Below are 115,343 nucleotides of genomic sequence, written 5' to 3' on the forward strand. Positions count from 1 at the left end.
ATGGTCGCACTTTCATCGATCTCAGTCGGGATACCCTTCACGAAGCCGTGGTAGATGAATACCGCCAGCGGTGCGCCGAAGCCCCAGTATAAGAGGCCCAGTCCCCAGGTGCTCTCGGACAAATGCAGGTTCTTGGCCGTCTGCAGCACAGTCAGCATGATCGACTGGAACGGGATCAGCATCGGCATAATGCACAGGAAGTAGATCACACCGCTCCATCTGGTTTTGGTCCGTGCCAGCTTATAGGCGGCGATGGAGGAGATGAAGACGATGCCGAGCAGGCCGACGCCGGTAATCACGAAGTTGTTCAGGAACAGCCGCGGATAGTTGATGAATTTCCAGACATAGGAATAGTTGCTGAAGGTCAGGTGTTTCGGCAGCGCAATAACGTCGGTCATGACCTCGCTGAAGCTTTTCAAAGAGTTAATAATCGTCAGGAACAGCGGATACAGGAACAGCAGAGACAATATGACCAAAACAACTTCCAGTATGATCTTGCCGGCCTTGTTGTTGTTTGTTTTCATTATGCCTCAACCTCTCTCCGTTTGAAGACTGTCAGCTGGATGATCGTCACGACAAGTACTGCCAGGAACAGGATAAGAGCTTTCGCCGTACCGTAGCCGTACAGATTGTTCTGGAACGTATCCCGGTAAATATCATAAGCGATGCTGTAGGTGGTTCCGCCAGGACCGCCGCCGGTCAGCGACAGAATGACGTCGAATACCTTGATCGAGTTGGTCAGCGCCATGAAGACGGATATCGTAATCGATGGGGCAAGCAGCGGCAGCGTAATGCTGAAGAATCTTCTCATCGGACCTGCGCCGTCTACGGTAGCAGCCTCCTTAAGATCCTCCGGCACAGACTGCAGACCGGCGATGTAGATGACCAGATAGAAACCGATCGACTGCCAGATGGACACGCCTAAGATGGAGATGAACGCCAGTCCCGGTGTCCCGAGCCAGCTTAAGTCGAAGATGGCCCAGCCGGTGCTCTCACCGAGTGAGTTGAAGCCCTGCATGAAGATGAACTTCCAGATGAAGCCGACAATCACAAGACTGAGGATATAAGGGATAAAGAATGCCGCTCTCAGCCAGGAGGTGCTCTTCAGCTTCATGTCCAGCAGCACGGCCAGCAGAATCGCCAGCACGTTGACGATCACAATGTAAAGGATTGCATATTTAATCGTGAACCAGGCCGCATCGGAGAAGTTCGTATCCCCCGAGAAGATCTGTTTGAAGTTGTCCAGTCCGACGAATTTGGGATGCTTGGAAATCCCGTTCCACTTCGTCATCGAATAACGGATGGTCATGGCAAAGGGAATGTAGAATGCAACTGCGATACAGATCAGAACCGGGAGTGTGAAGATTCCGAATTCGAATTTCTCGCGCCATCTTTTGCCGAGTGTTTTTAACATGGATGCACCTCTTCTTGAGTTATAGGGTGGGAGTATTGTGCCTGGCTTGCCACACATAACCATTCCGGTTAGTCTATATTGTGTATTATAGATCAGACCCCTATACTCAAAAATGGATTTAAGAGTACAGTTAGGGGTAAAAAGGTGAACTGAGTCCGGATGACCAAAATGAGTCTGGGACTGAGGCCTGATACACCAGCGGGGAGACGGAGAACATGATTAAACGAACGCTGTACAAGCTGTTTGAGCCTTTACTGGAGCGCATTTCCCGCAGGCTGGCCAACAAACTGATTCTTTTGTTCACTATAATCATCATTCTGGTGGTAAGCTCATTGACGTACATTTCCTATGGAATGCTGCGCAAGGAATCGGTGAACAACAGCATTGCGAGCACGAGCAACAATCTGCTGCTGGTCGGACGCAATCTGGAGAGTTACCTGAGCGGAATTGAACAATTGTCCCTGCCGCAGATCTCATATGATGAGTTTGCCTATGCCATCCTGCATGAATCAGAGGACTATGGCTCCAAGATGTATGTGGAGGATTATCTGAAGAATCTGTATTTCTCCCGCAATGACCTGGAGGCGGTATACCTGTACGTGATCAAGGAGCACAAGTATTATTATGTCACCAAGGAGAACTATAATATTACCGTCCGGGTGACCGAACATCCGCCGATCGACAATCTGTCCTGGTATAAGCGGGCACTGGCGAGTCCGTTCAACCGCTCCTATCAGTCTTTTGTGGAAGAAGCCCCGGCTGCGGAGAGCAGTGTGGATTATCCCGTTAACAAGGACAAGGTCTTCATGGGCTATCATCGGCTGCTGCGTTCCATTGTGTCTAGGGAGCCGCAGGCCGTACTGTCCCTATACCTTAACTCGTCGGTGACCGATGAGATTATGAAAGATATTCCGTTCAGCACCGGAGAGCATCTGATGTATATCAGCCCGGATAATGAGCCTTTTACAGTGGACGATAAGGAATTCTATCAAGGGAGCAGAGAGGCGGGGCTGCTGGACCAATTGACACCGGAAAAGAACGGGCGTGTGACGTGGTCGGATGAAGAACAGAAGTACCTGGTGATCTACGACATCAGTCAAAAAGAAGGCTGGAAGCTCGTCAAGCCGATTCCGTATACAGAAATCTATGCCGCGGCGACAACGACCCGTAAGCTGAATGTATTCATCGGCCTGCTGTTCCTGGTATTGTCCGTGGTGCTGGTCAGCGTCACTTCGAATAGAATTACGCACCCGCTGAAGAATCTGTCGCTGCAGATGAAGCGCTTCAGTACGGGGAGCTTCGATGCCGAGGCAACGGTGGAGGGCAAGGATGAGATCGCCTATCTGTCACGCCACTTCAATAAGATGGTCGAGAAGACCAATGAACTGATTAATGAACGCTATAAAATGAAAATCGTGGAAAAAAACGCGGTCCTCAAAGCGCTGGAGGCCGAGATTAATCCCCATTTCCTGTACAATGCGCTGCAGGCCATCTCTACCAAGGCGCTCAAGAACAACAATGATGATATCGTCGAGATGGTCGACAATCTGGCCATGACGCTGAGATACTGCATCAGCGGGCGGGATGTTGTGCAGGCCCGGGAAGAGCTGCGGCATATTGAGCGTTATCTGGCGCTGCAGAAAGCGCGGTTCGGCAGCCGGATGCAGGTCGTGTACGACTGGGATGAAAGCCTGATGGAGCTGAGGATTCCCAAGCTGTCGATTCAGACGCTGGTGGAGAACTGCATCAAGCATGCGCTGGAAAAGGTATCCACTACGGTTACCATCCGTATTGAGGCGCATGTTACCGCTACCCACAGCGTAATTTCTGTACGGGATGACGGGCCGGGAATCAATGAGGAGCGGCTGGAGCAAGTAATGAGCTCTCTGCAGATCCAGTGGGAGGACCGCGATTCGGATGCGGAGGAAGAGGATGGCAACGAGAGCATTGGGCTTAAGAACCTTAACACCCGGCTCAAGCTCTTATATGGAGAAGACGCGGGATTGGCCATTCACAGCAGTGAACACGGGACACAAATGGATATGCGGCTGCCGCGGGGAGGAGTAGGACAACATGTATAAAGTGCTGATTATAGACGATGAGGAGCCTTTGCGCGAAGCGATCAATATTCTGGGGGACTGGAAGGGGCTGGGTGTCGGACAGGTACTGGAGGCGACCAATGGCCAGGCGGGGCTGGAGATGCTGCGCCGGGAGAAATTCGATCTGGTGCTGGTGGATATGAAAATGCCGGAGCTGAGCGGTGCCCAGCTGCTGCAGATCGCCGAGGAGGAGTTCCCGGATCTGCTGCTGATTGTGATCAGCGGCTACAATGATTTTGAATATACGCGCCAGGCGATCCGCTCCAAGGTGGTGGATTATCTTTTGAAGCCGGTCAACCGTACCGATCTTAACCATGCACTGCGCAAGGCGGTGGATATACTCGAAGCGAAGCGGAAGCGGGAGAGCGAGTTCATCAACCGCAATATTACACTCAATATGTCTCTGCCGAAGCTGAAGGAGAAGATGTATTTGTCCATTATAGACCGCAGCTTCAAAACCCAGTCCAATGAAGCCTTCCTGCCGCTGATCGGTGCGGACGGGGCGGCCAGCCATTTCGCTGTAGGTATTCTGCGGATGCTTAATCTGGAGCAGGTGCGTAAAGAAAGATTCCATGAGGACCGGGATTTGCTGCATTTTGCCGTAACTAATGTAATGAATGAGAACAGTGACGGACAGTTTGAGTCGTTCAGCTTTGCCAGTCCCAAGGGGGAGCGGGAGTTTATCGCTATCTTTACGATGAAAGGCGGATATGGGGCGGACGCTGCTTTTCTGTCTCTGCATCATATGAAGAAGGCCGCATCTACGCTGAAGGAGCTGTTCGGCATCGTCTGTGCCGGTGGAATAGGTGATCCCTACAGCGATCTCCTGAGTATTGCCGGTTCTTATGAGCAGGCCAAAGAGGCATTGGACCGGATTGACCTGCTGAGCATGAAGGAAAGCATGATCCTGCAGAGCGGCGGCAGCATGATGGAGAAGCCGGCGTCCAGGGACAATCCCTCAATGACCGGGCGGATGCCGCAGATCCGCAGCAGCCTGGAGAGCGGGAACGTGAACCATGCGCGAAACATTTTCAGCGAGTTTGTCTCCAAGTGGAAGAGTGCGGAGCATTTCACACTTGGTGAAGCGGACAGAACACTGCAGGAATTCATTATTCTCCTCAATGAGATTGCTGCACAGCTGGATGCAGTGCCGCCGCAGATCCGCAGCAGCAAGGATAAGGGGCTGAATGCCCTGGGCATCCGCAGCGATTTTGCCTCCTTTGAACAGTTCGAGCGTGTACTTAACCAGATATTCGACGTTTATGCCGGAGAGATCAGCCGGACATTATCCGGAGACCGCAGCAGCGTGCTGGAAAATATTAAAGCATACATTGATAACCATTATTTTGAGGATATTAAGATATCGATGTTCACGGATAAATATTTCCTGAGCAGAGAATACTTGATGAAGCTGTTCAAGGGGCAGTACGGATACGGCATTCATGAGTATGTGCAAAAGGTGAGAATGGACAAAGCCAAAGCACTGCTGTCCGATCCCGGCCTCAAAATTCAGGATATTTCCGAAATGCTGGGGTACAAGGATAAGAACTATTTCAGCAAGGCGTTCCGCAATTACTATGATTGTTCACCTTCTGAATTCCGGCTGCAGCTGCCTGGGGTAGAAAAGTGAAACGGTTACATGAACACACTTTTTTACCCTCATAAGTTCACTTATGTACATTCTTATCCTTTTTCTTTTTATTTAGAATGATGAGCAAGACCACAAGATGCATAAGGAAAAGGGGGCAACATCATGTTAAAACGATTTATGGCACTATCTGCGAGTCTGCTGCTCGTCGGCGGACTGCTGGCCGGTTGCGGCGGGAACAACACTAATAATGCCGCTAACAACACAGCTGGAACAAATGGAGCAGAGAATACAGCTACAGATTCTTCCAAGCCCGTCACGATTAATATGTTTACCGCATCTCCCGAGTATACAGACGCTTTCAACGCCTACATCGCTGAATACAAGAAGGTTAAGCCAAATGTAACGATCAATCTGGAAATTATGCAGGCTGACTACAATACGGTGTTAAAATCCAAAATTGCCGCAGGCAGCACGCCTGACGTGTTCCAGACTACCGCTGGCGGCGATATCGATACTTTCGCTGAATACAGTGCCGACCTCACCAATGAACCGCTGGCAGCAGCGATGACAGATGCTGTCCGCTCCAACATGAGCTCCACAGACGGCAAAGTACTGGGACTTCCGGTCAAAGGCAACCTGTTCGTTCTGATGTACAACAAGAAGCTGCTGGCAGATGCCGGCATCACTGAAGTTCCCAAGACTACCGCTGAAATGGATGACGCCATCACCAAGCTCGAAGCTAAGGGCATCACGCCATTTGCCAACGCCTACAAAGAGTGGTGGGTATGGAAGCATATCTTCCAACACTTCGTTGACGCTGCAGCAACTGATGCAGGTACTGACGCTAAGACACTCGTAGCTGATTTCATCGCCGGCAAAACGACCTTCGCAGATCATCCGGTGTTGAAGGACAACTTCTTCACTTTCATTGATACAACAGTAAAACACGGAACGGACAAGCCGCTGGAACGCGACAGCAATGCTGAAGTCAGTGACTTTGCCCTAGGCAAAACAGCATTCATGACAGGTAAAGGCGCATGGGATGAAGAAGCGATCAAGAAAATCACCCCTGACTTTGATCTTGGCATCGCCGGCTACCCTGTCAGCGACAAAGCTGAGCAGTCCCAGATCATCACCGGTGCCGACCAGGCGCTGCGCATCAACAAGGATTCTGCTGTAGCTGCTGAAACGATTGAATTCTTCAACTGGCTGTACACTTCCGAATACGGTAAGAGCTGGTTCTCCACAGTAGCTAAGGTTATTCCTCCAATCAAGGATGCACCGATGCCTGACCTGCAAATGCCTAAGGAAATGGAAGAAATCCTCAAAACCGAGAAATCCGGCGACCTGTCGGTGAACTACTCGCTGGATACGTTCCACCAGAAATTCGGTGAATTGATGCAGGCTTATATCGGCGGCAGCAAGACTAAGGATCAAGCGATTGATGAAATTCAAAAGGCCTGGATTCAATTCGGGTCCGCTCAATAAAAGCTTTAGTACCGGGAGGGCCTCCGAAGTAGAATTATTACTGAGGGGGCCTTCTTTATATGTAACGCGGAATCGGGCAGAAGTGGCTATATGTAACTGCGGGATGTTTGGATTTCCGGCCGCTGTTAGGTTTGGATTTCCCGATTTAAACTGCTGGCCGCAGTAGAAATCCAAACCTAAAGGCGGACGCTGCCGCTCCTCCAATTCCAAACCTCCCTCCGTTACTTCGCCACTTATGCAGCAGCGCAAGAAATCAGGAGTTACGAATATAAGAGAAGGCCTCATAATCAAGGGAGGCAGAGAAACCAAAGAAACCAAAGAAACCAAAGAGACTAAAGAGACTAAAGAGACAAAAGAGATCAAAGACAACAACATTTGTCAGGAGGCCAAATTACACATGAGCAGCAAGCTGATCGATATTGCCGAGAACGGACTTTATCTTACAATTGAAATAACGGAAGAGCAGGATGTACGGCTGCTGCATTTCGGGGCGGCGCCGCTTGAAGCGGGAAGGATTGAAGAGAAGAGCAAGGTGGGCTTCCGGCTGCTGGAGCTGCAGCTATCAGGGGAAGACCGGGCGGAGTATCACGGGCGGACGCACCGCGCGTCGTATCCGGGGCTGCGTATGGTGTATGGCGGGCACAGCGATACGATGAATCCTCTGGGACGCAAGCTGGAGATTACACTCGTTGATCCGCTGACAGGAGTGAAGGCGGTACAGCATTATCAGTTCTATACAGGCGTGCAGATTGTGCGCTCCTGGACAGTACTGCGCAATGAAGGGGACGGGGATGCTGCGGTAGAATACATTTCTTCGTTTGCGCTTACGGGTGTGGATAAAGAGGGCAGCGGAGACCGGGGGGATAAAATCGAAGTAAGCCTTGCTCACAGCGGCTGGCAGAGTGAGCTGCAGTGGAAGAGCTACAGCCTGCCGGAGCTGGGCATGTCCCATCTGGCCGACCGCGGCTCGAAGCGGATTGCCGCCAGCAATACCGGCTCCTGGTCGGCGGCTGAGCTGCTGCCGATGGCGGTACTGCAGAACAAGGAGAGCGGGACAAGCCTGTTCTGGCAGATAGAGCACAACGGCTCCTGGCACTGGGAGCTGACGGATCAGTACGACCAGCTCACGCTGCTGGTCAGCGGGCCTACGGAGCATGACAACCACTGGTGGCTGAAGCTGGCCCCGGGTGAAGAGTTCACCTCTGTGCCGGTGGCCGCAGGCGCTGTGCAGGGCGGCTTCCAGGGCGCGGCAGAGCAGCTGACCGCATACCGGCGGATCATCCGCAGACCGAATGAGGACAATGAGCTGCTGCGGATTATTTTTAATGACTATATGAACTGCCTGTGGGGAAGCCCGACGACGGAGAAGCTGCTGCCGCTGATTGATGCCGCCGCCGATGTCGGCTGTGAATACTTCTGTATTGATGCGGGCTGGTATGCCCCAGGCGAGTGGTGGGACGGCGTCGGCCAGTGGGATCCGTCAATCGAGCGTTTCCCGGAAGGCATCAAATATGTGCTGGACTATATCCGCAGCAAAGGAATGATTCCCGGACTCTGGCTGGAGCTGGAGGTTATGGGGGTCAACAGTCCGAAGCTGGCTGAGACCGACGACAGCTGGTTTTTCATGCGTCACGGCAAACGGGTGAAGGACCGCAGCCGGTATCAGCTGGATTACCGCAGCCCGAAGGTCATAGAGCATGCCAATGGCGTCATTGCCCGGCTGGTGGAAGAATACGGTGTCGGATATATTAAGATGGACTACAACATCAACGCAGGGATCGGCACAGAGACAGATGCCGACAGCTTCGGGGACGGCCTCTTGCAGCATAACCGGGCCTATCTGGCCTGGCTGGACAGTATCTTCGTCCGTTACCCGCAGCTGGTGATCGAGAACTGCTCCAGCGGCGGTATGCGGATGGACTATGCCATGCTCAGCCGCCACAGCATCCAGTCGACCAGCGACCAGGAGGATTATGTGCAGTACGCGGCCATTGCCGCAGGCTCCCCGGCGGCGCTGACGCCGGAGCAATCGGCCGTGTGGTCGTATCCGCTGCGCGAAGGCGATGATGAAGAGGTCATCTTCAACATGGTTAATGCGCTGCTGCTCCGCGTCCACCAGAGCGGCCATCTGGCCGAGCTTGCGCCGCAGCGCAGAGCCCTGGTGAAGGAGGCGCTGGATTATTACAAATCCATCCGTGCCCATATTCCGCAGGCGTTCGCCTTCTGGCCGCTCGGTCTGCCGGACAGCCGCGGGGAATGGGTCAGCTTCGGCCTGCGCCATGGCGACATCCGTTATATTGCCGTATGGCGGATTGCCGGAGATGCAGCGGGAATTACGCTGCCCGTCCCTGAGCTGAAGGGACAGGCCGCAGAGGCCCGCTGCGCCTATCCGCAGGCGCATCGCTCCGAATGGAGCTGGAACCCGGCGGAAGGCAGCCTGAGCGTCTCGCTGCCGCCGGGCAAGACCGCGAGGCTCTTCGAGCTTCGGTCTTTGGTTTAACCCGTAATAAGAAACGCCCCCTCAAGGGCTGGAGGATAGTACTCCAGCTATATGAGGGGGTATTTTTATTGATAGGGAAATCAACCGTCTGATTCCGCCGAACCCGTTGTTCGATTCAATTCCCGCGATTTTGTGTATAGACGAAGCAGACGTTGTAACGGTCCGGTAAATATAGGAAGCGGAAAAAGGTATCTTATTTTGCCCGGCATGATTTAAGTGTCATTTTTCCAACTCTTGTTCCGGCAGAGGGACTTGAGCCAGTATTAAGTGCCTTTTATCCAACTGTTCTCGGAGCAGAATATGGACAACAGTAAAAGTTGAGAGCAGAAGAACAGAAGAGTAGAAAGGCAGAAGGGCAGAAGAGCAGAAGAGCAGAAGAGTAGAAGAGTAGAAGAGTAGAAAGGCAGAAGGGCAGAAGGCAGATGGGAAACGGGAGCGGGAACAAGTATGAACATGTTCATGAACATGAACAGACATAGGAACGGAGTCGCAGCGGGTAGGCTAACCGGAAGCTTAAAAACGCTGAAATCAAGGTTTTTTCTAAAATTTAAATAAAAAACTGTCAATCCGAGAGGAAATTGGATAAAATATGATTCAGGCTATTATTTTGTCGAATATACTCTAAACTTTGTCGAATAATTTGTCGATATATATCAAAAGATGTAGAAATAAAATTGACAGGAAAGAAATAGCACTTTACAATGCAGATATAGCATAATCATTTCTACTATTTAGAAGCTTTGATAGCTTTTAACACTGAATGATGAATCAAGCGTTATTTCAAGGGAGGATGCATAATGATGAAAGCAACAGGTATTGTAAGAAAAGTAGATGAACTGGGACGTATCGTGATTCCGATTGAACTACGCAGAACGATGGGAATTGACATAAAAGACCCGCTCGAAATTTTTGTGGACGGCGAAAAGATCATTCTCAGAAAATATGAACCTACTTGTATCTTCTCCGGAAGTGCCGAGAACCTGATCAACTTCAAAGGCAAAATGGTCAGCAAAGATGTTCTTGACGAACTGATTGCAAGCTTCGACCACGTATAAGTTTTGTTCTGAACCGCACCATAAATAATGACAGCAGGGACCGCAGCGCAGGCACTTTAACAGTGTTTGCACTCCGGTCCCTTTTAAATAGCATGAACAAAGACGGCAGTTCCCGGGCTTAGGCTTAGGGAGGACTGCCGTCTTGTGTTGTTTGCGGGTCTATGCGCGGCTATGCTGATAGTTCAGCTCTCCAGCGCACTCTGCACTCTTCGGATAAAAGCATCGTATTGCACCAGCCCCAGCTCAATACAGAGCTTCTGGGAGGGCGTCAGCTTGCCGATCTTGTCCAGCTCCTGCAGCTTATGCTCCAGATCCTCGTACATCTCCTGTTTGGCCCGGAGGGCTTCGCGGAGCAGGGTGTGCATCGTCTCTTCATCTGCCATGTCCCCGAAATACAGATGCATCAGGAAGTCGGAACGGAGCACATCCTTCTCCGCAGGCTGACGCAAATACTTCTGGAAGTGCAGTTCACCGTCAGGTGTAATTGTAAACAAGTTCTTATCCGGTTTGCCCTCCTGGCGTACCGCTTCCCTGGAGATCAGACCCAGCTTCTCCATCTTGCTTAAGGTGGGGTAGATCGTGCCGAAGCTGGCATCGAAGAAGAAGGAGAAATACTCCTCGAAATGCCGCTTGATATCATAACCGGAATGGGGCTTCTCACTTAGAATCCCGAGTATTACATCTTGAATGTTCATTAACGTCTGCCGCTCCTCTCTCTCCTTCCTACCATATCACATCTGTCCTGCCGGACTCAATTTGAACTGGCGAAGGTGTCAGGGCCAGAGAAGCTTCACAGGTACTCAGGCATTGGCTGCCGCTCCGGTCCGGACTGCGCGTTTCTCCCGGCGGAGCAGGGTAAGCAGCACACTGGCAGCGGTAGCAACAGCAGCGATATAGAGCAGCGCCGTCACGTCGTGCAGAATGCCCTCACCGCCTATGACGAGATCCAGCATGCCGTCCACAGCATAGTAAGCAGGGAAGAATTGACCGGCCGACTGGTAAAAGGGGGACAGTACGTCCCGGGGAATCGTAGCCCCGGAGCTCAGCATCTGTATGGACAGCAGCGCAATGTTCAGCCATGCTCCGGCATCGCCGAACAGCACAAGACTGAGATTGGCGACCGTCATGCAGGAGAGGATGACGACTAATTCGAACATCCACAGGCTGAGGAAGCCTTGCGAAGAGTGGATGCCGAGAACATGCAGCAGTGAAGCGCTGATGAGTGAGCCGGCAAGTGCAGTACCAGCCATCAGCACATACCGGGCGCTAAGCCTCTGCCATTTGCTGGCAGCAGCGGCCAGACTGGCAGAGACTTTGCTCAGGTTCATGGCCAGCAGCATGGCGCCGGTGAAGGAAGCCGTAACGACCATTAGCGGAACCATGGTTTCAGCGAAGTTGGTAGCCGGATTCACAATCTGGATATCGGAGCTGATCCGGCTTGCTGCGCTGCTTCGAATCATTGCGGCTTCTGCCTCCGGCAGCTTCATGGCAGTGAGCACGCCTCCAAGTCCCGCAGCACTGCTCTTTGCATCCATGGCAGCAGTGACTTTGGCCGCTACGCCCTGCATGACATTAGAGACCATCTGCGGATTGGATTCGTTCAGATAATAGCGGATCTTGGCCCCGGACGAAGGCTCGCTTAGTGAAGCGGTGAAGCCTTGGGGAAGCTCAATAATCATTCGGAGGGAACGATGCCCGAGCCGGTCCTGCGCCTCTGCCAGAGAGAGGCCCTCCACCTGTTCGAAGTTAAGGGACGTGGATATATTGTCAGCGATGGACTGGGCTGCACTGCCGTCTCCGTTAACAATGGCGATCGGCAGCTGATCTACCCGGTCAGTGACATGATCGTAGCCGGTGATCCAGATGAGGCTGAAAAAGACTTGGAACAGCAGCGCAGTAATAATCCCGACGATGGTTACGGGTTGTTTGAGAAACTGAATGATTAATTTCATTGTGTAAACACTCCTTATACCAATGTGTTATATGGCAATATGTAATATATCATTATGAAATAATAAAATCAATGCATATTCTTGGGTTCGTAGACAATACGTGCTGCTTTCCTATATCATTAAAGCGTGTTATGGAAGCTCCAGATGAACTAGAGAGTCAGAGGCAGAACAATTTGGAAGGGATGGGTCACCTTATGAGTTATGAAGAAAAGACACAGGCAGAGCACGGGCAGCTGCCGAAATTGAACAAACCGGAAGCTATCGTATTCGATATGGATGGTACGCTGTTCCAGACGGAGAGCCTGCTATTGCCGGCCTATCATAAAATGTTTGATATCCTGCGCGAGGAAGGGCTGTATTCCGGGCCTACTCCGCCGGAGGAGCGCATTCTGGGCAGCCTTGGCATGCTGCTGGCGCAAATCTGGAAGAATGTAATGCCGGAAGCGGACGCGGCGGTGCACCGCCGGGCGGATGAGCTGCTGCTGCAGCTGGAAATTGAAGGACTGGAAGCCGGAGGGACCCTTCTGTATCCTAAGGTAGTGGAAACGCTGCGTGCGCTTCATGCGCGCGGAGTGAAATTGTTCGTCGCCAGCAACGGGCTGGAGGATTATATTCACAGCATCGTAGTGGTGCATGAGCTGAAGGAGCTGTTCGAGGGCTTATACAGTGCAGGCGGACAAGGAACGGCAACCAAGACTGAGCTGCTTGGACTCCTGCTGGACAACCACAATATCAGCAGTGCCTGGATGGTGGGCGACCGTTCCTCTGACGTGGAAGCGGGCAAGGGCAACGGGCAGACGGTAATTGGCTGCGGCTACGCCGGATTCGGACGGCAGGATGAGCTGAAGGGCTCCGACGTTATTATTTCTTCCTTCGATGAATTAATCGGGCTGTACGACAACAGCACAGCGCAAGACCTGTAAGGAAGCAGATCCCGGAATAGTTTGTACAAAAGCAAGTACACACGGATGTCTTTACTGCCGGATCACCGGCGTTAAGGACATCCGTTTTGGCATCAGCGGGGACGGGTACGGATAAATCTCGAAATTTCATACCTTTTCTCGAATGTGGACCGTTTCTTTGGAGGTATGCAAAATTTATACTGATAGTGTAAGCGTTTCACCAGAAGTGAACCTCAGGAGCCCGGCGAAGGCGGGCGCAGAGGCCCGGACAATGTGGATGAGGAGGGATAGGCTTGCACAAGCTGTTTCTGGTTGAAGACGAAGCTCTGATCCGTTCGGGCCTCAAACATTTGATTGAGGAGGTTATCGGCGGCTTTCAGGTGGTGGGTGAAGCAGAGAACGGAAGACTTGCGCTGGAGGCGCTCAAGAGTGTGAAGCCCGATGTTCTGATTACGGATATACGGATGAATGAAATGAACGGTCTGGAGATGATCCGGCGGGTCCGTGACCAGTACCCTGACCTGTACATTCTAATTCTAAGCGGGTATGCCGACTTTGAATATGCGAAGCAGGCGATCAAATACGGCATCAGCGATTATCTGCTGAAGCCGGTTGACCGCACGGAGCTGGCCCAGGCACTGGGGGATTTCAGGCGCAAGCACGGAACCCGGAGCGGCCTTGCGGACCTGCCGGAAGAGGGCGGAGCAGACCTGAAGGGCAGGCAATTGATCCGTAAAGTGAAAGAGTTGGTTGCGCAGCGGCTGGATCAGGAAATTTCACTGCAATATATGGCGGAGCAGGTGCATCTGAATCACCAGTACCTGTCGGTACTGTTCAAATCAGAAACGGGGCAGAACTTTACGGATTATGTCTCGCAGTGCCGGATGAACCGGGCCAAGCAGCTGCTGAAGGAAACGAATCTCAAAATCTATGAGGTAGCCAAATTATCAGGCTATCTAAGCTCCAAGCATTTCATGGCGGTATTCAAGGACTATACCGGCAGCACTCCCACGCAGTACAGGGAACAGCTGTAATGTAACCGTTAACTTAAAAGGGGAAAAGGAGGAGCAATGATGCGGAAATATGAAGTTGTTGTAGCAGGCGGCGGGGTTTCAGGCTCGATCGCGGCCATCGCGGCAGCAAGAGCAGGCGCCGTAACACTGATCATAGAGGCAGGAGGTTTCCTCGGCGGAACTCTAACCGCTGCGGGTGTCGGGCCGATGATGACTTTTCATGCCGGGCATAAGCAGGCCATCCAGGGGATCACTGATGAGCTGATTCAGCGGCTTCAGGCGCTCGGCAAATCACCGGGACATATCCCGGATGCGACTAACTACACTTATTCGGTGACACCATTCGATGCCGAAGCGATGAAATACGAGCTGGATCTGATGCTGCAGGAGAGCGGAGGCGAGGTGCTGTATCATACGATGCTGGCCGGGGCCGAAGTATCGGGCAGACGCATTGAGTCGCTTACCCTGTGCAACAAGGCGGGGCTCAGCCGCATTACAGCGGATGTGTTCATTGATGCTACCGGAGACGGGGACTTGGCTGCCTGGTCCGGAGTGCCGTTCACCAAAGGCCGTGAATCCGATGAGCAGTCACAGCCGATGACCCTGAAGATGAAGATGAGGGGGGTGGACACGGAGAAGATCAAGGCGTACATCCGCGAGCACCGCGAGGACTTCCCGCGCATGAACCTTGATATCACCGTGATGGACTCGGCGGCCAGATTATCTGTCGCCGGCTTCGACAAGCAGTTCCGGGAAGCCAAATCGCGCGGCGAGATCAGTATTCCGAGAGAAGATGTGCTGTTCTTCGAGACGAGCAATCCCGGCGAGATTATTATGAACACGACACGCATTCTAGGCAAGGACAGCACAGATCCGTGGAGCCTCAGCGAGGCGGAGATTGAAGGGCGCAGGCAGTGTAGGGAGCTGGAGCTCTTTTTGAAAAAGTATATTCCCGGCTTTGAAGAGTCCGTGGTAGTCTCCACAGGTCCGTCCATCGGTGTCCGCGGCTCCCGCCAGATCAAGGGTGTGTACACGCTGACCGCGCAGGATATTCTGTCGGTGAAGCCCTTTGCGGATGTGATCGCCCACTCCGGCTATCCGATTGATATTCACAGCCCGGACGGCGAGGGAACCGCAACGGATCATCTGGAATGGGGGGCGATGTACGGCATCCCTTACCGCTGCCTGATCACGAACGAAATCGACAACCTGATTGTGGTCGGCAGATGTCTCTCAGCTACTTTTGAAGCCCAGGCGGCTGTACGAACTACACCTACGGTGGGGGCAATTGGTCAGGCGGGCGGTACTGCGGCGGCATTGGCCGTGAAAGAAGGAGTCCCCGTGCAGCAGGTGGACTATAAGGAACTGCAGCAGACACTCGTGGCGCATGGCGCTTATCTGGAGGTGTAACGGGCGGAGCATGGTGCGCAAAAATAATGTAATGTACAGCTTGAACTGTTAATCTTTCGGATTAGCACGCCGTGCTCTCTGCTAGAGCCGCAGGCTGGTGGCTGTGACGGGACCGCGCCTAAGCTCTAACTGTATTTTGTGCAACTAAAGTGAGCGTTTATGGCGCTACGAAGGTTTTAATTGCATTTGATACAGTTATAATCCCCATATTCCTCAAAAGGGGACTTATCGTTATTTTTAGTTGTACAGAATACAATTATTCCGGTAAAACCGGCTTTTCGCCAGATTTTAGTTGTATGAAATACAATTAAATGCTGTTGCTGCAGTTGCTATTGCTATTGCTAATGCTATTGCTAATGCTGTTGCTGCTGTTGCTGTTGCTGCTGTTGCTGCTGTTGTTGCTGTTGTTGCTGTTGCTATTTCTGTTTCTGTTGCTGCTGCTGCTATAGCTATAGCTCTGTTACTAGCTTCTTACACCCCACGCTGGTTGCTCTCAAAGACTGGGAAGCGCGGACGTGATACGGAAGGTTGTCATTTTCAAGATTAATCTATACCGTTCATTTGATTCCAAGCTTGCTTGGTTTCCGATGGTAATTAAGCACAATAATTCTTATAACAACGTATATTTCACAAAAATTTAGGAGGAATTGGTTTGGAAACTGTGCAGATTATCGGCATTTTACTTGTATTCATTGTGTTTGTGGGCCTGATGATGACCCGCAAGCTGACCACGCTGCTCGCCCTGCCGATGATGGCGATTCTGCTGGCGGCGATCGCGGGTATCCCGCTCCTGTCCGATAACCCGGATACCTTCACCATCACCAAGGGTGTGCTCGCAGGCGGGGCCATGAAGCTGTCTACCGCCATCGCCGGACTGATCTTCGGTGCCTGGTTCGGCCAGATTCTCAGCAAGGTCGGCATCACGAAGACCATTATCCGCAAGGCTGCGGAGCTGGCCGGTGACAAGCCGCTGGCGATTGCCCTTATCTTTTTCCTCGCCGCGTCTGTAATCTTCTCGGCTGCCAACGGGCTGGGCATGGTCATTCTCGTCGGAACGATCGCTATTCCCATTATGCTCACCGCCGGTCTGAAGCCGTTCGTCAGCGGCCTTGTTGTCCTGTTGGCCAATGCGGTCGGCGTGGTCTTCAACGTCTCCACCTGGGCGATTTATACCGATGTGCTTAAGGTGCCCACGAACACGATTGCTTCGTATTCACTGATCTGCGCTATTCCGCTGATTGTCATTGCCTTGATAATGATCGTCTACTATACCCGCAAAGACGGCAAGGTCCGCCGTGCCTGGGCCATGCCGCTCAAGCCGGAATTCCAGGCTCAGGATACCAAGAACGTAAGAGCCATCGCGCTCATCAGTCCGCTTGTTCCGGTGCTGCTGGTATTTTTCCTGAAGGTTGATATTGTCTCTGCAGTCTTCATGGGGGCGATTGTCACATTGCTGCTCGCCACACCGAAGCGTCCGATCCATGTGCTGTCGAGTGCGCTGGTGGAAGGGATTCAGGATGTGGCCGGTGCGCTCGGGCTGATGATCGGGATCGGGATGCTGCTCAGCGCGGTAACTGCACCTCCGGTGGCGTTGCTGATTCAGCCGCTGATCGAAGGCATTATTCCAACCAGCCCGCTGATGTATATTCTTGTCTTCACCCTGCTGTCCCCGCTTGCCATTTACCGTGGACCGCTTAACGTATGGGGGCTCGGCAGCGGAATCGCGGCACTGATTGTTGCCGGAGGCATGGCACCAGTTGCAGCGATGCTGGCTCTGCGTATCGTGAGCAATCTGCAGGCTGTCAGCGATCCGACCAACTCGCACAATGTCTGGATCGCCGACTACACCAAGACGGATATTATTGAAACGCTGCGCAAGACACTGCCATGGATGTTCGCGGCTGTGATGATCTCGATGATTATCGCGGGTCTGACCGTTTTCTAGATTAAGCTCTGGTTAGGCGAATACGGATTGCAGATAAGAGACATAAGCTTCATGGAGAGGAGAACCTGCTATGAACAATAAACAAATCAGGATCGGCATCGATGTCGGAGGAACCTTCACGGATGCCGTTGCGATAGACAATGAGACCTTTGAGGTGCTGTCCAAGGTCAAAATGCCCACAACGCATCACGATGAACGCGGAGTCGCCAGTGGGATTGTCCAGATCATTCAGCGGATTATGAGCGAGAACGGCATTCTTCCCGGTGACATCAAGTTCATCGCCCACGGGACGACTCAGGCCACCAATGCTCTGCTCGAAGGAGATGTTGCCCGTGTCGGCATCGTGGGGATGGGCACGGGCCTCGATGCCCGCAGTGCCCGCTCCGAGACCAATGTGGCCAATATTGAGCTGGCTGCGGGCAAATATCTTACCACGTATCACAAGTTCATTGATTCGAAGGAACTGACGCCGGAAACCATCGATGCGGCGATTGATCAGCTGCTCGCCCAGGGTGCAGAGGTTATTGTGGCCTCGGAAGCCTACAGTGTCGATGATCCGGCCAACGAGCTGAGAGTGATGGAAGCGGCGCGCAGCCGGGGAGTGTACGCCACCGGCGGACATGAAATCTCCCAGCTCTATGGGCTGAAGACGCGGACCCGTACAGCGGTCGTCAATGCGAGCCTGATTCCGAAGATGATGGAGACCGCCAACATGACTGAGCAGGCCGTCAAAGAAGCGGGGATTACCTCCCAGTTGATGATCATGCGCTGCGATGGCGGTGTCATGAGCATCGACGAGGTGCGCAAGCGTCCGATCCTGACCATGCTGTCAGGGCTGGCGGCCGGTGTCGCCGGCGCCCTGATGTATGAGAAGATATCGGACGGTATTTTCTTCGAAGTCGGCGGAACCAGTGTAGATATCTCCGTGATCAAGAACGGCAAGGTGATGATTGAGAATGCCCAGGTAGGCGGACATAAGACTTATCTGCGTTCGCTGGATGTACGGACGCTCGCCGTTGCCGGGGGCAGCATGATCCAGATCGGCGGAGGCAAGATCACGGATGTCGGCCCGCGCAGTGCGCATATCGCCGGTCTGGAGTACGAATGCTTCACCGGTAAGGAGAATCTGGAGCAGCCTGTCATCGGTCTCGTCAGTCCGCGCCCGGGAGATCCGGATTACGTCACCGTCCGGGGTGCGGGAGGACATGAATATGCGCTGACCCTGGCAGGTGCGGCGAATCTGCTGAATCATGTGCCGGAGACGGACTATGCCCGCGGGAATATGGAGAGCACAAGAATAGCCTGGCAGGCGCTGGGTTCCCGGCTCGGTATGTCTGCGGAAGACGCAGCAAGGGCGGCAATGGATATTGCCATCCGCAAGGTGATGGCGGTTGTGAACCAGATGATCAGCGATTATGAGCTCGACACCGGGTTTGTTACGCTGGTGGGCGGCGGCGGAAGCGGAGCTGTGCTCGTTCCGGCGATGGCGGCGAGCGAAGGCTTCAAGCACCAGATCGCCAATAATGCGCCGTATATCTCCACGATCGGCGTTGGGATGGCAATGGTCCGCGAGCAGATCGAGAAGACTGTGGTCGGTGCGACAGAGCGGGATATCAAGCTGATCCGGGCGGAGATTATGGAGAAAATCGTCCAGTCCGGAGCGAATGAAGCCACGGTTGACGTGACGATCGAGATCGATTCGCAGCGCAATATTCTGCGGGCCATCGCCACCGGCTCGACCGAGCTGCGCTCGAAGGATCTGGCCAGCCGCGAGGTGCCCGTGAACGAGCTGCTGCTGACGGCGGCGGAAGCACTGGGCCAGCCGGCCGGCCAGACGGAGCTGAAGGCGGCCTCCGGCAGATGGTTCCTGTTCGAGTCCAGCGAAATCAAGAAGTCCATGTTTGGGCTGGTGAAGAAGAAGCTCAGCCATGTCGGCGTGCTGGACCGCGAGGGCGTGGTGCGATTTAAGAAGACGAATGCGTATCATCTGGCTTTTTTGAAGAAGAATATGGCCGACCGGTTTGCCTCGTTCCTGGAGGAGAATACAATCTATTCGGACGCTAATGCGACGATCCCGAAGACCTTTGTCTTCTATAAGGAAAAAATGCTCGATCTGACCGGGATGCAGACCAAGGAGCAGCTGTTCTCCATTCTCGAAGTGGAAACCCAGCTGCTCGAGGACAACAGCGAAATACTCGCTGTCGTCTATCAGTAGGAGGTGCACAGGATGATGAAGACAGCTGAACGGACGCTACCAAGCGATAGTGTGCTGGGATATGCCGAACTCACAAATGATCTGCTGTTTCACAGAATACCGCACAGCAAACGGCGTTATTATGTAGAGCGCCCGCTGGCGATCGGCAGGGAGCAGGCTACTTCATTCAAAGCCCGTTACGGCACGGATGTCGGGGCCATCTGCCGGGACCGCGGAATCAGTGTCAATCTCAATGAACGGCAGGGCACCATCGGGCAGATCCGCTTCCGCGCCCAGATTGAGCTGTCGGCCAAGGAGCGCGCCATTACGCTGTATAAATCGTCCATGGAAGAACTGCGGCAGTGTGCCGGTGTGCTGCTTCCCGGCCGTTCCTTCACGCTGAAGGAAATCACAGACATCCATCTCGCGCATGAGCTGTTCCACGATCTGGAGTTCACGGAGCTGGGATACACCAACAAGCGGCTTGACGACATCAGCAGCCTCTCCCTGGGTCCGCTGCGCATCCGGGCCAGCGTGACCAAGGCCTCGGAGATCGCCGCGCATGCGTTCAGCCGTTATCTTCTGGATCTGCCCTGCCTGCCGAATCTGCTGGATTACGCTTATATGATTCACAGCGGTACGCTGACTGCTGCTGAATTCTGGAGGCAGACGGAGGTTTGGTCCGGAGAGCTTGAGAATAGCTGAGCGGACTTCTTCAGACAGCAGCCTTGTGCACGTAAGCAGACAGCAACCTTAAGAGGTGTGCTGTCTGCTGTATTTTTGTAGAGAAAGCTATTGCGCCAGCCAGGGAGAACGTCTCTGACTTCGGACTCGAATTATGCTATGTTGGAGTGGGTAACCAGAGTTTGGGGAGGCTGTCCGCGTGCCATTCAGAAAAGGGTCAAACAAATCAATATACGTGCCGCTGCGCACCAAGTTTATCGTATTGTTCTGCCTGCTGATTACGATTCCGTTTCTCGTGATCGGCACCATCAGCTATAAGAAATATACTGCCGGTGTGGAGCGCAGCACTGTGGAGCTCTCCAATCAGGTTGTGAGCCAGATTAATATCAACCTGGAGCATTACATTAAGGAACTGGACCGGCTTACACTTACGCCGCTGTACGATGAGGATATGATGCAGATTCTCCGCAAGCACAGCGGCAGCGGCTCGGCGAACACTTATTTAACTACGGATGAGACGCTGAAGATGAATCTGTTTATTTCTTCGCTGGCTTTTGACCGGGGTGAGATTGAGAGCATTCTGGTGTTCACCAATGACGGAGGAATCTTCAGTAATCTGGACCAGAGCGTCAGGAAGCGGTGGGACCGCAGCATGGCAGACTGGATGGAGGCGGTTGAGCAGGAAGACGGTGGTCTTGCCATCCTGCCGCCGCATGCTGCGGCCTACTATACAGAGGCGAAGCAGGGGATTATCTCGGTGGCCCGGGTTATCCGTGAGCCCTATACGAATGACATGCTGGGGATCGTCAAGGTGGATCTGACGGCACGGGGGTTCGGTTCGATTGTATCTACGGTGCGTTCGAGCGGGAGCGGTCTGCTGCAGATTACCGGCAAGGATCAGGTTATGCTGTACTCAGGGCCAGACGGGCTTCCCGATTCAAGTGAATCCTATATTACAGCCTCTGCCCACTCTTCATATACGGGACTTAAGGTGACCTCACTGATTCCGCGGACGCAGCTCCGGGAAGACGCACGTGAGCTAACGAATTCTACATTGATTGTCTCAATCGTAGCCCTGATGGCTGCTTATGCGGCGGCGATTCTGCTGTCGAACCGCCTGATTAAGCCGATTGCCCATCTGCAGTCGAAGATGAGGCAGGTGAAGCGGGGGCTGTTCCTGGAGCGGGCGACGGTCACTACGAGCGATGAAATCGGGCAGCTGACCGAAGGCTTCAATACGATGATCGGCGAGATCGACCGTCTGGTCAAAGAGGTCTATGAGACCCGGCTGAAGGAGCGGGAAGCCGAGCTGCTTGCGCTGCAGAGCCAGATTCATCCGCATTTTCTGTACAATACCCTGGAAATGGTGAACATGCTGGCCCTTCAGGGCAATACCCGGGAACTCTCGGGTGTGGTGACCAGTCTCGGGAAGCTGCTGCGCTACACGGTCGGCCATCAGGAGCAGATGGTGTACGTTCTGGATGAGGTAAGATTCGTAGAAGCGTATCTTCGAATCCAGGGTATGCGTCTTGGAGACAAGCTGCAGGCTGTAATCCATATTGACTCTTCCTTCGATTACTGCGTGGTGCCGAAGCTGATTCTGCAGCCGCTGATTGAGAATGTTATTGAGCATGCCATGGGCCAGGACACGCTGCAGCTTGCCCTGACGGCTTCGGTAGAAGAGGAAGACTTGGTGCTGTCCGTCAAGGATGATGGTCTTGGCATAACCGGTGAACGGATGCAGGAGCTTGAAGAACAGCTGTATCAGAATAAATCCCGGCCCGGTACAGAGACGGAGCAGGGCGGCTTCGGCCGGATTCAAAAGGGATTTGCGTTGCGCAATGTCCATCAGCGGCTCCGGCTGCTCTATGGAGAGCCTTACGGATTAACTCTTGATCATACGGCAGAGCGCGGGGTAACGGTCTCACTGCGGCTGCCGATGAACTGGGAAGCCATGAACAATGCCGGTCCCGCCGGGGACAGGCAGGAGGAGGATTAATGATGCGGACAAGGCTGCTAAGCCTTATGATAGCGGTATTAATGGCTGCGGGCTGCTCTTCAGGGGCAGGAAGCGGGGCGTCTGTCGGGAAAGTGGAAGGTGAAGAAGCAGGAGGAAGTGAGGCGGCTGCTGTGCAGGAGCCTGTGAAGCTGAAGTTCAGCATTTGGGGCAACGATGCGCAGAAGGCAATGGTTGAGGGCCTGGTGGATGAATATGAACAGCTCCATCCCGGGATGGAGGTAGAGATCATGACGATTCCGTTTGCCGATTATCAGCAAAAGCTGTCGATCATGCTGGCCTCCCGTACCGCGCCTGATGCCGGCTGGCTGGCGGAGCGGATGATTCCCCAGCTGCTGGAATCCGGCCAGCTGGTGGACATTGCAGCAGAGGTCAAAGAAGATCCCGGATATAACTACGCGGATATTTATCCGTCTACACTTGACATCTTCAAGCGGGAGGATCGGCTGTACGGAATCCCATTCTCTACGCCTCCGGTGCTGATCTACTACAATAAGGACCTGTTTCTTGAGAAGGGTCTGAAGACGCCAACGGAGCTGTATAAGGAAGGGAACTGGAACTACGAGGAATTTCTCAAGGCAGCGCGCAGCCTCACTGATTCACAGCAAGGCATTTACGGCGTGAAGCTGGTCCGCGACTGGAACAACTGGTCGGATGCGCTGCTGCCGCTGTTCTGGTCGCATGGCGCCGAGCTGTTTGACAGCAGTGCAACGGCTTTTGCGCTGAATTCTCCGGCAGGGAGAGAGGCGCTGCAGCTCTACAGTGATATGATGTTCAAGGACAAGGTGCATCCGCTTCCGGGCGATGAGCTAACCTTCGACAGCGGCCGGATCGGTATGTATACGGACCGTTACAGCTATACCTCGAAGGCCCGTGCGGTTACTGATTTTGATTGGGATATCGTTCCAATGCCGGCAGGTGTGAAGGGTACAGGAACTTCACTCGGCTATGCGGGAGTCTCTGTATTCGAGACCAGGCATCCGGCGGAAGCCGCGGAATTCCTGAAGTTCATCACCAGCGCAGAAGCCATGAGCGTTACCGCGCAATACTTCGTCCCGTCCCGGAAATCCGTGCTTGAATCGGATGTCTTCCTGAGAGCGGCTTCCAAACCTTCGCCGGAGAGCATCCAGCTGGCCGTGCTCGACCAGATCGCGGATGCCCGGATCGCGCCGGGCCATAAGAACTGGCAGCAGATTGATACGAAGATCCAGAGGCTGCTGGACGGGCTCTACACGCAAAGCTCTACCGTGGACGGACTGCTCGGACAAATGGAGGTTGAGGTGGGCCCGCTTATGAAATAAGAGGGGACTTTGTACACGTTAAAGACCGCCTTCGGCCCCCCAAAGTGCCTGAGTAATCATCGAAGCCACAGCCCCACTTTGTGGGGTTATTTTGCATACGTGGATAGAGACTGGTTTGAGCAACGCGACTGCTGCAGGAAACGGAATGAATGCGAATTTGCTTAGACTTGATGCAAAATCCTGCACGAAATGCAACAATTATCCCGTTAAATCGGCTATTATCCAAAATTATTGTATAAAAAGCAGGATTTCCTCCTCCACCAAGCCGATATAAGAAATAATCCTGTATTTCATACAACAATCCTTCCGGGCACCCGGTTTATTCAGGAGCAAAGCTGTATTACATACAACAATTTGTAGCTGTCCGCACACTGTGAGCTGAGCTTTTGGCAGCCCGCTTTACTGCCGGAGGGACTGCTGAGGAACAGCGTACGTAATGCGTAATCACAACCCCAGACCGCCAAATTTACAACAATCCGGCTTGTGAACTGAGCTGCCTGACTTGCATGCCCGGATAGTGCAGGGGCGGATATTTGCCTAAAGATCGTTTATACTGAGTTTACATACAAATTTTATTTTAATAGCAGCGCTAGTGAGTGCAGACTTGGAGGTTTGATCGCTTGGAATTATTTGAATATATTTTGCTGATGCTGGCAGCGGTCTCGTTGTCCAATCTGGTGAACCGGTTTATCCCCTCGGTTTCCGTGCCCATCATTCAAATTGTGCTGGGGATGGCTTTGACCTGGCTGCCTTTGCATTTTGAACTGACGTTGAATCCGGAGCTGTTTCTGCTGCTCTTCATTGCCCCCTTATTGTTTAATGACGGCAGGCTTGCGGATAAAGTGGCGTTATGGAAGCTGAAGAAGCCCATATTGCTGCTCGCGCTGGGACTGGTCTTCCTGACGGTAGGTGTCCTGGGTTACTTCCTGCATTGGCTGCTGCCTATTCTACCGTTAGCTGCGGCGTTTGCTCTGGCGGCGGCACTTGCCCCTACGGATGCCATCGCTGTAGGCGCGTTGGAGCAGAAGGTCAAAATCCCGCATCAGACGATGCAGATTCTCGAAGGGGAATCTTTGATCAACGACGCTTCAGGTCTGGTCTCGTTTCAGTTTGCCGTGGCCGCCATGGTTACCGGGGCATTCTCCCTCAGAACAGCCAGCCTGAGCTTCATTACCATTTCAATCGGCGGTGTCGTGCTGGGGCTGCTGCTCACGCTGATTAAATACGGGATGGTCAGATGGCTGCGCAGACTCGGGATGGAGAACGTTACGTTACATATGCTGATTGAGATTCTGACTCCATTTGCAATTTTTATGGCGGCAGAGGAGCTGGGGGTTAATGGAATCCTGGCCGTTGTCAGCGCAGGTATTGCCCATTCCTTCGGATATAAGCAGATGAATCCCGAGGTGGCTAAGCTGAGCATCGTGTCCAAAAGCACCTGGTCCGTCATTATTTTTGTCTTGAACGGCCTGGTCTTCCTGCTGCTGGGTACACAGCTGCCGGAGATCATACAGACTGTCTGGAACAATCCGGATATCGGGAATTTCCAGGTAATCCTGTACACGTTATTATTAACAGCGGCCGTTCTTGGCCTGCGTCTGATCTGGATGCTGATCATGGATATTCCCGAAGGGGAGGAGCCGCGGGGACACTGGAAGCTGGAGTTCAAGAAAGCCCTCATTCTCACGCTGTCAGGAGTCCGGGGAACAATCACACTCGCGAGTACGATGTCACTGCCGTTTTTCCTGGATGACGGTACCCGGTTTCCGGCCAGGGATCTGATTATTTTCCTTGCGGCGGGTGTGATTCTCTGGACCCTGCTGGCCTCCAACTATCTGCTGCCGCTGTTGCTCGGCAAAGAAAATGAAGCAGAGCATAATGCCGAAGAGGTTGAGGCCAAAATCGAAATTCTGCGCAACGTAGTTTCCGGTCTAAACGATCAGGCTACGGATCATTCGAGAATGGCCCTGAGCCACTTGATCAGCACCTACACCTCAAGAATCCGCATGCTGAAGAAAAATGAAGCTGCAGAGGAAATGGAGCGGATGCTGGGTGTTACTTCGCTCAAGTGGCAAAGAGAGTACACCCTGACTGCGATGAAGCAGCGGGAGGTGAATCCGTACACGGCCTACCGTTATCTGAACCGGCTGAACAAGCAGCTATTCATGCACACCCGTGATCCGGAGTACAGGAATGACCTGGTTCCAATCAAAAGCTGGGAAGAGATTGTAGGAGTGATCCAGCAGGTGCGTCTGAGCGGCCAGGAACGGCGTGAGGAGTGGAACCGGCTGCAGTCTGCCAATTTTGCCTACGTCTTGAAGAAGCTGAGAGCGCTGCAAAGTAAAGGGGAGACCGAACCCGAAGCGGTCAGCGCCCTGATCATGCGCTATGAACGGGGGCAGATGAGATTGACCCGTACGGAGTCACTTTCCTCCACCAAACGGGAGTTTGAAGAGGCGCTGCAGGAGCTGTCCAGAGCAGGGATTCAGCTGGAGCGTGACAACATTCAGCTGATGTTCGAGACCGGACGGATTTCCAGAGCTAGCATGAAGGAAATGAAACGTGATATCCTGTTTATGGAACATGAATTGAGGGAAGAAATGGGCTAAGGAGTCCTCTTCTGTATTAAGACTGAAATTCCACAAGGAGATGAACATATAGAGGATGCGAAAACAAATCGTGGCGGGTACATGTGCAGTTGTTGCGGCAATCGGAATCTTTATTTATGCCGGAAGCGGGGAACGAAACACGGCTGACGTCGAAGAGGCGCAGGCACAGGGCAGCAGCCAGCCGGTTAGTCAGGCGGCCGCTCAGGACATTAAGCAGATGGTGTCTGATTACAGCTCGCGCGCGCTGACGTCCCAATCTGCCTCCATCACCTCCACCCAGCTCATCGTGGACAGCGGCGGGCCAAACGAAGTCACCTATGCTTTGCCGGAGAACGAATTCTTCCTGTCCGTTGCCCCTTATGTGCAGAAGACGCATCCATGTGCTACACACAGCCTGACCGGTTGCCAGGGGGAAATGGCAGGCCAGGACTTCGACGTATACATTGAAGATGCCGAAGGCAAAGAAGTGATGAAGCAGACAGTGAAATCCCAGCCTAACGGTTTCATCGACCTTTGGCTCCCGCGTGACCAGAAGCTTCAGATCACCGTCACGCATGACGGGAAACAAGCCAAGACCGAAGTATCCACCTTCAAGAGCGATGACACCTGTCTTACCACTATGCAGTTAAGTTAATCTATTTCTATTAGGGTTAAGTTCTAAGCCGTCTTCCGGTACCGCTATTCAGCGGCAGGGAGGCGGCTGTTTGCTGTGATCATTTACTTTTCTGACCATGCGAATCAATGGCCTCCGGCTTAGTAACACAACGCAGGAATCCTCCGCTTTGATCCAGAGGCACCTTTATGAAATCCTGCACAAAATACAACATTTTCCTCGTGAGATCGATCGAAATCGAAAATTGTTGTACTTTTTGCAGCATTTCCACGTCTTCCAGCCAATCAAAGAGACTATTCTTGTATTTCGTACAACAATTCGCCCAAACACAGGGGTAACTGGCGACCAGAGTTGTACTCCGTACAACAATTATGCCTAATCAGTCCGGCGGGCTTAAGAAACCGGCTTCGCTGCGGCTACAACTCCCGGGGGGAGTAACGAATAATCAGCTAAAGCTTATCCATACGTCTATCTTTCCCTCTCAATCCATCCATCGCTCTATCTAACCCTCTATCTAACCCTCTATCTAACCCTCTATCTATCTATCCATCCATCCCTCTATCTACCCACATATCCCCCCTACCTCTGCTCACGCCTCCCCCGCCCAGTCAACCGCCTAAGGTCTTCTCCGCTCTTGATTATAAAACCTAATTTACTATTCCAGAACCCGGTGTTACGATGGGGTGGAGTTGAGGCAAATAGGGGGCTAACAGGTTTCATGAAGCGGATCACCCGGGTTTTTCACAATTGGAGTGTGACCTCAAAGTTTGTTGGGGTCTTTGTTCTGATTCTAACGGTCTCGTCCATCATCACAGGGGTCATCATTTATGTGCAGGCGTACAATTCAGCCATCTCCCAGGCGCGGAGCGTGATGGAACAGAATCTGCTGCAGACCAAAACCACGATCGATGAAAAGGTGGACATGATCGAGAACATTTCGGAGATCATCGCCTTTGATTCCAGGATTCAGACGCTGCTGGACAGCGCTTTTATTAATGAGAGCTTTCAGCTTCAGGACTACCGATACAACGTTGCCCCGATTGTAGACAACATTATGCGGCAGAATACGTACATCCACTCGATACATGTCTATATGAACAATCCGACGATCCCTGAGATCTTCGAGCTTTACGACGGCTTCTATAGTATGGACCGGATTCGCGGGGACGGGGAGTATGTACGGTTTATGAAGGATGTCCAGAACTCCACGGACTGGCGGGGACTGCATCTGGAGAATCTGCTGACAACGAGGCCTGATGTGAAGGCCAAAGCGGATGTCTTTTCGTATAACCGGAAGATTCTCTCCGGACGCAATAACGAGGTGAACGGTCTGGTCGAAATTGAGGTGACACAAAGCGTGCTGTTCCAGCCGCTGGAGGATGCCAACACGGAGGTTGGAAGCGTTCTCGTCCTCGACAATAATCACAAGGTTGCCTCCAATAACAACACTCCGCTGTCCGATGCGATGATCAAAGAGCTCACCGGGGGGATGCCCGGGGATAACATGAGGCTGAATATGCTGGCAACGGTAGGCGGGGTCAGGTCCATAGTGATCTCGGTCCCGCTTACAGGCCCGGATCTTCGCCTTGTGGGTGTTTTTCCAGTCAGCAACTTCGTGGATAAAGTGAACCAGTCGATCCGGACCAGCTTCATGGTGCTGATTGCCGCGCTCATTATACTGAGCCTGCTGGTGTATTATCTGACAGTGAAGCTGCTGTCCCGCATGAAGGTGCTGCTTAAGGCGATGAAGCAGGTGCGGGAAGGCTCCATTGACGTATCGGTGCCGGTTGTCTGGAATGACGAGTTCACCCAGATGGCACTGAGCTTCAATCATATGACTACCCGGATCCATGATCTGGTCGAAACCGTATACAAATCCGAGCTGCTGGAAAAAGATGCCGAACTCAAAGCGCTGGAGTCCCAGATCAATCCGCATTTTCTGTACAACACGCTTGCGACGATCTCCTGGGTGGCCCGCAAGGCTAAAGCGCCGGATATCGTGAAGCTGTCAGATTCCATGGCGAAGTTCTACCGGCTGGTACTGAATAAGGGGAATTCGGAGACATTGGTGGCGAATGAGCTTGATATGGTGGGGGCTTATCTGGCGATTCAGAAGTTCCGGTTCGAGGACCGGTTTGACGCGGTTTTTGAAGTGGAGGAGCGGGTCAGGAACTGTTATACGCTGAAGAATATTTTGCAGCCGCTGGTTGAGAATGCACTGATCCACGGGATTGAGCCTAAGCGTTCACATGGTACCATTATCATCAAAGCAGCCCTCGAAGACGATCAGGTGGTCATCCGCATCATCGACGATGGGGTAGGCATGCCGCGGGATATGATCGGGGATGTAATTGCAGGCAAAGTTCTCAATACACGGGGCAGCGGGTTTGCCATTGCCAATATAACCAAACGTCTTCAGGCTTTTTATGGGGAATCCCAGCATATTGAACTTTACAGCAGACAGGGGATTGGAACGGTAATTACCTTGTCTTTTGCAGCCAGGGGGATGAACAATGTTTAAAATGCTTATTGTCGAAGATGAACGCTGGGAGAGAGAAGGGTTAATCGAGTTTCTGGACTGGGCGTCGATGGGCATCTCTGTGATTGAGACGGCATCGGACGGCATCGAGGGATTGGACAAAGCGCTGGAGATCAGGCCGGATATCATCATCACGGATATACAAATGCCCGGCAGGAACGGAATCGAGATGGCCAAGCTTGTTCTGGAGCAGCTTCCCGGGGTGCGGATCGTTGTGCTGACCGGGTACGATGATTTCGAATTTGCCCGTGAAGCCTTGCGGTTCGGCGCGGTGGATTATGTGCTCAAGCCGGTGGGGGAAGAAGAAATGCTCAGCACGATGCTCAAGGTCGTCCAAGGCTGTGAGGATCAGCTGCTGAAGCGGAGTGAAGAGGAGCGCATGTGGCTGGAAAAAGATGCGATGCACCACCTCTCGCTGCGCCAGCAGGTAATGGATTGGCTGCTGGGCCGGGGCGGTGCGGAGACGCAGCAGCAGACGATTAATGAACTCCGGGACAATGGCTATCTGGAAGCGGGCGCCTTCTCTGTGTGGCTGTGTTCCCGGCCGGGCTTGCCGCAGAAGCCGGATACAATGGAGATGGAGCGGACCGCCGGAACTGTACTGGGGCGGCAAGTGCTTGTGCTTTCGGCCGGGGCGGGGGCAGGGCAGGGAGAACTAGCGGCCTTCGTACTGCTCATCGCCCTGCAGCAGGATGAGCTCAGCGGACAGGCACAGCTTGCAGAGAAGCTGCTGCAGGTGCTTAATCTGCAGCCAGTGATCATGGAGGATACAGCCCGGGAACAGGTTGATCCAGCGGGGTGGATCATCGGTATAAGCTCACCGCGGGAGGATATCGGACTCATCCGCGAATCCTTCCGGGAATCGCAAAGTGCATTTAACTTCGCGGTGTTTAATGGCCTGAGCGGCGTTGTTGCAGCAGACGGGGAGCAGCTCGCCAGGAAGCAATTCACTAAGGACTCCGAGGTGTTCACCCGGCAGTTCCGGGAGCTGGCCAAGCGTCTGAGGTATGATCTCGGGAGCGGGAGCCCAACCGGACCGGTCATGGACGGACTATTCGCCTTGCTTGCCGCGCATCCCGGGGCAGGAAAATCCTATATCGCTTCCTTGCTCGGCGGTGTGATCGAGAGCTGTTCCTCGCTTGCGATGCCCGCTGCCCAAGCTACCACAGCAGTTGCCGCCAATCATATGGAGGCGCTGCTGGCCAGCAGCCGTCTCCCGGACATGAGAGCTTATACAGCAGGCGTTATCGGTGAAATGTCGCTGCTGCTGGAAGAAAAGCGGAACCGTAAGGACGACTATCTGATTAACAGGGTCATCGTTCTGATTGAGGAGCAGTACGGGAATCAGGATCTGAGCCTGGCTTATTTAGCCGGCGAGGTATTCGTCTCCCCCAACCACCTGGGGATGATCTTCAAGAAGAAGACAGGCAAGACACCGAGTGAATATATCCAGGAGTACAGGCTCGCACGTGCGGAGGAGATGCTGCGCACAACCAAGCAGCGCATAGCTATAGTGGCCGAGCAGATCGGCATTCCGAATCCATCGTATTTCGGGCTGCTGTATAAGCAAGTCTATGGAATGACACCCGGAGAGTACAGGGAATTCGTACAGCGTTAAGGATCAGATCCTTCCCGCACGATAATAAGTCAGCCTCAATCGCAGATGATGCGTTTGGGGCTCTTTTATTTAGACAGCGCTTACAAACTTCGTGGGATTCTGATACCCGCGTTCATTTTTGATATATAACCCTGGCAGGCGGCATTTTATAATTAACCCATAGGAAGATGAGAAGTCGAACGCAATCGAATGGAGAAGAAAGGATGTAGCTTATGAGCAGTTTGCCCTCCAAGCGGTTCTGGCAGCAGCGGTATCTGATGTTGCTGACCCTGCCGGCAGTACTATGGATGATCATTTTTAACTATATCCCGATGTATGGTGTGATTATTTCCTTCAAGGAATATACACCTTTTCAGGGGTTTCTCCACAGTCCCTGGACAGGGCTGGCGAATTTCCGGGAATTATTCAATGATCCGACGTTTACAGAATCACTGGTTAACACGTTCAAGATCAGTATTGCCAAGCTGGTATTTGGTTTCCCGGCACCGATCCTCCTGTCGATCCTGCTGAATGAGGTAGTATTCAAAAGATTCAAGCGGATTGTTCAATCGCTGACGTATTTGCCGTATTTCGTATCCTGGGTGCTGGTAGTCGGCTTAATGTACACCCTGCTGGACCCGGAGACTGGTGTAATCAGCAAAATGCTGGTCAGCACCGGGATAATTGGAAGCGATACCATGATGATGGGCAGTCCCCATACGTTCCTGACCCTGGTTGTGTTTACGGAGATCTGGAAAAATATCGGCTGGAACTCCATTATCTATCTGGCAGCCATTGCCGGTATTGATCCCCAGCTGTATGAAGCGGCCATTGTGGATGGTGCGGGCCGGTTCCGGCGGATCTGGCATATTACATTGCCTTCCCTGAAGCCAACGATCATTATCCTGCTGATTCTCTCGGTGGGCGGGCTCATTAACTCGAACTTTGACCAGATGTACCTGATGCAGAATTCAATGACCCAGGATGCAGCCAATGTGCTGTCTGTGTATTCGTACAAAACGGGTCTCGTAACAGGCAGATTCTCCTACGGGACTGCGATTGGCCTGTTCCAATCCATCGTTGCTTTTGTGCTGATGTACATTGCCAACTATTCTTCACGCAAAATCACTAAAGAGAGCTTGTTCTAGGAGGCGGGACATCATGTTAACGTATTCGAAAAGGTGGCCGGAACGAGCCTTTGACATCCTGAATGTGCTGGTGCTGCTGGCGCTCTGTATTATGACCCTGTATCCGTTCTATAATATCGTAATTACTTCCCTTAACGATCCGACGGATGCCGCCCGTGGGGGGATCGCCTTCTGGCCGCGCGTGTTCTCCATGGAGAATTACAAAGTCGTGTTTCAGGATGAACGTATGGGGCACGCCTTTTTCATCACCATCGCCCGGACTCTTGCCGGAACAGCAACTGCGGTATTGTTTACAGCAGCCTTTGCTTATGGCGTATCCAAGACCGAGCTGATGGGGCGTAGGATTTTCCTCATGATGGCTATTGTCACCATGTATTTCAGCGGCGGTATTATTCCTTATTACCTCGTTGTAGCCAAGTATCTGCATCTAAAAGGGAGCTTCCTGGTCTACATTATCCCGAATCTGTTCAATGTGTTTAATGCCATCATTATGCTGACCTTCTTCAGGGGACTGCCCAAGGAAATTGAGGAATCGGCCAAAATTGACGGTGCCAACGATCTGCGGATTTTCTGGCAGCTGGTCCTGCCGGTCTCCAAACCTGTGCTGGCGACGATTGCACTTTACAATGCGGTGTTCCACTGGAACGCCTGGTATGATGCCATGTTATTCGGTAATGATAACCTGCTGACACTCCAGCAGATTCTGATGCAGATCATCAGCTCGAACAGCAATGTCAGCCTGATGGCCAGCAACCTGGGACTGGGTTCAGTCTCTGCGCAATCGCTTAAGCTGGCGACGATGGTCATTACCACATTGCCGATTGTCTTTACCTACCCGTTCGTACAGAAATATTTCGTGCAGGGCGTGATGATCGGTTCGGTCAAAGGTTAATAACGGCTTTAACGGCTCCGGCCGTTTAAGTATATAGATTTCATTTTATGGGAGGTCAATGTATGAGAAAGAAAGGCGCACAAGGAATGGCCGCTGCTTTACTCGCCGTCACTCTGCTGGCAGGCTGCAGTTCTAATAATACCGGCACTAATGCAAATGGAGCGGCTGAGGGTAATGCGCCGGCTACTCCGGCAGCGAATGCTTCGGCAGAACCTGCTAATGCGGGCACAGACACCGGAAGCACGGAATCCTGGAAGCAAGACACCTCACCTTTTAAATTCACCCAATATTTCTACGGGAACTGGGCATCTGCATATCTGTGGAAGGATCAGTATGCGATGAAGCTGGCTACAGAAAAAACAGGTGTGACGATAGACCGCAAGCTGGCAACAGGGAACGATGACGATTACCTGAACACCATGATTGCTTCCGGGGATCTGCCGGATACCATCATGCTGGACTGGAACAATCCTGCGGTAAGCAAGCTGATCAATAATGGCATGGTCTACTCCATGGATGAGCTGATGGACAAATATGCACCTGAGCTGAAGTCCATGCTTGACCCGGACATGGTGAAATATCATTCGGTTAACGGGAAGCTCTGGTACTTGCCGAACCTGTTTGAAACCGCTGACAGACTGACCAGCGGGGTACCGATTACGCCGATTCGTCCATGGTTCTTCCGAGAAGATATTTACAAGGCCATTGGCAGTCCGGAGCTGAAGACGACAGATGATCTGATGAACGCCCTCAAGCTGGCAAAGGAGAAATTCCCGGAGATCAGTCCGGTCGGTGTGGAGAACTTCGATGTGGCCAAAAACAGCTTCGGCGGCAGCTTGTCAATGAACTTCCTGATCAGCTCCTTCTCGCCGAATCTGCTGGAGGAACGCATCAAGGATGATCAGCAGATCGTAGAATACCCGATGCGGAACAAAGGCTTCATCGATTCCTTCCGTTACATGAATCAGCTGTACCGCAATGGACTATTCGATTCACAGCTGCTGATCTATAAGCAGGAGCAGTATGAAGAGAAGCTATATGGGGCGCAATATGCCGCAGCTTCGCAGTACATGTCCAATATGTACACCCAATACAATCCGAAAATTGAAAGTACGCTGGGGGCCGATCATAAATACTCGATTATCGGCGGACTTCAGGCGAATGGTCAGGACCCAAGATATGCCGCTTCCCGTCTGATGGGCTGGCAGGGCTTCTTCATCACCAAGAATGCGAAGAATCCGGAACGGATTATCCGCTTTGCTGAATATGCCTGGTCCGATGAAGGACAACTTGATGCACGCTATGGTACTGAAGGCGAGACTTATGACATGGTTGACGGCCTGCCGAAATTCAAGCAGGAAATTATGGACTTGAAGCTTAAGGACAACAACGCTTATAACGCCCAGTACGGCTTTGATGATTCGACCCTCCTGATGCGGGCAGGTAAACTGTGGGATGATGCGTCCGCCCGTGACTTCCAGGAGCAGCAGCCGGAGCAATTCGCCGGAGCGAAGCTGCTGGAGAAATACAACTTCGACAGCTACTCCCTGGGCATGGACAATCTGGAGCCGGACGGCTCTTCACCTGAAGGTGTGATCAACGGCAAAGTGAAGGATCTCTGGAACAAAACCATTCCGAAGCTGATCCTGTCCGAAACCGATGCTGATTTCGACAACGCCTACAACGATTTCATCAGCCAAATGGACAAAGTCGGTGCAGAGAAGGCCGAGAAAGTGATGTATCAGCGCCACCTGGAGGATATGCAGAAGAAGGGCGTTCAATAAAGGATAGTGGGTTAGAGGGATTCGAGGGGGACCGTGTTTATCACGGTTCCTTTTTTGTTGTTCTGTTGATCTACACTAATCATGAGGAGAATCCGATAATCCGGTGTAAAGGGAATATATTCAATAGATTCCTGATATTATATCTGGCCGATGAGGAATAGTGACCAAGTCAAAGGAGCGTAATATGATTATCAGTTTGATTTTCGTTGCTTTAAGCGGATTAATGGGAGTAGGGATGTACTTTCTAGTCATCGGCATAGTTTTTTCTGCTGGCGGAGGCGGTTTATTTTGGGCAGCAACCGACTATACTCAACTGTCGTTTTATATTGTTCTATTGTTAGTGTGCATGGTAATCTGCTTTTTCTTCGCAAAACACTTATTAGAGAAGAACCTGCATCTTTTGCTTCTGATCTGTTTTAGCACGACAGTGCTCTTTTTCTTCCTTGCGCCTTGGCTTACATAATTAGAAATTCCAGATATACATTCAAAGAATAATCATTTTGCCTAATACAATGTTAAGCAAGGGAGATAAACAATGGAGAAATCCATAAAGACGGTATTCCAAGTCATTCTATATATGTTAGCAGCAATTGCAATACATCTGATCTTAATCTATTTTCTCGGGATAAGAATTGAGGGAGGATGGGGAACAGAGTTAATCATTTTGCTGAGTACAACGTATTTTCTGCCCCTCGCCATGTGCTTTATCAACGGTTTATTGTTTAGTAGGGCGAAGAGAGTCAGGGACCGGATCACCTTATTACAATGCCGAAGTATTCGGCTGAAATGATCTATCTGCTTCCAATAGTTATTATAATCATCCAATTAATTATGACTATATACTATCTTATTAATGTAAGGGTATGGAATAGGAATTAATGTAATCACTATCGAATGAAATGATTGCCGCACCTGTTGTGCTGGCTTATAATTAACTCAGACGAAGAACGTCCCAAGCTGCTGCTGGCAGAGGGGCGTTCTTTTTTTGCGTAAATGAGAGAGGGAGGTAACTGATTATGGAGTTTGAAAATGCACATCAGCTGCTAATGGAGCAGCATTTATCGGTCAGAACAGGGGAGCGCAAAGGCCGGTTGGCACGGGGGCATCAATATGCCGAGAAGCTATTCCTGCAAAATGTCTGGTGGCCGCTGTTCGGCAATCTGGATCATCTGCATCCTGAATATGAGGTGTATGACTGGAACCGCAAGTCGCAATTTCTTGATTTTGCTTTTCTTCCGCCGTACGGGAAATTCGGTTTGGAATGCGATGGGTATCAGAGCCATGTGAAGGATATGGACCGGGAGAGGTTCAGCTATTCGCTTAACCGGGATACTTTTTTGAATGGACTGGGCTGGAGGATTATCCATTTCTCCTTCGATGATGTGCAGAACCGCCCGGAGATCTGCCACATGCTGCTGCAAATGGTCATCGCCCCTTCATTGATCCGGGTTCCGTCCGGGCAATCCCTCTCCCCGCAGGATAAGGAAATCGTTAAACTGGCTTGGAGCCTGGACAAGGGACTACGTCCCAAAGACGTGATGCTGCAATACAATCTGAACTTTCGGACGGCGCGTAAGCAGCTGCAGGAGCTGGTGCGTAAAGGGCTGCTCCGTCCGGTGATGCAGAATTCATACATTTGTTATTATGAGCCGGTGGAGGGAGTACCTGATATGTTCGTGTAGCTGTTTGTGTAGTTGTTTCTGTAGCTGTTTATGTAAGAGCTGATGAATTGTCCGGGAAAATATGCTCTGAGCTTTCAAGCAAGGTTTGTAAGTTAGGCAAACTGCTTAGAATGTGCTGTTGTCTCAGAGCTCCGGCCTGTAGCAGCGAATGGGATTCTTAAGTTCGCGGCTGTGTAGAGGGAAATGTTGTATGAAATACAACTCGGTTACATGCATACCCGGCTGTTTTGGAGGATTGTTGTACGAAATACAACAATTATTCCAATAATCGGCTTGGAAGAGGAGAATTGCTGCATTTTATACAACAATTTTCAATTTTGACCCTTTTAAGGAGGAGAATGTTGTATTTAGTGCAGGATTTTGAGTAATAGTGACCTTACTCCGCTCCATTCGCACCATCCGCACCATTCGCACCATGAGGATGCATGCGGACCCAGGCAGGATTACTCTATAGACATTAAGAAGTTTATCGACCTGTTCGCCCACGGATTTGCGCAGATGAACCTGCTCATGGACAGCTTATAGTCTTGTTAACGTTCTATTCACAATACTCTGTTAGTCTCTATAAGTGTCAGGCGGATGATTATCCGGCCTACAATATGTAAGATGATGCGGAGGATAATATGGTAATAACTATGCAAAAAAGGCTGGCCGCTGGTCTGACGATATTAGCTGTAATCGGGTTAAGCGTGAGCCTTATATTTCCCGGGAAACATGCCATGGCCGAGACGGCTCAAACCCAGCCAGCGGTACCTCAGACTGAAGCATCTGCCGCCAATCTGAAGGATATCGCGGGTCTGACTGCTTTCGTTGACGGAATCATGGAAGAGGATATGAACCGGCTGCAAATTCCGGGAGCGGTGATCTCCATCGTCAAGGACGGCAAGATCATTTTGGGCAAAGGGTATGGCAGCTCCAATCTGGAGCAAGCGGCTCCGGTTGACCCTGCAACCAGCATGTTCCGTATCGCTTCTACGACCAAGCTGTTCACCTGGACTGCTGTAATGCAGCTCGTTGAACAAGGTAAGATTGATCTGGATACCGATATTAACACCTACCTGAAATCCGTGAAGATTCCTGCTACTTATCCTGAACCCGTCACCATGCGCCATTTGATGACCCACACAGCAGGATTTGAAGAGGGCGGAGTCGGTTATCAGATCGTCACTGATCCTGCCGGATTGCCCGGTTCCATCTCGGAGACACTCCATAAACATATGCTGGCCCGGATCAGACCGCCCGGTGAGATGAGTGCCTATTCTAACTATGGAGCCACGCTTGCAGGTATGATCGTGGAGGACGTCAGCGGTATTCTTTATAATGATTATATTCAGAAGTATATCTTCGATCCGCTGGATATGAAACATTCGACGGTCGTGGAGCCATTGCCGGAGTCATTCGTCCCTTACCAGGTGGTAGGGTATAATAGCGAGAACGGCAGCTTTATTCCAGGCACGCCTACTTTCGAGGGCGGATTTCGTCCTGCCGGCTCGGGCACCGTATCTGCAGTAGACATGGCACATTTCATGATCGCGCATCTGCAGAACGGGAAATATGGCAAAGGGCAGATTCTGAAGCCTGAGACTGCTGCATTCATGCATTCAACGGCCTTCCAGCTCGATAAGCGCCTGCCGGGAGTAGCTCTCGGATTCGCAGAGAAGCGGGTGAACGGGGTAACATTAATCTCTCATGGCGGCTCCGATCCCATGTTTAATACGGAATTGTATCTCGCACCTGCCAAGCAACTGGGGATTTTCTTATCCTACAATGGCGGTCAAGGCAGTGAATCGGCAGCAAATCTGGTCCAGGCCTTTTTCAACCGGTATTATCCCGCTCCCGAAGTGAAGCAGCCGGAGTTCTCCGCTTCCGCGGAATCCGTACAGAAATATGCCGGCTCCTATCAATTTACACGCCGCAACATAAGTGATATTGACAAGTTCTTTAACTTTTTTGCCCAGCTGAATGTTACGATTGCGGACAATAAGCTATCCTTGGGAAGCGGCAGTGAACAACAGCTGTACAGAGCCATCGGTCCTAACCTGTTTCAGCTTGAAGGAGGGACCGATCAGATCGGCTTCCTTACGGATGAGTCCGGCAAAGTTACACATATGCTCCTGGACATGGCTCCGGAGATGCCGCTGGAGCGTACGCCACTTTTGGATCAGAGTAAGTTTTGGCTTATCCTTCTTGGTGTCGTAGGATTCATTTTCATCACCGCTTTGCCCGGACCCCTCTTCTTCAGACGCAGGTTCAAGGCGATGACGCTCGCAGAAAAGCGGGCCATCCGATTATCTGCGGGAACTGCCGGCTGGGCGCTGTTATCTTTTATTACTCTGTTTATGGTTATTATGTCCATGGACATTATGCAGAAGCTCAGCGGTATCAGTCCTTTGCTGTCTGTCAGCTTGGTTATGCCAATCATTATGGCGGGCTTGACCTTAGCAATGTTGGTCTCGGCTATATTGGTTTGGAAAAATAAGTACTGGACCGCCTTTAAGCGGGTGCATTACACGTTAGTGACGCTTTCGGCTGTCGTACTGATGATCTTCTTCTACTATTGGAATCTGCTCGGCTGGCAGTTTGGATAACGCTTAAGAGAGAAGGATGATCGTGGCTACTATACTTATCGCGGATGATGATGACAATATCCGGAAGCTGATGTCTCTATATCTGCGCAAAGAAGGGTTCGACCTCGAAGAAGCCGGGGACGGCACCAAGGCCTTGTCCATCATAGAGGACTCACAGATCGATCTTGTCATTCTGGATATTATGATGCCGGGACTGAATGGCTGGGAGCTGTGCAGGGAAATCAGGCGTTCGGATGCCAACCTCCCCCTCCTCATGGTGACGGCCAAAGCGGAATCTGCCCACAAAGTGAAAGGATTTCAGCTCGGAACGGATGATTACCTGACCAAGCCGTTTGATCCGGTGGAACTGGTGATGCGGGTAAAAGCGCTGCTCAAACGCTCACTGGTAGTTACTTCCCAGTCCGTGCAGCTCGGCAATGTGGTGCTCAACCGCCGGACCTTTCAGGTTACACGCAGTGGGGCACCGGTCACGCTTCCCTTGAAGGAATTTGATCTTCTGTTTCTCCTGGTCAGCCATCCCGGGCAGATTTTCACCAGAGAACAACTGATTCAGCAAGTCTGGGGACTCCATTATGAAGGGGACGGGCGGACTGTAGATGTGCATATCAGCCGGCTGAGGGAGAAGTTCAGCGGCAATGGCGAGGGTTTTCAAATCGAAACTGCCCGCGGTCTGGGATACCGGCTGATCCCTGAGCCATGATCAAGACACTGTATGTTCGGGTCATTCTCACGTTCCTTAGCATCATCATCTTCAGCCTGATCTGTTCCTTTTTCATCGGCTTGTATGTTTTTCAGCAGCAAATAAGCTATAAGGGACAGAGCGAAATGCTCGCAGTGGGCCAGGAGATCATTCACCGCTATGATGACGCCAAGCCTACAGATACGGACGAGTTCCTGAATAGTATGGTTAAAATATCGGCACATCCCATTAACCTGTACGATCCATCCGGAGAACATACTTTTTACGGGCTCATAGATAGCCCTGCTGTACCCATCACCTCAGAAGCTGTCCGGCAAGTGCTGCAGGGGAAGGTCTATCGTTCCTCCAAGGAAGATAAGGATACGTTCATCGGAATGCCCTTTATGCTCAAGGGGGAGTGGCATGCAATGTTCCTGCAGTACTCTGCAGGGAACGAGGCTATCGTCAACCGGATGGTACTCTTTGTGCTGCTGCTGGTGCTTGTGCTGGGAAGTGTATGTATCGTTGTTGCTGCCAGATATCTGGTGGAGCCGATCAAGGCTTTGACGAATGCTACCAAAAGACTGGCCAAAGGTGACTTCGAGGTGGATCTTAAAAGGAACCGAGTGGACGAGATCGGGGAGTTGACACAAAGCTATGTGGAGATGGCCGGAGAATTGAAGCAGCTGGAGCAGATGAGGCAGGACTTCGTATCGAATGTTTCGCATGAAATTCAGACACCGCTTACGTCTATTTCCGGCTTTGCCAAGGCGCTGCAGAACAATGATCTGATTGCAGAGGAGGAACGCAAGGACTATCTGGATATCATCATTGCGGAGAGTGGGCGTCTGTCGAGGCTAAGTGATAATTTGCTGAAGCTTGCTTCCCTGGATTCCGAGCATCATCCCTTCATAACAGGCTCCTTCCGGCTTGACGAGCAGATTAGAACCATCGTTGTAACCTGTGAGCCGCAATGGTCAGCCCGAAGCATCGTTATTGATCTGGAGCTGCCGGAAGCTGTCCATATCATTGGGGATGAAGATCAGCTGAAGCAGGTATGGATGAATCTGCTCAGCAACAGCATTAAGTTCACGCCTGAAGGCGGGAAGATCCGCATCTCTTTAGACAGCAGTGCAGCAGAAGTATCCGTCACCATCAGCGATAATGGCATCGGGATTTCCCCGGAAGAGGCTGGCGCCATCTTTCAAAGATTCTATAAAGCTGACAAGTCGCGCAGCGGAAACAACAACGGGAACGGTCTGGGGCTTGCGATTGTCAAAAAAATCGTCTCCCTGCATCAGGGGAACATTGAGGTGGAGGGAGCACCTGGAGGAGGGACGACGATGATTGTCAGGTTGCCCGTACGCCAGACATGATGAAGTCCCTAAATTGCCGGTCCGCTGCCTGGTCTTCCTCCGTAACCAAACCGCCCCGCTGATGAGTAAGAATCACGGCTTTTTGCAGGTACATGAAATACAGGTGGGTGGACTTCTGCAGAATGGGCATGGGGATACAACAATCCGGAATAATTGGGAGGTAATAAGACCATACCTCGGGGTATACCGGTTCAGGTCCAAGGCGTAAACGAAGCGACTGCCCAGGCAACAAGTAAGGAAACAGACAATGCCTCAACGAGTGCCGGAACAATATGGGTATAGGGAAAGCAGTACTAAAGAAACACCAGGGTCAACGAAAACGACAACTACGAAAGCCATTCAACTAACGGGACTGACAGATATCACGAGCATAACTGCGAATGCAAATAGCTCAGCAGAAGTTCTTGCAGTTGATAAAGCTTGAATATGAATTTAGAAAATTCTTAACTGTGGTAATTCTGTCGCATTACAATGAATAAATGTCCCTCCGGTAGCTGCGGAGGGGCATTTGTTCATGTACAGGAAATTAAGCATGAAGAAATATTGTGAAAAAGACAGTGAAGAGACGGCTAAAGAAATTTAGATGAGTATTGTTTAGAGCCTGGGTGTCCGGTGTTCCTGAAATAAATGGATTTTCTCCACTTGCTAGGAATCGGAGGAGTGACAGTCCAACAGCAGTTGGAAAAACAGCACTTAATTGGCAGCAAATCGGTCAAAGTAAAGGAAGGATGAGAATTTAAATGCCATTTATCCAATTAAACTCCGAAAATAATCCAAAATGATGAAATTAAGATATGTTTTTCCACTTAAATTCTTCAGAGGTTGACCTGACCAACATCAGCTAGCATGAGTAAGCAGCTTGCTTACAAGGAGATCCTTCGCTGGAACAGAGAGCAGCAGCAGGAGCTATCGCATGGCAACCCGATAAGTTTGCCTGGAGGAAAATTTTGTTCGTTACAGAGCTAATCCTCTATTCCTCAACCGTCTTCGCCGAGCTCGGCGTGTTCTTGTTCTTATACACCCACATCGCGTACTCCAGCGGGCGGATCAGCGCTTTGCGGTAGGTGCTATTGTCGCCGGAGCGGGCGAAGACCTCGCGGGCCGGCTTGGGGTTGACCTCCAGCACGTAGATCTTGCCCTCGCGGTCGATCGCGAGGTCGAGCGCCAGCTCGCAGAGTGCGCCGAAGCTGTCTTCGAGGTACGCGGCGGCTTCGAGCCCCAGCTTCTCTGCGGTCCGCATGGCCTTGTCGGCCCGCTCTTCGTTGCCGAGCCACTGCTTCAGCAGGGCCTCGGCCCGCATCGCATGCCCGCCGCCATGAAGGTTCGAGGTGACGCTGCGGGCAGCGCCTACCCGGCCGGCCATGCCGGTGAATTCCCAGACGCCCTGGCCGTTCTTCTGCACAAGCATCCGGTAATCATGGAACCGTCCGCTGGGCAGACGCAGCGGAATGCCTTGCTGGATGAGGAACCGTCCGCCGAGGCACCACTGGCGCACAATCGACTCCAGGCGGTTCAGCGACACCTTGCGGGGCGCGATGATCTGGCGGCTCTGGCGGCGTCCCTGGATATCGTAGAGGTGCTTGCCTTCCCGCTGCCGTTCAATCCGCAGGATGCCGCGTCCGCCGGTGCCGTTAACCGGCTTGACGTAGACGACCGGACTGATCTTCAGCATCCGGTGGAGATCGGCGGAAGACTGATATAGAAGAGTCTCCGGCATATGCTGCCGAAAACGGCTTTTCTGTGAAAAGGTCTGGTGAACCGTCCACTTATTACGCAGCGGGCGGTTCAGGAAGGTCAGGTGGTCGTACCGCGCGCGGAAGCGCAGCAGCTGCTGGAACCGCTGGCTGCGCTGAATGCGGCAGCGGTCATAGATCATATTGGGGAAGGAGCGCCACCTGCGCGACCATGTTCCGCTTTTAACATCATAGACAAGCGCATGGATCTGTTCCTTGCTTACATGCACATCTGCGGGGGTAAAGACAAAGACATCCAGGCCAATCCGGCTGCCTTCAATAATCATCCTCCGGTACACGCTCTTCTCCTCAAGCTGTTTGGCGTCATTCAGATATAGCGTGAGGATGCCTAAGACGGGCTCTGGCACAGGAGTTCACCTTCTTGTGGGAGAATAGTAGGTCCGGCTGCAGTCCGGGGAGACCGCAGCAGCAGCGTGGGTTTGCCCGTAGGGCCGTTAACCAGGTCTACGGCGGCAAGCCCGCTGTTGAAGCACATTTTCAGGCTGGCCGGGTTATCGCAGGCCACATGGCATTCCAGCTGTCCAAGACGTTCCAGCTGCGCGGTAAGCAGGGCTGTGCCGGTATGCCTCTTGCGGTACAGGGGATGAACGGCTACTACACAGGCCTCCTTGCCGTAGCCGGAGACGAAGCTGACACCTGCCAGCTGACGGCCGTTCTGACCCCTTACAGTGGCAACGAGCAGCGAAACTCCCGGCAAGGCGAGCTGCTCCGGTGTCAGCCGGGCCAGCTGCCTGCATCCGCGAAGTGTAATCCGCTGCTCCCCATACTCCTTCAGGAACTCAAGCAATCCGGCTAGTCTGGAATTCCACTGCACCGGATTGCTGTCGTAGAGTGAGGATATCTGCATGGTGTCACTTCCTTTACGGGTTTAATTAGGGCTTGGTCTGGCGGGACAGATGCTGGCCATAATGAAAAATGCGTTCCAGCGACAGCTTGCGGATCGCCGGCTCATCGAATTTCATCGGCCGGGAATTGGCCTCGAAGAACCACAGCCCGCCTTCTTCATCGACGCCGAGGTCCATTGACATCTCGCCCAGCATGGTCGCCGAAGCGCGTTCAATCTGCCGGGCAATCAGCAGCGCCGTGGTGGGGACATTCTTCAGGATGACCGCAGCCTGCTCCGCCCCGAAGGTCCCCTCCAGCATGCTGGAGGGCTCTTCAATACTGCCGCCGCGCGGCACATGGGTAGTGATGCTGCGGGCTCCGGCCAGCCGTGCGCCAATGCCGGTGACCGCCCAGGCGCCACGGCCGTTCTTCTGCAGCAGCACGCGAAGATCGAAGGGGCGCCCGTGGTGCGCAGCAAGCACAATGGCCTGCTGCACAATATAGCGGGATACCCCTTTTTCCCTGACGATTCTGGCCCACAGGCGTTCGATGGAAGCGGCTTTGTAGGTCGTGTTCTTTTTGCCGCTCTGGATCTGCAGCCTGTAAGGCAGCATAGCATCCATCCGGTATCTCAGCCGCATAATCCCTTTGCCGGCTTTGCCGTTCTCCGGTTTGAGGTAGAGACTGTCGTGATTCTTCAGCATGGCCGTCAGGGTTGCTGCACTGCGCAGACGGCGGGTCTTGGGCACATGCTTTGAGGTTGCTTTGGATTCCTTGAGCCACTCGAAGAGATTCCATTTATTGAAAAAGCTCGGGTTGTACAGCTGGATCTCAGGATGCTCCAGACACTCCGCTATTTTGCGGGCGACCGGTGCTTTCTCCTCTTCAACGCGGTTCGGAATCCGGTTATAAATCACCTGCGGCAGCGGGACAGGAATGGAGTACCAGAGCTTGCCGCTGGCAGAAGGGACGTAGCCGTTCACCATCCGCTCCTCCAGCTTCAGATCGCGGACAGTGACGACATATACCAGATAACCCATTTCTTTGCCGGTGCGGATAATATCGCGGAAGTTATTGCGGTTGCCGCGAAACTGCTTCAGCCGGTCACTGGTCGTCAGGATGGCGATAACGGGCTTGCCGGGGTCGGGGATACGGCTGTTCACAAGTCATCCCTCCTGCGGAATTTGCTGAGATACAGACAATGCTCCAGGATGTGCTCAATGGAAGCTTTGCCCTCAGCGCGCAGGGAGGGGTGGCGGAAGATAGAGCGTCCCGGTTTGGCATTGGCCTCGAACATCCAGATATCCTCATCCTGGTCAATCCCGAGATCAAACCCAATCTCACCGAGCAGATGCCGGTGCTGGATTTCCAGGGATTCGGCCAGCTTGACGGCTGTTGTTTTGGCGCGCTGCAGCACTTCATCCGATCTTGCGCCGAAGACACGGCCCAGTGCCTGCTGCGGTGTAAGCAGGGCGCCGCCGTTCTTCAGGTGGGTGGTGACACTGCCCCGGCCGGCTTTCTTGGCCCCGATGCCGACAACTACCCATTGGTTGCTGCCGTTCTTGTGCATATGGAAGCGGAAATCAATCGGGCAGCCGTCAATCTCAATCAGCCGGATACCCTGCTGAACCACATAGTTCTGCAGGCTCTGTCCGTGACGGCCGCGCAGCATGCGCATCAGGCTGTCGAAGCTGGTGAAGCGCAGCAGCACATTCTTGCCGCTCTTACGGTAACGGGCGAAGTACCCCTTCTTCGGCAGGTAAGTTAGGCGGTAGATGCCGTGTCCAAGACTGCCTGCGGAAGGTTTGTAATAGACAAAGTGGTGGCGGTCCAGCATATCGCGCATCTGTTCTGTGCTGGGGTTGCTGTGTGTTTCAGGCACGAAGCGGTTGGCGGCACCGTCATTCTCCAGCAGACGGTATACATCCGATTTATTGAAGAAGCTCCAGTTGAAATAAGGAATCTTCTTGCGACCGAAACGCTCGCGCAGCTGGTTGATGTATGGGGAAGTCTCCGCCCTGCGGCTGGGCAGACGGTTGTAGACGACATCCGGAAGCGGCACTATTTTACGCTCGAATTTGCCGCTTGCACTCAGGAAATAGCCGTTGACCTGCTCCTGCTGCCAGTCGATGTCACGCGGCATGAAGGCGAAGATATAGCATTTGTTGCTGCCTTCGCGCAGCAGCTGCTTGATGAAGCCGGTACGGGAGCCGAAAGGCTGTGCCGCGGAGGCAGGCCCGTCGGAGAGTACGCCGACCAGCGGTCCGAGCTGGACCTCATCATTCTGCAGGTTGCGCAAATAAATGCCGCCTGATTTCGGAATCTTGATTGCGCTCTTCACTCCCGAGGCCAGGAAGAGATGCTTGCCGGCGCGTTTGATCGGCTTGATCATCGCCGGTATGGCATCCTTCCCGAGGCGCAGGCGGATGTTTTTCTTGCCGGATAATTTCAGGCTTTTCATCAGTTCACCCGAGACATAGACTACTCGTTGGGGCTGCTTGGTGAAATGCACATTGCAAAAAGTGAGACCCATTTATGAATCCTCCTTAGGAACCATTGATATCATTCTCCCGTTGAACGGAACTGCCTTTGAAGCAGCTTGTGGTTTGCTGCCAGGGTGCAAGCAGCAGATGACGCGCATAGCGCAGCGGATTCTCAGCGGCGAGCCTAGCAGCCCGGCGGTCGCCCGTCAGCCGGAACACCGTGCGCCCTGGTTTGGAATTAGCTTCAAGCAGATACAGTCTTCCTCCGGCATCGATGCCGAAGTCAAGACCGAGCTCTCCCAGTCTCCCGCAGGATTCTTCCAGCAGGGGAGGCAGGAGTGCGGCGGCTGAGATCAGCTCCTGATACAGGTCCCGGCCTGCTGCGCCGTATTCGGCTAGCAGGAAGGGCAAAGCGGGAACCGCGGTTCCCCCGCCGTGCAGATTCGAGGTAAGAGATCCCCGGCCCCCCAGACGAACGGCCATGCCGGTCAGGGTCCATGCGCCGGTGCCGTTCTTTTGCATCAGCACACGCACATCGAACGGCTGTCCCCCGCTGCCGGTGAGATGCAGATAAGGCTGTATGATATAGCGGTGCTGGCCGATGAAGCGGTGGATCCAGTTCAGGCCTTCGTCCAGCGTACCGAAAACATATAGAAAAGGTTCATTCATCCGGTCTCTTCCCCGCACACTCACTCCGCCGCCTTCGTGTTTGCCGAGGAGTACTGCATGCAGGGTGCGTTTGCCGTGGGAGCCGGTTTTGGGTTTCAGGAACACACCGTATTCCCTTTCGGCCAGCAGGTTGCCGAGCGCCTTCCGTCCGCTGTAGACCAGCGTTTCAGGCAGCAGGGCAGCGGCTGCGCGGCTGCGCCGCAGAATTTCGTATACCCCCCATTTATCCGGCAGTCCGCGTGACCAGGGAAGCGAACGGGATAATACAGCCAAGGCGGCAGCTGCAGATTGCTTCTCCTCCGGAGTCCGGTAGAAGCAGCGGTTATACAGGATGTCAGGCGGAGGCGCCTGGGCAGGCACCCATTGTCCGCCTTGCCAGAGATATCCGCTGACTGAAGCGCCATCCTTCGCAACACCCTCCGGATGAAAAACAAGGACCTTCAGATCATACAGCGGGGCCGCCCGGCATAGATGACTGCAGAACTCCGGCTCTGCGATGGGAGGATTCCCGTGGCGGCGGTCTGTCATTATGCCAAGGAACCCCATTGCTGTTTCTGTCATGATGTCCTCCTTACAACCCGGCCAGATAGCGGCAGTATAGAATCATTTGTTTGACGGAGGGTCTGATCTTTTGGTCGTTCAGCGGCGTGTTGTCATTCTTGGACGGCTTGGAGTTGACCTCCAGCAGCCAGATTCTGCCGGACTGGTCCAGCGCAAGGTCGATGCCCAGCTCCCCGAAATGCGCGGGGATATAAGTCTCTACGCCTCTGGCGATTGCCAGTGCAGCCCGGGGGAGCTGAACCTGGGAGCTTTCCTTCGCCCCGGGCGGGAGATTGCTTTTGCCGATGGCTTCGCGGACCGTACTGAGCGTCCCGCCCCGGGCGAGATTAGAGACAAAGTGATTACTTCCGGCGGTCCGGGCCACAATGGAGGTGACGCCCCATTTGCCGGTACCGTTCTTCTGTACGAGTGCCCGGAAGTCCACCGGCCGCCGTCCAAGCTCCATCAGGGGCAATCCCTGCTGAATCTGGTAGCGGGTCGTTTTCATCTTCGGGGCAATGGACCCAAAAAGCTTCGCCAGACTGGGATAACTCTGCTTGCGTGTCCCAAGCGGTGTTGTTGACAGCAGCCGGTAGCCGCCGCCGTCTTCTTTGGAGATGCGCAGAATGCCTTTGCCAAGGCTGCCGCGTACAGGTTTCAGGAACACACTTGGGTAATTGCTGCACATTCTTTTCAATACGGCGAAGCCGTTCAGGGCATGCGACTCCGGCAAATACCGCTGCAGGGCGGGATCTTGCGCCAGCGCTTCGAATACCTCTGTCTTGTCAAGGAACTTTTCATTGAAGAAATGAGTTCCGTAGCGGGATTTTACATCCGCCAAAAAATGCTGTACGCTAGGTTTGTTCTCTACCTTTCGCGTCGTCAGCCGATTGTTGATCACATCGGCCACAGGAAGACTCAGCTTCCGCCAGCCCTCATCGTATACCCAGCCCTGGATGGTAGTGCTGCGCGTTTCCAGCGCTTCCGGGGTAAAGAAATATACATAGGCGCCCTGTGCATGGCAGGCATTGGTCAGTTCCCGGCAGAACATCGTGATCTGGCCGAACACTCTGTCGGGATGCTCGGGATGGTCCCGGCTCACCAGAACTCCAATCAGCGGCCCCAGCCGCAGATTGCGGCTGCCTGAACTATAGGAAGCGTTAAGCTTGAGGCGCTGCCTTAAGCCCAGCCGCCGCGCCAGCCCTTCGCTTACGCGCAGGCTGTCGGATTTGGGAACCGGAATAACGGTAACCTCCTGCCGGAAAGAGCCGAAGGTAAGCTGGATTGTTCCGTGCGCCGGTATTTTGAGCCTCTTCATGGATTTGTCGCCTAGCATTACAGCGTTTTCCTGCAGGATGCCCGAGTGGACCGTTTGGACCGGGATCTTGAGTTGGGACATCGTGGATCTCCTTCCGGTAGGCAGCATGATGCCGGCAATATGAATCTTAAGGGTTACATATCATTCATCATATGGAGACATCTGACCCTTGGTGATTGACCTATTCTTTAAAAAGCCGTGCCGGACGGATTAAATGTCCGGCAGCGGTGAAACCATTCGGCAGGTGGAGTACAGGTGCAGGCTACAGGTGCAGGCGCATAGACAGAAGTCTGGCCGCTGGAGGGGAAATAACGTGACCGCGAAATTTGGGCGGATGCACAAAGCTTAAGCGTATGCTTTCGAAGCGAGTTTAGCGAAGAAACTCAGGGAGCCTACGCTAACTAAACATTCAGGAGGATTTCTAATGAACGTAATTGACAAGGCACATGAACTGGCGAGAGCCATCAAAGACAGCACCGAGGTATCGGATATTACCAGCGCGATGAAAGTGATCGAAGCAGATCCGGAGAGCAAGCTGATGCTCGACAACTTCCGTCAGAGCCAGATCGAGCTGCAGCAGCGGATGATGAGCGGAGAGATGCCTCCGCAGGAGGAAATGGAGAAGATGGAGAAGCTGTTCGAGGTGCTTAACCTGAATCTCGGCATCCGCCGCCTGTTCGACGCAGAGCGCCGCCTTAGTGTAGTCATCGAGGATGTGAACAAAATCATCACCGACAGCCTGTCCCAAATGTACGGCGGACAACAATAAGCGCTATAGGAGGCGAATCCTCCTGATAATAGCAAGAGGGTGATTCCAGGGCCATTTGGCCCCGGAATCACCCTCTTTTTGATGCTAAGGCTGGTTATTTCTAATCCTGTTTGCCTTCAATGGCACAGAGCAGAATCGCGGCAGCTACGCCAATACGTCTGTCGAGCACACCTTTGCGGTCCTCGGAGAAGTCGGCGATGATTTTGGTGACAAAAGGGTTGAAGTTCTGCCGGAAGGCCGGGATGACCATGCCGCCGATCTCCACATTATATTTTTGCGGAATTAGAGTAATGACACGCCGCAGCAGCGCCATGAACACACTGTCCTCTTTAATGAATCCGATCTCGTTATCGCCGGTGTCCAGAATCACCCATTCATCTTTGAAGATGGACTTCAGGCCTTTGCGGCGGAGTGCGCCCAGAGATTCCCCGGTCTCCGAATCATAGACATCATAGGTGGCGCTGAGATCTATCATTTTGCGGGCTTTAATGCGCAGCAGCTCTCTCTCCATGCTCTCGTCCGTGTACAGGGCTATATCCTCTTTCAATTTGAACGCTTTCATTTGCGAAAAAAGCACCAGCTCCTCCGAGCTGTTGTAAATATGCAGCTTCGCCCCCATGACGGAGAATACCTTTTTGCGGATTATGTACTCGGACTGGCCCCAAATGTTATTCAATGTAAATTCCTCCTCTTCCTGGCTCCATCATCTCACACCCCCGGCATTCAGGCTAGACTAAACCCGGAGGCAGCGAAATCAGCGGGATGAAAAATTAGCAACTTGTCTCATAATCCGGACCTGAAGTTCATAGAGTAGAGATATAGATTCAGATTCAGCCTGACAACCCTTTAGAACGAAGGAGCGGTTCGATAATGAAAAAAAGAAACAAATTCAAGCATTCCGTGTATCTGCTGGCGGCTCTGGCGATGCTGGTGTACGCGCTGCCGAAGCTGTCTTTTCAGAATGGCCCCGGCTGGGTGCTGGGCTTCGGTATTGTCTGGTGTGCGTTTGCCTTCCTGGTGATTGCCTCGCACCTGCACTTTATCATCGGAGTGGATGAAGAGAAGCAGAAACGCCTGGAGGCGGTCCGCAAGGTTAAGCTGGAGCAATGGCAGGGCCAGTGGAACGAAGAAACCCGGGTGTCCCAGAGATTATAGAATTTGGCCGGGCCTATAGGCAAGGTGCAGCGGCTCGCCCCCTGTTTCGCGAAAGCTGCGGACTGGGGGTTTGCTGTGTTTGCAGTAATGTGGATGTGCGGATATACAGTGTATTTATGTCTTGTGAAATGATGTGTTATAGCTATATTCAAGGCTGTACTCATGCATGCATTATATGTGTGTGGGCATAAGCGCGGCTGTAACTTAATTGCCTCTGGCATCGCTTGTCATACGGCTGACATATCTCTTGAAAGAAGCATACCCGTTCTGTTGTACTCCGTTGTAACCAGCGTTATAATGGGTACAGAATAGTACAGATCGGGGTATGGGGGTGTAACAGTTGGAAGGTCAAGGCGATAACATTACAAAGCATGAACAACTGCTGCAGCATATTGAAAGCCTGAAGGTGGGAACGAAGATTTCCGTCCGCAAGCTGGCCAAGGAAATGGGCGTCAGTGAAGGTACAGCTTACCGTGCGGTGAAGGAAGCGGAGAACCTGGGGATCGTCATTACCAAGGAGCGGATTGGTACGGTCCGGGTAGAAAAAAAGCCGCGCAATATTTCTGATCAGCTTACGTTTGGGGATGTAGTTGACATTGTCGAGGGACATGTCCTCGGCGGAGCGGAGGGTCTGAACAAACATCTTCATAAATATGTGATCGGCGCGATGAAAGTGGATGCCATGATCCGTTATATCGATGCCGACAGCCTGCTGATCGTGGGTAACCGTGATGATGTGCATTCACTTGCCCTGGAGCAGGGGGCAGGGGTGCTCGTAACCGGGGGCTTCGGTACCAGCCGTGAGGTGAAGGCGCTGGCGGATGAACTGGACCTGCCGGTGATATCATCCCGGCATGATACGTTTACAGTAGCTTCGATGATTAACCGGGCGATTTTTGACCGGCTGATTAAGAAGAAGATTATGCTGGTGGAAGATATTGTGGAGGGCAAGCCGCGCCTGAATACGCTCAAAATCTCCAGCACAGTCGGCGAATTACGCGAATTGTCCCTGGCGAGCGGCGAGCAGCGCTTCCCGGTGACCGATGAGTGGAACCGGGTCATCGGCATCGTGGGCCGCCGCGATGTGGAGGATCTCGCAGAAGGGCAGAGCATCGAGAAGGCCATGATCCGTAGCCCGGTGACCGCCGCACTGCAGACCTCGCTGGCTTCGGCGGCGCAGATTATGATGTGGGAAGGGATCGACTTCCTGCCGATCGTGGACCGCAACCGCAAGCTGGTCGGGTCGCTGACCCGCAGGGAAGTGCTGCAGAGTCTGCGTGATGCCAGCAACCAGCCGCAGCTCGGGGAGACCTTCGATCATCTGATCTGGAACGGTTTTGCCGATGAGCGCGATGAAGAGGGCAAGCTGTTCTTCCACGGCTTCATCACACCGCAGATGGCGACGGATCTGGGGACGATCTCGGAAGGGATATTGTCCACGCTGATGACCCTTTCCGCATTTAAGGCGGCCAAGGACATCACCGGCAATGACTATGTGCTGGATAACATGTCCACCTATTTCATCCGCCCGGTGCAAATCGAGCATTCCATTATCGTCATGCCGAAGCTGCTGGAGATCAGCCGCCGTACCTGCAAGCTGGAGATTGAGATCAGCCATATGGAGACCATTGTGGCCAAGGCCGTCCTGATGCTGCAGTCGATTGACCACGGCTAAACCGCTCAAGTATATACATTCAGCAATAGTGCAGGCATACACAGTCTTCGCACAGAAAATGAATACAGGACGAATACAGACGAGTCAGAACCCGAACATAAACGAATACAGACTAAATAGACCAGACTATCCTGTAATTACCGGGAGAGTACTCTGGTCTATTTGGCATTAGAGACTAATCGGGGGAATTGCGGCAAGCCATGGAACAACGGGTTGGATTATGGCTGCGAGGCTAGGAAGCTGAACAGCTGAACAGCTGAATACTATATGAGCGACGGACTGGACATCTGGTTACATGGGACACTAAGTGGGCGACGGACTGGATATCTGGTTACATGGAGACTGAGTGGGCGACGGGCTGGACATCCGGTTACATGGACACTGAGTGGGCGACAGACTGGACATCTGGTTACATGGACACTGAGTGGGCGACAGACTGGACATCTGGTTACAAGGATACTGAGTGGATAGGTCTCTCTTATGAGCAGCGGGAGGTAAGTGGAAAAAGGGCATCTATTTGTCCTGAACTTCCCGATTTTGGAACAATAAGTGGAAAAAGGACAACTAATCCGCCCGAATCTGCACCAGGGGAGGAAAGCGGACGAAATAAGTGCCTTTTTTCCAACTGCTTCCCTGAAAGGTACGGCTTGGCCAGAAATAAGTGTACAATTTCCACTTCGCATAGATTTTACCGGAGAGCCGGGTGGGGAGATGCAGCGAATTAGCTAGCGATTCAAAGATAAATACCGATTCAAATAGCGATGCAAAGATTCAAATAGCGATTGAACTACCGATTAATAGCCGGATTAAAATTCCCATTCAGATACCGGTTCGGACACCGTAAACACTCAGCTTCCGCTCCCGCTGCGGAGCCGGCTGTAGTACCCGTGGCTGCGCAGCCCCGAGAAGATGTTGAAGATACCCAGCAGCAGAAAAGCTGCTTCAATGACAACATTAAGCGTCGAGCCGCGGAAGATGAACATCGACATTAGTGAGAGCGTTACCAGCATTGCGCCGAGCAGCACGTTCATAATCGATCGCTTAAGCCCTTTGATGAGCGGGTCTGCGGCCCTGCGGGAGGAGAAACTATACATCGCGGCGCTGATCATAAAGACAACCAGCAGAACAAACAGCAGATACTTGATGAGCATAATCATGGACAGACAGCTCCTTAGTGGAAGGTGGGAAACGGTGCTTCGGCCTATCTCTACCATTCTATGATTTGCCCACTATTGTACCATGATTAGGACTCAGGTGCGCTTATAAGGACCGATCTCCACCCAGATTTGCAGCACACCCTCCATAACGAGCATAGTGCGGATTTTGACGGTGTATTCCTTCTCGCGTACAATGTAGATTTTGCCGTCCAGCAGCAGGCGTGCCAGCTTCCCGTCGGAATCGATTTCAAACATGCTGCGCCCGCGCATCGGCTCCAGATCGCTGACCAGCTTCCTGAGGATTTCCTTAACAGTTACTGTGTCCAGCACAGCGGTGCCTTCCTTAACTTTGCTGTCCTCGGTGCGGACCTTAATCTCCCGGATTACGGTGGAGGTATTGTTGTATTTTTTGAGCGTGTCAATGTCATCGCGGTACTCCTCGATCTGTATCCGGAGTTCCTGATTGCTTAGCCAGAGCACATTGTACCCCATATGATAAATGGCGTTATATACCACGGCGCCCACAATCATTCCCAGCACAAAAACGGCAGCAATCTGCGAGAAACGCCGGTAGCGGTGAAACGGCGGCAGGCGCATGGATTCATCCCCCCTTTAAATATATGAATGTATCTGCTCAGCGCTATCCATTATCCTTCCGTTTCTACTTGCCGCACACCCATTTGACTAGTTCACTGCCCATATGAGCGCCCAGAAAGGCGAAGACCAGATAGAGAATCTGCTTGATGGCGGGGGAGAGGTTGCCTCCCAGCATGTTACTCTCAATGACCCGCATCGGGTCGATCGTTCCGCCGACGGCGGCGGCCAGCGCCCAGATTTTGATCCGGTCAGCGATATCCAGCATGGTGTGCGTAGGCGGCTGCAGGGAGACCACGGCTCCGATCCCGCCCAGCAGGGAACCGCCCAATACAATGCCGAAGGCGATGAAGAAGTCGAGGACGGCTTTGCTCAGGAAAATATTCATCATAAGGCTCCTTCCCGGTCCAGGCAATTACTTATCCGCTGCCTGTCCTTATGCTCTTAATCCATTCTATGGGCGGTTCCCCCTCTAATATGATAAAATAGTTTCATCTTATGTTTTGATTTTGGAACTGAAGGGAAGTGGGGATAATGAGCCCTTTCGTGCATTTGCATGTGCACAGCGAATACAGTTTACTGGACGGGGCGGCGCGCATTACGGATCTGGTGCGCCGGGCCGGCGAATACGGCATGAAATCGCTGGCGCTGACGGATCATGGAGTGATGTACGGGGCTATCCCTTTCTATAAAGCTTGCCAGGAGAACGGCATCAAGCCGATTATCGGCTGTGAAGCTTATTTGACCGCAGGCTCGCGCCGTGAGCGGGGCAGCCGCAAGGATCAGCCGATCTATCACCTGATTCTGCTGGTGAAGAACGAGATCGGCTACCGGAACCTGATGAAGCTGATCTCTATCGGCCATCTGGAGGGCCAGCACTACAAGCCGCGGATTGATATGGAAGCACTGGCGGCGCATGCCGAGGGCATCATCTGCCTCAGCGCCTGTCTTGGCGGAGAGGTGCCGCAGCATCTGCTGCATGGGCGTGAGGAGGAAGCGCGTAAGGCGGCGCTGCGTTACAAGGAGATTTTTGGCGCGGACTTCTACTTGGAGCTGCAGGATCATGGGATGCCTGAACAGAAGCGGGTGAATCCGAAGCTGATTCAGCTTGCTGCCGAGCTGGATATTCCCCTGGTGGCTACGAATGACGTGCATTATATGGACAAGGAAGATGCCGAGGTTCAGGATGTGCTGATCTGTATCGGCACAGGCAAATCTGTGGATGATGAGGACCGCCTGAAGATCGGCACGGATCAGCTGTTCTTCAAGAGCGGCGAGCAGATGGCCTCGCTGTTCCCGCATGTGCCGCAGGCGCTGGAGAACACCCAGCGCATTGCAGAAGCCTGCAATCTGGAGCTGACGTTCGGCAATCATATTCTGCCGGAGTATTCCCCTCTGCCGGAAGGGCTGGATGCCGCCGCTTATTTGCGTGAGCTGTGCCGCAGCGGGCTGGAGGAGCGCTACTCGGATACGCCGCTGTGGGCATCTCCGGAGCAGAAGGAAACGGCCGAGAAACGGCTGGCCTATGAGCTGGGCGTCATTGAGAGCATGGGATTCAGCGATTATTTCCTGATTGTTTGGGATTTCATCGCTTTTTGCCACCGGAATGGTATTGTTACCGGCCCGGGCCGTGGTTCCTCGGCAGGCAGTCTTACAGCATATACGCTGAAGATTACGGATGTAGATCCGCTGAAATACAATCTGCTCTTCGAGCGTTTCCTGAATCCGGAGCGGATTACGATGCCCGATATTGATATTGACTTCAGTGACGAACGCCGTGATGAGGTTATTGCCTATGTGGTGGACAAATACGGCAAGGAGCATGTGGCGCAGATCATCACCTTCGGAACGATGGCGGCAAGAGCAGCTGTACGGGATGTAGGCCGTGCGCTGAATCTGCCGTATAACGAGGTGGACAAGGCGGCGAAGCTGATTCCGGGCCAGCTCGGCATCAGCATCACCCGGGCGCTGGAGAGCACGCCAGAGCTGAAGGCTCTGTATGATACCAATCCGAAGACCCGAGGGCTTCTCGACATGGCGATGAAGGTTGAAGGCATGCCGCGTCATGCCTCAACGCATGCTGCCGGAGTGATCATCTCCAAGGGGCCGCTGACCGATGCCGTTCCGCTCCAGGCGGGCAGTGAGAGTACAGCGCTGACCCAGTACTCCATGGAGCATCTGGAGAGTGTAGGCCTGCTGAAGATGGACTTCCTGGGGCTGCGGACCCTGTCGATTATTGAACGCTGCATGAACTGGGTGAAGGAAATGACCGGCAGCGTCCCTGATTTCCGCTTCATCCCGGATCATGATCCGCTGACTTACGAGATGCTCGGGGCAGGCGAGACCACCGGCGTGTTCCAGCTGGAATCCGCGGGTGTACGGCGGGTGCTGAAGGATCTGAAGCCCAGCGGTTTTGAAGATATTGTCTCCGTGGTGGCTCTGTACCGTCCGGGTCCGATGGAATTTATTCCGAAATTCATCGGGGGCAAGCACGGGGAGTTCGAGGTCGTATATCCTCATGCTGATCTGAAGCCGATTCTGGCTGATACTTATGGCATCATTGTCTATCAGGAGCAGATCATGCAGATTGCCTCCCTGATGGCGGGGTTCTCGCTCGGCGAAGCCGATCTGCTGCGCCGGGCGGTGTCCAAGAAGAAGCGGGAGACGCTGGACAAGGAACGCAGCCACTTTGTGGAGGGCAGTCTGAAGCAGGGCTATCAGGAGGCAGATGCCAATGAGGTGTATGACATGATCGTGCGGTTTGCCAACTACGGCTTCCCGCGTGCCCATGCTGCCGCCTATGGCGTACTGGCGTTCCAGACTGCGTATCTCAAGGCGCATTATCCTGTGCAGTTCATGGCAGCAATGCTGACCGCAGTTATGGGGACGCACCGCAAGGTGGCAGAGTATGTACTGGAATGCCGCCGCAGCGGGGTCGGCGTGCTGCCGCCCGATGTTAACGAGAGCGGCGTGCTGTTCACCCCTGTACCCGGCGAAGGCAGCGGGCATATCCGCTTCGGACTGGCAGCGGTCAAGAATGTCGGGACGCTGGCGGTGGAGAATATTATGGCGGTCCGCAAGGAGCGTCCGTTCGACAGCCTGCTTGATTTCTGCCGCCGTGTCGATCTGCGCGTCTGCAACAAGCGCGTGATTGAATCACTGCTGCAGACAGGCGCCTTCGACCGGCTTCCCGGCCACCGGGCCCAGCTGCTGGCGATGCTGGATGAGACAGTCGATGCGGCAGCGAAGTGGCGCAAGGAGCGCGATGAGCTGCAGATCCAGCTGTTCGACGATCTGATTGAGACGCCGAACTGGGAAATCCGTTATCCGGATATCCCGAAATTCTCCGTGACCCAGCAGCTGGAGCTGGAGCGTGAGCTGCTGGGCCTGTACCTGTCCGGCCATCCGCTGGACGACAGTGCGGCCCTGCTGGAGGAGCCGGGGATGCAGAAGCTGATGGATCTTGGCGAAATGGCAGACGAGAGTATGACGGTAACAGCCGGCATGGTCGTGTCGGTTAAGGAAATTACGACAAAGGCCGGCAAGGCGATGGCCTTTGTCGAATGGGAAGACCAGATCGAGCGCTGCGAGGTCGTACTCTTCCCAGAGGTGTGGAAACGCAGCCGCGGCCTGATCGAGAAGGGCGCGCTGCTGGCCCTGCGCGCCAAGGTGCAGCAGGAGGACGAGGGCTTCAAGCTGCTGGCCGAGGAGGTGGCACCGCTCACCGCGGACAGCGTGCGCGGCCTGCTGCAGCGCCGCAGCGCCGCAGGCGCCCGGCCCGCCTACGCGGGCCGGAACGCCCCCGCAGGAGCGCCTGCGGCAGCTCCTGCAGCCCGTACGGGCGCCGGAAGCCCCGGCGCCCGCAGCGGCAGTGCAGCTGGCGCAGCCGCTGCACCGGGCACGCGCACACCGGCGGCACAGCCGCCCGGTGCGCGCGCTAACGCGGCCGCTGCGCAGGCCGCGCCCCAATCCCCGGCCGCGTCAGCTACGCGGCCGGGAAGCCCTGCCCCGCTGCGCACGGGGCAGCCTGCACCTGCTGAGCGCTCCGCAAGCTCAGCGCAGAGCACCCAGCGTGTCTTCATCAAGATCACGCCGGGCGCTGAGCTCAAAGGTCTGCTGCCGCGCCTCCAGGCACTGCTGCAGACCCATCCGGGACCAGCCGCAACGCTGCTGTTCTACGAGCGCAACCAGAAGGTGCTGGCGCTCAGCGACAGCTACCGGATCGAGCCCACGGAGGAGCTGTTTGCGGCAATAGAGAGCATGCTGGGAGCAGGAACCGTCAGAATCAGGTAGGAACGGCTTGCCGTCCGCTAAGGAGGCTTTGCATCCGAAGCAGCAATACAACGTATCCCTTTCAGGTATCCGCTTCAAAGGTATGTGATTCAACCCAATAATTAACGGATCAATCGCCGTGGGGTTAGCGGATTACGTTCATTGCTTACACTAGATTCGCTGCCGGCAGTATAGAGACTTCCAGGTAAGCACTGCAGACAAGAATGTTGTACGTTTTGCAGCTTTGATTCATAATTAGCCGGGTGTACGGGAGAAATACAGGAATTCTCCCGCTAAGCCGCCTGGACAAGAGGAGTTGCTGCCTTTTGTACAACAATTTTGGATTTTCATTCATTAAATGAGGAAAATGTTGCACGTTGTGCAGGATTCTGCAAAGTATTCCGGTCTCTGCCGCAAAAAGCGGATGAACCGGGAAATTCCCATACAGCTTAAACATATTTTCTTATATTTAAAATAAGCACATTTCCGCCCTTTTCCGCATACATTAGGGAACCACAGGGCATTGTCCCGTGCGGAAAGGGGAATCACATCATGTCCTATCAATTGGCAGCAGACCTGCTGGAGCGCCGGGGAGTTTCGCTTGATTCTATCGCTGAGATCGTATATATTCTGCAATCGGCCTATTATCCCGATTTGACTGAGGAAGAGTGCCTCGTAAGCGTCAAGGCGGTGCTGGGCAAAAGAGAAGTACAGTACACGCTGATGACAGGTGTCGCGCTGGATGAGCTGGCGGAGAAGAAGCTGCTGCCGCAGCCGCTTCAGGCAGTGCTGGAGGCGGATGAATCGCTCTACGGGGCGGACGAGACTCTGGCGCTAGGCATCACGGGTGTATACGGGATGATCGGGCTGACAGGTTTCGGTTATCTGGACAAAATAAAGCTTGGAATTATCGGCAAATTGAATGATGATAAGGGTAGCATTCATGTATTTCTTGATGATCTGGTAGCCGGGATTGCAGCTGCGGCATCGGCCAGAATTGCCCACCGCCACGAAGGGGCGAAGGTCTATTCTCCTGCCTCCGGAGAGGCATAATTGCAGCTCTTGCATTTGTTGGAAGCGGCCTCCCGGTCCAGCAGCCATCCTGCCGAGCCTGTTGCGGGAAAAAAGAAAACTGTGTTATCATGATTCCATTATATACAGGATACGGCTGGGATTTGAGATTAGGGAGGCCTTGCAGGGCATGTGGACGGTAATCTATATAGCGCCGACCGCCAAAGTGGCGGAGATGATTCAGAGGAAGCTTACGGAAGAAGGATTTCTGATAAAATGCCGTCCGATTAATATGTCCAAGCAGCAGTTTGAGATTCTGGTTCCTTCAGGAGAGCTTGAAGAAGTGCAGGAGGTCCTGAATCTGATTCTGCATCCTTGAGAATTACAACTTAGAGATACATGAGCGGTCATGACAGCGGCAAGCTGCTATCTACGCAAATAAACGGCTGAAGAGGTGCGACCCTTGTTCAAAGATTTATTTCAGAAAAAACGGAAGTACGCGATCATTCCTTCAGAGCGTCTGGAGCGAAGCGGCGGACCGGCGGAAGGCGAGCGCCCCAAACGTGAGATTCCAGAAGGACTCATGAACAAATGCAACAAATGCGGAACGATCCAGTACAGCAAGGAACTGGAGAAGAATTTGAAAATATGCCCTTCCTGCGGCTATCATATGCGCCTGAACGCTTCGGAACGGATTGCGATGACGCTGGACCCTGAAGGGTTCATTGAGTTTGACAGCGAAATGGCGTCCGTTGATCCGCTGCAGTTCCCCGGCTATGCCTCTAAGCTGGAACAACAGCAGTCCAAAACTGGACAGGTTGAAGCTGTAATCACCGGCCAGGGCACTATTGGCGGCCATCCGGTGATTGTAGCGGTGATGAACTTTGAGTTCTTCTCCGGGAGCATGGGGTCCGTAGTCGGCGAGAAGATTACCAGAGCGGTTGAAGAAGCAACAGAGCGGAGACTTCCGATGCTGATCTTCTCCACCTCGGGCGGAGCGAGAATGCAGGAGAGCATACTCAGTCTCATGCAGATGGCGAAGACAAGTAGCGCACTGGCCCGGTTCAGCGAAGCCGGAGGCCTGTATATTTCCGTAATTACTGATCCCACAACAGGCGGGGTGTCGGCGAGTTTCGCCAGCCTGGGGGATATTATTATTGCCGAGCCCGGTGCGGTATTCGGTTTTGCCGGACGGATTGTGATTGAACAGACGATCCGCCAGAAGCTGCCGGAAGATTTCCAGACAGCAGAATTCAATTTGCAGCACGGCCAGCTGGATATGGTTGTGCACCGCAAGGAAATGCGCTCCACGTTAACCAAGCTGCTGGAGCTGCATGATGTGAAAGGGGGATTTTAGGTTGGCAGGAGAGTTGCCTTTTGAAATGCCTCTGGTAGAAATGCGCAAGAAAATTGCTGAACTGAAGCAGTTTGGCGAAGAGAAGGGTATTGATTTCAAAGATGAGGTAGCCCGTCTTGAGGAGCGTTACCACATCCTTGAGAATGAAGTATATTCGGATATCTCCCCGGCCCAGAAGATGCATCTGGCCCGGCATCACGGCCGTCCGACCTCACTGGATCTGATCGGACTTATCTTCACCGATTTCATGGAGCTGCATGGCGACCGCCTGTATGGTGATGATCTTGCCGTAGTTGGCGGGATCGCCAAGCTGAACGGCCGTCCGGTCACCGTAATCGGACAGCAGCGCGGTAAGGATACGAAGGAGAATATTCTGCGTTTCTTCGGCAGCGCGCATCCGGAAGGCTTCCGCAAGTCATTGCGTCTGATGAAGCAGGCAGAGAAATTCGGCCGTCCGATTATCACCATTGTCGATACCAAAGGGGCTTATCCCGGCAATACGGCAGAGGAACGCGGACAGTCCGAAGCGATCGCCCGGAATTTGTACGAGATGTCTCAGCTGGCCGTACCGGTCATCTGCATCGTTATCGGCGAAGGCGGCAGCGGCGGTGCCTTGGCTTTGGCCGTAGGCAACCGGGTCCTGATGCTGGAGCATGCCATCTATTCGGCGATCTCCCCCAACGGGGCGGCGTCCATTCTGTGGAAGGATGCAACCAAAGCGGAGCAGGCAGCTGAAGCGATGAAGATTACGGCGTCTGACCTGCTGGAGATGGAAGTGATCGAGGAGATCATTCCTGAACCCAAAGGCGGGGCACACCGTGACTACGAGGCAACGGCAGCGGCAATCAAGGATGCGGTATGGCGTCATTTGCAGGAATTATCCGTGATGGATTCGGCAGAACTTAAGGAAGACCGTTACCTTAAATTCCGCAAAATCGGCGAGTTCTCGGAGTCCCTCCAGGAACAGGATGCGCCTGAGGAGGAAGTGCAGATTGTAGAGTAATCTACAATTATCATTTGCACTTTCTGACATATTCCAGTGTATTCCTGTCCGTAAGCCGGTCGGAATACTTTAACCATTTATTCCCACTCCGATCATCCCGCAGACTTTGCGGGGTGATTTTTATTTTGATGGCATTCTTATAAAATTCGACTTTAATTTACAGCAAAAACAGGCACTAACATTGATTTTGTCTTCAACTTGCAGTAATATTCATAAGGGCGCAATAAAAGGTACATGTGACTACATGTGATAAAGTTCCTATACAGAGAGCAAGCCTTATAGTAGATTTTGTAGTTGGAAAAAGTGAGACAGAGAGAACGAAAAAACGGAGGAAAACCTAATGCGGAAAAGTAAAATTGTATGTACGATCGGACCTGCAAGTGAATCGTTGGAGAATATCAAAAAATTGATTTTGGCTGGTATGAATGTGGCCCGTCTGAACTTCTCCCACGGCGATTTTGAAGAGCACGGTGCCCGGATCAACACGATCCGTCAAGCTTCCAAAGAACTTGGCAAGACTGTTGCCATTCTGCTCGACACCAAAGGACCTGAGATTCGTACTGGTAAGCTGGAAGTAGAACCAATTGAACTGGTTCAGGACGAATACCTGACATTGACTACGGAAGAAATCCTGGGCGACCAGAACCGTATCTCCATCACGTATAACAACCTTCCTAACGATGTTCAAGTAGGATCGACTATCCTGATCGACGACGGCCTTATCGGTCTTACTGTTGTCGACATTCAAGGCACCGAAATCAAGACCCGTATTGTTAACGGCGGTACAATCAAGAGCAAGAAGGGCGTTAACGTACCAGGAGTATCCATCTCCCTGCCGGGTATTACGGAAAAAGACACCAATGATATCGTTTTTGGGATCGGACAGGACATCGATTTTATCGCCGCTTCCTTCGTTCGCAAAGCCAGCGACGTTCAGGAAATCCGTGCATTGCTTGAGAAGCACGACGCTTCCCACATCCAAATCATCTCCAAAATCGAGAACCAAGAAGGTGTCGATAACCTTGATGAAATTTTGGCAGCTTCCGACGGCCTCATGGTTGCCCGTGGCGACCTTGGCGTAGAAATTCCTGCTGAAGATGTGCCTCTGGCTCAGAAGCTGATGATTCAGAAATGTAACATCGCCGGCAAACCGGTAATCACAGCTACCCAAATGCTGGATTCCATGCAGCGCAACCCGCGTCCTACCCGCGCTGAAGCGAGTGACGTAGCGAACGCTATCTTCGACGGAACAGATGCAATCATGCTGTCCGGTGAAACTGCTGCCGGGAAATATCCGGTAGAATCCGTACTCACAATGTCCCGCATTGCTGAGAAGGCGGAATCTGCCCTGAACCACCGTGAAATCTTCATGAAGCAGCAAATTGCTCAAGAAACTACGGTAACTGAAGCGATCAGCCAATCTGTAGCGATTTCCGCTCTGGATCTGAACGCTAAAGCTATCATTTCTTCGACTGTAACTGGCCACACTGCACGCGTGGTTTCCAAATACCGTCCTAAATCACAAATCATTGCTGTAACTACCCAGGAAAGAACTATGCGTCAGCTGGCGCTGGTTTGGGGCGTAACTCCAGTATTCGGCAAAGAAGCTACTTCGACTGACGAATTGCTGGAAACTGCACTTCAAGGCGGTAAAGCTTCCGGTCTGGTAAAAGCCGGAGATCTTGTAGTCATTACTGCAGGTATCCCGCTGGGCCGTTCCGGTTCCACTAACCTGGTGAAGGTAGACACGATTCCAGCCGACTAGGAACTGGAAGAGGTTCTGCAGCATTAACAGAATACACCTATTAGAGCAGTGGCGTTCTTAGCCGCTGCTCTTTTTATTGTGCAGGAAGGCACAGCCGTTTCCGCTTGCGGGTTGATATAAACGGTGCAAATGTATATATTGAATTGAGAGTTTTGAGAAACCGGGCAATCAGGTTCTTGTAAATATAGGGTTTCTGGAGTACACAGCAGGATGGCTTTTGCGGTAGATCCGCCGGACCGAGAAGGAATCGCCGCGGGGACCCGGCAGAGTCGGCACGGCCAGCAGCGTTTTATTCTGGACCATAATGCCGCCGTCTTGAGCCTTGAGCTTGGGACTGCATCCGTTAACCCGGCAGCAGGTGAATCTTACCAGTGATACCTTGGACAACGGTGCGATATTCTGTCCCACCTGGGGAGCTTCCATGATCCATTCGGCAGAGGTTTGCGGCCCCTGATAGCGCTGGACAGTACGGAAAACCCAGTTTTTGCTGAGATTGCGCAGAGTGATACACCATTTACCCGGACTGAGCTTGACGATGGAAGCACGCATATGGTCTCCGGGAGATACAGGCAAGGGGATAACGGTCTCGGCAGCGGGCAGAATTTCCCACCAGGCATAGTACCGGACGGTTCCGTTTACCGATTCATGGCCGGTTCCGGTCTGAATCAGGCTGCTGTTCCGGAAGCCGTCGATGCCGATCCAGGCCGAAGAATACGTGGCTTTGACCGTAGGTTTTACATAAGGGACAATCCAGTCGGCCGATATCCGCCGGTAAGTGCCTTTTTTGCCCGAGATGGCATAACCGCTCCAGTTGCTGGATGTCCAGCCGAAGCCTGAGCTGACGGCTCTGCCTGTGTTGAGTTTATCTTTCAGACAGGGTTTGCTGCTTAGCAATCTATTGACTTGGCCCACTTGTCCACCGCCTCATAATATGTTCTGCTCTATTTAATGCAGTAAGAGGCTCTTAAGGTTGGGTATTCTGTTAAAAAGGAAGAGAGAGGACTTATAACTCCAATGGAAAAAATATCGAAGCTGCGCGGGTTTTATCTGTTTCTGGGACTCGCCGGGGGCTCCTTCGGCTCTTATTTGTCACTGCTGCTCAAATCGAACGGACTTAACGTCAGCCAGATCGGCATGCTGATGGCTACGGGCACACTGATCGCGATCTGTGTGCAGCCCCTATGGGGAGTGATCTCTGACAGATATAACCAGGCGCGGCTGGTGCTTCTTCTGAGTGTGGCGGTTCCGGCGCTGCTTGCGGTGCTGTACCGGTCGGAGTATTTCATTGTGCTGATGCTGGTGTACACGGTATCCACGATCTTCTCCTCCACACAGGCTCCTATTGCCGACTCTTACGCCATAGCAGCGGCGAACAGAGCCGGATCGACTTACGGCAGCATCCGGATGATGATGAGCATAGGAGCCGCTGTAGGAGCCATAGCCGGGGGGCAATATGTATCTAAATTCTCGGTATCCACGATCTGGCTGCCGTTTCTGCTGCTGAATGCCGTTGCAGTGGCCATTGCCTTCACCCTGCCGAAGCAGGCGGAAGAGAATCACATGATGAGCCAGTCCTTCTCCCAGGGCGTCAAAAAGCTGCTCGGCAACCGTATATTCCTGGCCTTTCTCGGGGGAAGCTTCCTGGTGAACCAGACGATGACGGCGTTCGGTACTTATTTCGTCCTAGCCTTCCAGTCGGTCGGCGGCTCGACCAGCTATGCGGGGATCGCCCTGTTTCTGGCGTCGATCACTAACGTACCATCCATGTTCTTCGCCTCTAAGGTTATCCGCAGGCTGGGCATGGAGCGGACGCTGCTGCTGGGTGCGCTGATCTATGTGCTGCGCTGGGGGATTCAGGTGGCCTTCCCGTATCCATCGGTCATGATTGGGGTACAGGTGCTGCACGGCCTATCCTTCGGCTTCTTTTATATTGCTGCAGTTGAATATGTATCGAAGATTACCTCTGCGGAGATGCAGGCGACGGGACAAAGCGTATTTAACATCGTATTCTCCGGCTTTGCCGGTATTCTGGGCAATCTGCTGAACGGAATGCTGCTGAATCAGGGCGGGGTCGGCCTTATGAATCTGTCCTGTATGCTGAGTGCGGCGGCCGGCGCGGCTCTGCTGTTCTATGTCGCCCGGAGCTCACGCAGCAAGCTGCCGCTGAAGGCCTCTTCCGGCGGAGTCAGCGCTTAGCTGCCCGCCTGCCATTACAGAAAGGAGCATGAATATGAATTCACATAAACCGGGGTGGTCCAGCCGCTGGCATGAAACTTCATTTCGTGTGCGTTATCAGGAAACCGATCAGATGGGTGTGGTCTATCATGCCAATTATTTGACCTGGTTTGAAAGCGGGCGTACGGAGATGTTCCGCGGACTGGGCTTTGCCTACCGCACACTTGAGAGCCTGGGGCTGTTATTGCCTGTGACCTCTGCAGATTTGCAATTTAAAAGCCCGGCGCGATATGATGATCTTATTGCCGTGTATGCACGGTTAACAACCTTCTCGGCGCTAAGGGTTGTCTATGAATATGAAATCCGCCGTGTGGCGGAAGAGCACGGGGAAGGCGGAGCGTCCGGAGCCTCCGGACGCTCCGGGACCCGTAAGGCGCATCCGGCGGACAGTGAACCTCTTCCCGGCGAACTGCTGGTCAGCGGCACGACGAGCCATGTCTGGCTGAACAAGGAATGGAAGCCTGTGCGTATCGACAGGGCGCAGCCTGAGCTGTTCCGCGCTATCACTACGGCGCTTAAGGAAGAAGAAGGAGGAGCAGTATGATCAGGAACAAATGGCTGTGGGCTGCATTATTTGCCGTCCCGGCCGTGGAATTATTCGGTTTCATCTATGTCTCAAGTTTTCTTGGAGCGCCCAAGACCCTGCTGATCATGCTGGCCACTTCGGTCATCGGTCTGCTCATGATGCGGTTTGAAGGCAAAAAAGTGCTGCAGGACAGCAGAACACATATGCAGGAAGGACGGGTGCCCGGACGGACCATGCTGGACGGCTTATGTATCTTTTTTGGTGGTCTGCTGCTGATTCTGCCGGGCTTCGTCACGGATCTGATCGGCTTTACACTGGTATTTCCGCTGACCCGGCCGCTATACCGGGTTTTTCTGCTGAAATGGATCGAGAAGAAGATGAAAAACGGCACCTTCACCTTCTACCGCAGGTAGAGGCGGGGGCGCCGCAAGGACAATGAGGTTTGGAAAAGCGTTCGGCTGCTGGATAATGCGGCTGAGCGCTTTTCTACTTGCAGCCGAACCGGATGTAGCGCAATGTTGAAGATTATGCAGGAGTATGCGGTGGGAAATGCGATGAACAAGGACCGGGCCCGATGTATGCGAAAAACCGAATACAATGTGCGGCGGATAGCGCAAATGGGCCCAATGTATGCGAAAAACCGAATACAATGTGCGGCGGATAGTGCAAACGGGCCCGATGTATGCGAAAAACCGAATACAATGTGCGGCGGATAGAGTAAACGGGCCCGATGTATGCGAAAAACCGAATACAATGTGCGGCGGATAGCGCAAACGGGCCCGGTGTATGCGAAAAACCGAATACAATGTGCGGCGGATAGCGCAAACGGGCCCGATGTATGCGAAAAACCGAATACAATGTGCGGCGGATAGAGTAAATGGGCCCGATGTATGCGAAAAACCGAATACAATGTGCGGCGGATAGCGCAAATGGGCCCAATGTATGCGAAAAACCGAATACAATGTGCGGCGGATAGAGTAAATGGGCCCGATGTATGCGAAAAACCGAATACAATGTGCGGCGGATAGCGCAAACGGGCCCGGTGTATGGGGACGGGGTCCAGACCGTACCGGCTATTTGCTCTACTGGTATTCAAGGAGCTTGTGAGGTGTTGGCGTATAAAGCTAATGCAGCCGGCCGCTGAGGATGTAGCTGCGCAGTGCGCGGAACACGCCGGCGCGGCCGAACGCGTCCAGTATGACGAGCAGCACCGGGCCGAGGATCAGGCCGAGCATGCCGAACAGCTGAAGTCCGGCGAACATGCCGATCAGCATGGCGAGCGGGTCAAGCCCGATGCTGCTGGCCAGCACCTTCGGCTCAAGGACCTGCCGGGTGATCAGAATGATGCCATACAGCACCAGAAGGCCAACCGCCAGAGCCAGGTTCCCGGTCATGTAGGAATACAGCGCCCAGGGGAGGATCACGATGCCAACCCCGAGATAAGGCACCAGATCGACGATGCCGATGGTCAGGCCAATGGCGAAGGCAGAGTCTACGCCCAGCAGCAGCAGGCCGATGATTACGATCACCGCAGTTACGGAGATCAGCACGAGCTGGGCACGGAGGTAGCCGAACAGCGCCTTGCGCAGGTCCTTCCAGATCTCCGAGACCGGCCGCAGCAGCGGAGCGGGGAGGAGTGAGAGCAGCTTGGCGTTATGCCGTTCCCAGCCGGTGCTGAGGAAGAAGGCGGCCAGTACGATCACGATCAGAATCGTGCCGAGGCTCGGCAGCGAGGAGATCAGCCCCAGAATCATGTTGAAGAATCCGGTAATCAGCTGTGTCATGGCGTGGCCTACAGTTTCCGTGGTTCTGCTGATATTACTGTCAATCGTGGCATGGTAACCCGGATTGTCGTGGTAAAACTGGTTGATCTGGTTAATAATATTCTGAATGCTGGCGTTGCGGCTAACCTTCAGCAGCAGCTCGCGCCATTGGTCTGTATGGAGGTCGAAGGTCTGGAGCAGCACAATGAGCTCCTTCACCAGCCGGGTAATCAGCGCGGTCAGTACGAGGCCCGTACCTCCAATATAAAAAAGCAGTGAGAGGGCCACCGCCAGCCAGCCCGGGAGCTTCAGCCCCCGCAGGATCAGCACCAGCGGATGTATAAGGTAAGCCAGCAGCCAGGCCAGCAGCAGGGGATAGAGGAGCGGCAGCAGTACATAAACAGCCAGCAGGATCACGGCGGCGGCAAGCACGACCCACAGGCCGCGCAGCACTCTTTTGAGTACAAGTGTATCGATATCCGGTCCCTCCTACTCTAACGGGTGTACAAGGAATAACTGCTCGTCTTATGTATATTCATAGAGCATGCGAAAAGACTAGCAGGGACGGAAAAGGGCAGAATGGAGAAGCTTACTAACCTGAAAGCGTAATCATGAAACAGGTTTTTCGTTAGTTTTTTTCTATCTCTCCGATAAAATCATTTGATCCGCTGCAAAGCTCCCACGTTGTTCACATAACCGTCAAAATCCGGTATGATTATTACAGGTTAAACAGCAGAAATATAGTTGCAATCTTCAGCCCCTGTCCTAACGCCTTTTGCGGAGAATTGAAATACTTAAAAATGTAAATGTTTTCATGAGGTTAGAACCAGCATTATATACCCTTGTTGGCAAAGGAGAGAGATACTATGACAGCTACTAAAGGACTTGAAGGCATCGTTGCAACGACCTCATCGATCAGCTCCATTGTGGATGGAGTGCTCACTTACCGCGGTTATGATATTGATGATCTGGCGGATAATGCCACCTTTGAGGAGACCGCTTATTTGCTGTGGTTCGGCAATCTGCCGACGGTACCGGAGCTTGAAACGCTGCGCCGCGACCTGAGCGCTTCAGCCCAGATCCCGGATCAGGTGCTTGCCCAGATGAAGCTGTATCCGAAGGAAGCCAACACGATGGCGGCCCTGCGCTCCGCCGTATCCGCCCTGGCACTGTACGACGAGGCTGCGGATGATATGAGCCGTGAAGCGAATCAGATCAAAGCTGTGAAGCTTCAGGCACAGATTCCGACTGTGGTTGCCGCATTGGCACGCATCCGTAAGGGACTTGAGCCGGTAGCACCGAAGGAAGGCCTGACCATCGCCGAGAACTTCCTCTACATGCTGTGGGGAGAGCAGCCGGATATCGTATCCGTCAAGGCGCTGGATACAGCCCTCGTGCTGCATGCAGACCATGAGCTGAATGCTTCCACTTTTGCCGGACGGGTAACTGTGGCTACACTGTCTGACATCTATTCCGGAGTTACTTCGGCTATTGGCGCGCTTAAGGGGCCGCTGCATGGCGGTGCGAATGAAGCCGTGATGAAGATGCTGGAGGAAATCGGCACGCTCGATGCCGTTGAGCCGTATGTCCAAGGCAAGCTGGAACGCCGTGAGAAGATCATGGGCTTCGGACACCGTGTATACAAGAACGGAGATCCGCGGGCCAAACATCTGATGAAGATGTCCTATGAGCTGGGCACGATGAAGAATGATACTACGCTCTATGACATGTCGGTCAAGGTTGAAGAGCTGATTACGGGGCAAAAAGGGCTCAAACCGAATGTCGACTTCTATTCGGCATCCGTCTATACACAGCTGGGTATTGAACGTGAGCTGTTCACTCCGATCTTCGCGATCAGCCGGACCTCGGGCTGGACTGCGCATATTCTGGAGCAGTATGAAGACAACCGGATTATCCGGCCGCGTGCGGAATATACCGGCATGTCCGACATGAAATACGTCCCTGTAGACGAACGATAACAAGGCGGCCCCTTGCGGGCCGCTCCACCCCTTTAGTACAATGAACTATAATATATGCAGCAACTGCTTATTGATTATTGCTTGTACATCATACTTTTAGGAGGAATTCCCACTAATGTTGAAACTGGAAAAGTACGATCTGCCCACAGAAGGCGAACAAATTACAATCGAAGACGGCAAGCTGCTGGTTCCGGATCAGCCGATCATCCCTTTTATCGAGGGTGACGGTACAGGCCGTGACATTTGGAAAGCCTCCAAGCGGGTGCTGGATGCGGCTGTAGAGAAAGCTTACGGCGGCACGAAGCAGATTGCCTGGTACGAAGTTTTTGCCGGCGAGAAAGCCTTCAATACATATGGTGAATGGCTGCCGAATGACACACTGGAAGCAATCCGCGAGTATATTGTAGCCATCAAAGGCCCGCTGACAACTCCGATCGGAGGCGGTATCCGCTCTCTGAATGTGGCGCTGCGCCAGGAGCTGGACCTGTATGTATGTCTGCGTCCGGTACGTTATTTCGATGGTGTTCCTTCACCAGTGAAGCATCCGGAGCTGGTGGATATGGTTATTTTCCGTGAGAATACTGAAGATATCTATGCCGGGATTGAATATCAGGAAGGTTCCGCTGAAGTGAAGAAGGTTATCGAGTTCCTGCAGAAGGAAATGGGCGTGAACAAGATCCGCTTCCCGGAAACTTCCGGTATCGGCATTAAGCCTGTATCCGAGGAAGGCTCAAAGCGCCTGGTGCGTTCTGCGGTTGAGTATGCCATCAAGCACGGACGCAAGAGCGTAACGCTGGTACACAAAGGCAATATCATGAAATTCACCGAAGGTGCATTTAAGAACTGGGGCTACGAAGTGGCTGAACAGGAGTTCGGCGACAAGGTCTTCACCTGGAACCAATATGATGTCATCAAGGAACGTGATGGTGAAGCTGCAGCAAATGCTGCCCAGAAGGAAGCCGAAGCAGCCGGCAAAGTTATTGTCAAGGACGCTATCGCCGACATTGCTCTGCAGCAGGTATTGACCCGTCCGACCGATTTCGATGTCATCGCGACGCTGAACCTGAACGGGGATTACCTCTCCGACGCACTGGCTGCCCAGATCGGCGGCATCGGTATCGCTCCGGGAGCGAACATTAACTATATTACTGGACATGCTATTTTTGAAGCTACTCATGGTACAGCACCTAAATATGCGGATAAGGACGTTGTGAATCCGGGTTCGGTTATTCTCTCCGGCGTTATGCTGCTTGAGCATCTGGGCTGGCAGGAAGCGGCTGACCTGATCTATAAGGGAATGAGCACCGCGATTAACAATAAGACGGTTACTTATGACTTTGCCCGCCAGATGGAAGGCGCTACAGAGCTGAAATGCTCCGCCTTTGCTGACGAGATTATCAGCAATCTATAAGCAGGCTAACTGGTATATAACAAGTATAAGCTGCACATACGTGCAGCTTATACTTATGCTTGTGCATCTGCCAGCCTATTCAACATCATTGGTTCATGCTCCGGGGCAGTCTTGCGAAGTGAAATGAACGAAGTGTATGCTATCCAACCCTTAGGAGGTCTTCCCGTGGCCATCAAACGTTATAAAATCACTGTCGTAGGTGCCGGATTCACCGGTGCGACTACGGCGCTTATGCTTGCCCAGAAGGAGCTTGGCAATGTAGTGCTGCTCGATATTCCCCAACTGGAGAATCCGACCAAAGGTAAAGCGCTTGATATGCTGGAAGCCGGACCTGTGCAGAAATTCGATGCCCAGATCACCGGAACTTCAAGCTACGAAGATGCAGCCGATTCCGACATCGTCATTATTACGGCAGGGATTGCACGCAAGCCCGGCATGAGCCGTGATGATCTGGTCAATACCAATGCGGGTATCGTCAAGTCGGTCTGCGAGAACGTGAAACGGGTAGCCCCCGAATCTATCGTGATCATTCTGAGCAATCCGGTCGATGCCATGACTTATGTGGCTTACAATGCACTCGGCTTTCCGAAGAATCGCGTAATCGGACAATCCGGCGTACTCGATACAGCGCGTTACTGTACATTCATCGCCCAGGAGCTTAATGTTTCGGTTGAAGATGTACGCGGTTTCGTACTGGGCGGTCATGGGGATGATATGGTTCCGCTTGTGCGTTATTCCAGTGTTGGCGGTATTCCGATCGACACGCTCATCCCTGCGGAACGCATTGCTGAGATTGTGCAGCGTACCCGTGTCGGCGGCGGTGAAATCGTCAGCCTGCTGGGTAACGGCAGCGCTTATTATGCACCCGCCGCGTCACTGGTTCAGATGACGGAAGCAATCCTCAAGGACAAGAAACGGATTATTCCTGTAATTGCCCTGCTTGAAGGTGAATATGGTTACGATAATTTATTCATGGGTATTCCGGCGCTCCTCGGTGCGGATGGCATCGAGAAGATTTTCGAGCTGGAGCTTACGGCAGAAGAGAAGGCTGCTCTGGATAAATCAGCCGATTCTGTCCGTGCAGTCACTTCAGCAGTAACTGTGTAAATAACGTTAGCGGGCGGCTGCTGAAGCCCCTTTTTGCTGGCAGAGATTGGGCTTTGCTGCTATTTAATCCTACAATGTAATCGGAGGAGATTGATATGGACCGTATTTTCTTTTTCCTGCATATGATCGGCACGCTGGCGCTTGGCTTCTATCTGGTATTGCCGTTTATTCTGAGCGGGACGGCGAAGCTGTCCGCCCCGGCGAAGGAAGGTACCTTGAGCGCCATCGGCGGCTTCAACCGCTTTGCCCAGTATGGACTAGTTATCCAGCTGTTGACCGGAGGCTATATGATGACCAAGGGTGACTATTCTGTCGCCTGGATGATCGTTGTTGTTGTGCTGCTCCTGGCGATGTTTGCGCTTGGCGGCATCATGAGCAGACCCCTGCGCCTGGCTGCGGCCGGAATGCGGGAGAACCGTGATGTCTCTGCCGAAACCGCCAAGATCCGGACCATGAGCCTGCTGCTGATGGTCGTGCTGGTTATCATGATCTTTTTCATGGTGTACCGTCGCCTTATTTAAACCTGGCTCCTGATTTATAGGGAGGAACGCGAGTATCAAAGGCTCTGGCAGCTTAGGCTGCCAGGGCCTTTTGTTGTGTAAGACACTGAAGCAGATCCGTTTGAAGGACGATGTGTTCTTGCAACGGGAACTCCGCTGAAGCTCCGGAAGCTGGGCCAAATGAGGGGATAATGTATGCGAAAAATCGAACACAATGAGCTTCCGAGAAGGTGATCGAGCCGAATGTATGCGAAAAACCGAACACAATGTGCCTCCGAGAAGGTAACCGGGACGAATGTATGCGAAAAATCGAACACAAGGTGCCTCCGCGGAGGTAACCGTGCTGAATGTATGCGAAAAATCGAATACAATCAGCTTCCGGGGAGGTGATCAAGCCGAATGTATGCGAAAAATCGAACAGAATGTGCCTCCATGGAGGTAACAGGGCCAAATGTAGTTGACGGATGCGCAGAAGGCGGTGCTGGAGGTAACGGCGGCGAACAAGATTATTGCGTTGAAGGCAGTGGCGGATCAGTTGTAGATAGGACTGCCGGGAACCATACAGGGCACTATAAATTGAAAAAGGCCGCTTTCCTTGGGAAAGCGGTCTTAAATCAAACAATATAACCCCCTATTTCGATACGACCCTGCCGTCCATCATCACAAATCTGACTTTCCGGAGATTGTCTATATCCGTAAGCGGGTTGCCCTCTATCACAAACAGATCTGCCTTTTTGCCCGTCTCAATCGTGCCAATCTCTTCCGCCAGATTGCATATCTTTGCACCGGTTGAAGTGGCGGCTGTGATAATCTGCATCGGGGTGAGACCCGCCTCGCCCAATAAACGAATTTCTTCCCATGGCATTCCCAGCCTGTACCACGGGCTTTCTTCTTCGATGAAATCATCCCCGAGGCCAATCTCTCCGCCTGCCTGGATGAATCTCCGGACATTATCCAGTCCTTGTTCTAACAGAGGGGCGCCGAATTTGTCCTGAAACATCTTCAATACAGTGAGTGTGGGGACGATCCGGATATTGGAGGCTGTCATTTGCCGGATCAGGTCATCGTCCAGCCGGTCGTAAATCATATGCGCAGCATCGTTAATCCCCGCATTCACCAGAATCTGAAGGTTGCGTGCACTGGTTACATGAGCTGACACATAAGCCCCCATCCTCCGGGCTTTCCTGCAGATGCTCTCCAGAAGCTCCTGATTCAGCTGTGGCAGTCCGATTGTACTGGGATCGTAACCGTCTTCAAGCGCTGTTTTGATACAATGTATCCCTTGTTCTAATACCTCGCGGACCTTCAATCTGGCTTCATCCGCACTTCCAACTCCGATAGGGGCCTGCCCGCCATACCCGCCGGGAGCCGTGAAGACTTTGCCGGTTGTGATTATTCGGGGAAAAGATCCGCGGTCCAGCGCTTGTGTGTGTGCCGTCACATCGTCAAGCGTTGCGGCTGTAGTCATCCCCTCGTCACGGATCGTGGTTATTCCTTCTGAGAGACAGGCGGCTAAATATTCCTTATGGTACCCGTGAAGAGGCTCGTTCTGTATGAATTTGTAGCTGGTGTGTGCATGGGTATGAATAAATCCCGGCAGGACCACAAGCCCCTCAAGATCTATCTCCGTTACTGAGTCATGCTCCAGCCCGCTGCTCCCTTGCCCGGCAATCATGCCGAACCGGCCATTAACAATTTCAATGCTTGCATTGTACAGCGGCTGGCGCCCCGTTCCGTCGATTAACGTCGCGTTAGTCAATCGTATAATCTCATTTTCATTTCCCATGGCAGATAGTGAACCCTCCAGTGAAGATGGTTGTCTTCCAAGAGAAAGTATAGGATATAAAAATGTCCGGATATATATAATATTCTTGTAGAAACCGTTCATTACTTACCGTAACAACCCTTCCAGCTCAAAAATGCCGTGCTCCTGAAAGTCAGCGATAATCTGCGGCGGCAGCAGGGCGTTCATTTCGCTCACGGTGCACCAGCGGTAATCGGTATGCTCTTCCGAGAGCTGGATTTCGCCACGGGCTGCGCGGCATAAATAGGTGATAATCACTACCTGTCTAGCAGGGTCAGTGAGCAGGGTCACCGCATAAAGGATACGTTCTGTCGTAACCGCCAGTCCGGTTTCCTCAAGAATTTCTCTTTCCAGTGCAGCCTCCAGGCTTTCACCGAATTCGATTTTGCCTCCGGCACATTCCCAGCTTCCGGCACCTGCAGAATCGGCGGCAGCCCGCTTGACGATGAGGATTCTGCCCTGATACAGGATGACACCTTTGACGGCAACGATGATGCTTTTTGATTTTTTGGACATGAGGATAACTCTCCTTCTGCAGGCTCTAAAATGGAGCGGGAACGCGTTGGACTCAAGATTTTCTGTTTGGCCGGCTTCCCTATGTGGTAAGTAAAATAACGTAAAGCGATTTTTGCTAGGCAAGTATGATGCATAAACACCAGACTTTTAGCCAACCTAACATGATTAGTAAAAACAGTATAACGGTACAGCGAAAGGAGAATGGATTATGCCAGACACCAGCAAACAACCCGTCAAAACCCTGCCTCCGCAGGTACAGGACCAGCAGCCCGGAATTGAAAGCGAGATGAACCCGCTTCCGGAGTTTGAAACCTCAGCTTACAAGGCAGCAGGCAAGCTGCTGGGCAAGGCCGCACTCATTACCGGAGGGGACAGCGGAATCGGTCGTGCGGTTGCCGTTCATTTTGCCAAAGAAGGCGCAGATGTAGTGATATCCTATCTGAATGAGCATGAAGATGCGGAAGAAACCAAGCGCCAGGTGGAGCAGGAGGGGCGGAAGTGTATTCTGATCTCCGGTGATATCGGGGTTGAGGCCTTCTGTCAGGATCTGATTAATAAAACCATTGAGGGACTCGGCAAGCTGGACATCCTGATTAACAATGCGGCAGAGCAGCATCCGCAGGAGACCATTGAGGACATTACCGCCGAGCAGCTGGAGCGGACGTTCCGGACGAATATATTCTCCATGTTCTATCTGACCAAGGCAGCGATGCCCCATCTCAAAAAAGGCTCCACGATCATCAACACTACGTCTATCACGGCGTACCGCGGCAGCCCGCAGCTGCTGGACTATTCGTCCACCAAAGGAGCAATTCTCAGCTTCACCCGCTCCCTGTCGATGAATCTCGCAGACAAAGGCATCCGCGTGAACGCGGTAGCACCGGGACCGATCTGGACGCCGCTGATTCCGTCTACGTTTGACGCGAAGAAGGTCAGTGAATTCGGCGGCACCCAGCCGATGAAGCGTCCGGGACAGCCTGAAGAGCTGGCACCGGCTTATGTATATCTGGCCTCCGACGATTCCTCTTATGTGAGCGGTCAGGTCATGCATGTTAACGGCGGCGAGATCGTTAACGGCTGACCATTGGCACTGCTTTGTAAGCCGGATAAGTTTATACTGGTTTAAAGAATCAAACGTTCAACAGATGAAAAGTCAGCCGGAAGGCTGGCTTTTTTGCCGCTTAAACCCGCTGGACTTAATAATTGAATCTATTAAAGAATAGCTCTTACAGGAATAATATGCTAATATACAAACTGCAAGAACAATAGAATATGAACGATCACTAGGGGTGCCGCAAGGCTGAGACGGACATATCTGTTCGGACCCTTTGAACCTGATCTGGTTTATACCAGCGTAGGGAAGTGGAGAATGAATAATGCAGCGGGGGTAACGGATTACCCGGTATTCCTGCTTATATTCCGGACTGCTTCCTGATACAGGGGGCGGTCTTTTTGTATTTTCAGGAATGCCGTATAGAAGGGAAGGTGAAGGTGCTGAAAGAAATCCATTTGATCTCGGACGGGAGGCTGAATCCGGAGCAGTTTGCCGGACTGGCTGCTGCTGTACATACCATGGTGGATTATATCCATCTCCGGGAAAAAGCCCTGTCCGCACTTGAGCTTCTGGCTGCCGCAGAGCGGTTGCTGCAAGCGGGGGTTCCGCCCTCAAAGCTGGTTATTAATGACCGGATTGATGTGGCTCTGGCAGCAGGGGCAGCCGGCGTCCAATTGGCCTGGCACAGCCTGCCGCCTGCCAAGGCGAGCGGTATTGCCCCGGGCCTGCGGCTGGGCAGGTCGGTGCATTCCCCGGAGGAAGCGGCACGCGCCGGACAGCAGGGAGCGGACTTTTGTCTGTATGGACATGTATTTCCCACGGCCTGCAAGCCCGGACAGCGGGAACGGGGCCTGGAGCAGCTGGAAGTGGCTGTCCGCTCCAGCAGTATACCGCTGATTGCTATCGGAGGCATCACACCGGGCAATACCGGAATCGTTCTGTCGAAGGGGGCTGCCGGAATAGCCGTAATGTCCGGGATATGCGGAGCGACGGATCCTGCTGGCGCCGCTGAGGCTTACAGATCATCCGTTCAGGCTGCAGCATATGCTGAAGTCCTGAATGACCCCCATACCGGGCAAAGGAGGTGAACTGGAATGAATTTGACCGTTAACGGACGCAGAGGATGGTATGAAGAGAGCTGCCGGACGCTGGCTGATCTTCTGGCCCGGCCTGAGTGGACCGGGAAGCTGGTTATTGTGGAGCTGAATGGTGAGCTTGCCGGCAGAGAGGTTTATGAAGATACATTGCTGAATGAAGGTGACCGAGTTGAGCTGGTTCATTTTGTCGGCGGAGGCTAGGTAACTGGTAACTGTGCGTGCGGCAGATGCAAGAATGCCAATACGCCAATACGCCAATACGCAATTAAGATAAAGGCAACGACTTATCACAGGAGGCGATATGATGCAGGATCCTTTGATTATTGGAGGAGTTACTTTAACGAGCAGACTGTTCATCGGGACCGGAAAATACAGCCGCAATACTCTTATTCCCGAAGTGATCGCCCGCTCGGGTTCACAGGTCATTACGGTTGCCCTGCGCCGGGTAGATCCGGAGAGCAAGGACAATATTATCAGCCATATTCCTTCCCACATGACGCTGTTGCCCAATACCTCCGGTGCGCGCACCGCAGAGGAAGCGGTACGCATTGCCCGGCTGGCAAGGTCAGCGGGGCTGGGAGACTGGGTGAAGATTGAGGTTATCAATGATCAGAAATATCTGCTGCCTGATAATACCGAGACGATCCGAGCCACGGAAATCCTAGCTGCGGAGGGTTTCGTAGTTCTGCCCTACATGAGTCCTGATCTGTCAGCCGCACTCCGGCTGAAGGCGGCCGGAGCTGCAGCCGTCATGCCGCTGGGAGCGCCAATCGGCTCTAACCGCGGGCTGCAGACCAAGGAGCTGATCCGGATTCTGATATCAGAAACGGGTCTGCCCATCATCGTGGATGCCGGTATTGGCAGACCCTCCGAGGCTGCTGAGGCGATGGAAATGGGCGCAGCCGCTGTGCTGCTGAATACGGCAATTGCCACCGCCCGGGACCCGCAGCTGATGGCGGAGGCATTCCGCGAAGCGGTGTCGGCGGGGCGGAAGGCCTATCTGGCCGGGCTGGGGCCGGTGGAAGAGACAGCCGCAGCTTCTTCGCCGCTGACCGGATTTCTGGCATGACTGATGCTGTTTATGAAGAGGGGGGAAGGACATGAGCTTTTATGATAGGCTGACACGGCTGGACAAGCTTCCCTACGAGGGGGCATGGAAGCAGTATACTGCGCTTGATGTGAAGCGGGCGCTTCGTCTGGAGCGGCTGGACGAGGACGGGCTGATGGCTTTGCTGTCACCGGCAGCGGAGCCTTACCTCGAAGAGATGGCGCAGAAGGCGCATAGATTGACACGTACGCAATTCGGTCATGTGATGCAGCTGTTTACACCGATGTATCTGGCTGATTTCTGCGTCAACCATTGTACCTACTGCAGCTTTAGCTCTATCTATGATTTTCCGCGCAAAAAACTGACACTGGAGGAGGTCCGGCGGGAAGCGGAAACAATCGCAGCCACAGGGCTGCGCCACATTCTGATTCTGACCGGAGAATCCCGGAATGAAAGTCCGGTCAGTTATCTGAAAGACTGCGTGGAGGTGCTCCGCGGCTATTTCTCTTCAGTCAGCATTGAAGTGAATCCGCTCACTACCGAAGAATACGCTGACCTCAGACAGGCAGGAGTAGACGGTCTGACGCTGTATCAGGAGGTCTATCATCAGGAGACTTACCGCCAGCTGCATGTGAAGGGTCCCAAGCGGGTGTACCGCAACCGACTGGATGCGCCTGAGCGTGGCTGCCTGGCCGGATTCCGTTCGGTAAATATCGGAGCCCTGCTGGGAATGTACGAATGGCGTCAGGAGGCCCTCGCGACTGCACTGCACGCCAGGTACTTACAGGACAAGTATCCGGAGTGCGAAATCGGTTTGTCCATTCCCCGTTTTCGGCCGTACCTGGGGGAATTTAATCCTGCGAGTGATGTAACCGACCGTGCGCTGGTGCAGATTATCCTGGCCTACCGCCTGTTTCTGCCGCGTTCCGGTATTTCACTGTCCACGCGGGAGCCGGCAGCCCTGCGCGATCATCTGGTCCATCTCGGCATCACCAGGATGTCTGCAGGGGTATCCACTGAAGTAGGCGGACATTCTCTGGAAGGCGGCACCCCGCAGTTTGAAATCTCAGACGACCGCAGCGTGCAGGAAATTATGGAGATGCTCGAGGCAAAAGGGCTGCAGCCGGTGTTCAAGGACTGGGACAGCCTGGATGAGCCGTTAGCCATGCCTTAACTTGATACAAATACCCCGCCGTGAGGCGGGTTATTTGTATTGCAGGGCTAAACGGACGGTGCGATGCTGCATTCTTCAAGAGGCCGCACGGTTTCCGGCTAGTCGATCGGCTTCTCAGGACTCATACTTGAAGACAGCTCGTCCAGCGACAGCTCGAAGCCCGGAGCCATATGGGTAAGGAAATACTCCATCTCCGGCAGGGCGAGCCCGTGCAGCTTCGCAGCCGTCTGCTCCCGGGCGGCCGCGAATTCGCGGTTGCCTGCGGCGGTTTCCCAGACGCATTTCAGATAGGCGTCGAGCACATCCGCCGCCTTGACGTAGCGGAGCAGTCCGGCATCCTCGGAGCCGGGCGGGCTGTCCTGCGGCTGCAGGAGCGGCGCATAGACTGCGCTCAGCTCCGGCGGGATCATCGCCGCGAGGCGCTCAGCGGCGACCCGCTCCATCTCGCGGAAGCTGGACAGCAGCAGCGGGTTGTTATGCTTCACCGGCGTGGCGATGTCGCCGGTGAATACCTCGGTGGCGTCGTGGAACAACGCCATTGTGGATGCACGGTCGGCGTTCAGCGACCGGCCGAAGTGGACATTGCCGATGGTGCACAGCATGTGCGCCAGCAGGGCCACCTGGAACGAATGCTGCGCCACGTTCTCAGGGGCGGTGCTGCGCATGAGGCTCCAGCGCTGGATATATTGCAGCCGGTAGAGATAGGCAGAGAAATGGTAGTTCAATTTTTAAGTAACCCCTTTCATGAGCGGCTTAATATGATATGATAATAACTAATTGTAACAGAGTTAGGGCAGCTTGAAACAGATGGAGAGGAGACTGAATGAAGATGCAGCATTTTGAAGACAGCATTTATAATCTGATCGTAGAGACCTCCACGAATTTGCCGGGTGATGTACGCCGGGCGGTCGCCAAAGGGCGTGCGCTGGAAGACAAGGCGACCCGCTCCGGACTGGCACTGACCACGATTGCCCAGAATATCGGCATGGCTGAGCTCCAGGTGTCGCCGATCTGCCAGGATACAGGGATGCCGACTTTTATAATTCATACGCCGGTAGGCGTGAATCAGATAGAGATGAAGAAGGATATTCATAGCGCGATAATCCGGGCGACGAAGAACGGCAAGCTGCGGCCCAATTCCGTAGATTCCCTTACAGGCGAGAACAGCGGGGACAATCTGGGTGCAGGCACGCCGGTGATTCATTTCGAGCAGTGGGAAGAGGAAGGCATTGATGTAAGGCTCATTCTGAAGGGCGGCGGCTGCGAGAATAAGAATATTCAGTATAGTCTCCCGGCAGAGCTGGAGGGTCTGGGCAAAGCCGGACGTGATCTTGACGGCATCCGCAAATGTATTCTTCATTCGGTCTATCAGGCGCAGGGCCAGGGGTGCAGTGCAGGCTTCATTGGCGTAGGCATCGGCGGTGACCGTACAACGGGCTATGAGCTGGCCAAGAAGCAGCTGTTCCGCAAGGTCGAGGATGTGAATCCCACCCAAGATCTGGGCAAGCTGGAAGATTACATTATGGAGAATGCCAACAAGCTCGGGATCGGAACGATGGGCTTCGGCGGTGAAGTTACGCTGCTGGGCTGCAAAATCGGAGTGATGAACCGGCTGCCGGCGAGCTTCTTTGTCTCGGTGGCATATAATTGCTGGGCCTTCCGCCGTCAGGGGATACTGGTAAATCCGGCAACCGGGGACATTAAGGAATGGCTCTATGAGAGCGGCACAGGCATTTCTGTAGAAGGGGAAGAAGCCTTAGTGCAAGTAACTGAACCGGTAGCTGTCTCTGCTGCTGACGGCATTTCGCAGGGCATGATTCCAGAGGATGCAACGATTCCTGCGGCTCCGGCCATCTTGTCAGGAACTGGGGAAGCTGCTTCTGATGCTGCTATCCCGGGTAACGGCCAGGTAATCGAACCTGCTGCCGCAGGCTCCGCCGTATCGGGTGGTTCGCGCGAAATCCGCCTGACCACGCCGATCAGCGAGGAGGATATCCGCAGCCTGCGCGTTGGTGATGTAGTTATTCTCTCCGGTGAGATGCACACCGGCCGCGATGCCCTGCACAAATATCTGATGGATCACGACGCTCCCGTGGACTTGAACGGTGCTGTCATCTATCACTGTGGTCCGGTTATGCTGAAGGATGATGAGGGCTGGCATGTGAAGGCTGCCGGTCCGACCACCAGCATCCGCGAGGAGCCTTATCAAGGCGATATCATTAAGAAATTCGGCATCCGTGCAGTAATCGGCAAAGGCGGGATGGGCCCGAAAACGTTGAAGGCATTAGGCGAACACGGCGGCGTCTATCTCAACGCTATTGGCGGGGCAGCCCAGTATTATGCGGAATGCATCAAGAAGGTTAACGCGGTTGATTTCATGGAGTTCGGAATTCCGGAGGCCATGTGGCATCTGCAGGTGGACGGATTCGCCGCTATCGTCACCATGGATGCGCATGGCAACAGCCTGCATGCCGATGTGGAGAAGGATTCCGCGGCCAAGCTGGCCCAGTTCCGGGAGCCGGTATTTAAATAAACAGCTTTGCAATCTCCCTGTGACAGTGATTTGTTGGATGATATGAATAAAATAGTATATTTATTCAGTGATAGTGAGACCTCTTTCTGTTTGATGAAAGGGGTCTTTTTGCGGTGCGCCTCTAAATGAAATCGAAACCGGTGCCTGTCCGCGGAGGTGCATGCTGCCGGATGATGCTAAACGGGGGATTTTCTGCGTATTGCAGAATCGTTATCCTATATGGGATACGGGTTCTAAGGAAGATCAATTTATATGTCTTGACAGCGCATACAAGTCCATGTTAATTTTTAGTGGGGAAACCGGTTTCCCTGAAATGAGTAAGATGAGGCTGTAGACGGTAGCTTGTTCTTTTTGGCAGAAAGTGTTGTGCATACGCATTTATGAGAGGGAGATGAAGAATGAAACGTAAACATTGGCTTATCCCCGTCCTTATCACATCCATGGTTCTTTCGATCACGATGAATTTATTTGTTCTGCCTCCAGTTAAGGCTGAAGCGGCCAGTATCGGCACGGTTACAGAGAATGACACGATTTATCAGATTATGGTTGACCGTTTCAATGACGGAGACTCCTCCAATAATGCCACAGGAGCCGCCATCCGCTATGGGGAGACCTCTGAAGAAGATTTTCGTTATATGAAGGGTGGAGACTGGCAGGGGGTTATCAATAAGCTCCCCTATATTCATAATATGGGCTATACGGCGATCTGGATCTCTCCGGTTGCCGAACCGCAGATGACCAACCGGGAGAATAACGGGACAGGGAAGAACACAGCCTACCACGGCTACAATGTCAAAGATCCCAATGCGGCGAACCCCTATTTTGGCACAAAAGAGAAGCTGAAGGAGCTGGTGGATTCAGCGCATGCGCTCGGAATCAAGGTCATCATCGACGTTGTTCCGAACCATATCGGCGATTATATGCTGGGAACCCAGGCTTATTATGATATCCCGGCGTTGCAGCCGGTTGCCCCTTTCAATAATCCGGCCTGGTATCACCATAACGGGGATATCAACTGGTCGCTGGCAGACGGACGATATGATCAGTGGGCCCAGGATTATTTGGAGAATCACGATCTGGGCGGACTGGATGATATCGACTTCGATGTTCCTGCCGCCAAGCAGGCCATCTTCAGCTCGATTAAAGGCTGGTTTGATTATACAGGTGCGGATGGTGCCCGCGTTGATGCCGCCAAGCTGATGAAGCCGACGGATATCGGGGAGCTGCAGACACTGCTGGGCGTGAACACCTTCGGAGAGAATTTTGACGGCAATGCTGAATTTGTCTCCCGCTGGGTCGGCAGCAGCAAGGAATGGGGGATGCTTGATTTCCCGCTGTTCTTCTCTGTGCTGAATAGCTTTGCTTACGGCCAATCCTTCGATTCCAATATTAAGAGTACACTGGCTCTCGATTCCTATTACAACGGCAATGCGAATCATATGGTCACCTTCATTGATAATCATGACCGCAACCGCTTCCTGACAGAGGCCGGAGGCAGTGTTGAGAAGCTGCAGAATGCCTTGTCCTTCATCTTCACAGTGCGCGGAACCCCGGTGGTGTTCCAGGGTACAGAACAGAATAAAGGCAACGGGAACGGCCAGATTATGACTGGCGGTATTGCTGATACGTGGAACCGCTGGTCTATGGTGAAGCGTGATGCAAGCGGCAACGTGGTGGAGAATTATTTCAATGAGAACGCCAGCACCTACAAGCATGTAGCCAAGCTTAACGAAATCCGCAAAAATAATCCTGCGCTGCGCACCGGCACCCAGCGTGAAATGTGGTCTGCCCAGAACCTGTACGCGTTCTCCCGCCGGATTGACAGCGGGACCAATGTGGGACAGGAAGTCATCTCCGCATTCAGTAATGCTTCGGGCGGATCGCAGGCCGTTACGATTCCGCTGCGCGCCGAAAGTACTCTGACTGTGGGGACAGTACTGATTAACCAGTTGAATACCTCAGACACGGTAACCGTACAATCCGGCGGGGCAACCGGGAAGCAAATTACAGTCACACTCAGTGCGAACTCCGCCAAAATCTACTCCAAGACGCAGCCAATAGTTGATACCCAGGCGCCGTCTGTTCCGGCGAATGTAACAGCCACTGTGCAGAATGCCTCCAGTGCACTTGTGACCTGGACGGCTTCCATCGATAATGTCGGGGTTACAGGTTACGAGATTTACCGCAATGGGGTCAAGATTGGGACCTCGGCAACTACCTCTTACACAGACAACGGCTTATCTGGCAGTACGAACTACTCGTATACGATAAAAGCGTATGACGCCGCCGCCAACCTCTCGGCATTCAGCGCGGCTGCACTGATCGTCACGCCTGCCGGAAATAGTGTGACGATCTATTACAAGCAGGGCTACACCACACCTTACATCCACTACCGCCCGGCTGCGGGAACCTGGACGACATCGCCGGGCGTAGCAATTCCTGCGGCTGAAGTGGCAGGTTACAACAAAATCACGATCAACATCGGTGCGGCGACCCAGCTCGAGGCTTGCTTCAATAACGGCAGCGGCACCTGGGACAGCAACGGCGGCAGCAATTATCTGTTCGGTACCGGCACTTGGACCTATACTCCGACCGGAAATATTCAGGCGGGCGGACCCGTTACGCCGTCATCGACGCCAACGGCTACACCAACGGTGACGCCGACACCGACGCCGACCGCAACACCAACAGCTACACCGACGGTGGCACCGACCGCGACGCCAACAGCCACACCGACCGCGACACCAACGGTTACGCCGACAGCTACTCCGGTGCCAACCGCCACTCCGGTAGGGAATACAGCGACGATCTACTACAAGAATACGGCCTATACCAACTCCTATATCCATTACAAGCTGGATGGGGCAAGCACCTGGACGACCTCGCCGGGCGTGCAGATGCAGGCATCCACATTCAGCGGCTACAAAGCGATTACCATCGAGCTCGGAACCGCGACCGGACTTACTGCAGCGTTCAATAACGGCAGCGGAACCTGGGACAGCAATGGCGGCAGCAATTATCACTTTGGCGCAGGCAGCTCAAGCCTTGTGGGGGGAAGCCTTACCACCGGAGAACCTCAGGCGGACAGCGTGACCTTCCGGGTCACTGTTCCAGCCACCACTCCAGCGAGCGGGACTGTCTATCTGACCGGGTCGTTCAACAGCTGGAACGCGGCTGACCCCGCATACCTGCTGACCAAGGGCAGTGACGGTGTCTATTCCATCACCCTGAGCCTTCCGGCAGGAACAGCAGTGACGTATAAGCTGACGCGCGGCAGCTGGGCTACGGTAGAGACCGCATCCGGCGGAGCAGATATTGCGAACCGTGCGCTCACGCCGGCGGGCGGCGCACAGACCTTCACGCTGACCGTGCAGCGCTGGAAGGATCAATAGGGAATGACAGGGGGCAAAGGATGAATTCCGGCGCCCCCGTTCTTTTGAATAAGCTGATGTGGTTGAAGAGAGAGGAGCTGGTTGCTGATGAAGAAATCCAGGTATTGGCGCAAAATCACAGCCCTGCTGCTGGGCATGCTTCTGATTGTTCCGGCAACAGTCACCAATGTCTCGGCAGATATTGCCGCTACGCATGTGTACCATAACCATATGCCGAATTTCTGGGCGTACTATGATTTGAACTCCTATAACGCTGCCCCGGCAGGAAGTCCGATCCGCTATACGTATGATGGTGAAGTCATCCAGTTGAAGCAGAACCCTCCTGCGGGATATACCTATTATTTGCCGAACGGTTCCCCGATGCCGCATGATGATCTGGTCTCCTATTATTCACATCACGCGAAGACAGGAGCCTATCTAACCTGGCCCTGGAGCGTGGCTAACACGCTGCACAGCAATTATCCCCAGGCGCAGATGCATGTTACAATGTCCGGCTCGGTGGTGAACAATGTCAATAGTATTATTCAACAAGGTGATGTAAGCGGATACAATAATCCGGCTTGGGGTACTCCCTGGAAGAACGCCGTCGATCAGCTCAAAACAACAAACGGCAGCAACATGCTCGATCTGATCCATTTCTCCGGGCATCACTCTATGGGTCCGCTGGTCGGCAACGACTATTTGCTCAAGGATATGATCTATCATGGAGCCACATTGGCTCAGCCTTATTTTCTCGGAAGCAGCTACAAGTCCTCTAAGGGATTTTTCCCGACAGAGCTGGGTTTCTCTGAACGGATAATTCCCGTCCTGCAAAAGCTCGGCATTCAGTGGTCCGTAATCGGCAACAACCATTTCTCCCGTACGCTTAAGGACTATCCGCTGCTGAACAGTCCCGGCACGGATACGATGGTCTCACCGCCCAACCGCAGTGATCTGCAGAATGTCAGCACCGTAGGCTCCTGGGTGAATGAACCGATGTTCAACGAACAGCAGGTTGTCTATAACAAGTATCCTTTTGCCTCTACAGCCCATTGGGTCCGTTATGTGGACCCGGCAACCGGGGCAGAATCCAAAGTGGTCGGCGTTCCGGTTGCACAGGCGCAGTCATGGGAAGAAGGATATCTGGGCCAGGTAAAAGCAGATGTGCTTAAGCCGTATGAGAATCTGGTCGCGCAGAAGCAGATTTTTGTAGTCGCGCATGATGGGGATAATTCTTCGGGCCGGGCAGGTTCCGAGGAGACCTGGCGCAATGCCGGGAATGTGACCTATGCCAGCAGCGGTGTTACCGGTATGGGAATTGACGAGTATCTGCGCAATAATACACCAGCCGCCTCCGATGTAGTCCATGTTCAGGACGGCTCATGGATTGATACCCGGGATTCCTCCTCCGATCCGACCTGGTACCACTGGCATCTGCCGTTCGGCATCTGGAAAGGCCAGTTTGCCAGCTTCAATCAGGTGAACGGCACCTCTTATGCGCCGAAGAAGAATCTGTCCGGTGTCGAAGAAGGCATGACCGTATCCTTCGAGAAGGGGTACCACTATCTGGAGCGTAACTTCGCCCTGCTGCAGGCTTCCCTGAATTATGCCAAGACAGCCGAGCAGATCTGGCTGGATGAGCATCCGAATTACTGGAAGCCGGTCAATCCGATTGACCGCGAGGTGACTTACGAGGGCAATCAGCTCAACCCTTGGATGATCTCTTATCCGGTCAAAGGGAACACCGCAAGCGATTATGCCGGCGGCGCCAATCCGGCTGAATTAGCCTGGTATTTCCTGCTCCCGGCGATGGACTCCGGCTTCGGGTATTACGATGAGAATGTGGATGACAGCGTGAAGCCGGCACTGTCCTTCAATCAATCGCTGTATTTCTCCAAGCCTTATGTTACGCAAAAGCTGGCCAAAGACAAAACCGGCCCCTCCGTATGGTGGCCGCAGCGTTACCCGTACAATCCGGGCAGCGCGAATGTCAGCAAGGCGGAGGGCTGGACGCTGCAGCATTTCAATAATGTGTTCTCCATTTATACCTACGCCTTCGACACCAGCGGTATCAGCGATATCAAGGTGAAGGTCCGGGCACACCGCGACAAGACGGCAGATGCTGCGGACAATACTTTTAAGGTCTATGACCCGGCGGGTCTGGCCGCAGCAGGAATATCCAATATTGACCCTGCCAAGGTTGGTGCCTGGACGGAATACCCGATGACGGTCCGCGACCTCAGCACCGATATCAACGGGGTCGACTGGCAGCCAAGCAGCAAGGCCATCATGCAGAAGGTTCCGGCTACGGACATCGGCAATCTGTATTTCAGTTATATCTCGGATTATCGTGACCAGCTGGTGGACTACTATATTGAAGCCACAGACGCTAAGGGTAATGTAACGAAAAGCGATATCCAGCAGGTCTATGTCGGAGCCGGCAAATACACATTGGCAAACGGAAAATATACCGAGAGCATGCAGGGAACCGTTGAGGGAACGCATCCGTTTATTACCGATGTGCCTGCAGTTCCGGACACGGAAGCCCCGTCTGTGCCGGCTAATCTTCAGGCAGCTGTGGTCAATGCCTCCTCGGCCTTGCTGACATGGAATGCAGCTACCGATAATATCCGTGTGACAGGGTACGAGGTCTACCGCGATGGCATTAAGATCGGTACATCACCGTCTGCTTCTTATACAGACAGCGGCTTGTCCTCCTCTACGACATATGAATACAAGGTCAAAGCGTATGACGCTTCGGGCAATCTGTCCGGACTGAGTGCAGCAGCAGTGGCCACAACTCCGGCGGGGAATAATGTGACGATCTATTACAAGAAGGGCTACACCACACCGTACATTCACTACCGTCCGGCTGCGGGCACCTGGACGACGGCGCCGGGCGTAGCGATTCCTGCGGCTGAAGTGGCAGGCTATAACAAAATCACGATAAATATCGGTGCAGCCACCCAGCTTGAAGCCTGCTTCAATAACGGCAGCGGTACCTGGGACAGCAACGGCGGCAGCAATTATCTGTTCGGCACCGGCACCTGGACCTATACCCCTACCGGGCAAATCCAGGCGGGCGCCCCGGCTGTTCCGACGGCTACGCCGACCGCGACGCCAACGGCTACGCCTACAGCGGCGCCGACAGTGGCGCCAACGGCTACGCCGACAGTGGCGCCAACGGCTACGCCGACAGTGGCACCGACGGCTACGCCTACAGCGGCACCGACGGCTACGCCTACAGCGGTGCCAACGGCTACGCCGACAGTGGCACCGACGGCTACGCCGACAGCGACTCCGATGCCAACCGCCACGCCGGTGGGCAATACGGCCACGATCTATTACAAGAATTCAGCCTACAGCAATTCGTATATTCATTACAAGCTGGATGGGGCGACGGTCTGGACCACCTCGCCGGGCGTGCAGATGCAGGCATCCGCATTTAGCGGTTACAAGGCGATTACCATCCAGCTCGGAACTGCAACAGGCCTTACTGCAGCTTTTAATAACGGCAGCGGAACCTGGGATAATAAAGGCGGCAGCAATTATCACTTTAATGTTGGCAGCTCGAGTCTGACTGGCGGAAGTCTTAGCACCGGAGAGCCGCAGGCAGACAGCGTAACCTTCAGAGTGACCGTTCCGGGTTCTACACCAGCATCCGGGCCAGTCTATCTAACGGGGTCTTTCAACAGGTGGAATGCAGCAGATCCGGCGTACTTGCTGACTAAAGGCAGCGATGGTATATACTCCATCACCGTGAGCCTTCCGGCAGGAACAGCAGTGACGTATAAGCTGACGCGCGGTAGCTGGGCTTCGGTAGAGACAGCATCCGGCGGGGCGGATATTGCGAACAGGTCGCTAACTCCGGCGGGCGGTGCACAGACCGTCACGCTGACCGTTCAGCGCTGGAAGGATCAGTAATGGACGCATTCCGTGCTTACACCAAAAGTTGGTTCATCTATTAGAAGCGGATATGATCTATCCTAACTACACTTTAGTTAACAATCCCACAAGTTTCCAGTAATCGCTGGTGGGATTAGCGCAATAATTCATTTCTCTCTTCACACCTGATTAGTTACCGGCAGAATTGAGACTCTGAAGAAGCTCTGCAGGCATAATTGTTGTACGTTTTACAACTTTGATCCCTAGATATCTGGATGTGCGGAAGGATTGTTGTACGAAATACAACAATCCTCCCGTTAAACCTCTTGTAAAAGAGAAAATGCTGCATTTGGTACAACAATTTTGAATTTGGGCCAATATAATGAAGAAAATGTTGTATTTTATGCAGGATTTTATAAAAACCTTTCTGGTCTGAGCTACAATAAGCGGTTGCATCGGTATTTGTTGCTGATTAATAACAGTTAAAGGAAGAATATTGATCTATAGACTATAATGTGTGTTAAAAGAATCGCTCCTTTTAAATGGTGTGTGGGCCAGCCATTTAAAAGGGGTGATTTCTTGTCTTCTATTATTTTATGGGGGGATTAAGGATTGGAGGGTTGATGGTTGATGGTTGAGGATTGGAGGGTTGGAGGGTTGGAGGGTTGGAGGGTTGGAGGGTTGGAGGGTTGGAGGGATGGAGGGTTGGAGGGTTAAGGGTTGAGGGTTGATGGTTGATGGTTGATGGTTGAGGGGTGGAGGGTTGGAGGGTTGGAGGGTTGGAGGGTTGGAGGGTTGGAGGGTTAAGGGTTGAGGTGTTGAGGTGTTGAGGTGTTGAGGCTGAAGCTTTCAAGGGTCTACAGGTTTGCCGTAACTTCCCCCTCTTAAACAGCGGAGCGGACGGACTGATTGTGGAGAAGCGATAGCGTTCGCCTTTGTTCACGGATTTTCACCGCTAAGGAGAATAAATAAAATCCGGGAACAACAGCGATCGGAACAACGGTCCATTTGCGGAGCGTCCACAGCAAGTTCTAACATTGCTCCTACTCCGATCGGAGGAGCGTCCACAGCGAGTTCTAACGTTGCTCCTACTCCGATCAGAACAACGGTCCGTTTGCGGAGCGTCCATCCAAGTGCTAAAGCAGCTTTTACTCCAAGACTATAATATCTGTTCATGCAACCCATTTTACACTCCGTTGATAATCGCCGCCGGATCTGGTATTTTGCCGAAAATGGAGGTAGGATGTTCACAAGGACACAATGATAAGAAAGAGGACTACTACTGATGAAACCGTTCCGCGTTCGGCTTACATTCATACTCATGGCCCTGATCGGGATATCCATGACCGGGGCTGGCATTACTATGGCCCAGCTGTTTAAGGACTCACATATTTCCGTACTGGAAGAAAACATGTCCCGGGAAATAAATCTGCTCTCCGGCACGTTTACGTTCAAGGATATGCACAGTCCGGACGCCATGGATTACTATACAGACCAGGCCCGGACGATATCCACACTGACAGGATCGCGCATCACCTTCATTACGAAGGAAGGCCGGGTGATTGGCGATTCGGAGCGCAATCCGCTGGAAATGGACAACCACTCTACCCGGGAAGAGGAGCTGCTCGCCGCGAAAGAAGGGATTGGCCGGGCAATCCGCTACAGTGATACGCTGGACCGCGAAATGCTCTATGTAGCTGGTGCGGTAGTCTCTGACCAGGGCTTCGACGGATATATCCGGCTCTCCATGGGACTGGATGCAGTGACGGAAGGACTGAACCGGGCGTGGATGATTATGGCTGGGGGACTCGTGCTGCTGTTTATTGCGGCCACTTTTGTGAGCTATAAGGTAGCCTCCAGCATGACCTCGCCACTTGAGCAGATTACCAGAGTCGCGCGGCGTATCACCGATCTGGATTACGATGCCCGTGTGCCGATGAAGCGCAAGGACGAGATCGGCCAGCTGGCAACAGCGATCAACGCGATGGCAGACAGTCTGCAGGCCCAATTGAAGACCATCCGCGACAACGAGGATCTGCTGCAAAGCGTACTCGATAATATGACCGGCGGGATCGTGATGATTAACGCCGAAGGGGAGATTGCCCTGCTCAACCGTGCGGCAGAACGGCTCCTTGATGTGAAGAACAGCGAGATGACCGGGCATTCCTACAAAGAAATCAAACATCATTATGAGCTGACCCGGCTGATTGAAGAAGGCGTATCCCGTAATGAACCGGTCCATGAAGAGCGTATTATCTATAATCCGGTGGAGCGGATTGTACGCCTGGACGGAGTGCCGATGATTCAGGACGGCTCCACCCGGGGAATGCTGTTCCTGCTGCAGGAGGTGACGGAAATCCGCCGTCTGGAGAAAATGCGCAGCGAATTCGTCGCGAATGTCTCCCATGAGCTGAAGACACCGGTAGCTGCGGTAAAAGGCTTCGCCGAAACCCTGCTCGGCGGAGGCGTTACGGATGAGAAGACCGCACGTTCGTTCCTGCAGATTATTTATGATGAGAACGAACGGCTCAACCGCCTGATTGGAGATATTCTGGAATTGTCCAAAATCGAATCCAAACGCGTCCAGCTGGACTGCTCGCCGGTTCATTTGATCGAGTTCTTCGATTCTGTGCTGGAAACACTCAGCAAGGTGGCGGAGAAAAAGAAGATCACCTTGAGCTCGGATGTACCTGCGGAGCTGTTTATCGAGGGGGATGAAGACAAGCTGCGCCAGATCTTCATGAATCTGCTCTCGAATGCGATTAACTACACGCAGGACGGGGGAAATGTAAGGGTAACCGTAGCCAACGTTCAAAAGGCAGACGGAACGGAGAGTGTGCGCTTTACCGTGAGCGATACGGGCATGGGGATTCCGCGCAAGGATCTGCCGCGGATCTTCGAGCGCTTCTACCGGGTGGACAAAGCCCGCTCCAGAAGCTCCGGCGGAACCGGCCTGGGCTTGTCCATCGTGAAGCATCTGGTAGAGCTGCACAGAGGATCAATTACGGTAGAGAGCGATCTGGGCATCGGCAGCTCTTTTATCCTGGAACTTCCGCTGCTGCAGGAAGAGAACGAGTAACCTGCAAGCAACGATTCAATTCTGGCAGGACATCCTTCTTTAGCCCGTGGATAGGGCGTATGTCCTGATTTGATTGTATGCTGGCAAAGGGGTAATATTAAATTCGTAATTTTACACCAAGTTAACATTGTGGTGCTATGATGTGCATGTGTGCAGTTTTGTAAATTTAATAACCTATGAAAAGACGGGGGAACCTATGGCACAACGATTGCTTGTCATTGAAGACGAACCGACACTGGCCCGGCTGCTGTCTTATAATTTGACACAGGAAGGCTATGAAGTGACGGTGGAGGATCATGGAACGGCAGGATATGACCGTGCGACTAGAGAACCTTTTGATTTAATCGTACTGGATCTTATGCTGCCCGGCATGAACGGCATTGACATTCTGGATAAATTGCGTGGACAGGGTATACGTACACCGGTCATAGTGCTGACGGCCAAGAATGCCGAAGAGGATGTAGTCCGGGGCCTGAAATCCGGGGCCGACGATTACATAACCAAGCCGTTTGGCGTCTCCGAATTACTGGCCCGTGTCAGCGCGGTCCTGCGCCGGATATCCGGTCTTGCCGAGGAAGCCCCACCGGAAACGGCGGTATCTGCTTCGACCATTATCCTGGGACAGCTGGAAATCTACCCGGAACGTTATGAAGTCTCTCTGGGCGGACAGAGCATTAATCTGCGTCCCAAGGAGTTTGAAGTCCTGCTGTATCTGGCCCGGAAGCCGGGTGTGGTTCTGACGCGTGATGATCTGATGAATGCGGTCTGGGGTTTCGATTATATCGGCGGCCAGCGTACTGTAGACGTTCATGTCAGCTCGCTGCGCAAGAAGCTTGAGCTTGATCCTGAATCCGTGCATATTGATTCCATCCGCGGGGTCGGCTATAAGCTGGTCGTGAACAAGAAGAGAACACCAGTCATTTGATATGGCGGTGTTCTTTTTCAGATACACCTGTCCTGCTGAATTTTGATTTTACACAGCGTTAACAATTCTCTGGAGCTCTATTTACACTGAAAGCTTATCATGGGGAACGAAGATGATGAGAAGGAGACAACAGAAACTAATGAAATCCATCATTGACATAGAGAAACTAGATCTCTACTATGAGTCATTTCACGCGCTGAAGAATGTGGATCTGCAAATTCCGGAGAAACAGGTTACCGCTTTTATCGGTCCTTCCGGCTGCGGAAAGTCCACGCTGCTGCGTACCCTAAACCGAATGAACGACATGATTCCCGGAACGCGTATTGAAGGAACAGTAAACATCGGCGGTAAAAATATTTACAGCGACGAGATTGAAGTGGAAAGTCTGCGCAAGCAGGTAGGTATGGTGTTCCAGCAGCCCAATCCTTTTCCCAAGTCGATTTATGACAATGTAGCTTATGGTCCGCGCCTCCATGGGGTGAAGGGCAAAGCCGAGCTTGATGTCATTGTGGAGCAAAGCCTGCGCCAATCCGCACTCTGGGAGGAAGTGAAGGATTTCCTCAAAAAGTCTGCACTCAGCTTGTCCGGTGGCCAGCAGCAGCGTCTCTGCATCGCCAGAGCCCTTGCCGTACAGCCGGATATTCTGCTGATGGACGAGGCCACCTCCGCACTTGATCCGGTGTCCACGCTGAAGATTGAGGAGCTGGTACAGGAGCTGCGGGATAAGTATACGATTGTAATGGTCACGCATAATATGCATCAGGCCGCCCGGGTGTCGGGGCGCACAGTATTTTTCCTGAACGGCGTTATCGTGGAGGCTCAGGATACGGAACTGCTGTTCTCGAATCCCAAAGACTCCCGCACTGAAGATTATATATCCGGACGCTTCGGTTAAGCGGGAGAGGAAACCGTTCCCGGAAGGAAATCAGCGGTATAAGCTGAACTTAAGAAGAGGGACGGCGGTTTCTTAAGTTCACTCTATATGACCATATGTTTTTGAGGAGGATCGTTTTCAATATGATTCGCAGAAAAGAATTCGATAAAGATCTGGAAGAGCTGCGCAATCTGCTGGAGCAGATGGGCGAGCATGTTACGGATGCGCTGGAGGGTGCAGTACTCGCTTTGCAGAATCTGGACACCGTGCGGGCACAGGAAATTGTTAAGAACGATTTACGGCTGAATGCGATGGAAGACCGGATTATGGAGATCGGCTCACGGCTGATCATCACCCAGCAGCCGGTAGCCAAGGATCTGCGCCGCATCATTGTAGCCTTCAAAATCTCCAGTGACCTCGAACGTATGGGCGATCTGGCACTGGATGTGGCTAAGGTAACGATGCGGATCCAAGGGCAGCAGCTGATTAAACCGCTTGTGGATATTCCGCGGATGGCCGAGATTGTTACGGTAATGATCTCAGAGGCAATTCAGTCCTATCTGGATGAGAATACGGATCTGGCCTACAAAATGGCGCAGGACGACGATCAGGTCGACGGGCTGTACAGTGCAATGATTAATGAACTGTACACTTACATGGTTCAGAAGCCCGAGTCGGTTAATCAGGCGATGCTGCTTACGCTGGTTGGCCGTTATATTGAGCGTATCGCAGATCATGCGACCAACATTGGCGAGAGCGTAGTTTATCTTGTAACGGGCAAACGTCCGGATCTGAATCAATAAAAGCATAAGGCACGACAGCAAGCCTTCATCCCCGGAGGCTTGCCTTTTTTGTTTTAAAGCGCCGTCTGATTGGAAATCCTGCTTAGGATGCCATAAGCTGCAGACCCCGCGTGAATCCGGCGGGCTTCATGAATAGGCTTCACTAAAATCAATCATCCTTATGTTTCAACTTGGTGCGGGGCATATGGTACTATATAAGAAGTAAGCAAGATAAAGGCGAGGTGCTAGAGTGGACAAGCTGATACTGATTGATGGAAATAATATCATTTACCGGGCGTTTTTCGCGATGCCGCCGCTGACGAATACAGCAGGACAGCAGACGAATGCGGTGTACGGTTTCACGACGATGCTTCTGCGTTTGATTGAAGAGCATAAGCCGAGTCATATGATTGTGGCCTTCGACGCCGGGAAGATTACCTTCCGGCATGAAGGGTATGAAGACTATAAGGGCGGACGCCAAAAAACTCCGCCGGAATTGTCCGAACAGTTCCCGCTGCTGAAGGAATTGCTGCAGGGATTAGGGGTGCCACAGTTTGAGATCGGCGGCTATGAAGCTGACGATATTATCGGCACCATCTCCCGCGAGGCGGATGCCGCAGGGCGGCAGGTGATGATTGTGTCCGGGGATAAGGACATGCTGCAGCTGGCGTCAGAGCATACAACCGTCGCGCTGGTCCGTAAGGGCGTCACGGAAGTAGAGCTGTACGGGCCGCAGCAGATCCGGGACAAATATGATCTTACCCCGGAGCAGATCATCGATCTGAAAGGGCTGATGGGCGATGCCAGTGACAATATTCCCGGTGTGCCGGGAGTAGGGGAGAAGACAGCGCTCAAGCTGCTCCAGCAGTTCGGGTCAGTAGAAGGGGTACTGGCCGGAACCGGTGAGCTGAAGGGCAAAATGAAGGAAAAGCTGGAGGAGCATGCTGACAGCGCCATCATGAGCAAGAAGCTGGCGACGATCTACCGCGAAGTTCCGCTGGCGCATGCCTGGGAGGATATGGTCTTCAGCGGTATCAATACGGATACGGCTGGTCCTGCACTCGCTAAGCTCGAATTCAAATCCCTGCTCGAACGCCTGTCACTGAGCGCTTATTCGCATGCGGCCGATGGCAGCAGTTCAGATCCAGCAGCGGTGGAAGCGGCAGCGCTTAATATCACTATAGTGGATGAAGCCGGATTGGCTGACCTGATTGCTGCGCTGCCGGGCATTTCGGCGCTGCATGTGGAATCGAATGGTGAGAATCCGCACCGTGCAGAGGTCATTGGTCTCGGGCTGTCTTCGCCGGATCAGCACTACTTCGTGCCGTTTGCCCTGCTGAAGAGCGCCGCAGCGGCGCCGCTGCGGGACTGGCTCGGCGATGACAAAGCGCCGAAGAGCGGGTATGACCTGCACCGTGCCGATCTGGCGCTGCATTGGCAGGGGATTGCTTTTGCCGGAGCTGCTAATGATGTCCAGCTTGCCGCATATCTGCTCGACCCGACGGAAGCGAACCAGAATCTGAATGACCTCACGAGCAAATACGGACTGCCCCGCTTATCGCCTGATGAAGATGTATTCGGCAAAGGGGCCAAATATAGAATACCGGAGCTTGAGATTCTCGGAAATCACGTAGCCCGCAAGAGCGCAACCGTGCTCGGCATCGTGCAGAAGCAGCAGGAGGAGCTGGAAGAGACCGCGATGACCGGACTGTTTCAGGATCTGGAAATGCCGCTCTCGCGGATTCTTGCCGATATGGAGAAGCAGGGCATTGCGGTTAACAAAGATGACCTCATAGAGCTCGGCAAAGAATTCGAAGCACAAATCTCCCGGCTGGTAGGAGAAATCTATTCGATCTGCGGAACAGAATTCAATCTCAATTCACCGAAGCAGCTGGGGGAAATCCTGTTCGTGAAGCTCGGCCTGCCTGTCGTGAAGAAGACGAAGACCGGGTATTCCACCGATGCCGAGGTACTGGAGAAGCTGGCTCCTTACCATGACGCTGTGCGCCTGATCCTGCAATACCGTTCCATTGCCAAGCTGCAATCCACCTATGTGGAAGGCCTGCTGAAGGAAATCTCGCCGGAGACCGGCAAGGTCCATACTTTCTACCGGCAGACGATTGCCGCAACGGGACGTCTCAGCAGCCAGTTCCCGAACCTGCAGAATATTCCGATCCGGCTGGAAGAAGGCCGCAAGATCCGTAAGGTGTTCGTGCCTTCCGAACCCGGCTGGTCGATTCTGGCGGCGGATTACTCGCAGATTGAGCTGCGGGTGCTGGCACATATCTCCGGCGATGAGCGGATGAAGGAAGCTTTTGTAGAAGACATGGATATTCACACGAAGACCGCTATGGACGTATTCGGCGTTACAGCCGATATGGTGGACAGCAATATGCGCCGTTCTGCCAAGGCGGTTAACTTCGGGATTGTGTATGGCATCAGTGATTATGGCCTGTCACAGAACCTGAACATTCCGCGCAAGGAAGCGGCCCAGTTCATTGAACAGTATTTCGAAGTGTTCAAGGGTGTCCGCCGCTATATGGATGATATCGTGGTCGAGGCCCGCAAGCAGGGGTATGTGACCACATTGCTGGAGCGCCGACGCTATCTGCCGGAGATCAATGCGAAGAACTTCAATCTGCGTTCTTTCGCCGAACGTACCGCCATGAATACGCCGATCCAGGGAACGGCTGCCGATATTATCAAGCTGGCAATGGTTCACATGGACAAGGCCCTGTACGAGCGCGGGCTGAAGAGCCGCATGCTGCTGCAGGTGCACGATGAGCTTGTGTTCGAGGTGCCGGAAGATGAACTGGAGCAGATGAAGCAGTTGCTGCCGGAGGTTATGGCCGGAGCGCTGAAGCTGTCCGTTCCCTTGAAGGCAGAGGTAAGTTTTGGCAGTAACTGGTATGAAGCGAAATAGGCTCCCCGCATCCGCTGGATATCCGGTATAATGGAATGGAGGTGAGCCATTATGCCGGAACTGCCGGAAGTCGAAACAGTCAGAAGAACACTTAATGATTTAATTACAGGCAAGCAGATAGAGCATGTCACCGTCCGGCTGCCGCGGATTATTCAGCGGCCGGATGATATTAAGGCTTTTGCCCATATGCTGGCAGGCCATAGCGTAGTAACGGTTGAGCGCAGAGGCAAGTTCCTGCGGTTCGTCTTCGATGGACTTGTGATGGTCTCCCATCTGCGGATGGAGGGCCGTTACGGTGTTTACCGGGAGGGCGAGCCGCTGGACAAGCATACTCATGTGATTTTCCATTTCACCGATGGTACGGAGCTGCGTTATACCGATGTGCGCCAGTTCGGAACGATGCATCTGTTCCAGCCGGGTGAGGATCTGCTGCTGAAGCCGCTGAATAAGCTGGGACAGGAACCGCTGGATGCAGAGTTCACCCTGGAGCGTTTCAAGCAGATTGTCTCGAAGAGAAGCACCAAAATTAAGCCGCTGCTGCTGAATCAGGAATATATTGTCGGTATCGGCAATATTTATGTGGATGAATCCCTGCACCGTGCCGGTATTCATCCGGAAGAAGCCGCAAACTCTCTCTCCGAGGACCATCTGGCCAGGCTGCATCATGCGATCGTTGCAACCTTGACAGAGGCAGTGAATGCGGGAGGCTCCTCAGTGAAATCGTATGTCAACGGCCAGGGAGAGAGCGGGAATTACCAGGATCAGCACCGCATATACGGACGCAAGGATCAGCCGTGTGCTACCTGCGGAACGTTAATTGAGAAAAGTGTTGTCGGCGGCCGGGGCACGCATTATTGTCCGAGCTGCCAGCCTGTACCGGTGCAGATAAGGTAAGTATTCAGCCGGGCTTATGAAGTGGATTCATAGGAGATTCTAAGCGGTGTTGTCCATGCTTCATCAAAAGGCAGGCACTCACTGCCCGTCCCGCCCATATAATGTGTGAAGATTGCTGATTAAGGCGAACGGAACCCGGCTGACAAGGCCGCCAGGTTCCGGTTCTTCACGGGAGGGATTGCGGGTGCTGAGCCCATTGTTGTCATTGCTGCTGCTTGCGTTTGCTCTTAGTTTGGACGGATTTGGTGTAGGCATTACATATGGACTGCGTAAAATGAAAATTCCTTTGCTCTCAATTATGATTATCTCGCTCTGTTCGGGGGTAGTCATTTGTGTGTCTATGCAGGTCGGCGTGCTGCTGGCCAAGGTGGTCTCACCGCATGCCGCTTCCAGTATCGGAGCGGTTATTCTCGTCTTGATGGGCTGCTGGTCGCTGTTCCAGATGCTGACACAGAAAGAGAAGGAGCAGGGGGAAGCAGGGCTGGGAGCCGGAGACGGGTTGCCAGACCGGCAAGCCTTGCTGGAGACGGCTGCTGCCGCTGCGATTGAGGCAGAGGCAGAGGTGCTGAAGCCGGCTGTATTCTCACTGGAGCTCCGGCATCTGGGAGTAGTCATTCAGATCCTCCGCACCCCGTCTTCCGCCGATATGGATGCTTCCGGGAGTATTTCCTCCATGGAAGCTATGGTCCTGGGCATTGCGCTCTCGCTGGATGCCTTCGGCGCCGGTCTCGGTGCTGCGCTGCTCGGGTTCAGCCCGGTGTCGACCTCGCTGATGATCGCTGTGTTCAGCGGAACTTTCCTGCTGCTGGGGATGAAGACAGGACTAAGATTGTCAGGCAGCTACTGGATGAAGCATGCGGCTGTTCTGCCGGCGTTATTATTGATTGCAATGGGTATAATGAAGCTATTATGAGGTGAGTACATGATTATGGGCTTAACCGGAGGGATTGCTTCCGGAAAAAGCACCGTGTCCGCACTGTTTGTCGCTAAGGGAGCTGCTCTGGTGGATGCCGACGTCATCGCCAGAGAGGTTATGCTCCCCGGACATCCGGTGCTGGCCGCTGCTGTACAGGCTTTTGGAGAGACGATTCTGCAGCCGGACGGAACACTGGACCGGGCGAGGCTGGGGGAGATGGTTTTCCGGGATCCGGAAGCACTTCAGACCTTGAACAATCTGACACATCCGGCGATCCGCACAGAAATTAAGGACCGTATGTATGCGTTAGATCAGGAAGATCCGCAACGGCTGGTTATTGTGGATATTCCGCTGCTCTATGAATCACAGCTGGACAATTTATTCGATCAGATTATTGTGGTATATGTGCCCCGCAGAGTCCAACTGGCCAGGCTCATGGCGCGGAACGGAATGACGCTGGAACAAGCCGAGAACCGGCTGAAGTCGCAAATGGACATCGAACTGAAGCGCAGGAAAGCCGACTATGTGATCGACAACAGCGGTGATCCCGGAGCTACGGAGCGGCAGGTTGCCGGCCTGTGGGACAGGCTGGGCCTCTCATGATGAAGTGGCTGCGCAAAAAAAGAGTACTGCTGCTGCTGTTTATCGGCTTTACAGCGATCCTGTTCCTGGGTACCAATTGGATGTCGTGGTTTTATCCGATACATTATAAAGATGAGATCCGCAAACACAGCCTTACTTATGAGATGGACCCGTTCCTGGTGGCGTCAATTATCCGCGTTGAGACCAATTTCAAGACCGGACGCGAATCCAAAAAGGGTGCACTCGGACTGATGCAGCTGATGCCGGATACCGCCAAGTGGGCGCTGGAAAAGGCCAAGCTTCCCGATGTGTCTCTTGAGCGGCTAAAAGAAGAGCCATCCTCCAATATCGAACTGGGCACCTGGTATTTGTCTACGCTTTCGCGGCAGTTTGACGGCAACCGGACAGCGGTTATAGCCGCCTATAATGCCGGACCCGGCAAAGTACAGAGCTGGCTGGATGAAGGCCGGTGGGACGGAACAGAAGCGTCTGTGAAGGATATCCCGTTCGGCGAGACCCGTCATTATGTACAGCGCGTCATTTATTATTATGACCAATACACGGAGCTCTACAGTGAATTCTGAGGCTCTGCTTTAAATATTGCATTTGTGCCGACATAAAAAGAAGCATCAAACGGCCCGGAGGCCGTTCAATACTTCTTTAGGCAAGCTTATGGAGACAGGTTATTTGTATTGACCTGCCAATTGCTGTTCAGCCAGGGTTACAAGACGTTTAGTGATGTAACCACCGATCGAACCGTTTTCGTAAGAAGTTTTATTGCCTTGGTATCCATCTGGGGAGAGGGTGATACCTAGTTCTTGGGCAACTTCGAATTTCAGTTGTTCCAAGGCACCGCGTGAATTTGGAGCTACCAGGTTATTGGAGCTGTTGTTTTGGCTCATTGCTGTTCACCTCCTATCGGTTGGTAACTGTATTATGTGCCGGACTTGCCATATTCATAACAACAAATAAACGGTGATTTCTGGAAATTAACATATCCCCGTGTAGCCTGGGTTTTCAGGAGCGGGGCATACCCATTCTTACTATGAGGAAGTGATGAAGCTTATGAAATGCCCTTACTGTGATCACACCAATACCAAAGTGCTTGACTCCCGTCCAGCCAATGAGAATAAGTCAATCCGCCGCAGGCGCGAATGCGAACTGTGCAGCCGCCGCTTCACCACCTTCGAAATGATTGAAGAGACCCCGCTGATTGTCATCAAAAAAGACGGCAGCCGCGAAGAGTTCAGCCGTGACAAAATCCTCCGTGGCCTCATCCGCGCCTGTGAGAAACGTCCCGTTTCTGTAGAGCGTCTGGAAGTCATCGTATCCGAGGTTGAGAAAAGCCTGCGCGGCATCGCCCTGGCCGAGATCGAGAGCCGCCAGATCGGCGAGTTGGTCATGGAGCAGCTCTATCCTGTAGACGAGGTAGCTTACGTCCGCTTCGCGTCCGTGTACCGTCAGTTCAAGGACATCAACATGTTTATGAAGGAACTGAAGGGACTGCTCTCTAAGGGGACTGAGGAGCTGGACGGGCTGTAGGAGGCTTTGTGAAGAGGTAATGTGCCATTCCTGGCATAAAGGGGCTAGCCTTGATATTGTGAGGCTGGCCTCTGTGTGAAGCGCCTCTGCATAGAAATTAATTAATTTTATAAAAGTGTTGACACTGATGCTGAATTTCTGTATTATATAGAAGTCGCCTACGAAACATAACAACTTGAAAGCGACTTGAGCGAACCGCTCAAAATGGATTTCAGAATACATAATGTGATTCGAAATCAAGCGTATGGGGAATTAGCTCAGCTGGGAGAGCGCATCGCTGGCAGCGATGAGGTCAGGGGTTCGAGCCCCCTATTCTCCACCATACTACGGACTCTTAGCTCAGTTGGTAGAGCAGTAGACTCTTAATCTATTTGTCCAGGGTTCGAGCCCCTGAGAGTCCATCCTAAAGAAACGGCAGAGATGCCGTTTTTTTTTTTGGTTTCTTCATACCATATATATAGCTGTAGACGGATATCAAAAATTATCTATTCGTTCTTACAGCATGTTCTTCCGGGGACTTTTCTATAAATCAAGGGAGCATCTCTTCCCAGGCGGGTGATACTACACCTGGAATATCGAATGTTGAAACTAATTTCCCCAAAAAAGATAGTTGGTACATAGTTCCGAAGAACAGCGGCGAACTGGATGTTTCCGTAAATGCTACAAACGTTGAAACGATTCTTTTTTTGGCGGTCCCAACGGGCACAGAAGCTTGGGGAGAGAGAGAACTTGTCGGTTACGATATAAATGGAGAAGATGGTTGGAATCTAACCTGGAATATATCTGGGATGTCATTAATCATCGAATTGCCATCCAAGCATTAGGGAGCGATGGGAGAACAATCACCGATGAAACGATACAAATTACTAACGAATAGATCACGATTGGATAGCCCATTCATTTTCAAATTGCGATTTGATGAAGAGGGGCTGGGGTGCACCAGCCTTTACTCAAGGATAGTTTCCACGCAGTGTACTCTTCGCGGCTAGTCAATGATTCTTTAAGAAGGGAGTAGTTCCATGATCATTGATAATCAGGAATACCTTGTCAAAGGTTTAAACTACACGATCCGTTCAGCAGTTAAGGCAGATGCGAAGTCTCTGTCCGGGGTAAGGCTTCAGGTTGACGGGGAGACCGAGCATATGGACCGGGTGCCGGGAGAAGCTTTTATTGATGAAGCCGGATTTGAAACAATTATTGAGAGGGATACGAACCATTCGCGGAATATATGTCTGGTTGCGGAAGCGGACGGCAGAATCATTGGCTATTCCCGGTGTGAAGGACATGATCTTCAGCGGTTTAAGCACAAGGTGGAATTTGGGGTAGGAGTCTTGAAACAATATTGGGGCTTCGGAGTAGGCGCAAACCTTTTGCAGGCGTCCATTTCCTGGGCTGACGCAAACGGAATAACCAAAATCATTCTAAGCGGCGTTCTGGAAACCAATGAGAAGGCTATCCGCTTGTACCAAAGCCTTGGTTTTGAAGTTGAAGGGATACTGAAGAAGGACCGTATCCTGTCAGACGGCAAATATTACAGTACATATATAATGGCGAGATATACAGATTAGGCCTGAGAGTAGAATGGCTTGATTATCCCCAAGAACGGCAGAGCTGCTGTTCTTTTTTATTTGTCTCGGGTATCTGAGCCCCCTTTTCTATTTACAAACCGATGGTCGGTATGTATAATCATGATAAATTAAAGTCAAAGCAGAACGAAGGAGGAGAATCGCCATGAAGAACTCAGATCGCCGGAAGCAGACCATCCGGCAACTACTGGATGCAACCAAGGAATTGTTGCGGGATAAAAGCTGCCATGCGATCACCTTAAAGGACATCATGGAGCAATCGCAATTATCGAAGGGTGCAATATTCCATTATGTAAAAAGTAAGGATGAGATTTTTGCCTGGGTGCTGGAGGAGCGGCTTGAAGCTGTGAATGAACGTTTTGAGGAAGAAGTGGCAGGCGGCCTTAACAAAACATTCGACGGGCCGATGCTGGCCATCTCCAGGAGCCTTGCAGGATTGGAAGACAGCCATGAAGCGACCAATAAGGTTCTTCTATACTTGCTGGGCAAGGAGAATGAACCGGCGGTAGCGGAAGTCCTTGCGCATTTTCATGAGCGGTCGGTATCAGTCTCCAGGCAGTGGATTACAACGGGTCAAAGGCACGGGGTGATCAAAGAAAACGTGAACCCTGATGAGACGGCGGAATTGTTCGTACTGCTGTCACTGGGTCTGCGTGTGCGGGCATCCCTGCGCCCATCATCTAAGTCTGTTGCAGCGAAAGAGGTATCGGACTTTATGGCAGGAATTCTAAAAAAATAAAGTTAAGGGAGGATTATGAAATGGTTCCTTTTATAACGCTCATCTTATCCTTTTTGCTGTTTCGGGTGGTTGGTTTCCTGGGCGTGACTTATTGGAATGACTGGCATACCTCCATTCAATGGGCAGTATCCATAATGCTCCTAATGGGTGCTTCTGCTCATTGGGGGCGGCGGCGGTCTGATTTGGTAGGAATGGTGCCGCCTGCTTTTCCGCAGAAAGAATGGATTGTGACGGTTACCGGGATCTTGGAAATTGCCGGAGCTATCGGTATCCTTCTGCCCGCTTTCTCACCAGATGCTTCAGTGTGCCTCGTTTTGCTTCTTATCGCAATGCTCCCCGCCAATATCTATGCCGCCCGCAACAAGTTGACAACCGGCGGCAAGCCTGTGCCGAAATTGCCGGTGCGCATAGGAATTCAGATCATATTTATCACTGCAGTACTGCTTGCCTCCCCAGTGTTCTATCTACCCGGTTAGCGGGGGGAACACTCAGCCATCCGCTACAAGCAACAAATTAAGCTGCTGCACCTCTTGCCCGCCCACTCACACGCCTCTACCTGCCACGACCGGAGCGACATAGTGCCATTTGTTGTTGCATACAACACTATTATTTATAAACCATTCCCTAGTTTTGACGCCAGGCAACCATTCCTCCCCTAAAGATCGTTATAAGAACAGATCAAATTATCAGGCAATTTAGCATGCTGCCCGCCGCTTGCGATATCCAATCTAACATCAAGATCCCTGGCATGAGGTCTATAGCCCTGAATCTCAATTCCGCCCTTTACACCTCCAGGCATATAAGCCAAATCCAAATGTCGGTACCCGTTATTGAAGTCGCGCACTTCCCATTCCGGAAACAAATGATCCAGATTCCCGATTGCCGGAAACCATACTGTGCGGAGGAACTCAACGGTTCCATGGCCTAATCCTTTACCGAGTAACTCCTTTCGCCAGTGGTTACTTTCATTCTCAAGATTGTTTTTCGCGGTGCTCCTCCTTGAGCGCTATTTTCCCTCGCCAAAAAGCCGCCTTAATACTCACCTCTTCCTTAAATCAGTCTCGGATGGGGGAGAGCATTAAAAGCGGCGTGTGCTTCAAAACCTATGTCTTCTATTATAACGCGAAGTGAAAAGTGAATTCAATTTATTTCGTAGGAGTGTGTAGTAAGCTGAATTATCGAATTGCCTTTTTGATAATCAGCATATTTTGCCGAGCTAACGGACCATACGGTACTTATCCCATGGCATCTGGCAATATTTCACCCGAATATCTGCAAATAAGTACATCTGTGTCCGTAAGAAATACGAAACAGGGTTTCTCAAGGAAATAAGAACTCTCTGGTCCGCAACCGAGCCCCTCTATTTGCTCCCGGCTTCCCATCTCAGATTCCAGTTATAGTGCTGATCTAATTCCTCGTGTCCGGCGAAATATTCTACGAGCCGCTCCACGCTGAAGGTCTCGTCCTGCTGATTACGAATCATGGCGATGGCACACATTCCCTTATTATTGTTATGCTCATCCAGCCGGACCTCGATCTCAGGCCCGTTCTGCTGCCTGATAGTCACACGGGCGTCAGCCTGCGACCAGTTCGTGATTCCCTCATAGATAAAGGCAAAGACAACAATCCGGCTGATCTCGGAAAGATAATGGCCGTTAATCCGCAGATTCTCACCTGTGGCGATCGATCCGGTGCGGTCATCCCCGTCCAGGGAAATGTAGGGCGGCCTGTTCAAGCTGCCGAAGGACTCACCGAGTGCCTGGACAGAGCCCTTAAGCCCGTTTTTTAATTCAAACAGACAACCGAGATCAAGATCGATACCTTTGCTGCCGAACCAGCCGGATGATTGGGTCTGCACCCAGTTCAGGTTAATCAGAATCTCGCCTAGTGATCCTGCCCCTTTCTGCAGATTGATCCGCTCCCCGCGTTTCTTGAGCAGGAGGGTACCCGGATTTAATGGAGGGGCTGGCGGTGCTGCTGGCGATGCTGGAGGTGAAGCTGGTGAAGAAGGAGGCAAATTACCCGCCGGTTTAGGCCGTGACCTCAGCTCAGGGAGAATAAGGGGAGACTGCTGCGGCTGAACGACCCGGCTGGCGTTCTGAACAGACGGCAGAATGTCATTGACCCGAATCCCATAACTTTGGCATAGGGCAGCTAAACCGCCTGCATATCCGGAACCCACTGCGCTGAATTTCCATTCATTCTGGTATCTGTAGATTTCTCCGGCGACAATCGCGGTCTCTACAGTGAACGCTTTACCCAGCCTGTAGCGGAGAAGCTCAGTTCCATCAGCAGCATTGATGATCCGTAAATATGCATCGTCCAGCAGCGAGAAGCTGTGCTGCCGCTTCTCCGCCTCATAGATCGTTAGTGCAAATGCAATCCGCTCGTATTCTGCAGGAATCTGACTGAGACTGACAGCGATTTGTGTGTTATCGGTTAACCCTGCGTAGGCTTTTTTATCAGACTGCAATACACATACAGATTGGTCCGGAGTAGAAGGGTTGCCATAAAAAATTAGGTCCTCATCTTTTGAGACGCTCTGGGATGGCGTAAGCAAAAAGGCGGAAAAATCAACCTCAACCGCAGAGCCCGTATTGTGCCAGCCCATTCCGACGATGATACGGGTAAGGAGAGGCGTATCTTTTGTTAAGTTGCATTTTTGTCCCTTTATCAGCTGAGCGGTCATTGGAACCAGCCTTTCATAAGATTAGTAGAATTGAATGAATACGTGAAGGAGCTTAGAATCTGCCGCGTCTTCCGGCATCGAGGTTCGGACCATTCAGACTGGATAGCTTATCTAAAGAATGTTCGTAGATACGTACAATATCCTGCACCTTTTGGAATTCCGGATCCGAGGGGCCCAGATTGTCCATAAACATCCGCTGCAGGATTTCTCTATAAAAGGAGATGCGGTTCTCGACGAGACTACATTCGTAATCAATGACCTCTTCCACCGAGTGCTGCTGAACAAATTCCATCAGGTCATCAGCCGGGTTATCGTAGGACTCCCGCTCATTGCGCGCGGCAACCGGAGTGTTCACATTATCGAGGTTAACAGTGGAACGTATATCGGTGAAAAGAATTCCCTCTTTTGCCAGCATGACCTGAAAAGGCTTGTGCTTGAACAGCTCTTGGGCGACAAGAGAGCACATTGCCGGATTCCTCAGCAGAATGCCGTCAAAGGGGTGAAGCACCCAGCCTCTGTCATCCCGGTACAGGCTGAACGTGAAGTACTCGCCTCCATACTCATATTTCAGATTAATTGTAGTCTCTGAAGTAAGCTCATATTGAAATGCATCCATTCAAGTTCGTGCCTCCTGCTTCTTATTGGGATTTCTATTAGCATAGCAGAAGATGGGGAATCTTGGGAGAGCACGGTTGATTATTTATATCAGATTTAGTAGTTTAGTAGTGAGGTGATGAACGATGAAGAATAATGAAGGCATAGCCTTTAAAATAACTTTAAGCGACAGGAACGGTGCGGTTCGTGGACGGCCTTTCCGTAATATAGTCATTGCTGCCGAAGACTCATTGTATGCTCTGGCGGAAATTTCGATTGAAGCCTTTGATTTTGATCTGGATCACGCCTTTGGTTTCTATGATAATATCAAAAACGCTCTGAAAATGGCTACGAGCTGTTTGCCGATATCGGTGAGAAGACGAAGTTCCCCGGCGTGAACAGGGCAAAAATCAATAAAGTATTCCATACTTCTAAACAAAAGATGTTACTCTTATTCGACTACGGTGATGAATGGCATTTTATTGTTCAGTATCTGGGAACTATAGAGGTGAGTCCGGGTCAGAAATTACCGATGATTATGGAGAGTAACGGAGAGGTGCCTAATCAATATGGAGGTTTCGGAGACGAAGAAGAATATAAGGACGAAGATGAATAACCTGCCGGCATGTAGTGCGCGAAATCCTCAATGTAGGTTTTGTACTGAACACGTCAACACGACTCTCTGAGCAATAGCCGCTTTTAAGGGCGGAGGCTTTTAGGTGCTACGGGCAGAAATAGACCGCATCCTTTGGACTAAGGCGGTCTATTTCTTTTTGAGGTAGTTGAGCAATGCAATAATGAACATGCCGAACATGATCATCAGAGTTAGGTATACGGAGAATACAAATGTTCCTGAAGCGCATGTGAGCGAAAGCTCCTTGCGTTTTTTTGTTTTAGACATTTTTTTCGGGGAGGAGAGTTTTTTTTCGCTTTTTCGAGAGATTTCCCCCATGTAGGACCTGGTGAGGCGTTTTTTGTCGAGAATTGTTAAGAGTTTGTTTAGAGCTGTCTGATAGAATGGACCGCAGATATGAAAATTTCTAGTTAGATTTAATTGTTTTTTGTCCGCGGATAAGCAAGATGAAGGGAGAATGCGGGAGCTAAGGGAGCGTATACAAACTGCAGCAAAGCTTGCTATACAGCGGACGGAAAATGATGAATGAATAAGGGGGAGCGATACATTGTTAATGAGCAGGGGATTGAAGAAGTATTTCTCGTTGTTACTCGTAATCAGTTTATTTGTGACAGGAGCATTGCCCGCATCTGCAGGTACGGAGAATACAGCTCCGGTAAGCTGGGAGAACCTAAGCCCGCTGCCAAGCGGCAACAAAGTAATGGGAGTAACTATAGGCGCAAATACAGTCGTTGTGGTAGGTGAAGGAGGAAGCGTGGGTACGTTCAGCAACTACACGACCTGGGCGATCCGTAATTCAGGGGTAGTTAATGACTTGAACGATATTATAAATATAGGCTCAGGGGCTAACGCCAAATTTGTTGCTGTAGGCGACAAGGGAACCGTCATAACGTCAACAGATGGTGCTTCCTGGACCACTCAGACTACAGGCATATCTGAAAATATATCTGAAAACTTGAATGCAGTTGTTTACAGCGGCAGCAGATTAGTCGCAGTCGGCGATTCAGGCAAAATAATTACGTCTAGCGATGGCGGCGTCACTTGGGCTGCTTCAACCTCAGGCGTTAGTGTGAATCTGAACGCTATTGCTTATGGTGACAGCAAGTTTGTAGCTGTTGGCGATGGCGGGAAAATTATTAACTCTTCGGATGGGCTGGCCTGGACGCCGCAGACTTCCGGTTCTACTAATGATTTGAACGGCATCAGCTATGGCGGCAATGTATTTGTTGCGGCCGGAGCTGCAGGTGAGATCCTAAGCGCCCCGAACGCTTTGGGCACATGGACAAAGGGAACGAATAGCATTAAGTCGGATTTCAATAGTGTATCTTACAGAAACAACAGATTTTTCATTGCCGGCGATGCAGGCAAACTGATATATTCAGCCACCGGAACGAGCGGTTGGAGCAGTTCAGTTTCAGTAGCCGGAGCTACGGATAATCTGATGAAAATCAAGGCTACCGATTTTGGTTATTTTATAGTTAGCTCAGAGGGTACTGTATTTTTCGCGACAGCAAGTACTGGCGGAACGAGCAGCTGGGAAAAATTCAGCTCCCCCACCTCCAGTGCACTGAAGACGGTAACCTACGCCAATAATACCTATATTACCGTTGGTACGGATGGATTGATCGGCACTTCCACCGACGGTAAGGTCTGGTCGAAGGTTGCTAGCGGCACTACTAATGCTATTAACGGCATTGCTTATGGCAACAGCAAGTTCGTAACGGTCGGCTCGAACGGCCAAATCCTGACCTCCAGCAACAAAGGTACTAGTTGGACAGCCGGAACCTCAGTGGACGCTATTACACTTAATAGTATTGTTTACGGCAGCGGCCTTTTTGTTGCAGTAGGCAATAGCGGGAAAATTGTAGTGTCTTCAGACGGAGTCAACTGGGCGAGGATCTCCGACAGTAAGACCGTGAATCACTTAAATGCTGTTACCTATGGCAACGGCAAATACGTGGCTGTAGGTGCTGGCGGTACCATCGTAACTTCTTCCAATGGAGCGGAGTGGAAATCGGAAGATTCCAAAACGAACGGTAAATTGTTGAACGGCATCAGCTACGGCAGCGGTTTATTCGTGGCGGTCGGCGCGTCCGGAACGGTCGTAATCTCTGCGGATAGCTCAAGATGGTCGGCCAGAACCATTGACGGCCAAGTGAATCTGAATGGAGTTGCATCCGGAAGCGGCGTATTTATGGCAGCGGGAGACAGCGGGAATGTCTACTACACCGCTGATCCAAGCCAGACTTGGCACCCTGAGACTACAGGCACGACTAAAAAACTTAACGGCATCGGGTTTATTGCCGGGCAAGATCGTTTTATCGCAGTCGGTGACCCCGGCGTGATGATTGTGTCCTATCCGGTTCTCAACATTCCGCGGGTTATAAGTCAGTCTCCAGAGAATGCTGAGAAAGATATACCAACCGATGCTGAGCTGGTTCTGACTTTCAATCAGAAGGTGACAGCAGCCAGTGGAAATATTAACATTTACAAAGCTTCGGATCTGTCAGCTCCGGTTGAAACCATCCCGGTGGACGACAGCATCAGGGTAACCGTACAGAATAATACTGTAACGGTTAATCCGGAAAAGGATTTGGATAAAGGGACTAAATATGCAGTCACAATTGACAGCGATACGTTCTACAACGAGAGTGAAATTGGGAATGTAGCGATTGAAGGTGATGCCTGGAGCTTTACGACAGTAGCCGTGCTGGATGAAACAGCTCCAATTGTAACTGCTTATTCTCCTGATAAGGGAGAAACGGGAGTAGCCATTGACGCGGATCTGACGCTTACATTCAGCGAGGATGTAACGAAGGAGAGCGGCAACATTGAGATTTACGAAAGTACGGATAGCGATGTACCGGTGCAGATTATTCCGATCTCTTCTAATAACGTAGCGATCGATGGCAGCGTGATTACTATTGATCCGTTTTTCCCGTTGAAATACAATACAAGCTACTTTGTGAATATTGGAGCTGGTTCATTCATTGATCCGGCAGGCAACTATTATGCCGGAATTACGGACAGCGGGACCTGGCAGTTTACAACAGAAGAGGCGCCGGATACTACACCACCGGTGGTGAGCTCTTATTCGCCTGAGGATAGAGCAACGGAGGTTGCCACTGGCGCGAACCTGACCCTTACCTTCAGTGAGAATGTAACGAAAGGTGAAGGAAGCATTGAGATTTATAACAGTGCGAATAGCATTACCCCGGCTGTGACCATTCCTGTCACTTCCGAAATTGTAACGGTCCAAGGCAACGTGGTAACGATCAATCCGGAGGATAAGCTGGACTACAGCACAAGCTACTTTGTGAAGATCGGGTCCGGGGCATTCAAAGATACGGCCGGCAACAATTATGCCGGCATCGCGAACAGCACAACCTGGCGGTTTACAACAACCGGTGAACCGGATACGGCTGCACCAACCATAAGCGCGTATTTACCTGCTAACGGTGCAACAGGTGTAGGGGTTGAGACCAATCTTGTGCTTACTTTCAGCGAGAATGTATCGGCGGGTGAAGGCAGCATTGTGATCTACAACAGTGCGTCTGACAAGGCGGTAGCTACGATTTCCGCCAGTGACCTGACCATCCTGAATGATGTAGTGACGGTTAATCCGGCTGACAATCTGGAGTATGGTACCAGTTACTTTGTTCAGATCACGGACGATGCATTCACAGATACAGCGGGCAACTACTTTGCAGGCATCTCTGACAGCACAACCTGGCAGTTTACAACAGCTGCTGCACCAGATACGACATCGCCAACAGTAACCGTGTTTTCACCTGAGCCTGGGGCAACGGAAGTGGGGATTGATGCCAATCTTATCCTTACCTTCAGCGAGAATGTAACGGCGGGAGAAGGCAACATTGTGATCTACAATAGTGCCAATAATGCACCGGTAGCTACAATTCCCGCTGCTTCCGGAAATGTAACCACCCAGAATCATGTAGTGACGATTAATCCGGCTGACGATCTGAAGTATAGTACAAGTTACTATGTACGGATTGGAACCGGGACGTTCAAAGATACTTCAGGCAACAGCTATGCTGGCATCAACGACAGCGGAGTATGGAACTTTACAACAACCGGTGTACCAGATAGAACCTCACCAACGGTGAGCACGTATTCACCGGAGCCTTGGGCAACGGAAGTAGCACTTGGCGCTAATCTGGTTCTTACCTTCAGCGAGAATGTAAAGAAAGCGGAAGGCAGCATTGAGATTTTCAAAAGTACAGATGAGATTCATCCGATAGTGACGATTCCCGTCGCATCAGACATCGTAACGATTCAGAATAATGTTGTAACTATTAATCCGGCTGACAATCTGGAGCATGGTACAAGCTACTTTGTCCGGATTACAGAAGGCGCATTTAGAGATAATGCAGGCAACAGCTTTGCCGGTATTGCAGGCATCACAGCCTGGCGGTTTGTAACAGCCAGCGGGCCTGATACAGCAGCGCCGCTGGTGACAGCTTATAGTCCGGCAGACAATGCAACCCAAGTATCCACATCCGCTGCGCTCTCATTGACCTTTAACGAGAATGTATTAGCCGGGGATGCCAATATTGATATTGTGAATGCGGCGGATGATATGATCGTAACGACGATTAAAGCGGGTAATCAGGCGCTTGTCTCCGTTACGAATGCTACCGTCAGCATTAATACAGGCGGTATATTGAAGCAGGGCGGCAGCTATTATGTATTGATTCACCCGGGTGCATTTACTGATGAGTCAGGGAACAGCTTTGCGGGGATTGCGGATAAAACCGTCTGGAACTTCTCAACCGTTCCTGTACCCGTCACGCCAACAGATCCTCCGGCATCGGGTTCTGGAGGTTCCGGAGGAGCGGCACCTGTAGCAACACCAAGCACGCAGACCGAAACCATTAATCTAAACGTTGAAAACGGCTCAACCCAAGGCTCCAATGTATCCTCCGTTGTCGTTAGCCGTACGAAGGATGCAAATGGTGTGAAAAGTGATGTTATTACGTTCGCATTGGATCAAGCGCTCAGAGCGATTAATGAGCTTAAGGCGGCTGGCTCCAATATTGCCAGAATCATCGTTCCTGATGCCAATGATGAGGTTGCGGAAACTAGAATGACTATTCCAGCCGCTTCAAGCAAGGCGTTTGCCGATAATCAAATCAGTCTGGACATCTTCACGGTTAATGCGGAAGTGAAGGTGCCGGGAAGCTCTCTGGTTGGGTTTGGTACAGATATTTATTTCAACCTGGTACCCTTAAAAACGCAGCAGCAGAGTGCAGATGCTGAAGCGCGTGCAAAAGCACAGGTTCAAAGTCTGTCCGGCGGTGGGGCGGTGACGCTGGTAGGCCGTCCGGTAACGATTGATACCAATCTGCAGAGCCGTCCGGTGACGCTGGTGCTGCCGATTAACAACACTTCGTTAACTGCAGAACAGCTGAAGGCACTGGCGGTCTTCATTGAGCATAGCGACGGCACCAAAGAACTGGTTAAGGGCGAAATTGTACCCTTCGGCCAAACCGGCAAGTCCGGAATTCAATTTAATGTCAATAAATTCAGTACATTTACAGTTGTTCTTGCGCAAGATCCTGCGGTACAAGTGAAGGCTTATATGACGGGTTACGCTGACGGCACCTTCCAGCCGGGCAAGAGCATTACCCGTGCAGAAATTGCCAGCATCATTGCCCGTACCTTCAACCCGTCAGCCAGTACTTCCGGCGTTGCATACACAGATCTTGCTGCCGGCCACTGGGCAACAAATGCAATTAATCTGGTGAGCAGCAGCGGTATTATGAAAGGTTACGCTGACGGAAGCTTCAAACCAAACCAAACGATCACCAGAGCCGAAATGGCGACCATTCTGTCCCGTCTGGTTACTAACGGTCAGGGGAATGCAGTCAGCTTCAGCGATATTGCCGGCCACTGGGCACAGGCAGCCGTTGAAACGACGGCCAAAGCGGGCATGATCACCGGTTACGAAGATGGAACCTTCCGTCCGAACCAAACGTTAACCCGAGCGGAGGCCGTAACCATCGTCAACCGTGCCCTGGGCATCACGCCGCTGACAAGCGCGGCACCACAATGGTCCGACGTCCCTGCGCAGTATTGGGCATTTAGCAATATCCAAGCGGCATCGGTGGATCACACAGCAGAATAATCACTACAAAAACAGCCCTTCCTTCCGTCTTCTGACGGGGGGAGGGCTGTTTTTTGCAAATTCGTTTAGACTGCCGGCGACTATTTGCTCATATCGAAATCCGGCATGCCGATCGAAGAGAACCACTGACGGATCTGTTCCTGATCCTTGGAGAAGGTGAGGCCGAGCTGAAGCAGGATTCTCGCTTTCTGCGGGAGCAGGTCGCCTGCGCCTATGATTCCTTTGGCTCCAGTGTCATATACCGCCCCTGAACCCGCGCGAGTCGCGCTGACGAACAGGACGCCCTTCTCGATTGCCGCTGTGCGGGCGGCTTGCTGCGCGGTGGAGATACCGCCGGCACCGTGACCCGCAGTTACAATCCCTTTAACCCCTTCATCGGCCAAGGCAGTGATGGGGGTTGCGGAGGCTTCCGTGTAGCTGTATACAACGTCAACCTTAGCCAGGTCCTCTGGCTGGATCGTGCTGAGATCAAATGGAGTTTTCCACTTATCCGTTCCGGCATCCTTGACGCGGGCTGGAGCACGAACGGCACGAATCCGGTTCTCGTCTACCGTTCCCAGAGCGCCGTACCGGCCCCCGTCAAAGGTATCCAGACGCAGGGCATCTGTCTTGGTGACTTCTCTTGCGGCGAAAAATTCATCGTTCATCATCAAAACAGTGCCATAATAGGCTGTTTTTTGACTTGCTGCCAGCCGGATAGCATTCAGCAGATTGGCTTCCCCGTCGAAGGAGATAGTATTGGATTGTCTCATGGATCCTGTGAAGATAACGGGCTTCGGACTGCGGACGGTGAGATCGGTCCAGTAGGCCAGCTCTTCCATGATGTTGGTGCCGGTAGTAACAACTACTGCATTAACAGCCGGATTGGCCAGTTCCTTATCGATAGCGATCGTGAGGTTATATAAGTCCTTGGAGGTGGTTTGCGCCGAACTGATGTTGCTAAGCTCAGTGCTGGTGACATTAGCTACTTTGGATAGCTCGGGCTGTAATCTTTGGATAATATCATTAATCGGT

At 52.6% G+C, this 115,343-nt stretch carries 91 protein-coding genes, 2 tRNA genes, 1 pseudogene and 1 riboswitch (2 of these 95 only partly in view); of the genes and pseudogenes, 69 read left to right on the forward strand and 25 right to left on the reverse strand.

Features of this window, described 5'->3' with window-relative positions; translation table 11 throughout:
• Positions 1 to 524: the 5' portion of a carbohydrate ABC transporter permease gene (locus tag P40081_RS10675; RefSeq protein ID WP_042135350.1), read on the reverse strand. The gene continues 313 nt to the left of window position 1, outside the view; 524 of the gene's 837 nt are visible here — the first part of the coding sequence; its start codon is at positions 522 to 524; its stop codon lies off the left edge, out of view.
• Positions 524 to 1,414, reverse strand: coding sequence for a carbohydrate ABC transporter permease (locus P40081_RS10680; RefSeq protein WP_042135351.1), 891 nt, complete (start codon positions 1,412 to 1,414; stop codon positions 524 to 526). The genes P40081_RS10675 and P40081_RS10680 overlap by 1 nt, the downstream gene beginning before the upstream one ends.
• A gap of 215 nt (positions 1,415 to 1,629) precedes the next feature.
• Here P40081_RS10680 and P40081_RS10685 point away from each other — a divergent pair, with 215 nt between their 5' ends.
• The 5 genes from P40081_RS10685 (at position 1,630) to P40081_RS10705 (ending at position 10,147) form a co-directional block, all read left to right on the forward strand.
• Positions 1,630 to 3,495: a sensor histidine kinase gene (locus tag P40081_RS10685; protein ID WP_042135352.1), complete on the forward strand. Its 1,866-nt coding sequence runs from the start codon at positions 1,630 to 1,632 to the stop codon at positions 3,493 to 3,495.
• On the forward strand, positions 3,488 to 5,143 hold the full coding sequence (locus tag P40081_RS10690) for a response regulator (RefSeq protein ID WP_042135354.1): 1,656 nt from the start codon (positions 3,488 to 3,490) through the stop codon (positions 5,141 to 5,143). The genes P40081_RS10685 and P40081_RS10690 overlap by 8 nt, the downstream gene beginning before the upstream one ends.
• 123 nt (positions 5,144 to 5,266) lie before the next feature.
• Complete coding sequence (locus tag P40081_RS10695) at positions 5,267 to 6,592, forward strand: ABC transporter substrate-binding protein (RefSeq protein WP_039310299.1); 1,326 nt, start codon at positions 5,267 to 5,269, stop codon at positions 6,590 to 6,592.
• Positions 6,593 to 6,989: 397 nt separating this feature from the next.
• Complete coding sequence (locus P40081_RS10700; RefSeq protein WP_042135356.1) at positions 6,990 to 9,092, forward strand: alpha-galactosidase; 2,103 nt, start codon at positions 6,990 to 6,992, stop codon at positions 9,090 to 9,092.
• Between the two features lie 797 nt (positions 9,093 to 9,889).
• Positions 9,890 to 10,147 (forward strand): AbrB/MazE/SpoVT family DNA-binding domain-containing protein, encoded by a 258-nt coding sequence (locus P40081_RS10705; RefSeq protein ID WP_025708535.1) that lies wholly within the window; start codon positions 9,890 to 9,892, stop codon positions 10,145 to 10,147.
• Positions 10,148 to 10,329: 182 nt separating this feature from the next.
• Here P40081_RS10705 and P40081_RS10710 read toward each other — a convergent pair whose 3' ends face one another.
• Both P40081_RS10710 and P40081_RS10715 read right to left on the reverse strand, forming a co-directional pair.
• Positions 10,330 to 10,842 carry a PadR family transcriptional regulator gene (locus P40081_RS10710; protein WP_042135359.1) on the reverse strand — a complete coding sequence of 171 codons (513 nt, stop codon included), beginning with the start codon at positions 10,840 to 10,842 and terminating at the stop codon, positions 10,330 to 10,332.
• A gap of 105 nt (positions 10,843 to 10,947) precedes the next feature.
• Positions 10,948 to 12,099, reverse strand: a complete 1,152-nt coding sequence (locus P40081_RS10715; RefSeq protein WP_042135360.1) for a YhgE/Pip domain-containing protein — start codon at positions 12,097 to 12,099, stop codon at positions 10,948 to 10,950.
• A 194-nt stretch (positions 12,100 to 12,293) separates the two neighbouring features.
• On the opposite strand from P40081_RS10715, the gene P40081_RS10720 reads away from it, so the two are divergent.
• The 21 genes from P40081_RS10720 to P40081_RS10825 all read left to right on the forward strand — a co-directional run bounded on the left by P40081_RS10720 (position 12,294) and on the right by P40081_RS10825 (position 41,072).
• Positions 12,294 to 13,022, forward strand: a complete 729-nt coding sequence (locus tag P40081_RS10720) for an HAD family hydrolase (RefSeq protein ID WP_042135362.1) — start codon at positions 12,294 to 12,296, stop codon at positions 13,020 to 13,022.
• 272 nt (positions 13,023 to 13,294) lie between these two features.
• Positions 13,295 to 14,035 carry a response regulator transcription factor gene (locus tag P40081_RS10725; RefSeq protein ID WP_042135364.1) on the forward strand — a complete coding sequence of 247 codons (741 nt, stop codon included), beginning with the start codon at positions 13,295 to 13,297 and terminating at the stop codon, positions 14,033 to 14,035.
• Between the two features lie 36 nt (positions 14,036 to 14,071).
• A complete protein-coding gene (locus tag P40081_RS10730; protein WP_231575323.1) occupies positions 14,072 to 15,424 on the forward strand; it encodes an FAD-dependent oxidoreductase in 1,353 nt (450 codons plus the stop codon).
• Positions 15,425 to 15,716: 292 nt separating this feature from the next.
• Positions 15,717 to 15,971, forward strand: a complete 255-nt coding sequence (locus P40081_RS38360) for a hypothetical protein (RefSeq protein ID WP_156118578.1) — start codon at positions 15,717 to 15,719, stop codon at positions 15,969 to 15,971.
• Positions 15,972 to 16,085: 114 nt separating this feature from the next.
• On the forward strand, positions 16,086 to 17,369 hold the full coding sequence (locus tag P40081_RS10740) for a citrate transporter (RefSeq protein WP_231575411.1): 1,284 nt from the start codon (positions 16,086 to 16,088) through the stop codon (positions 17,367 to 17,369).
• A 70-nt stretch (positions 17,370 to 17,439) separates the two neighbouring features.
• The gene (locus P40081_RS10745) at positions 17,440 to 19,584 is read left to right on the forward strand and encodes a hydantoinase/oxoprolinase family protein (protein ID WP_042135369.1); all 2,145 of its coding nucleotides are present in this window, start codon (positions 17,440 to 17,442) and stop codon (positions 19,582 to 19,584) included.
• Positions 19,585 to 19,596: 12 nt separating this feature from the next.
• A complete protein-coding gene (locus tag P40081_RS10750; RefSeq protein WP_042135372.1) occupies positions 19,597 to 20,268 on the forward strand; it encodes a hypothetical protein in 672 nt (223 codons plus the stop codon).
• 178 nt (positions 20,269 to 20,446) lie between these two features.
• The gene (locus tag P40081_RS10755; RefSeq protein WP_042135374.1) at positions 20,447 to 22,246 is read left to right on the forward strand and encodes a sensor histidine kinase; all 1,800 of its coding nucleotides are present in this window, start codon (positions 20,447 to 20,449) and stop codon (positions 22,244 to 22,246) included.
• Entirely contained in the window at positions 22,246 to 23,565 is a 1,320-nt protein-coding gene (locus P40081_RS10760; protein WP_052421759.1) for an ABC transporter substrate-binding protein, read from the forward strand. The genes P40081_RS10755 and P40081_RS10760 overlap by 1 nt, the downstream gene beginning before the upstream one ends.
• 620 nt (positions 23,566 to 24,185) lie before the next feature.
• Entirely contained in the window at positions 24,186 to 26,174 is a 1,989-nt protein-coding gene (locus P40081_RS10765) for a Na+/H+ antiporter (protein WP_042135376.1), read from the forward strand.
• Positions 26,175 to 26,229: 55 nt separating this feature from the next.
• On the forward strand, positions 26,230 to 26,808 hold the full coding sequence (locus P40081_RS10770; RefSeq protein ID WP_042135377.1) for a CueP family metal-binding protein: 579 nt from the start codon (positions 26,230 to 26,232) through the stop codon (positions 26,806 to 26,808).
• Between the two features lie 697 nt (positions 26,809 to 27,505).
• Positions 27,506 to 29,308 (forward strand): cache domain-containing sensor histidine kinase, encoded by a 1,803-nt coding sequence (locus P40081_RS10775; RefSeq protein ID WP_042135378.1) that lies wholly within the window; start codon positions 27,506 to 27,508, stop codon positions 29,306 to 29,308.
• Positions 29,301 to 30,944, forward strand: coding sequence for a response regulator transcription factor (locus P40081_RS36310; RefSeq protein WP_052421760.1), 1,644 nt, complete (start codon positions 29,301 to 29,303; stop codon positions 30,942 to 30,944). The genes P40081_RS10775 and P40081_RS36310 overlap by 8 nt, the downstream gene beginning before the upstream one ends.
• A 212-nt stretch (positions 30,945 to 31,156) precedes the next feature.
• Entirely contained in the window at positions 31,157 to 32,071 is a 915-nt protein-coding gene (locus P40081_RS10785) for an ABC transporter permease (RefSeq protein WP_042135379.1), read from the forward strand.
• A gap of 13 nt (positions 32,072 to 32,084) precedes the next feature.
• Positions 32,085 to 32,963, forward strand: coding sequence for a carbohydrate ABC transporter permease (locus P40081_RS10790; protein WP_039308538.1), 879 nt, complete (start codon positions 32,085 to 32,087; stop codon positions 32,961 to 32,963).
• 62 nt (positions 32,964 to 33,025) lie between these two features.
• Positions 33,026 to 34,747, forward strand: a complete 1,722-nt coding sequence (locus P40081_RS10795) for a type 2 periplasmic-binding domain-containing protein (RefSeq protein WP_042135381.1) — start codon at positions 33,026 to 33,028, stop codon at positions 34,745 to 34,747.
• A gap of 184 nt (positions 34,748 to 34,931) precedes the next feature.
• Complete coding sequence (locus P40081_RS10800) at positions 34,932 to 35,210, forward strand: hypothetical protein (protein WP_042135382.1); 279 nt, start codon at positions 34,932 to 34,934, stop codon at positions 35,208 to 35,210.
• Positions 35,211 to 35,763: 553 nt separating this feature from the next.
• Complete coding sequence (locus tag P40081_RS10810; RefSeq protein ID WP_042135386.1) at positions 35,764 to 36,429, forward strand: PDDEXK family nuclease; 666 nt, start codon at positions 35,764 to 35,766, stop codon at positions 36,427 to 36,429.
• Positions 36,430 to 37,052: 623 nt separating this feature from the next.
• Positions 37,053 to 39,017, forward strand: a complete 1,965-nt coding sequence (locus tag P40081_RS10815; protein ID WP_231575324.1) for a serine hydrolase domain-containing protein — start codon at positions 37,053 to 37,055, stop codon at positions 39,015 to 39,017.
• A gap of 22 nt (positions 39,018 to 39,039) precedes the next feature.
• Entirely contained in the window at positions 39,040 to 39,717 is a 678-nt protein-coding gene (locus tag P40081_RS10820; protein WP_042140949.1) for a response regulator transcription factor, read from the forward strand.
• Complete coding sequence (locus P40081_RS10825) at positions 39,714 to 41,072, forward strand: HAMP domain-containing sensor histidine kinase (RefSeq protein WP_042135388.1); 1,359 nt, start codon at positions 39,714 to 39,716, stop codon at positions 41,070 to 41,072. Before P40081_RS10820 ends, P40081_RS10825 begins: the two co-directional genes overlap by 4 nt.
• Positions 41,073 to 42,042: 970 nt before the next feature.
• Here P40081_RS10825 and P40081_RS10830 read toward each other — a convergent pair.
• Genes P40081_RS10830 through P40081_RS10855 form a run of 6 tightly spaced genes read right to left on the reverse strand, consistent with a single transcriptional unit; the run spans position 42,043 to position 48,742 of the window.
• Positions 42,043 to 43,173, reverse strand: coding sequence for a YheC/YheD family endospore coat-associated protein (locus tag P40081_RS10830; RefSeq protein WP_042135389.1), 1,131 nt, complete (start codon positions 43,171 to 43,173; stop codon positions 42,043 to 42,045).
• Positions 43,155 to 43,673, reverse strand: coding sequence for a GNAT family N-acetyltransferase (locus P40081_RS10835; protein WP_042135391.1), 519 nt, complete (start codon positions 43,671 to 43,673; stop codon positions 43,155 to 43,157). The genes P40081_RS10830 and P40081_RS10835 overlap by 19 nt, the downstream gene beginning before the upstream one ends.
• Before the next feature lie 25 nt (positions 43,674 to 43,698).
• Positions 43,699 to 44,814, reverse strand: a complete 1,116-nt coding sequence (locus tag P40081_RS10840) for a YheC/YheD family endospore coat-associated protein (protein WP_042135394.1) — start codon at positions 44,812 to 44,814, stop codon at positions 43,699 to 43,701.
• Positions 44,811 to 46,184, reverse strand: coding sequence for a YheC/YheD family endospore coat-associated protein (locus P40081_RS10845; RefSeq protein WP_042135395.1), 1,374 nt, complete (start codon positions 46,182 to 46,184; stop codon positions 44,811 to 44,813). The genes P40081_RS10840 and P40081_RS10845 overlap by 4 nt, the downstream gene beginning before the upstream one ends.
• 13 nt (positions 46,185 to 46,197) lie before the next feature.
• Entirely contained in the window at positions 46,198 to 47,364 is a 1,167-nt protein-coding gene (locus tag P40081_RS10850) for a YheC/YheD family endospore coat-associated protein (protein ID WP_042135397.1), read from the reverse strand.
• Between the two features lie 10 nt (positions 47,365 to 47,374).
• Entirely contained in the window at positions 47,375 to 48,742 is a 1,368-nt protein-coding gene (locus tag P40081_RS10855) for a YheC/YheD family endospore coat-associated protein (RefSeq protein WP_042135399.1), read from the reverse strand.
• A gap of 343 nt (positions 48,743 to 49,085) precedes the next feature.
• Between P40081_RS10855 and P40081_RS10860 the strand changes: the two genes are divergently transcribed.
• Entirely contained in the window at positions 49,086 to 49,430 is a 345-nt protein-coding gene (locus P40081_RS10860; protein WP_042135401.1) for a YlbF family regulator, read from the forward strand.
• 100 nt (positions 49,431 to 49,530) lie between these two features.
• Here the strand turns inward: P40081_RS10860 and P40081_RS10865 are convergent, their stop codons facing one another.
• Positions 49,531 to 50,106: an LURP-one-related family protein gene (locus P40081_RS10865; RefSeq protein ID WP_042135403.1), complete on the reverse strand. Its 576-nt coding sequence runs from the start codon at positions 50,104 to 50,106 to the stop codon at positions 49,531 to 49,533.
• 194 nt (positions 50,107 to 50,300) lie between these two features.
• Here P40081_RS10865 and P40081_RS10870 point away from each other — a divergent pair, with 194 nt between their 5' ends.
• A complete protein-coding gene (locus tag P40081_RS10870) occupies positions 50,301 to 50,585 on the forward strand; it encodes a hypothetical protein (protein ID WP_197074347.1) in 285 nt (94 codons plus the stop codon).
• A 340-nt stretch (positions 50,586 to 50,925) separates the two neighbouring features.
• Positions 50,926 to 52,260: a DRTGG domain-containing protein gene (locus tag P40081_RS10875; RefSeq protein WP_042135406.1), complete on the forward strand. Its 1,335-nt coding sequence runs from the start codon at positions 50,926 to 50,928 to the stop codon at positions 52,258 to 52,260.
• 848 nt (positions 52,261 to 53,108) lie between these two features.
• On the opposite strand, the gene P40081_RS10880 is transcribed toward P40081_RS10875, so the two are convergent.
• The 3 genes from P40081_RS10880 to P40081_RS10890 all read right to left on the reverse strand — a co-directional run bounded on the left by P40081_RS10880 (position 53,109) and on the right by P40081_RS10890 (position 54,399).
• Positions 53,109 to 53,417: a YtpI family protein gene (locus P40081_RS10880; protein WP_039309561.1), complete on the reverse strand. Its 309-nt coding sequence runs from the start codon at positions 53,415 to 53,417 to the stop codon at positions 53,109 to 53,111.
• 93 nt (positions 53,418 to 53,510) lie between these two features.
• Positions 53,511 to 54,014 carry a sporulation membrane protein YtrI gene (locus tag P40081_RS10885; RefSeq protein WP_042135408.1) on the reverse strand — a complete coding sequence of 168 codons (504 nt, stop codon included), beginning with the start codon at positions 54,012 to 54,014 and terminating at the stop codon, positions 53,511 to 53,513.
• 64 nt (positions 54,015 to 54,078) lie between these two features.
• A complete protein-coding gene (locus P40081_RS10890; RefSeq protein ID WP_039309559.1) occupies positions 54,079 to 54,399 on the reverse strand; it encodes a YtrH family sporulation protein in 321 nt (106 codons plus the stop codon).
• Positions 54,400 to 54,545: 146 nt separating this feature from the next.
• Here P40081_RS10890 and P40081_RS10895 point away from each other — a divergent pair, with 146 nt between their 5' ends.
• The 6 genes from P40081_RS10895 to pyk all read left to right on the forward strand — a co-directional run bounded on the left by P40081_RS10895 (position 54,546) and on the right by pyk (position 63,419).
• Entirely contained in the window at positions 54,546 to 58,304 is a 3,759-nt protein-coding gene (locus P40081_RS10895; protein WP_042135410.1) for a DNA polymerase III subunit alpha, read from the forward strand.
• Between the two features lie 531 nt (positions 58,305 to 58,835).
• Complete coding sequence (locus P40081_RS10900; protein ID WP_039307658.1) at positions 58,836 to 59,336, forward strand: phosphatidylglycerophosphatase A family protein; 501 nt, start codon at positions 58,836 to 58,838, stop codon at positions 59,334 to 59,336.
• Positions 59,337 to 59,484: 148 nt separating this feature from the next.
• Positions 59,485 to 59,673 carry a hypothetical protein gene (locus P40081_RS10905; protein WP_036700684.1) on the forward strand — a complete coding sequence of 63 codons (189 nt, stop codon included), beginning with the start codon at positions 59,485 to 59,487 and terminating at the stop codon, positions 59,671 to 59,673.
• A gap of 84 nt (positions 59,674 to 59,757) precedes the next feature.
• Positions 59,758 to 60,651: an acetyl-CoA carboxylase, carboxyltransferase subunit beta gene (accD, locus tag P40081_RS10910; protein ID WP_039307665.1), complete on the forward strand. Its 894-nt coding sequence runs from the start codon at positions 59,758 to 59,760 to the stop codon at positions 60,649 to 60,651.
• Between the two features lies 1 nt (position 60,652).
• Positions 60,653 to 61,654 (forward strand): acetyl-CoA carboxylase carboxyltransferase subunit alpha, encoded by a 1,002-nt coding sequence (locus tag P40081_RS10915; protein ID WP_042135413.1) that lies wholly within the window; start codon positions 60,653 to 60,655, stop codon positions 61,652 to 61,654.
• A gap of 340 nt (positions 61,655 to 61,994) precedes the next feature.
• Entirely contained in the window at positions 61,995 to 63,419 is a 1,425-nt protein-coding gene (pyk, locus tag P40081_RS10920) for a pyruvate kinase (protein WP_039307670.1), read from the forward strand.
• Positions 63,420 to 63,587: 168 nt separating this feature from the next.
• Here the strand turns inward: pyk and P40081_RS10925 are convergent, their stop codons facing one another.
• On the reverse strand, positions 63,588 to 64,331 hold the full coding sequence (locus tag P40081_RS10925; protein WP_052421761.1) for a G1 family glutamic endopeptidase: 744 nt from the start codon (positions 64,329 to 64,331) through the stop codon (positions 63,588 to 63,590).
• Between the two features lie 102 nt (positions 64,332 to 64,433).
• Here P40081_RS10925 and P40081_RS10930 point away from each other — a divergent pair, with 102 nt between their 5' ends.
• From P40081_RS10930 to P40081_RS10940, 3 genes are read left to right on the forward strand one after another with little or no spacing between them, the layout of a single operon-like run.
• Positions 64,434 to 65,615, forward strand: coding sequence for an MFS transporter (locus tag P40081_RS10930; protein WP_042135415.1), 1,182 nt, complete (start codon positions 64,434 to 64,436; stop codon positions 65,613 to 65,615).
• A gap of 34 nt (positions 65,616 to 65,649) precedes the next feature.
• Entirely contained in the window at positions 65,650 to 66,198 is a 549-nt protein-coding gene (locus tag P40081_RS10935) for an acyl-CoA thioesterase (protein WP_042135417.1), read from the forward strand.
• Positions 66,195 to 66,593 carry an FxsA family protein gene (locus P40081_RS10940; protein WP_036695825.1) on the forward strand — a complete coding sequence of 133 codons (399 nt, stop codon included), beginning with the start codon at positions 66,195 to 66,197 and terminating at the stop codon, positions 66,591 to 66,593. The genes P40081_RS10935 and P40081_RS10940 overlap by 4 nt, the downstream gene beginning before the upstream one ends.
• Positions 66,594 to 67,304: 711 nt before the next feature.
• Here P40081_RS10940 and ytvI read toward each other — a convergent pair.
• Positions 67,305 to 68,420: a sporulation integral membrane protein YtvI gene (gene ytvI, locus P40081_RS10950; RefSeq protein WP_039307681.1), complete on the reverse strand. Its 1,116-nt coding sequence runs from the start codon at positions 68,418 to 68,420 to the stop codon at positions 67,305 to 67,307.
• A 389-nt stretch (positions 68,421 to 68,809) separates the two neighbouring features.
• Between ytvI and P40081_RS10955 the strand changes: the two genes are divergently transcribed.
• From P40081_RS10955 to P40081_RS38370, 5 genes are all read left to right on the forward strand, one after another.
• The gene (locus P40081_RS10955) at positions 68,810 to 69,922 is read left to right on the forward strand and encodes a citrate/2-methylcitrate synthase (RefSeq protein ID WP_042135423.1); all 1,113 of its coding nucleotides are present in this window, start codon (positions 68,810 to 68,812) and stop codon (positions 69,920 to 69,922) included.
• Positions 69,923 to 70,037: 115 nt separating this feature from the next.
• On the forward strand, positions 70,038 to 71,333 hold the full coding sequence (gene icd / locus P40081_RS10960) for an NADP-dependent isocitrate dehydrogenase (protein ID WP_042135425.1): 1,296 nt from the start codon (positions 70,038 to 70,040) through the stop codon (positions 71,331 to 71,333).
• Between the two features lie 165 nt (positions 71,334 to 71,498).
• On the forward strand, positions 71,499 to 72,440 hold the full coding sequence (mdh, locus tag P40081_RS10965) for a malate dehydrogenase (RefSeq protein WP_039307689.1): 942 nt from the start codon (positions 71,499 to 71,501) through the stop codon (positions 72,438 to 72,440).
• A 95-nt stretch (positions 72,441 to 72,535) separates the two neighbouring features.
• Entirely contained in the window at positions 72,536 to 72,961 is a 426-nt protein-coding gene (locus tag P40081_RS10970; RefSeq protein WP_039307717.1) for a hypothetical protein, read from the forward strand.
• A gap of 378 nt (positions 72,962 to 73,339) precedes the next feature.
• Positions 73,340 to 73,567, forward strand: coding sequence for a hypothetical protein (locus P40081_RS38370; protein WP_156118580.1), 228 nt, complete (start codon positions 73,340 to 73,342; stop codon positions 73,565 to 73,567).
• Positions 73,568 to 73,571: 4 nt separating this feature from the next.
• On the opposite strand, the gene P40081_RS10975 is transcribed toward P40081_RS38370, so the two are convergent.
• Positions 73,572 to 74,726: an amidohydrolase family protein gene (locus P40081_RS10975; RefSeq protein ID WP_042135428.1), complete on the reverse strand. Its 1,155-nt coding sequence runs from the start codon at positions 74,724 to 74,726 to the stop codon at positions 73,572 to 73,574.
• A gap of 105 nt (positions 74,727 to 74,831) precedes the next feature.
• Positions 74,832 to 75,260: an NUDIX hydrolase gene (locus tag P40081_RS10980; RefSeq protein ID WP_042135429.1), complete on the reverse strand. Its 429-nt coding sequence runs from the start codon at positions 75,258 to 75,260 to the stop codon at positions 74,832 to 74,834.
• Between the two features lie 208 nt (positions 75,261 to 75,468).
• Here P40081_RS10980 and P40081_RS10985 point away from each other — a divergent pair, with 208 nt between their 5' ends.
• The 5 genes from P40081_RS10985 to thiH all read left to right on the forward strand — a co-directional run bounded on the left by P40081_RS10985 (position 75,469) and on the right by thiH (position 79,633).
• A complete protein-coding gene (locus P40081_RS10985) occupies positions 75,469 to 76,341 on the forward strand; it encodes an SDR family oxidoreductase (protein ID WP_039307699.1) in 873 nt (290 codons plus the stop codon).
• Between the two features lie 194 nt (positions 76,342 to 76,535).
• Positions 76,536 to 76,638: riboswitch (TPP riboswitch) on the forward strand.
• A gap of 74 nt (positions 76,639 to 76,712) precedes the next feature.
• A complete protein-coding gene (locus P40081_RS10990; RefSeq protein ID WP_231575325.1) occupies positions 76,713 to 77,402 on the forward strand; it encodes a thiamine phosphate synthase in 690 nt (229 codons plus the stop codon).
• Positions 77,403 to 77,408: 6 nt separating this feature from the next.
• The gene (thiS, locus tag P40081_RS10995; protein ID WP_042135431.1) at positions 77,409 to 77,612 is read left to right on the forward strand and encodes a sulfur carrier protein ThiS; all 204 of its coding nucleotides are present in this window, start codon (positions 77,409 to 77,411) and stop codon (positions 77,610 to 77,612) included.
• A gap of 103 nt (positions 77,613 to 77,715) precedes the next feature.
• Entirely contained in the window at positions 77,716 to 78,480 is a 765-nt protein-coding gene (locus P40081_RS11000) for a thiazole synthase (protein ID WP_042135433.1), read from the forward strand.
• 31 nt (positions 78,481 to 78,511) lie between these two features.
• A complete protein-coding gene (gene thiH, locus P40081_RS11005; RefSeq protein ID WP_042135435.1) occupies positions 78,512 to 79,633 on the forward strand; it encodes a 2-iminoacetate synthase ThiH in 1,122 nt (373 codons plus the stop codon).
• A gap of 98 nt (positions 79,634 to 79,731) precedes the next feature.
• Here the strand turns inward: thiH and yfbR are convergent, their stop codons facing one another.
• Positions 79,732 to 80,358 (reverse strand): 5'-deoxynucleotidase, encoded by a 627-nt coding sequence (yfbR, locus tag P40081_RS11010; protein WP_081969912.1) that lies wholly within the window; start codon positions 80,356 to 80,358, stop codon positions 79,732 to 79,734.
• A gap of 104 nt (positions 80,359 to 80,462) precedes the next feature.
• On the opposite strand from yfbR, the gene P40081_RS11015 reads away from it, so the two are divergent.
• From P40081_RS11015 to P40081_RS11070, 12 genes are all read left to right on the forward strand, one after another.
• Positions 80,463 to 82,166, forward strand: a complete 1,704-nt coding sequence (locus P40081_RS11015; RefSeq protein WP_042140954.1) for a fumarate hydratase — start codon at positions 80,463 to 80,465, stop codon at positions 82,164 to 82,166.
• A 398-nt stretch (positions 82,167 to 82,564) separates the two neighbouring features.
• Complete coding sequence (locus P40081_RS11020; protein WP_042135438.1) at positions 82,565 to 85,558, forward strand: alpha-amylase family glycosyl hydrolase; 2,994 nt, start codon at positions 82,565 to 82,567, stop codon at positions 85,556 to 85,558.
• An 87-nt stretch (positions 85,559 to 85,645) separates the two neighbouring features.
• Positions 85,646 to 89,461 carry a carbohydrate binding domain-containing protein gene (locus tag P40081_RS37400; protein ID WP_052421762.1) on the forward strand — a complete coding sequence of 1,272 codons (3,816 nt, stop codon included), beginning with the start codon at positions 85,646 to 85,648 and terminating at the stop codon, positions 89,459 to 89,461.
• A 1,246-nt stretch (positions 89,462 to 90,707) separates the two neighbouring features.
• Complete coding sequence (gene pnpS, locus P40081_RS11030) at positions 90,708 to 92,501, forward strand: two-component system histidine kinase PnpS (protein ID WP_042135439.1); 1,794 nt, start codon at positions 90,708 to 90,710, stop codon at positions 92,499 to 92,501.
• A 196-nt stretch (positions 92,502 to 92,697) separates the two neighbouring features.
• The gene (locus P40081_RS11035) at positions 92,698 to 93,426 is read left to right on the forward strand and encodes a response regulator transcription factor (protein ID WP_039304977.1); all 729 of its coding nucleotides are present in this window, start codon (positions 92,698 to 92,700) and stop codon (positions 93,424 to 93,426) included.
• 139 nt (positions 93,427 to 93,565) lie between these two features.
• Positions 93,566 to 94,321 (forward strand): phosphate ABC transporter ATP-binding protein PstB, encoded by a 756-nt coding sequence (pstB, locus tag P40081_RS11040; RefSeq protein ID WP_039304980.1) that lies wholly within the window; start codon positions 93,566 to 93,568, stop codon positions 94,319 to 94,321.
• 122 nt (positions 94,322 to 94,443) lie between these two features.
• Positions 94,444 to 95,103, forward strand: coding sequence for a phosphate signaling complex protein PhoU (gene phoU / locus P40081_RS11045; protein ID WP_039304983.1), 660 nt, complete (start codon positions 94,444 to 94,446; stop codon positions 95,101 to 95,103).
• Positions 95,104 to 95,332: 229 nt separating this feature from the next.
• Positions 95,333 to 98,005, forward strand: a complete 2,673-nt coding sequence (gene polA, locus P40081_RS11050) for a DNA polymerase I (RefSeq protein ID WP_042135442.1) — start codon at positions 95,333 to 95,335, stop codon at positions 98,003 to 98,005.
• Positions 98,006 to 98,056: 51 nt separating this feature from the next.
• Positions 98,057 to 98,899: a DNA-formamidopyrimidine glycosylase gene (mutM, locus tag P40081_RS11055; RefSeq protein WP_042135444.1), complete on the forward strand. Its 843-nt coding sequence runs from the start codon at positions 98,057 to 98,059 to the stop codon at positions 98,897 to 98,899.
• A gap of 184 nt (positions 98,900 to 99,083) precedes the next feature.
• A complete protein-coding gene (locus tag P40081_RS11060) occupies positions 99,084 to 99,812 on the forward strand; it encodes a manganese efflux pump (protein ID WP_042135446.1) in 729 nt (242 codons plus the stop codon).
• A gap of 9 nt (positions 99,813 to 99,821) precedes the next feature.
• A complete protein-coding gene (coaE, locus tag P40081_RS11065) occupies positions 99,822 to 100,418 on the forward strand; it encodes a dephospho-CoA kinase (RefSeq protein ID WP_042135448.1) in 597 nt (198 codons plus the stop codon).
• Positions 100,418 to 100,981 (forward strand): lytic transglycosylase domain-containing protein, encoded by a 564-nt coding sequence (locus tag P40081_RS11070; RefSeq protein ID WP_042140956.1) that lies wholly within the window; start codon positions 100,418 to 100,420, stop codon positions 100,979 to 100,981. The genes coaE and P40081_RS11070 overlap by 1 nt, the downstream gene beginning before the upstream one ends.
• Before the next feature lie 99 nt (positions 100,982 to 101,080).
• On the opposite strand, the gene P40081_RS11075 is transcribed toward P40081_RS11070, so the two are convergent.
• Positions 101,081 to 101,299, reverse strand: a complete 219-nt coding sequence (locus P40081_RS11075) for an alpha/beta-type small acid-soluble spore protein (RefSeq protein WP_039305013.1) — start codon at positions 101,297 to 101,299, stop codon at positions 101,081 to 101,083.
• Between the two features lie 163 nt (positions 101,300 to 101,462).
• Here P40081_RS11075 and nrdR point away from each other — a divergent pair, with 163 nt between their 5' ends.
• From nrdR to P40081_RS11105, 6 genes are all read left to right on the forward strand, one after another.
• Positions 101,463 to 101,939 carry a transcriptional regulator NrdR gene (gene nrdR / locus P40081_RS11080; RefSeq protein WP_039305242.1) on the forward strand — a complete coding sequence of 159 codons (477 nt, stop codon included), beginning with the start codon at positions 101,463 to 101,465 and terminating at the stop codon, positions 101,937 to 101,939.
• A 246-nt stretch (positions 101,940 to 102,185) separates the two neighbouring features.
• Positions 102,186 to 102,261: transfer RNA gene (locus P40081_RS11085), tRNA-Ala, on the forward strand.
• A 6-nt stretch (positions 102,262 to 102,267) separates the two neighbouring features.
• Positions 102,268 to 102,340, forward strand: a tRNA-Lys gene (locus P40081_RS11090).
• Positions 102,341 to 102,958: 618 nt separating this feature from the next.
• Entirely contained in the window at positions 102,959 to 103,507 is a 549-nt protein-coding gene (locus P40081_RS11095) for a GNAT family N-acetyltransferase (protein ID WP_042135450.1), read from the forward strand.
• 163 nt (positions 103,508 to 103,670) lie between these two features.
• Entirely contained in the window at positions 103,671 to 104,264 is a 594-nt protein-coding gene (locus P40081_RS11100; protein WP_042135453.1) for a TetR/AcrR family transcriptional regulator, read from the forward strand.
• Positions 104,265 to 104,284: 20 nt separating this feature from the next.
• A complete protein-coding gene (locus P40081_RS11105; protein WP_042135455.1) occupies positions 104,285 to 104,740 on the forward strand; it encodes a DoxX family protein in 456 nt (151 codons plus the stop codon).
• A 251-nt stretch (positions 104,741 to 104,991) separates the two neighbouring features.
• Here P40081_RS11105 and P40081_RS39305 read toward each other — a convergent pair.
• The 3 genes and pseudogenes from P40081_RS39305 to P40081_RS11120 all read right to left on the reverse strand — a co-directional run.
• Positions 104,992 to 105,243, reverse strand: a pseudogene (locus tag P40081_RS39305) (transcriptional regulator); the annotation flags it as partial.
• A 381-nt stretch (positions 105,244 to 105,624) separates the two neighbouring features.
• Positions 105,625 to 106,953, reverse strand: coding sequence for a TerD family protein (locus P40081_RS11115; RefSeq protein ID WP_042135457.1), 1,329 nt, complete (start codon positions 106,951 to 106,953; stop codon positions 105,625 to 105,627).
• A gap of 52 nt (positions 106,954 to 107,005) precedes the next feature.
• Complete coding sequence (locus P40081_RS11120) at positions 107,006 to 107,569, reverse strand: hypothetical protein (RefSeq protein ID WP_042135460.1); 564 nt, start codon at positions 107,567 to 107,569, stop codon at positions 107,006 to 107,008.
• A 124-nt stretch (positions 107,570 to 107,693) separates the two neighbouring features.
• Between P40081_RS11120 and P40081_RS11125 the strand changes: the two genes are divergently transcribed.
• Together P40081_RS11125 and P40081_RS11130 are read left to right on the forward strand one after the other, a co-directional pair.
• A complete protein-coding gene (locus P40081_RS11125; protein ID WP_042135461.1) occupies positions 107,694 to 107,945 on the forward strand; it encodes a hypothetical protein in 252 nt (83 codons plus the stop codon).
• Positions 107,942 to 108,163: an IS1096 element passenger TnpR family protein gene (locus tag P40081_RS11130; protein ID WP_042135463.1), complete on the forward strand. Its 222-nt coding sequence runs from the start codon at positions 107,942 to 107,944 to the stop codon at positions 108,161 to 108,163. Before P40081_RS11125 ends, P40081_RS11130 begins: the two co-directional genes overlap by 4 nt.
• Before the next feature lie 147 nt (positions 108,164 to 108,310).
• Here P40081_RS11130 and P40081_RS40025 read toward each other — a convergent pair whose 3' ends face one another.
• On the reverse strand, positions 108,311 to 108,499 hold the full coding sequence (locus P40081_RS40025) for a putative holin-like toxin (protein WP_144025975.1): 189 nt from the start codon (positions 108,497 to 108,499) through the stop codon (positions 108,311 to 108,313).
• Positions 108,500 to 108,734: 235 nt separating this feature from the next.
• On the opposite strand from P40081_RS40025, the gene P40081_RS36315 reads away from it, so the two are divergent.
• Complete coding sequence (locus P40081_RS36315; protein WP_052421763.1) at positions 108,735 to 114,329, forward strand: Ig-like domain-containing protein; 5,595 nt, start codon at positions 108,735 to 108,737, stop codon at positions 114,327 to 114,329.
• 80 nt (positions 114,330 to 114,409) lie between these two features.
• On the opposite strand, the gene P40081_RS11140 is transcribed toward P40081_RS36315, so the two are convergent.
• Positions 114,410 to 115,343, reverse strand: partial view of an asparaginase gene (locus P40081_RS11140; protein WP_052421764.1) — the 3' portion only. It continues 209 nt past the right edge of the window; 934 of the gene's 1,143 nt are visible here — the last part of the coding sequence; the start codon falls outside the window, past its right edge; the stop codon is at positions 114,410 to 114,412.

The organism is Paenibacillus sp. FSL P4-0081 (assembly GCF_000758565.1).
Lineage (GTDB): Bacteria > Bacillota > Bacilli > Paenibacillales > Paenibacillaceae > Paenibacillus_AQ > Paenibacillus_AQ phytohabitans.

What these genes read in the sequence shown, in the direction of transcription:
- P40081_RS10745 (WP_042135369.1), top strand. Translation starts at nt 17,440, where the DNA reads ATGAACAATAAACAAATCAGGATCGGCATCGATGTCGGAGGAACCTTC.
- P40081_RS11105 (WP_042135455.1), top strand. Translation starts at nt 104,285, where the DNA reads ATGGTTCCTTTTATAACGCTCATCTTATCCTTTTTGCTGTTTCGGGTG.
- P40081_RS10895 (WP_042135410.1), top strand. Translation starts at nt 54,546, where the DNA reads ATGAGCCCTTTCGTGCATTTGCATGTGCACAGCGAATACAGTTTACTG.
- P40081_RS11020 (WP_042135438.1), top strand. Translation starts at nt 82,565, where the DNA reads ATGAAACGTAAACATTGGCTTATCCCCGTCCTTATCACATCCATGGTT.
- P40081_RS10905 (WP_036700684.1), top strand. Translation starts at nt 59,485, where the DNA reads ATGTGGACGGTAATCTATATAGCGCCGACCGCCAAAGTGGCGGAGATG.
- P40081_RS11100 (WP_042135453.1), top strand. Translation starts at nt 103,671, where the DNA reads ATGAAGAACTCAGATCGCCGGAAGCAGACCATCCGGCAACTACTGGAT.
- P40081_RS37400 (WP_052421762.1), top strand. Translation starts at nt 85,646, where the DNA reads ATGAAGAAATCCAGGTATTGGCGCAAAATCACAGCCCTGCTGCTGGGC.
- P40081_RS40025 (WP_144025975.1), bottom strand. Translation starts at nt 108,499, where the DNA reads ATGGGGGAAATCTCTCGAAAAAGCGAAAAAAAACTCTCCTCCCCGAAA.
- P40081_RS10930 (WP_042135415.1), top strand. Translation starts at nt 64,434, where the DNA reads ATGGAAAAAATATCGAAGCTGCGCGGGTTTTATCTGTTTCTGGGACTC.
- P40081_RS11015 (WP_042140954.1), top strand. Translation starts at nt 80,463, where the DNA reads ATGCAGCATTTTGAAGACAGCATTTATAATCTGATCGTAGAGACCTCC.
- P40081_RS10835 (WP_042135391.1), bottom strand. Translation starts at nt 43,673, where the DNA reads ATGCAGATATCCTCACTCTACGACAGCAATCCGGTGCAGTGGAATTCC.
- P40081_RS11075 (WP_039305013.1), bottom strand. Translation starts at nt 101,299, where the DNA reads ATGAGCCAAAACAACAGCTCCAATAACCTGGTAGCTCCAAATTCACGC.
- thiS (WP_042135431.1), top strand. Translation starts at nt 77,409, where the DNA reads ATGAATTTGACCGTTAACGGACGCAGAGGATGGTATGAAGAGAGCTGC.
- P40081_RS10775 (WP_042135378.1), top strand. Translation starts at nt 27,506, where the DNA reads ATGAAGCGGATCACCCGGGTTTTTCACAATTGGAGTGTGACCTCAAAG.
- P40081_RS11035 (WP_039304977.1), top strand. Translation starts at nt 92,698, where the DNA reads ATGGCACAACGATTGCTTGTCATTGAAGACGAACCGACACTGGCCCGG.
- P40081_RS10825 (WP_042135388.1), top strand. Translation starts at nt 39,714, where the DNA reads ATGATCAAGACACTGTATGTTCGGGTCATTCTCACGTTCCTTAGCATC.
- P40081_RS11115 (WP_042135457.1), bottom strand. Translation starts at nt 106,953, where the DNA reads ATGACCGCTCAGCTGATAAAGGGACAAAAATGCAACTTAACAAAAGAT.
- thiH (WP_042135435.1), top strand. Translation starts at nt 78,512, where the DNA reads ATGAGCTTTTATGATAGGCTGACACGGCTGGACAAGCTTCCCTACGAG.
- P40081_RS11125 (WP_042135461.1), top strand. Translation starts at nt 107,694, where the DNA reads ATGAAGAATAATGAAGGCATAGCCTTTAAAATAACTTTAAGCGACAGG.
- P40081_RS10845 (WP_042135395.1), bottom strand. Translation starts at nt 46,184, where the DNA reads ATGGGTCTCACTTTTTGCAATGTGCATTTCACCAAGCAGCCCCAACGA.
- P40081_RS10750 (WP_042135372.1), top strand. Translation starts at nt 19,597, where the DNA reads ATGATGAAGACAGCTGAACGGACGCTACCAAGCGATAGTGTGCTGGGA.
- P40081_RS36310 (WP_052421760.1), top strand. Translation starts at nt 29,301, where the DNA reads ATGTTTAAAATGCTTATTGTCGAAGATGAACGCTGGGAGAGAGAAGGG.
- P40081_RS10795 (WP_042135381.1), top strand. Translation starts at nt 33,026, where the DNA reads ATGAGAAAGAAAGGCGCACAAGGAATGGCCGCTGCTTTACTCGCCGTC.
- mutM (WP_042135444.1), top strand. Translation starts at nt 98,057, where the DNA reads ATGCCGGAACTGCCGGAAGTCGAAACAGTCAGAAGAACACTTAATGAT.
- P40081_RS10900 (WP_039307658.1), top strand. Translation starts at nt 58,836, where the DNA reads ATGTCCTATCAATTGGCAGCAGACCTGCTGGAGCGCCGGGGAGTTTCG.
- P40081_RS10815 (WP_231575324.1), top strand. Translation starts at nt 37,053, where the DNA reads ATGGTAATAACTATGCAAAAAAGGCTGGCCGCTGGTCTGACGATATTA.
- P40081_RS10975 (WP_042135428.1), bottom strand. Translation starts at nt 74,726, where the DNA reads ATGGGAAATGAAAATGAGATTATACGATTGACTAACGCGACGTTAATC.
- pyk (WP_039307670.1), top strand. Translation starts at nt 61,995, where the DNA reads ATGCGGAAAAGTAAAATTGTATGTACGATCGGACCTGCAAGTGAATCG.
- nrdR (WP_039305242.1), top strand. Translation starts at nt 101,463, where the DNA reads ATGAAATGCCCTTACTGTGATCACACCAATACCAAAGTGCTTGACTCC.
- P40081_RS10790 (WP_039308538.1), top strand. Translation starts at nt 32,085, where the DNA reads ATGTTAACGTATTCGAAAAGGTGGCCGGAACGAGCCTTTGACATCCTG.
- P40081_RS10985 (WP_039307699.1), top strand. Translation starts at nt 75,469, where the DNA reads ATGCCAGACACCAGCAAACAACCCGTCAAAACCCTGCCTCCGCAGGTA.
- P40081_RS10880 (WP_039309561.1), bottom strand. Translation starts at nt 53,417, where the DNA reads ATGATTATGCTCATCAAGTATCTGCTGTTTGTTCTGCTGGTTGTCTTT.
- P40081_RS10970 (WP_039307717.1), top strand. Translation starts at nt 72,536, where the DNA reads ATGGACCGTATTTTCTTTTTCCTGCATATGATCGGCACGCTGGCGCTT.
- P40081_RS10850 (WP_042135397.1), bottom strand. Translation starts at nt 47,364, where the DNA reads ATGACAGAAACAGCAATGGGGTTCCTTGGCATAATGACAGACCGCCGC.
- P40081_RS10940 (WP_036695825.1), top strand. Translation starts at nt 66,195, where the DNA reads ATGATCAGGAACAAATGGCTGTGGGCTGCATTATTTGCCGTCCCGGCC.
- P40081_RS10980 (WP_042135429.1), bottom strand. Translation starts at nt 75,260, where the DNA reads ATGTCCAAAAAATCAAAAAGCATCATCGTTGCCGTCAAAGGTGTCATC.
- P40081_RS10705 (WP_025708535.1), top strand. Translation starts at nt 9,890, where the DNA reads ATGATGAAAGCAACAGGTATTGTAAGAAAAGTAGATGAACTGGGACGT.
- P40081_RS36315 (WP_052421763.1), top strand. Translation starts at nt 108,735, where the DNA reads ATGAGCAGGGGATTGAAGAAGTATTTCTCGTTGTTACTCGTAATCAGT.
- coaE (WP_042135448.1), top strand. Translation starts at nt 99,822, where the DNA reads ATGATTATGGGCTTAACCGGAGGGATTGCTTCCGGAAAAAGCACCGTG.
- P40081_RS10870 (WP_197074347.1), top strand. Translation starts at nt 50,301, where the DNA reads ATGAAAAAAAGAAACAAATTCAAGCATTCCGTGTATCTGCTGGCGGCT.
- P40081_RS10955 (WP_042135423.1), top strand. Translation starts at nt 68,810, where the DNA reads ATGACAGCTACTAAAGGACTTGAAGGCATCGTTGCAACGACCTCATCG.
- icd (WP_042135425.1), top strand. Translation starts at nt 70,038, where the DNA reads ATGTTGAAACTGGAAAAGTACGATCTGCCCACAGAAGGCGAACAAATT.
- P40081_RS11070 (WP_042140956.1), top strand. Translation starts at nt 100,418, where the DNA reads ATGAAGTGGCTGCGCAAAAAAAGAGTACTGCTGCTGCTGTTTATCGGC.
- P40081_RS10695 (WP_039310299.1), top strand. Translation starts at nt 5,267, where the DNA reads ATGTTAAAACGATTTATGGCACTATCTGCGAGTCTGCTGCTCGTCGGC.
- P40081_RS10860 (WP_042135401.1), top strand. Translation starts at nt 49,086, where the DNA reads ATGAACGTAATTGACAAGGCACATGAACTGGCGAGAGCCATCAAAGAC.
- P40081_RS10885 (WP_042135408.1), bottom strand. Translation starts at nt 54,014, where the DNA reads ATGCGCCTGCCGCCGTTTCACCGCTACCGGCGTTTCTCGCAGATTGCT.
- P40081_RS10800 (WP_042135382.1), top strand. Translation starts at nt 34,932, where the DNA reads ATGATTATCAGTTTGATTTTCGTTGCTTTAAGCGGATTAATGGGAGTA.
- P40081_RS11095 (WP_042135450.1), top strand. Translation starts at nt 102,959, where the DNA reads ATGATCATTGATAATCAGGAATACCTTGTCAAAGGTTTAAACTACACG.
- phoU (WP_039304983.1), top strand. Translation starts at nt 94,444, where the DNA reads ATGATTCGCAGAAAAGAATTCGATAAAGATCTGGAAGAGCTGCGCAAT.
- P40081_RS10785 (WP_042135379.1), top strand. Translation starts at nt 31,157, where the DNA reads ATGAGCAGTTTGCCCTCCAAGCGGTTCTGGCAGCAGCGGTATCTGATG.
- P40081_RS10760 (WP_052421759.1), top strand. Translation starts at nt 22,246, where the DNA reads ATGATGCGGACAAGGCTGCTAAGCCTTATGATAGCGGTATTAATGGCT.
- P40081_RS38370 (WP_156118580.1), top strand. Translation starts at nt 73,340, where the DNA reads ATGTATGCGAAAAATCGAACAGAATGTGCCTCCATGGAGGTAACAGGG.
- P40081_RS10855 (WP_042135399.1), bottom strand. Translation starts at nt 48,742, where the DNA reads ATGTCCCAACTCAAGATCCCGGTCCAAACGGTCCACTCGGGCATCCTG.
- P40081_RS10890 (WP_039309559.1), bottom strand. Translation starts at nt 54,399, where the DNA reads ATGAATATTTTCCTGAGCAAAGCCGTCCTCGACTTCTTCATCGCCTTC.
- P40081_RS10690 (WP_042135354.1), top strand. Translation starts at nt 3,488, where the DNA reads ATGTATAAAGTGCTGATTATAGACGATGAGGAGCCTTTGCGCGAAGCG.
- P40081_RS10730 (WP_231575323.1), top strand. Translation starts at nt 14,072, where the DNA reads ATGATGCGGAAATATGAAGTTGTTGTAGCAGGCGGCGGGGTTTCAGGC.
- pnpS (WP_042135439.1), top strand. Translation starts at nt 90,708, where the DNA reads ATGAAACCGTTCCGCGTTCGGCTTACATTCATACTCATGGCCCTGATC.
- P40081_RS10685 (WP_042135352.1), top strand. Translation starts at nt 1,630, where the DNA reads ATGATTAAACGAACGCTGTACAAGCTGTTTGAGCCTTTACTGGAGCGC.
- P40081_RS10720 (WP_042135362.1), top strand. Translation starts at nt 12,294, where the DNA reads ATGAGTTATGAAGAAAAGACACAGGCAGAGCACGGGCAGCTGCCGAAA.
- P40081_RS10715 (WP_042135360.1), bottom strand. Translation starts at nt 12,099, where the DNA reads ATGAAATTAATCATTCAGTTTCTCAAACAACCCGTAACCATCGTCGGG.
- P40081_RS10710 (WP_042135359.1), bottom strand. Translation starts at nt 10,842, where the DNA reads ATGAACATTCAAGATGTAATACTCGGGATTCTAAGTGAGAAGCCCCAT.
- pstB (WP_039304980.1), top strand. Translation starts at nt 93,566, where the DNA reads ATGAAATCCATCATTGACATAGAGAAACTAGATCTCTACTATGAGTCA.
- P40081_RS10810 (WP_042135386.1), top strand. Translation starts at nt 35,764, where the DNA reads ATGGAGTTTGAAAATGCACATCAGCTGCTAATGGAGCAGCATTTATCG.
- P40081_RS10935 (WP_042135417.1), top strand. Translation starts at nt 65,650, where the DNA reads ATGAATTCACATAAACCGGGGTGGTCCAGCCGCTGGCATGAAACTTCA.
- P40081_RS10770 (WP_042135377.1), top strand. Translation starts at nt 26,230, where the DNA reads ATGCGAAAACAAATCGTGGCGGGTACATGTGCAGTTGTTGCGGCAATC.
- P40081_RS11000 (WP_042135433.1), top strand. Translation starts at nt 77,716, where the DNA reads ATGCAGGATCCTTTGATTATTGGAGGAGTTACTTTAACGAGCAGACTG.
- P40081_RS10680 (WP_042135351.1), bottom strand. Translation starts at nt 1,414, where the DNA reads ATGTTAAAAACACTCGGCAAAAGATGGCGCGAGAAATTCGAATTCGGA.
- P40081_RS11120 (WP_042135460.1), bottom strand. Translation starts at nt 107,569, where the DNA reads ATGGATGCATTTCAATATGAGCTTACTTCAGAGACTACAATTAATCTG.
- P40081_RS10700 (WP_042135356.1), top strand. Translation starts at nt 6,990, where the DNA reads ATGAGCAGCAAGCTGATCGATATTGCCGAGAACGGACTTTATCTTACA.